This window comes from Streptomyces sp. NPDC060064 (assembly GCF_042736455.1).
In the GTDB taxonomy this organism is placed as follows: Bacteria; Actinomycetota; Actinomycetes; order Streptomycetales; family Streptomycetaceae; genus Streptomyces.
In genome coordinates this window covers 370,706-484,893 of record NZ_JBHWWF010000001.1, presented here as the reverse complement: position 1 = coordinate 484,893, position 114,188 = coordinate 370,706, and the positions used below count along the sequence as shown (strand labels likewise).

At 70.0% G+C, this 114,188-nt stretch carries 93 protein-coding genes, 2 tRNA genes, 2 pseudogenes and 1 riboswitch (1 of these 98 cut by a window edge); of the genes and pseudogenes, 40 read left to right on the top strand and 57 right to left on the bottom strand.

Going from position 1 to position 114,188, the window contains the following annotated elements; translation table 11 throughout:
• Positions 1-1,126 carry the 5' portion of an ATP-binding protein gene (locus ACFWDI_RS02305; protein WP_327323997.1) on the bottom strand. The gene continues 143 nt to the left of window position 1, outside the view, so 1,126 of the gene's 1,269 nt are visible here — the first part of the coding sequence; the start codon lies at positions 1,124-1,126; its stop codon lies beyond the left edge, outside the window.
• Positions 1,127-1,255: 129 nt separating this feature from the next.
• Positions 1,256-1,933: a response regulator transcription factor gene (locus tag ACFWDI_RS02300; protein ID WP_385300804.1), complete on the bottom strand. Its 678-nt coding sequence runs from the start codon at positions 1,931-1,933 to the stop codon at positions 1,256-1,258.
• 467 nt (positions 1,934-2,400) lie between these two features.
• On the opposite strand from ACFWDI_RS02300, the gene ACFWDI_RS02295 reads away from it, so the two are divergent.
• A complete protein-coding gene (locus tag ACFWDI_RS02295) occupies positions 2,401-3,921 on the top strand; it encodes a peptide MFS transporter (RefSeq protein WP_385300803.1) in 1,521 nt (506 codons plus the stop codon).
• 75 nt (positions 3,922-3,996) lie between these two features.
• Here the strand turns inward: ACFWDI_RS02295 and ACFWDI_RS02290 are convergent, their stop codons facing one another.
• From ACFWDI_RS02290 to ACFWDI_RS02265, 6 genes are all read right to left on the bottom strand, one after another.
• Complete coding sequence (locus ACFWDI_RS02290) at positions 3,997-5,337, bottom strand: hypothetical protein (protein ID WP_385300839.1); 1,341 nt, start codon at positions 5,335-5,337, stop codon at positions 3,997-3,999.
• A 14-nt stretch (positions 5,338-5,351) separates the two neighbouring features.
• On the bottom strand, positions 5,352-6,572 hold the full coding sequence (locus ACFWDI_RS02285) for a hypothetical protein (RefSeq protein ID WP_385300802.1): 1,221 nt from the start codon (positions 6,570-6,572) through the stop codon (positions 5,352-5,354).
• Positions 6,573-6,574: 2 nt separating this feature from the next.
• Positions 6,575-7,516 carry a hypothetical protein gene (locus ACFWDI_RS02280; protein WP_385300800.1) on the bottom strand — a complete coding sequence of 314 codons (942 nt, stop codon included), beginning with the start codon at positions 7,514-7,516 and terminating at the stop codon, positions 6,575-6,577.
• A gap of 3 nt (positions 7,517-7,519) precedes the next feature.
• Positions 7,520-8,215 carry an LPXTG cell wall anchor domain-containing protein gene (locus ACFWDI_RS02275; protein ID WP_385300799.1) on the bottom strand — a complete coding sequence of 232 codons (696 nt, stop codon included), beginning with the start codon at positions 8,213-8,215 and terminating at the stop codon, positions 7,520-7,522.
• Positions 8,216-8,390: 175 nt separating this feature from the next.
• Positions 8,391-8,885 carry an ATP-binding protein gene (locus ACFWDI_RS02270; RefSeq protein ID WP_327324004.1) on the bottom strand — a complete coding sequence of 165 codons (495 nt, stop codon included), beginning with the start codon at positions 8,883-8,885 and terminating at the stop codon, positions 8,391-8,393.
• Positions 8,886-9,045: 160 nt separating this feature from the next.
• Positions 9,046-9,414 (bottom strand): STAS domain-containing protein, encoded by a 369-nt coding sequence (locus tag ACFWDI_RS02265; protein ID WP_385300798.1) that lies wholly within the window; start codon positions 9,412-9,414, stop codon positions 9,046-9,048.
• Between the two features lie 318 nt (positions 9,415-9,732).
• Between ACFWDI_RS02265 and ACFWDI_RS02260 the strand changes: the two genes are divergently transcribed.
• The 3 genes from ACFWDI_RS02260 to ACFWDI_RS02250 all read left to right on the top strand — a co-directional run bounded on the left by ACFWDI_RS02260 (position 9,733) and on the right by ACFWDI_RS02250 (position 14,245).
• Complete coding sequence (locus ACFWDI_RS02260) at positions 9,733-10,638, top strand: RNA polymerase sigma factor SigF (protein ID WP_385300797.1); 906 nt, start codon at positions 9,733-9,735, stop codon at positions 10,636-10,638.
• Positions 10,639-10,812: 174 nt separating this feature from the next.
• The gene (locus tag ACFWDI_RS02255; protein WP_385300838.1) at positions 10,813-11,994 is read left to right on the top strand and encodes a DegT/DnrJ/EryC1/StrS family aminotransferase; all 1,182 of its coding nucleotides are present in this window, start codon (positions 10,813-10,815) and stop codon (positions 11,992-11,994) included.
• Positions 11,987-14,245, top strand: a complete 2,259-nt coding sequence (locus ACFWDI_RS02250; RefSeq protein WP_385300796.1) for a lipopolysaccharide biosynthesis protein — start codon at positions 11,987-11,989, stop codon at positions 14,243-14,245. Before ACFWDI_RS02255 ends, ACFWDI_RS02250 begins: the two co-directional genes overlap by 8 nt.
• Here ACFWDI_RS02250 and ACFWDI_RS02245 read toward each other — a convergent pair.
• The 6 genes and pseudogenes from ACFWDI_RS02245 to ACFWDI_RS02220 form a co-directional block, all read right to left on the bottom strand.
• Complete coding sequence (locus ACFWDI_RS02245; protein ID WP_385300795.1) at positions 14,220-15,359, bottom strand: glycoside hydrolase family 26 protein; 1,140 nt, start codon at positions 15,357-15,359, stop codon at positions 14,220-14,222. The two genes, ACFWDI_RS02250 and ACFWDI_RS02245, sit on opposite strands and share 26 nt — an antisense overlap.
• Positions 15,359-15,757: a hypothetical protein gene (locus tag ACFWDI_RS02240; RefSeq protein WP_385300793.1), complete on the bottom strand. Its 399-nt coding sequence runs from the start codon at positions 15,755-15,757 to the stop codon at positions 15,359-15,361. The genes ACFWDI_RS02245 and ACFWDI_RS02240 overlap by 1 nt, the downstream gene beginning before the upstream one ends.
• On the bottom strand, positions 15,754-17,697 hold the full coding sequence (locus tag ACFWDI_RS02235; protein WP_385300792.1) for a hypothetical protein: 1,944 nt from the start codon (positions 17,695-17,697) through the stop codon (positions 15,754-15,756). Before ACFWDI_RS02235 ends, ACFWDI_RS02240 begins: the two co-directional genes overlap by 4 nt.
• Before the next feature lie 117 nt (positions 17,698-17,814).
• Positions 17,815-18,606: a polysaccharide deacetylase family protein gene (locus ACFWDI_RS02230; RefSeq protein ID WP_385300790.1), complete on the bottom strand. Its 792-nt coding sequence runs from the start codon at positions 18,604-18,606 to the stop codon at positions 17,815-17,817.
• 29 nt (positions 18,607-18,635) lie between these two features.
• A pseudogene (locus ACFWDI_RS02225) lies at positions 18,636-19,640 on the bottom strand (glycosyltransferase family 2 protein); the annotation flags it as partial.
• A gap of 751 nt (positions 19,641-20,391) precedes the next feature.
• A complete protein-coding gene (locus tag ACFWDI_RS02220; RefSeq protein WP_385300789.1) occupies positions 20,392-21,501 on the bottom strand; it encodes a GNAT family N-acetyltransferase in 1,110 nt (369 codons plus the stop codon).
• A 274-nt stretch (positions 21,502-21,775) separates the two neighbouring features.
• Between ACFWDI_RS02220 and ACFWDI_RS02215 the strand changes: the two genes are divergently transcribed.
• Positions 21,776-22,981 (top strand): cytochrome P450, encoded by a 1,206-nt coding sequence (locus ACFWDI_RS02215; RefSeq protein ID WP_385300836.1) that lies wholly within the window; start codon positions 21,776-21,778, stop codon positions 22,979-22,981.
• A 67-nt stretch (positions 22,982-23,048) separates the two neighbouring features.
• Here the strand turns inward: ACFWDI_RS02215 and ACFWDI_RS02210 are convergent, their stop codons facing one another.
• Entirely contained in the window at positions 23,049-23,744 is a 696-nt protein-coding gene (locus ACFWDI_RS02210) for an aspartate/glutamate racemase family protein (protein WP_385300788.1), read from the bottom strand.
• 96 nt (positions 23,745-23,840) lie between these two features.
• On the opposite strand from ACFWDI_RS02210, the gene ACFWDI_RS02205 reads away from it, so the two are divergent.
• On the top strand, positions 23,841-24,647 hold the full coding sequence (locus ACFWDI_RS02205; protein WP_385300787.1) for a hypothetical protein: 807 nt from the start codon (positions 23,841-23,843) through the stop codon (positions 24,645-24,647).
• Positions 24,648-24,658: 11 nt separating this feature from the next.
• On the opposite strand, the gene ACFWDI_RS02200 is transcribed toward ACFWDI_RS02205, so the two are convergent.
• The gene (locus ACFWDI_RS02200; RefSeq protein WP_385300786.1) at positions 24,659-25,741 is read right to left on the bottom strand and encodes a class I SAM-dependent methyltransferase; all 1,083 of its coding nucleotides are present in this window, start codon (positions 25,739-25,741) and stop codon (positions 24,659-24,661) included.
• 396 nt (positions 25,742-26,137) lie between these two features.
• On the opposite strand from ACFWDI_RS02200, the gene ACFWDI_RS02195 reads away from it, so the two are divergent.
• From ACFWDI_RS02195 to ACFWDI_RS02185, 3 genes are all read left to right on the top strand, one after another.
• Positions 26,138-26,428: a glycosyltransferase gene (locus ACFWDI_RS02195; RefSeq protein ID WP_385300785.1), complete on the top strand. Its 291-nt coding sequence runs from the start codon at positions 26,138-26,140 to the stop codon at positions 26,426-26,428.
• The gene (locus tag ACFWDI_RS02190; RefSeq protein ID WP_327324017.1) at positions 26,425-26,829 is read left to right on the top strand and encodes a GtrA family protein; all 405 of its coding nucleotides are present in this window, start codon (positions 26,425-26,427) and stop codon (positions 26,827-26,829) included. The genes ACFWDI_RS02195 and ACFWDI_RS02190 overlap by 4 nt, the downstream gene beginning before the upstream one ends.
• 150 nt (positions 26,830-26,979) lie before the next feature.
• Positions 26,980-27,846: an SDR family oxidoreductase gene (locus ACFWDI_RS02185; RefSeq protein ID WP_385300784.1), complete on the top strand. Its 867-nt coding sequence runs from the start codon at positions 26,980-26,982 to the stop codon at positions 27,844-27,846.
• Here the strand turns inward: ACFWDI_RS02185 and hutI are convergent.
• From hutI to hutU, 4 genes are read right to left on the bottom strand one after another with little or no spacing between them, the layout of a single operon-like run.
• The gene (gene hutI, locus ACFWDI_RS02180; protein ID WP_385300783.1) at positions 27,825-28,994 is read right to left on the bottom strand and encodes an imidazolonepropionase; all 1,170 of its coding nucleotides are present in this window, start codon (positions 28,992-28,994) and stop codon (positions 27,825-27,827) included. The genes ACFWDI_RS02185 and hutI overlap by 22 nt on opposite strands.
• Positions 28,995-29,023: 29 nt before the next feature.
• Positions 29,024-30,358 carry a formimidoylglutamate deiminase gene (locus ACFWDI_RS02175; RefSeq protein WP_385300782.1) on the bottom strand — a complete coding sequence of 445 codons (1,335 nt, stop codon included), beginning with the start codon at positions 30,356-30,358 and terminating at the stop codon, positions 29,024-29,026.
• Positions 30,349-31,539, bottom strand: a complete 1,191-nt coding sequence (locus ACFWDI_RS02170; RefSeq protein WP_385300835.1) for an allantoate amidohydrolase — start codon at positions 31,537-31,539, stop codon at positions 30,349-30,351. Before ACFWDI_RS02170 ends, ACFWDI_RS02175 begins: the two co-directional genes overlap by 10 nt.
• 56 nt (positions 31,540-31,595) lie before the next feature.
• The gene (gene hutU, locus ACFWDI_RS02165) at positions 31,596-33,260 is read right to left on the bottom strand and encodes a urocanate hydratase (RefSeq protein WP_385300781.1); all 1,665 of its coding nucleotides are present in this window, start codon (positions 33,258-33,260) and stop codon (positions 31,596-31,598) included.
• A gap of 118 nt (positions 33,261-33,378) precedes the next feature.
• On the opposite strand from hutU, the gene ACFWDI_RS02160 reads away from it, so the two are divergent.
• The 6 genes from ACFWDI_RS02160 (at position 33,379) to ACFWDI_RS02135 (ending at position 38,833) form a co-directional block, all read left to right on the top strand.
• Positions 33,379-34,698 carry a diaminopimelate decarboxylase gene (locus tag ACFWDI_RS02160; protein ID WP_385300780.1) on the top strand — a complete coding sequence of 440 codons (1,320 nt, stop codon included), beginning with the start codon at positions 33,379-33,381 and terminating at the stop codon, positions 34,696-34,698.
• A gap of 219 nt (positions 34,699-34,917) precedes the next feature.
• On the top strand, positions 34,918-35,355 hold the full coding sequence (locus tag ACFWDI_RS02155) for a hypothetical protein (RefSeq protein ID WP_385300779.1): 438 nt from the start codon (positions 34,918-34,920) through the stop codon (positions 35,353-35,355).
• Between the two features lie 17 nt (positions 35,356-35,372).
• On the top strand, positions 35,373-36,188 hold the full coding sequence (locus ACFWDI_RS02150) for a transcriptional regulator (RefSeq protein ID WP_385300778.1): 816 nt from the start codon (positions 35,373-35,375) through the stop codon (positions 36,186-36,188).
• Positions 36,189-36,225: 37 nt separating this feature from the next.
• Positions 36,226-36,654, top strand: coding sequence for a roadblock/LC7 domain-containing protein (locus tag ACFWDI_RS02145; protein ID WP_362682574.1), 429 nt, complete (start codon positions 36,226-36,228; stop codon positions 36,652-36,654).
• A 234-nt stretch (positions 36,655-36,888) separates the two neighbouring features.
• Entirely contained in the window at positions 36,889-38,280 is a 1,392-nt protein-coding gene (gene iscB, locus ACFWDI_RS02140; RefSeq protein WP_385300777.1) for an RNA-guided endonuclease IscB, read from the top strand.
• Positions 38,281-38,458: 178 nt separating this feature from the next.
• Positions 38,459-38,833, top strand: a complete 375-nt coding sequence (locus ACFWDI_RS02135) for a hypothetical protein (protein ID WP_385300776.1) — start codon at positions 38,459-38,461, stop codon at positions 38,831-38,833.
• Between the two features lie 85 nt (positions 38,834-38,918).
• On the opposite strand, the gene ACFWDI_RS02130 is transcribed toward ACFWDI_RS02135, so the two are convergent.
• Both ACFWDI_RS02130 and ACFWDI_RS02125 read right to left on the bottom strand, forming a co-directional pair.
• Complete coding sequence (locus ACFWDI_RS02130; protein WP_362682568.1) at positions 38,919-39,755, bottom strand: MurR/RpiR family transcriptional regulator; 837 nt, start codon at positions 39,753-39,755, stop codon at positions 38,919-38,921.
• Positions 39,752-41,266: an aromatic amino acid ammonia-lyase gene (locus ACFWDI_RS02125; RefSeq protein WP_385300834.1), complete on the bottom strand. Its 1,515-nt coding sequence runs from the start codon at positions 41,264-41,266 to the stop codon at positions 39,752-39,754. The genes ACFWDI_RS02130 and ACFWDI_RS02125 overlap by 4 nt, the downstream gene beginning before the upstream one ends.
• A 141-nt stretch (positions 41,267-41,407) precedes the next feature.
• On the opposite strand from ACFWDI_RS02125, the pseudogene ACFWDI_RS02120 reads away from it, so the two are divergent.
• The 5 genes and pseudogenes from ACFWDI_RS02120 to ACFWDI_RS02100 all read left to right on the top strand — a co-directional run.
• Positions 41,408-42,499 (top strand): annotated as a pseudogene (locus ACFWDI_RS02120) (ABC transporter ATP-binding protein); the annotation flags it as partial.
• Between the two features lie 353 nt (positions 42,500-42,852).
• Positions 42,853-43,497: an ABC transporter permease gene (locus ACFWDI_RS02115; RefSeq protein ID WP_385300774.1), complete on the top strand. Its 645-nt coding sequence runs from the start codon at positions 42,853-42,855 to the stop codon at positions 43,495-43,497.
• A gap of 4 nt (positions 43,498-43,501) precedes the next feature.
• Positions 43,502-44,167: an ABC transporter permease gene (locus ACFWDI_RS02110; protein WP_362682556.1), complete on the top strand. Its 666-nt coding sequence runs from the start codon at positions 43,502-43,504 to the stop codon at positions 44,165-44,167.
• A gap of 12 nt (positions 44,168-44,179) precedes the next feature.
• The gene (locus tag ACFWDI_RS02105; protein WP_385300773.1) at positions 44,180-45,115 is read left to right on the top strand and encodes an ABC transporter substrate-binding protein; all 936 of its coding nucleotides are present in this window, start codon (positions 44,180-44,182) and stop codon (positions 45,113-45,115) included.
• 161 nt (positions 45,116-45,276) lie between these two features.
• Positions 45,277-45,696, top strand: coding sequence for a hypothetical protein (locus ACFWDI_RS02100; protein WP_327324029.1), 420 nt, complete (start codon positions 45,277-45,279; stop codon positions 45,694-45,696).
• Between the two features lie 370 nt (positions 45,697-46,066).
• On the opposite strand, the gene ACFWDI_RS02095 is transcribed toward ACFWDI_RS02100, so the two are convergent.
• On the bottom strand, positions 46,067-47,455 hold the full coding sequence (locus ACFWDI_RS02095) for a cystathionine beta-synthase (RefSeq protein WP_385300771.1): 1,389 nt from the start codon (positions 47,453-47,455) through the stop codon (positions 46,067-46,069).
• A gap of 162 nt (positions 47,456-47,617) precedes the next feature.
• Between ACFWDI_RS02095 and ACFWDI_RS02090 the strand changes: the two genes are divergently transcribed.
• The 3 genes from ACFWDI_RS02090 to ACFWDI_RS02080 all read left to right on the top strand — a co-directional run bounded on the left by ACFWDI_RS02090 (position 47,618) and on the right by ACFWDI_RS02080 (position 51,063).
• Positions 47,618-48,682 (top strand): SGNH/GDSL hydrolase family protein, encoded by a 1,065-nt coding sequence (locus tag ACFWDI_RS02090; RefSeq protein ID WP_385300770.1) that lies wholly within the window; start codon positions 47,618-47,620, stop codon positions 48,680-48,682.
• A 111-nt stretch (positions 48,683-48,793) separates the two neighbouring features.
• A complete protein-coding gene (locus ACFWDI_RS02085; RefSeq protein ID WP_385300769.1) occupies positions 48,794-50,014 on the top strand; it encodes an acetyl-CoA C-acetyltransferase in 1,221 nt (406 codons plus the stop codon).
• 224 nt (positions 50,015-50,238) lie between these two features.
• Entirely contained in the window at positions 50,239-51,063 is an 825-nt protein-coding gene (locus tag ACFWDI_RS02080) for a hypothetical protein (RefSeq protein WP_385300768.1), read from the top strand.
• A gap of 67 nt (positions 51,064-51,130) precedes the next feature.
• Here the strand turns inward: ACFWDI_RS02080 and ACFWDI_RS02075 are convergent, their stop codons facing one another.
• Positions 51,131-51,457, bottom strand: coding sequence for a hypothetical protein (locus tag ACFWDI_RS02075; protein ID WP_385300766.1), 327 nt, complete (start codon positions 51,455-51,457; stop codon positions 51,131-51,133).
• A 99-nt stretch (positions 51,458-51,556) separates the two neighbouring features.
• Between ACFWDI_RS02075 and ACFWDI_RS02070 the strand changes: the two genes are divergently transcribed.
• The gene (locus ACFWDI_RS02070; RefSeq protein WP_327324042.1) at positions 51,557-51,787 is read left to right on the top strand and encodes a DUF4287 domain-containing protein; all 231 of its coding nucleotides are present in this window, start codon (positions 51,557-51,559) and stop codon (positions 51,785-51,787) included.
• Positions 51,788-51,867: 80 nt separating this feature from the next.
• On the opposite strand, the gene ACFWDI_RS02065 is transcribed toward ACFWDI_RS02070, so the two are convergent.
• Both ACFWDI_RS02065 and ACFWDI_RS02060 read right to left on the bottom strand, forming a co-directional pair.
• Positions 51,868-52,758 carry a Bax inhibitor-1/YccA family protein gene (locus ACFWDI_RS02065; protein ID WP_385300765.1) on the bottom strand — a complete coding sequence of 297 codons (891 nt, stop codon included), beginning with the start codon at positions 52,756-52,758 and terminating at the stop codon, positions 51,868-51,870.
• Positions 52,759-52,924: 166 nt separating this feature from the next.
• A tRNA-Leu gene (locus tag ACFWDI_RS02060) sits at positions 52,925-53,007 on the bottom strand.
• A 351-nt stretch (positions 53,008-53,358) separates the two neighbouring features.
• Here ACFWDI_RS02060 and ACFWDI_RS02055 point away from each other — a divergent pair.
• Positions 53,359-54,129 carry an ABC transporter ATP-binding protein gene (locus ACFWDI_RS02055; protein ID WP_327324044.1) on the top strand — a complete coding sequence of 257 codons (771 nt, stop codon included), beginning with the start codon at positions 53,359-53,361 and terminating at the stop codon, positions 54,127-54,129.
• Positions 54,130-54,180: 51 nt separating this feature from the next.
• Complete coding sequence (locus ACFWDI_RS02050; protein ID WP_385300764.1) at positions 54,181-56,727, top strand: ABC transporter permease; 2,547 nt, start codon at positions 54,181-54,183, stop codon at positions 56,725-56,727.
• A 114-nt stretch (positions 56,728-56,841) separates the two neighbouring features.
• Here ACFWDI_RS02050 and ACFWDI_RS02045 read toward each other — a convergent pair whose 3' ends face one another.
• From ACFWDI_RS02045 to ACFWDI_RS01985, 13 genes are all read right to left on the bottom strand, one after another.
• Positions 56,842-58,143 carry a class I SAM-dependent methyltransferase gene (locus tag ACFWDI_RS02045; protein WP_385300763.1) on the bottom strand — a complete coding sequence of 434 codons (1,302 nt, stop codon included), beginning with the start codon at positions 58,141-58,143 and terminating at the stop codon, positions 56,842-56,844.
• Between the two features lie 284 nt (positions 58,144-58,427).
• The gene (locus ACFWDI_RS02040; RefSeq protein ID WP_385300762.1) at positions 58,428-59,840 is read right to left on the bottom strand and encodes an NAD(P)/FAD-dependent oxidoreductase; all 1,413 of its coding nucleotides are present in this window, start codon (positions 59,838-59,840) and stop codon (positions 58,428-58,430) included.
• 358 nt (positions 59,841-60,198) lie between these two features.
• The gene (locus ACFWDI_RS02035; RefSeq protein ID WP_385300761.1) at positions 60,199-61,113 is read right to left on the bottom strand and encodes an exopolyphosphatase; all 915 of its coding nucleotides are present in this window, start codon (positions 61,111-61,113) and stop codon (positions 60,199-60,201) included.
• Entirely contained in the window at positions 61,110-61,697 is a 588-nt protein-coding gene (locus ACFWDI_RS02030) for a DUF501 domain-containing protein (protein WP_385300760.1), read from the bottom strand. The genes ACFWDI_RS02035 and ACFWDI_RS02030 overlap by 4 nt, the downstream gene beginning before the upstream one ends.
• A 24-nt stretch (positions 61,698-61,721) precedes the next feature.
• The gene (locus tag ACFWDI_RS02025; protein ID WP_327324050.1) at positions 61,722-62,195 is read right to left on the bottom strand and encodes a septum formation initiator family protein; all 474 of its coding nucleotides are present in this window, start codon (positions 62,193-62,195) and stop codon (positions 61,722-61,724) included.
• A gap of 139 nt (positions 62,196-62,334) precedes the next feature.
• Entirely contained in the window at positions 62,335-63,621 is a 1,287-nt protein-coding gene (gene eno / locus ACFWDI_RS02020) for a phosphopyruvate hydratase (RefSeq protein ID WP_327324051.1), read from the bottom strand.
• A gap of 318 nt (positions 63,622-63,939) precedes the next feature.
• Entirely contained in the window at positions 63,940-64,614 is a 675-nt protein-coding gene (locus ACFWDI_RS02015) for a transglycosylase family protein (protein WP_385300759.1), read from the bottom strand.
• 3 nt (positions 64,615-64,617) lie between these two features.
• Positions 64,618-64,799, bottom strand: a riboswitch (cyclic di-AMP (ydaO/yuaA leader).
• A 266-nt stretch (positions 64,800-65,065) separates the two neighbouring features.
• Complete coding sequence (locus ACFWDI_RS02010) at positions 65,066-65,977, bottom strand: transglycosylase family protein (RefSeq protein WP_385300758.1); 912 nt, start codon at positions 65,975-65,977, stop codon at positions 65,066-65,068.
• 173 nt (positions 65,978-66,150) lie between these two features.
• Complete coding sequence (locus ACFWDI_RS02005; protein WP_385300757.1) at positions 66,151-67,410, bottom strand: cytochrome P450; 1,260 nt, start codon at positions 67,408-67,410, stop codon at positions 66,151-66,153.
• A gap of 60 nt (positions 67,411-67,470) precedes the next feature.
• The gene (locus tag ACFWDI_RS02000) at positions 67,471-68,445 is read right to left on the bottom strand and encodes a nucleoside triphosphate pyrophosphohydrolase (protein WP_385300756.1); all 975 of its coding nucleotides are present in this window, start codon (positions 68,443-68,445) and stop codon (positions 67,471-67,473) included.
• A gap of 19 nt (positions 68,446-68,464) precedes the next feature.
• Positions 68,465-69,115 (bottom strand): SurA N-terminal domain-containing protein, encoded by a 651-nt coding sequence (locus tag ACFWDI_RS01995; RefSeq protein ID WP_385300755.1) that lies wholly within the window; start codon positions 69,113-69,115, stop codon positions 68,465-68,467.
• 165 nt (positions 69,116-69,280) lie between these two features.
• Complete coding sequence (locus ACFWDI_RS01990) at positions 69,281-69,700, bottom strand: GtrA family protein (RefSeq protein ID WP_385300754.1); 420 nt, start codon at positions 69,698-69,700, stop codon at positions 69,281-69,283.
• Positions 69,697-70,674, bottom strand: a complete 978-nt coding sequence (locus tag ACFWDI_RS01985) for a glycosyltransferase family 2 protein (protein WP_327324059.1) — start codon at positions 70,672-70,674, stop codon at positions 69,697-69,699. Before ACFWDI_RS01985 ends, ACFWDI_RS01990 begins: the two co-directional genes overlap by 4 nt.
• Positions 70,675-70,798: 124 nt before the next feature.
• Between ACFWDI_RS01985 and ACFWDI_RS01980 the strand changes: the two genes are divergently transcribed.
• A complete protein-coding gene (locus tag ACFWDI_RS01980) occupies positions 70,799-73,192 on the top strand; it encodes a YfhO family protein (protein ID WP_385300753.1) in 2,394 nt (797 codons plus the stop codon).
• A 13-nt stretch (positions 73,193-73,205) separates the two neighbouring features.
• Here ACFWDI_RS01980 and ACFWDI_RS01975 read toward each other — a convergent pair whose 3' ends face one another.
• The 3 genes from ACFWDI_RS01975 to ACFWDI_RS01965 all read right to left on the bottom strand — a co-directional run bounded on the left by ACFWDI_RS01975 (position 73,206) and on the right by ACFWDI_RS01965 (position 77,631).
• The gene (locus ACFWDI_RS01975) at positions 73,206-74,729 is read right to left on the bottom strand and encodes a protein kinase (protein WP_385300752.1); all 1,524 of its coding nucleotides are present in this window, start codon (positions 74,727-74,729) and stop codon (positions 73,206-73,208) included.
• Positions 74,726-75,358, bottom strand: a complete 633-nt coding sequence (locus tag ACFWDI_RS01970) for a hypothetical protein (protein ID WP_385300751.1) — start codon at positions 75,356-75,358, stop codon at positions 74,726-74,728. Before ACFWDI_RS01970 ends, ACFWDI_RS01975 begins: the two co-directional genes overlap by 4 nt.
• A gap of 113 nt (positions 75,359-75,471) precedes the next feature.
• Entirely contained in the window at positions 75,472-77,631 is a 2,160-nt protein-coding gene (locus ACFWDI_RS01965; protein WP_385300750.1) for an N-6 DNA methylase, read from the bottom strand.
• Between the two features lie 224 nt (positions 77,632-77,855).
• Here ACFWDI_RS01965 and ACFWDI_RS01960 point away from each other — a divergent pair, with 224 nt between their 5' ends.
• The gene (locus ACFWDI_RS01960; protein ID WP_385300749.1) at positions 77,856-78,701 is read left to right on the top strand and encodes a DUF4352 domain-containing protein; all 846 of its coding nucleotides are present in this window, start codon (positions 77,856-77,858) and stop codon (positions 78,699-78,701) included.
• A gap of 72 nt (positions 78,702-78,773) precedes the next feature.
• Here ACFWDI_RS01960 and ACFWDI_RS01955 read toward each other — a convergent pair whose 3' ends face one another.
• Positions 78,774-79,532 (bottom strand): HNH endonuclease family protein, encoded by a 759-nt coding sequence (locus tag ACFWDI_RS01955; RefSeq protein WP_385300748.1) that lies wholly within the window; start codon positions 79,530-79,532, stop codon positions 78,774-78,776.
• Positions 79,533-79,908: 376 nt separating this feature from the next.
• Positions 79,909-80,775, bottom strand: a complete 867-nt coding sequence (locus tag ACFWDI_RS01950) for a hypothetical protein (protein WP_385300747.1) — start codon at positions 80,773-80,775, stop codon at positions 79,909-79,911.
• 93 nt (positions 80,776-80,868) lie between these two features.
• Here ACFWDI_RS01950 and ACFWDI_RS01945 point away from each other — a divergent pair, with 93 nt between their 5' ends.
• Entirely contained in the window at positions 80,869-81,462 is a 594-nt protein-coding gene (locus tag ACFWDI_RS01945) for a TetR/AcrR family transcriptional regulator (protein WP_385300746.1), read from the top strand.
• On the top strand, positions 81,459-82,058 hold the full coding sequence (locus ACFWDI_RS01940) for a MepB family protein (RefSeq protein ID WP_385300745.1): 600 nt from the start codon (positions 81,459-81,461) through the stop codon (positions 82,056-82,058). Before ACFWDI_RS01945 ends, ACFWDI_RS01940 begins: the two co-directional genes overlap by 4 nt.
• Before the next feature lie 13 nt (positions 82,059-82,071).
• Here ACFWDI_RS01940 and mfd read toward each other — a convergent pair whose 3' ends face one another.
• From mfd to ACFWDI_RS01920, 4 genes are all read right to left on the bottom strand, one after another.
• On the bottom strand, positions 82,072-85,602 hold the full coding sequence (gene mfd, locus ACFWDI_RS01935) for a transcription-repair coupling factor (protein ID WP_385300744.1): 3,531 nt from the start codon (positions 85,600-85,602) through the stop codon (positions 82,072-82,074).
• Positions 85,603-85,857: 255 nt separating this feature from the next.
• Entirely contained in the window at positions 85,858-86,394 is a 537-nt protein-coding gene (locus ACFWDI_RS01930) for a phospholipase (RefSeq protein WP_385300743.1), read from the bottom strand.
• 396 nt (positions 86,395-86,790) lie between these two features.
• On the bottom strand, positions 86,791-89,370 hold the full coding sequence (locus ACFWDI_RS01925; RefSeq protein ID WP_385300742.1) for an ABC transporter permease: 2,580 nt from the start codon (positions 89,368-89,370) through the stop codon (positions 86,791-86,793).
• Positions 89,367-90,185, bottom strand: coding sequence for an ABC transporter ATP-binding protein (locus ACFWDI_RS01920; protein ID WP_385300741.1), 819 nt, complete (start codon positions 90,183-90,185; stop codon positions 89,367-89,369). Before ACFWDI_RS01920 ends, ACFWDI_RS01925 begins: the two co-directional genes overlap by 4 nt.
• Before the next feature lie 348 nt (positions 90,186-90,533).
• On the opposite strand from ACFWDI_RS01920, the gene ACFWDI_RS01915 reads away from it, so the two are divergent.
• The 4 genes from ACFWDI_RS01915 to ACFWDI_RS01900 all read left to right on the top strand — a co-directional run bounded on the left by ACFWDI_RS01915 (position 90,534) and on the right by ACFWDI_RS01900 (position 95,883).
• Positions 90,534-92,306, top strand: coding sequence for an MFS transporter (locus ACFWDI_RS01915; protein WP_385300740.1), 1,773 nt, complete (start codon positions 90,534-90,536; stop codon positions 92,304-92,306).
• Positions 92,307-92,434: 128 nt separating this feature from the next.
• Positions 92,435-92,875: a hypothetical protein gene (locus tag ACFWDI_RS01910; protein WP_385300739.1), complete on the top strand. Its 441-nt coding sequence runs from the start codon at positions 92,435-92,437 to the stop codon at positions 92,873-92,875.
• Between the two features lie 33 nt (positions 92,876-92,908).
• Positions 92,909-95,194, top strand: a complete 2,286-nt coding sequence (locus ACFWDI_RS01905; protein ID WP_385300738.1) for a DUF6571 family protein — start codon at positions 92,909-92,911, stop codon at positions 95,192-95,194.
• A 29-nt stretch (positions 95,195-95,223) separates the two neighbouring features.
• Entirely contained in the window at positions 95,224-95,883 is a 660-nt protein-coding gene (locus tag ACFWDI_RS01900) for a hypothetical protein (RefSeq protein ID WP_385300737.1), read from the top strand.
• 203 nt (positions 95,884-96,086) lie between these two features.
• Here the strand turns inward: ACFWDI_RS01900 and ACFWDI_RS01895 are convergent, their stop codons facing one another.
• The 8 genes from ACFWDI_RS01895 to ACFWDI_RS01860 form a co-directional block, all read right to left on the bottom strand.
• Positions 96,087-96,425 (bottom strand): hypothetical protein, encoded by a 339-nt coding sequence (locus ACFWDI_RS01895; protein ID WP_385300736.1) that lies wholly within the window; start codon positions 96,423-96,425, stop codon positions 96,087-96,089.
• Between the two features lie 5 nt (positions 96,426-96,430).
• Positions 96,431-96,904, bottom strand: coding sequence for a hypothetical protein (locus tag ACFWDI_RS01890; protein WP_385300735.1), 474 nt, complete (start codon positions 96,902-96,904; stop codon positions 96,431-96,433).
• A gap of 57 nt (positions 96,905-96,961) precedes the next feature.
• Positions 96,962-97,465 (bottom strand): hypothetical protein, encoded by a 504-nt coding sequence (locus ACFWDI_RS01885; RefSeq protein WP_385300733.1) that lies wholly within the window; start codon positions 97,463-97,465, stop codon positions 96,962-96,964.
• A 20-nt stretch (positions 97,466-97,485) separates the two neighbouring features.
• Complete coding sequence (locus tag ACFWDI_RS01880) at positions 97,486-101,847, bottom strand: DUF6531 domain-containing protein (RefSeq protein WP_385300732.1); 4,362 nt, start codon at positions 101,845-101,847, stop codon at positions 97,486-97,488.
• Positions 101,844-102,203 carry a hypothetical protein gene (locus ACFWDI_RS01875; protein WP_385300731.1) on the bottom strand — a complete coding sequence of 120 codons (360 nt, stop codon included), beginning with the start codon at positions 102,201-102,203 and terminating at the stop codon, positions 101,844-101,846. The genes ACFWDI_RS01880 and ACFWDI_RS01875 overlap by 4 nt, the downstream gene beginning before the upstream one ends.
• 137 nt (positions 102,204-102,340) lie before the next feature.
• Entirely contained in the window at positions 102,341-103,231 is an 891-nt protein-coding gene (locus ACFWDI_RS01870; protein WP_385300730.1) for a cellulose-binding protein, read from the bottom strand.
• A gap of 359 nt (positions 103,232-103,590) precedes the next feature.
• On the bottom strand, positions 103,591-106,386 hold the full coding sequence (locus tag ACFWDI_RS01865; RefSeq protein WP_385300729.1) for an SUKH-4 family immunity protein: 2,796 nt from the start codon (positions 106,384-106,386) through the stop codon (positions 103,591-103,593).
• Between the two features lie 7 nt (positions 106,387-106,393).
• A complete protein-coding gene (locus ACFWDI_RS01860; protein WP_385300728.1) occupies positions 106,394-107,377 on the bottom strand; it encodes an SMI1/KNR4 family protein in 984 nt (327 codons plus the stop codon).
• 215 nt (positions 107,378-107,592) lie between these two features.
• Here ACFWDI_RS01860 and ACFWDI_RS01855 point away from each other — a divergent pair, with 215 nt between their 5' ends.
• Positions 107,593-108,099, top strand: a complete 507-nt coding sequence (locus ACFWDI_RS01855; RefSeq protein WP_385300727.1) for a YwqJ-related putative deaminase — start codon at positions 107,593-107,595, stop codon at positions 108,097-108,099.
• Positions 108,100-108,109: 10 nt separating this feature from the next.
• On the top strand, positions 108,110-108,601 hold the full coding sequence (locus ACFWDI_RS01850) for an SUKH-3 domain-containing protein (protein ID WP_385300726.1): 492 nt from the start codon (positions 108,110-108,112) through the stop codon (positions 108,599-108,601).
• A gap of 235 nt (positions 108,602-108,836) precedes the next feature.
• On the opposite strand, the gene ACFWDI_RS01845 is transcribed toward ACFWDI_RS01850, so the two are convergent.
• Positions 108,837-110,171, bottom strand: coding sequence for a sensor histidine kinase (locus tag ACFWDI_RS01845; protein ID WP_385300724.1), 1,335 nt, complete (start codon positions 110,169-110,171; stop codon positions 108,837-108,839).
• 237 nt (positions 110,172-110,408) lie between these two features.
• Here ACFWDI_RS01845 and ACFWDI_RS01840 point away from each other — a divergent pair.
• The 4 genes from ACFWDI_RS01840 to ACFWDI_RS01825 all read left to right on the top strand — a co-directional run bounded on the left by ACFWDI_RS01840 (position 110,409) and on the right by ACFWDI_RS01825 (position 114,012).
• Positions 110,409-110,480: transfer RNA gene (locus tag ACFWDI_RS01840), tRNA-Gln, on the top strand.
• Between the two features lie 109 nt (positions 110,481-110,589).
• Positions 110,590-112,038, top strand: a complete 1,449-nt coding sequence (gene glmU, locus ACFWDI_RS01835) for a bifunctional UDP-N-acetylglucosamine diphosphorylase/glucosamine-1-phosphate N-acetyltransferase GlmU (protein WP_385300723.1) — start codon at positions 110,590-110,592, stop codon at positions 112,036-112,038.
• A gap of 109 nt (positions 112,039-112,147) precedes the next feature.
• Positions 112,148-113,125 (top strand): ribose-phosphate diphosphokinase, encoded by a 978-nt coding sequence (locus ACFWDI_RS01830; protein ID WP_385300722.1) that lies wholly within the window; start codon positions 112,148-112,150, stop codon positions 113,123-113,125.
• Between the two features lie 293 nt (positions 113,126-113,418).
• Positions 113,419-114,012 carry a 50S ribosomal protein L25/general stress protein Ctc gene (locus ACFWDI_RS01825; RefSeq protein WP_385300720.1) on the top strand — a complete coding sequence of 198 codons (594 nt, stop codon included), beginning with the start codon at positions 113,419-113,421 and terminating at the stop codon, positions 114,010-114,012.
• The last annotated feature ends 176 nt before the right edge of the window (positions 114,013-114,188 follow it).

Here is a 114,188-nt window from a genome sequence, read left to right as displayed (position 1 = left end):
TGCCGGTCGAGTTGCGGCCGCTGATGGTCCGCTCGAAAATCCGCGCGCCGAGGTCGGCCGGTACGCCGGGGCCCTCGTCGGTCACCTCGACGACGGCCTGGTTGCCGGTGACACGAGTGCGGACGGCGACGGTGCCGCCGCCGTGCATGAGGGAGTTCTCGATCAGCGCGGCGAGGACCTGGGCTACCGCGCCCGGGGTGCCGACGGCGCGCATGCCCTGCCGTCCCGAGCAGACGATCGCCCGGCCCGCGCTGCGGTAGGCCGGCCGCCACTCCTCCAGCTGCTGCTTGACGACCTCGTCCAGATCGAAGACGACGGCGGAACCGGTGCGCGGATCACGGGAGTTGGTGAGCAGCCGCTCCACCACGTCGGTGAGCCGCTCCACCTGGGCGAGCGCGATGCTCGCCTCCTCCTTCACCGTCTCGAGGTCCTCGGCGACGGTGATCTCCTCCAGTCGCATGGAGAGCGCGGTCAGTGGCGTACGGAGCTGGTGCGAGGCGTCCGCGGCGAGCCGGCGCTCGGCGGTGAGCATGCGCGCGATGCGCTCGGCGCTGGCGTCGAGGACGTCGGCGACCCGGTCGAGCTCGGGGACGCCATAGCGCTTGTGGCGGGGGCGCGGGTCGCCGGAGCCGAGGCGCTCGGCGGTCTCGGCGAGGTCGGTGAGCGGCGAGCCGAGCCGGTTCGCCTGGCGTACGGCGAGCAGTACGGCGGCGACGACCGCGAGCAGCGACACCGCGGCGATGATCAGCAGGGTCCGGCCGACCTCGCGGGTGACGGAGGAACGGGATTCCTCGACAGTGACGGACTCGCCGCGCTCGCCGCGCGCGACACCGCGGATGACGCTGCCGGAGGGGCGCTCGCCGATCGCGATGGGCGCGCGGCCGGGGATCTGGATCTGCGCGTACCGCTTGGCGCCGCTCTGCTCGGCCAGGATGTCCGGGTTGACGGGCTCGCCGCCGATGAGCCGGCTGTCGACGATGCTGACGAGGCGGAGGGCCTCGGAGTCCACGCTCTCCTGGGCGCTGCTGCTGATGGTGCGGGTCTCGACGAGGACGAGGGAGACACCGAAGACGGCGATGACGACGAGGACGACGGCGAGCGTGGAGTTGATGAGGCGGCGGCGCAAAGTGCCCTCCGGGCGGGACGCGGTGTACGGGGAGTGCCCGTACTTCAGCCTAGGCCTCGTGGCGCGGTTTCCTGTCCGGTGCGGGTTCCCTGCGGGCTCCGCCCCCGTGCCTCAGCTCTTCGCCGCGCCTCAGCTCTTCTCGAAGCGGAAGCCCACTCCCCGAACCGTGGCGATGTAGCGCGGGTTCGCCGCGTCGTCGCCGAGCTTCTTGCGCAGCCACGAGATGTGCATGTCCAGCGTCTTGGTGGACGACCACCACGTGGTGTCCCAGACCTCGCGCATCAGTTGGTCGCGGGTGACCACCCGGCCCGCGTCCCTGACCAGGACCCGCAGCAGGTCGAACTCCTTGGCCGTGAGCTGGAGCTCCTCGTCGCCCATCCAGGCCCGGTGCGACTCGACGTCGATCCGTACGCCGTGGGTGGCGGGCGCCGGGACGTGCTCGGTGGCGCCGCGCCGCAGCAGGGCCCGTACCCGGGCGAGCAGCTCGGCGAGGCGGAACGGCTTGGTGACGTAGTCGTCGGCGCCGGCGTCCAGGCCCACCACGGTGTCCACTTCGTCGGCGCGGGCGGTCAGCACCAGGACGGGCACGGTGTGGCCCTCGGCACGCAGCCGTCTGGCGACCTCCAGGCCGTCCATGCCGGGCAGCCCGAGGTCGAGGACGACGAGGTCCACGCCGCCGACAAGTCCGGCTTCGAGCGCGGTCGGACCGTCTTCGCGCACCTCGACCTCGTACCCCTCCCGACGTAGGGCGCGGGCCAGCGGCTCCGAGATGGAAGCGTCGTCCTCGGCGAGCAGTACACGGGTCATGTGGGTGATGGTAGTCCGCGCGACTCGCAGGTTGGGGCTTGATCGTCAAGGCCTGCGGGTCTGGGATGCAATCATGGTTGCCGCCTTCGAATCAGGGCAGCGGTTCCATTAAATCCTGTGATCCATGTCTCAAGTCCTTCCATATGCCACTGTGTCGTGACGTATGGTGGCGAGAAGCCTGTGCACTACACGGGACCTTTGGCCTGCTGAGCGTGCCAAGGGTCTCTTTTCTGCGCGAGGTTGGCCCTGCCGGCCTCGAAGACAGTGAATGACCGATGGACCGGGCCTGGTGCGCGACACAGCGCGCGAGGCGTGGATCCCGGTGCGGACTGTCCCTCGGCTCCCGCTTCTGCGGAGCGAACCCCTCAGGCGTGGGGTGGGGCACATCCGTTGCCGGTGCCGGCCACCCCCACACCGGGCGCGTACCGCTCACAAAGCACCGCGTCCCGAGCAAGCAAGGATCGACCATGGCGTCCAGCCTGACGAAGGACTCGGCCAGCTCCGCTGTCTCCGAGAAGACCTTCCTCGGCCACCCCCGCGGCCTGGCCACTCTCTTCATGACCGAGATGTGGGAGCGCTTCAGCTACTACGGCATGCGCGCCCTTCTCGTGCTCTACCTGGTCTCCGGTGGCGCCGACGCGGCAACCGGCTCCCAGGGCGGCGGCCTCGCCATGACCGCGGCCACGGCGTCGGCGATCTACGCCGTCTACGTCTCGATGGTCTACCTCATGGCCATGCCCGGCGGCTGGTTCGGTGACCGCGTCTGGGGCGCTCGCAAGACTGTCACCATCGCCGGTTTCGTGATCATGGCGGGCCACCTCTCGCTCGCCGTCCCCGGCCAGGCGATGTTCTTCGTCGGCCTGATCCTCGTCGCGGTCGGCTCCGGTCTGCTCAAGGCCAACATCTCCACGATGGTGGGTCACCTCTACGACGGACCGGACGACCCGCGCCGTGACGGTGGCTTCACGATCTTCTACATGGGCATCAACCTCGGTGCGTTCGCCGCACCGTTGGTGATCGGCACCGTCGGTGAGAAGCACAGCTGGCACCTCGGCTTCGCGCTCGCCGCGGTCGGCATGGGCCTGGGTCTGGCCCAGTTCCTGATCGGCACCCGGAACCTGAACCCGAAGAGCAGCATCGTCCCGAACCCGCTCTCCGTCGACGAGCGCAACAGCATCCTGGTCAAGGTCGCCATCGGCGCCGTCGCCATCGCCGCCTTCTACGGCGCCGTAGTCACCGCGGGCATGTACACCCTGAACTGGGCGCTCGTGCCGCTCACCCTGGCCGGTCTGATCATCCCGGTCGCCGTGCTGGTGCGCATCAAGCTCGACAAGAGCCTGAGCCGCGTCGAGCAGTCGAAGATGAGCGGTTACATCTGGTTCTTCGTGGCCGCCGCGCTCTTCTGGATGATCTACGACCAGGGCGGCTCCACGCTGTCCCTGTTCGCGGACGGCAAGACCGCCGACACCCTGTTCGGCTTCGACTTCCCGGCCACCTGGTACCAGTCGCTGAACCCGCTGTTCGTCATGGCGCTGGCCCCGGTCTTCGCCTGGATGTGGCTGGCGCTGGCCCGCAAGAACAGCGAGCCCAGCACCATCGTGAAGTTCGCGCGGTCCCTGATCCTCGTCGGCGGTTCGTTCTTCGTCTTCATCATTCCGATGAGCATGGCCAGTGACGGCACGAAGGTCAGCCCGATGTGGCTGGTCTCGATCTACATGATCCAGACGATCGCCGAGCTGTGCCTCTCCCCGGTCGGCCTGTCGGTCACCACGAAGATGGCGCCGCAGAAGTACGCCAGCCAGATGATGGGTGTCTGGTTCCTGGCCGTCACCGCCGGTGACTGCCTCACGGGTCTGCTCGCGCTCGCGGGTGTCGACCTGAACGGGACCTGGATCATCGCCATGCAGGCGCTGCTCGCCTCGGCGGCCGGCCTCGCGATCTACATGTACCGCAAGAAGGTCGAGGAGCAGATGGGCGACGTCCACTGACGTAGCTCGTACGCGCAGCAAAAGGGCCGCCGCACCGGATTCGGTGCGGCGGCCCTTTGCCGTGTCAGCTCTGCTCTATCGGATTCCGCGCAGTCGGCGCCACGGGGTGAAGGTGAACACCGCGCCGCCCAGCAGGATCACCGTGCCGGCGACCAGGGCGAGGGCGCGCAGGGCGCCGTTGTCCTCGGCGCCCGTCTGGGCGAGGCCGCCGCTCGTGCTCGTACCGCCGCCGGACGTGGTGCCGCTGGACGTGGTGCCGCCGCCGTTGTCACCGCCCGACGCGCCGCCCGGCTGGGCCGAGGTGTCGAGCGCGAGGGAGACGGCCGCCGAGCCCTTGACCGTGCACGGGATGCTGATCTTCTGGCCGCCCAGGGTGACGTCGATCGTCAGGGTGCCGGGGCTGAGCGTGGACTTGCCGCTCGCGCCCGGTTTGTACGTACCGGTCATATCGGGCAGGTCCACCGGCTTTCCCTGCTCCAGCGGATCCTTGTTGGCGGGGCCCGTGACGGGGACGGTGCCCTTGTCGACGCCACCGAGCAGGACCGCCATGGACGGCTTGAGGGCACCGGCGGGGAGTGCCGCCGGGCTGTTCATGACGCCCTTGGCGGTCTTGACGGCCAGGTCGTAACCGCCGCCGTTCTTCCTGGCGTTGATCGTCACCTTGGAGTTGATGCTCGCCGGGCCCGGCGACTTGCAGGCGAAGGTGACGGCGACCTCCTTGCCGGGGAAGTCGCTCTGGCCGCCGTCGCCACCGCCGGAGGCCGTACCGCCTGAGGTGGTCGTGCCACCTGAGGTGGTCGTGCCGCCCGACGTCGTCGTACCGCCTGACGTCGTCGTGCCGCCCGAGGTGGTTCCGCCGGACGTCGTCGTACCGCCGGACGTACCGCTGCCGTCCGACACCTTGATCGTCGCGGCGGCCTTGACCGTCTCCTTCGGCGTGCACTTGGTGTCGGTGGACATCGGCTTGGAGACGTTGATGTTGTACGCGTCGGGCGTCAGCGTGACCTCGCCGGCCTTGGTCAGCTTGATCTTGCCCTTCATGTCGGACAGCTTCATCGGGCTGTTCTTGGGGATCGGCGGGTTCGTCCGCGGCCCCTCCATGGCGATGTCCGCGGTCTGCGTGCCGGCCGCCTTGAGCGTGCCGGTGGGCTTCACCGTGTCCTTCTCCAGGTCGATGATGTCGGGGTTCTTGGAAGCCGCCTCGACGAACTTCCACACCACTTCGACCTCATCGCCGACCTTCGCCTCGGCGGGCGCGGTGATCTCGACCTTGGTCGTGCCCTGCACGGGTGGCAGGCCCGAGATGGGCGGTGGGATGCACTCCGTCCGGTACGAGACCTCGGCTGCCTGGGCGGGGCTTGCGGCCAGCAGAATCCCCGCGCCGCCGAGCATCAGCGCGACTCCGGCCGCGCTCATCCTCCGTTGCGTGCTCACGAATGTCCCTTCGTCGTGGACCGGTTCTCTGACGGTGCGGAGTCAGGCGTGAACCACGGCAGAGCCGCCGTGGTGGTCGTGGTGCTCTTCGGCGCTGCGGACGGCTGCGCGCGGGACCGGGAGCCCGGGCGGCGGAACGTGGGCAGCTGGACGGTGCGGTGGCGGCCGTTGCCGCGCGGGCGGAGGCTGCCGTTGCCGCGTGGGCGGAGGCGGTCGACGATCGCCATGCCGATACGGAAGACGGCGGCCGGTACGACGACGGCCAGCAGCAGCCAGAAAATCGTGACGCCCCACGGCCGGCCGACGCCCCACGGCTGCTCGACGAGCACCTTGGTGCCGTACTTCACGGAGACCTGGTAGTCGCCGTGTGCCCCGGCGGACAGCTGGACCGGCAGCTTGACCTGCGCCTTCTGGCCGGGCGCGATGGTGCCGCGCCACTGCTGCTCCTCCCACTGCGGGGCGAAGACGCCGTGCGAGGTGCCGACCTGGAAGACAGGGTCGCGCACGGGCGCGGAGCCGAGGTTGCCGACGGTGAACTCGAGCCGACGGGACGGCGGGGCGCCGAAGAAGACGAGGATGCCGGATTCGCCCTCGAGCCGGGGGGCGGCGAGGACGGCGAGCCTGCCGGCGCCCGCCTGCTGCGGCAGCGGTGCGGTGGGGTGACCGGCGACGGTGAACGGGGCGTCGACGACGGCCTGTTCACCGGTCACGGTCGCTACGTGCACCACGCAGGGGCAGGGCTTGGGCGGCTCGGCAACCGGCATCTCCTTGCTGAAGGAGCCCTTGGCGTCGGTGGTGACGGCGCGGCCGTCGGAGTTGGCGCAGGCGTTGGTGCCGCCGATCACGCCTCTGTCAGGCACAGCCTGCCCGCAGATGAGCATCATGAGGAGCGTGCCCGGCCGCCATCCGGAACCGCTGACGGTGATGTCGCCGCCCTTGCCGGCCTGCGCCTGGGAGAGCTTGACCGCGGGCTTTCCGTCGGCCGCGGAGGCGGGGAGTGCGGGGAGCAGCAGCAGTGGGAGCAGGGCGAGGAGGACAGCGAGGGCGTTGGGGCGGTGGGCGGTGGAGTCTCCCCCACGTCGCTCCTTCCCGTAACGGGGGGCAGGCCCCCGGGCCCCCGGGCGGTGGAGGGCGCGCGGGGGCTGACGCCCCTCGACCCCTACGGCGTCGGCTTCGCAACGCCCGACGACCCCTGCGGCGTCAGCTCTGTGGTGCATCGTCATGTTCCTGACCTCGCCAAGTGCCGGTCACTGTCCGTCTGTTCAGAGGTCGGATCGGCGGCCGGGGGGTGGCCTCGGCGCCGTACCCACCACAGTGTCGTCGCGGCCGTGGTGAGCAGAGCCGCGACCGCGCCCCCCACCGTCCCCCAGGGGACGAAGGCCGCCGATACCGAGGCCTCGGCCCTCGCGTCGCCCGAGGCCGTCGCCTCGATGTGGACGGTCACCTTGTTCAGCGGGGGAGGATCGGTCCACTTCTCGGTGATCCTGACGCGCTGGGCCGGGAGCAGTTCCACCGGCAGCGTCCGCGGCGCCCGGCGCAGCACCTGCCCGAACAGACCGTCCGCGCGGAACGCGACCCGCGGGGTCAGCGCCGTATTGCCGCGGTTCACCAGGCTGTAGCGGATCGCGCCGCCGGAGACCGACACGTCCTCGACCGTGAGCGCCGCCAGCGTGGGGCCGCTCACCCGCAGCTGGATCCGTACACCCGCCGCACGGCCGCCGGACTCCGCCACGACCGCGCCCGGATGGTCGCCGGGGAGTGCGCCCGGAGGGACCGTGACCGAGAAGGGGACCTCCGCCCTGGTGCGGGGCGGGACCGTCACCCGGTTCGCGGCGAGCGTGATCCAGGTGCCCGCGTCCTTGGACTGCCGGGCGCCCCGTACCGCGGGCGCGCCGCCCGCGGTGTTGACCATATCGGCGGACCTGAGCCGGACGGCGAGCGGCTTCGCGTCCCGGTTCGTCACGGAGAGCCTGTCCTCGAGGACGGTGCCGGGCACGCCTTCCATATAGATGTACGGTCTGCCGCCGCCCGCCGCCGGTTCCGCCGTCCACGTCGGCTCGCCGGACGCCCACGCGGCAGGGGCGCACAGCCCACAGAGCGCGCACAGCAGCACGGCGACGGCGAGGGCGGCGGAACCGGCGAGGCGTGCGCGCACATGCACGGGTCAGCTCGCGGTGCGCTGTCCGCGCCGGGTCAGCCACAGCACCCCGGCCGCTCCGGCCAGCAGGACCGTCCCGCCGAGCGTGCCGAGCGCGAGGGCCGAGTCGACCGGGCCGGTCTTGGGGAGTTCGCCGCCCGACTGGGCGTTCTGCCCCGTACCCCCGTCGGAACCGCCGCCGCCCGAACCGCCGCCCGCCGCCGTGACGTCGAGTTCCAGCGAGGGCTTGGGGTTGTTCTTGGGTGTGCACGTCGTCGTCGTACCGAGCGCCTTGATCGTCAGCACTCCGGCGGTGAAGGTGACCTTGCCGCTCTTCTTCGGGGTGTACGTCCCCGTCAAGTCATTGATCTTGATAGGAGTGTTGGCCGGGATGGCCGCCTCGTTCGCGGGCCCGGAGACCGCGACCGAACCCTCCTCCGCGCCGCCCAGCTTGATCAGCGCGCTCGGCTTCATCGCGCCCTTGCCGAGCTCCACCGGGCTGGAGGAGACGCCTTTCTGGAAGGACATCGTCAGCCGGTAGCCGCCGCCGCTCCTGACGCTCTTGACATCGATCGGCGAGACCGCGCCTTTTGGCCCGATCGGAGTCTGACACTGGTAGTCGACGTCCACGACACCGGCTTGGGCGGCAGGGGCGGCCATCAGCACCACCGAGCCCGCCACCGCTGCTGCCAGCGCGAGAGCTGTCCGCTTCTGGTACGACACCTCGAGTTCCCCTCAGGCCGGAAGTTGCTGCCTGATGTCGCCGAAGTTACTGACGACACATCAGATCGGGCGCTCAAGGTACGCCTGGGACCTTGGGGAGGGAAGACAAAGAGCACGCCGTATTGACGTGCTCTACAAGAGATTCAAAACCTGCCGTGGACCGCTACGCGCGGCACTAGGACGGCGCGGCGAGCTCCGCCCAGACCGTCTTGCCCGACGCGCCGGGCACGCGGACAACTCCCCAGTCCAGACAGAGACGTTGGACGATGAACATCCCGTGTCCGCCGGGCCGTCCGGCCCGGTGCGGGGTGCGCGGGGCGGGCTGGCCGGTGCCCCGGTCGGTGACTTCCAGACGAAGCACTTTCCCGTCGCAGCCGACTTTCAGCTGCTCCGGGCCATCGGCGTGCAGGCAGGCGTTGGTGACCAGTTCGGACACGACCAGCAGCACATCCTCCGCCGCCGCCCGCCGGTCGGCGCTGGCGGCGGGCAGCCAGCCCCAGTCGTACAACGCCTGGCGGGTGAAGTCGCGGGCCATCGGAACGATGCCGCTGGCGCTGCCCAGGGCAAGACTGCGCACCGCACCGCCGGGTGCACCGGAGGCAGGGGCGGCGCCGGCGCCGTTCGGCTCGGGGCCGAGGTCGCCCGGCGGCTGCTGCCGGGTGGTGCTCATCAGCGCTTCACCTCACCGATTCACCAAATTGCCATGACTTGAATACACAGAGTGCGGGGTCGTCAACGTTCTGCGGGGGTTCTCCTGCCCTGCCGAATCGTGACAACACCCACTTCGCCGAAGCGGCGCGCGTGACGCGGACAACAAAGGGGGGCGGCAGTCAGTCGGAGAGGGCCGCTTCGAGGGAGTCGTGCACGGTGAAGACCGCATCTGCTCCGGTGATCTCGAAGACCCTGGCCACTACGGGCAGCATCCCGGCCAGATGGACCCCTCCCCCGGCCGCCTCGGCCTTCAGCCGCGCGCCGAGCAGCACATTGAGCCCGGTGGAGTCGCAGAACTCGAGCTCCGAACAGTCGATGACCAGCCGTACCCGGCCCCGCTCGACCGCGTCGTCCAATGGCGCGCTCAGCAATTCGGCGGTGTGGTGATCCAGCTCACCCGCCGGTTTCACCACCTCGCTGTGGCCCTCGGTCCGAACCTCGACCTGAAGTCGGCCCCGGTTCGCGCTGCCGACCGTCCCGCGGTCCATGCCCGTCCCTCTTCGCCGTGTCGTGCGCTGCATCGTTCGCCGCATCGCCGTCGTGTCATCGGAATGTCGCTGCGTGCGTCGAGCGCCGCCCTCGGACGGCGTGGACGCCCGACGAAGAGTAGCCCTTCCATGCTCCGACGGGTAGCCGAACTCTCCACCATAACGGACATGTGGGACATATGACACTTGCAACTGCCCGCACTGACCGGGTAGGCCTAGTACGGACACAACCAACACGACCGGCTTTGGAGGCGCCGCTCACCGCAGCAGCCACGTATTGGCATCGGCGGCCATATGCCGAGAACGATGGAGGAGACCATGTCACCCCGGCTCGACGCATCGCGTACCCCCACCGCGCCGTCGACACACGCCCCCGCCCCCGAACCCGAGAACCTGGAAAGCCTGAACGGGCTGAACGGGCTGAACGGGCTCCCGCAGATCCCACCCTTCAACGAGGTGGGACCAGTGGACGCGCGCGCCCTGTCGAAGACGCTCTTCGGACGCCTCGAATCCCTCGAGGAAGGCACGCACGAGTACGCCTACGTACGCAACACGCTCGTCGAACTCAATCTGGCGCTGGTCAAGTTCGCCGCCTCCCGGTTCCGCTCCCGCAGCGAACCGATGGAGGACATCATCCAGGTCGGCACGATCGGCCTGATCAAGGCGATCGACCGCTTCGAACTCAGCCGCGGCGTCGAGTTCCCGACCTTCGCGATGCCGACCATCGTCGGCGAGATCAAGCGATTCTTCCGCGACACCAGTTGGTCGGTGCGGGTGCCGCGCCGCCTCCAGGAGCTGCGGCTCGACCTCGCGAAGGCGGGCGACGAACTCGCCCAGCAGCTCGACCGCGCGCCCACCGTCGGCGAACTGGCGCAGCAACTCGGCATCAGCAACGACGAGGTCGTCGAGGGCATGGCGGCGAGCAACGCGTACACCGCGAGCTCGCTGGACGCCCAGCCCGAGGAGGACGACACCGAGGGCGCGCTCGCGGACCGCATCGGCTACGAGGACCACGGACTCGAGGGCATCGAGTACGTCGAGTCGCTGAAGCCGCTGATTGCAAGCCTTCCGCCACGGGATCGTAAAATCCTCTCCCTGCGTTTCGTCGCCAATATGACGCAGTCGGAGATCGGCGAGGAGCTCGGAATCTCGCAGATGCATGTGTCCCGGCTGCTGTCCCGCACCCTGGTCAAGCTCCGGAAGGGTCTGACGCTGGAGGAGTAACGGGGGACGCGCCGCACAGGCCACTGGAAGGGCCCATTCCGTCAAGGAATGGGCCCTTCCCCGTTATTGACGGGGCAGTCCTGATTGGTCCACATTGAGCCTGGGGTAGGTGGGGGGACGAACATGGCTCTTGGGGAGGGCTGCCCTGCGGCGTACGCACCACTGGAACAGCTGATGGGCCGCCGTCTGGGCAGGGAATGTCTGTATGTGCCGTCGTGCCGTATCGGGCTCTACGTGGCACTGCGCCACTGGTGCCCGCCCGGCGGGCGGGTGTTGATGTCGCCGGTCAACGACGACGTCATCTTCTTCGTGGTGCTCGCCGCCGGACTGCGTCCCGTACAGGCGCCGCTCAACGCCGAGGACGGGTCCATCGACACGGCCGCCGTCCCCGACGCCGTATGGCGCGGGCTGTCCGCCGTGATCACCACCAATCTGTACGGAAATCCCGATCCGGTCCCCGAACTGCGCGCCCGCTGCGACCGGTTGGGGATCCCACTCATCGAGGACGCCGCGCACGCGATCGGCAGCGAGGTGGCGGGACGGCCGGTGGGGACCTTCGGTGATGCCTCCGTCTTCAGCCTTTCCAAGCACACCGGGGCAAAGACCGGCGGATTCCTCGCTGTCGCGGATCCGGCGCTGCGGTCGGCACTGGTGCGGGCACGGGACGAACTCCTGGAGCCTGCACGGCTGTCGGCGGAGATCGCGTACGGCCTGCGACCGTACGCCGAGGCCGGTGTGCGGGGACTGCGGCTCGTCCGGGCGGCCCGTGCCACCCAGCGGCTGCTCGGTCTCGAGGAGCGCGAGGACATCCGGATGGAACTGCGGCCCGGCGAGCTCAAGCAGGCGATGTCCACCGCACCCGCGCTCGCGGACTTCCACTCCTGGATACGCGTGGACATGCACGACTACCGGCTCAGACCCGGCGGGCTGCGGCTGCGGCGTACGGAGCGGCTGCTGACCCGCCTCGACCACCGGCTGGCCGCGCATCTCGCCGGCACCCGGCGGCTGTACGCCACCGAGTGGGCGCTGCCGCGGCCCGGACCGGTGCAGCCGCTGTTCCGGGTGCCGCTGCTGGTCGAGGACCGCGACGCGGCCATCGCCGCACTCGCACGCCACCGGATCACGGTCGGCTATCTCTACGACCCGCCGCTCGACACGTACGCCGGCGAGGTCTTCACCGACCCGTCGCCCGCACCGGCCCGGGCCGCCTGGTTCGCCCGGCACGCCCTGCCCGTCGATCCGCTCCGCGCGGACCAGGTGATATCCGTCCTCACGGAACTGCGCGCGCGGCCCGCCCGGCCGCCCGGAGAAGCCGAAGCCGCACCACCGTCCACGCCGGGCGAGCACGGTGTCTGACACCACCCGGCTGCGCAAGCCGTCCGATGCCGTGCCGTCGGCCGAGCCGTCCGCCCCCGGCGTGTCCGAGGCGGACGGGTCCCGGGCGGACGGGTCCCGGGCAGACGGCTCGGCGGTGAGCGCGGCCCCCAGCGGCGACTCGATGTTCCGCAACGCCTACGCCCTGATGCTCTCCACCGGCGTCTCCGCCGCGCTGGGCCTCGGCTTCTGGCTGGTGGCCGCCCGCTACTACACCAAGGAGTCGGTCGGCGAGGGCTCGGCCGCCATCGCCGCGATGCGGCTGCTGGCCTCCATCACCGCGACGACCATGATCGGCGCGGTGGTGCGGTACGTGCCACGGGCCGGGCGGGCCACCGGACCCCTGGTGTGGCGGGCGTACGCCGCCAGCTCGCTGGTGGTGTGCCTCGCCTCCGTGGCGTTCCTGTTCACGCTCGACCTCTGGGGGCCTTCGTACGCGCCTCTCGGCGGGCTCACAGCGGGTGTGGTCTTCACCGCGTCCTGCGTCGCCTGGGCGCTGCTGACCCTCCAGGACGGGGTGCTGACCGGGCTGCGCAAGGCCGTGTGGGTGCCCGTCGGCAACGCCCTCTTCTCCATCGGCAAGCTGCTGCTGCTCGCCGTCTTCGCCACCGCCATGCCCGTCCTGGGCATCTTCGTCTCCTGGGCCGCGGCCATCGGCCTGTCCGTACTGCCGCTGGGCTGGCTGATCTTCCGCAGGCTCATCCCGCGGCAGGTGGCGGCAGACCGCGACCGCGAGCCGCCCAGCCTCCGCGAGATCAGGCGCTTCCTCGCCGGTGACTCGGTCGGTTCGCTGTTCTCGCTGGCGATGATCAATCTGCTGCCGGTGATGGTCGCGATCCACTTCGACGCCGCGCACAACGCGTACTTCTACATCGCGTACACCGTCGGCGGGACGATGGAGTTCATGGCCATCAATATGGCCTCCTCGCTGACCGCCCACGCCTCGCACAACCCGGAGACCCTGGCCGCCGGGGTGCGGGGCGCGCTCCGCCGGATGTCCGTACTGCTGGTGCCGGTCGTGCTGTTCCTCGTCGTACTCGCCCCGCAGATCCTCGCCCCGTTCGGCCACACCTACGCCGAGCACGGCACCACGGTGCTGCGGCTGCTGGCCGCGGCGGCGCTGCCGCGGGTCGCCGTCGAGCTGTACATCGGAGTGCTGCGCGTCCAGGGGCGTACGGGCGTGCTCGCCGCGCTGCAGGGCGCGATGTGCGCGCTGGTGCTGGGCAGCGCCGCGCTGCTGCTCGGCCCCGTCGGGATCCCTGGCGCGGGCCTGGCGATGCTGCTCTCGATGACGCTGATGGCCGCGGTGTCGGTGCCCGGGCTGCGCGCCGCGCTGTCGGGCCGCGAGCCGAAGCCCTCCCGGCTGGGCCGGCTGCTGCACCGGGGGCGCGAGAAGGAGATCGACTACGGCACGAACTGGGCCAGGAAGGCCGCCGAGCGGCGCGAGCGGGCCGACCGGGAGGAACGGGAGTTCGACTCCGACTGGGCGCGCCGGACCGCTTACCTGCGGGGCGGGCACGACACGGCGACGCCCGCACTCGGCATCCCGGTGTACGTACCCGAGCCCGCGGACGAGCGGCCTTCCGCACCCGGCGGCGACGAGGTCCGGCTGACCGGCTGGCTGTGGCTGTGGCTCGGACTGGCCGCCGGGCTCTTCTGGATTCCGCTCTCCCGCGCCGAGGACCTCGGCCGGAGCCGGCTGTCCGGCGGCGAGCTGCTCGACGCGCTGCCGCCGGTCACGCTCACCGCGGGCATCCTGCTCGTCGTCGTGTACTGCGCGGCCGTCGCGCTCCAGCGGCCGCGGCTCGCCCTGACCGGCGCGGCCCTGCTGGTGACGGTCGCCGCGCTGCACACCGCGCCGCTGCTGCTCGGCATCCGGCCGGAGCCGGCCGAGGGCTCGTGGGCCGAAGCGTTCGCGGACTTCCTCGCCGAGGCGGCGGGCCTGGACAGCCCGGCCGGTGTCCTGAGCGTGCTGCCCGCCGCGCTCCAGGCGCTCTGCCTCGCGCTCGCAGCGGTGACGCTGCGCGCGGCGGGCGCGGGCGAGCGGGTCACAGCGGGCGCGGTGTGGGTGCTGGCGGTGGCCGGGTGGGCGGCCCAGGACACGGTGGCGGCTGCCGCACTGCCGGTGTTCGCCGGATTCACCGGGCTGTACGCCGCCGCGGCGGCCGTTGCGGCGGTACGCCGCCGCCGCACCGGCCGGCGCGCTGTCAGCGGCTCGGAACCGTCTGCTTGAAGTAGCGGTCGCCGCCCGCCTTCCGGTAACCCTCCAGCGCCGGGCCCTCGTTGACGGTGAGATCGCATCTCGCCTCGGCGGAGGTCGCCCGGTTCCAGTGGACCATCGCCTTCACCTTCGGCATGGTCCTGATGGCCTCGGGAATGGCCGAGTACCAGCCGCGCTGCCGGTCCGGGTCCGCCGGGTCGGGTGCGGTGGCGAACTCCGCCATCATCAGCGGTTTCTTCGCGGAGATGTTCTCCAGCAGCCAGTCGTAGGTGGGCCGCTGGCTCTCGTCGAAGTCGTTCCAGTCGGTGGTGTCGTGGCAGCCGAAGTAGTTGTACTGGTCCATGCCGATCCAGTCGACGTAGTCGTCGCCCGGATAGAGCTGTTTCATGGCATCGGCGCTGCCCAGATAGCCGGAGACCGTCCACACCCAGACGGCGTTGTCGGCGCCCAGCTTCCGGAACCGGTCGTGCAGATGCCGGTAGGCGGCGACATACTCGGCCGGGGTGCCCGCGCCCTCCTTGATACGGGCGTCGACCTCCTGGTCGAAGGAGAAGAAGACCCGCTTGCCGTACGCCTTGAGGCGGCGGATCTGCGGGTCGATGATCTTGGCGTCGTACTTCCCGGCGGCGATGTTCTTCCAGCCGAGCTGGGTCTCCGTGTAGTTGGCGTGGTGCGGTTCCTTCCACACCGTGGACTCCCAGGCCAGCATCAGCAGGCGGTCCTTGCCGAGCTCCTGCTCGTCGGCGGTGAGCAGTTCACCGTCGGCCTTTCCGCCCGACATGTCGTGGTACGTGTAGACGAGATCGAGCTTGCGGCCGATCTTCTTCTCGAACGCGTACACCGGTTTCGTGAGGGAGCTGTTCCGGTCGTACGGGATGTACGCGCCCCACCAGGCCCCGCACCTTGCGACCAGCTTCTCGTCCGGTGCGCAGGACCCGGTGGGCAGCTCGCCGGACGCCGCGTTGCGGGGCAGATCCAGGCCCGGCGAGCGGGCGTCGTCCCCGTTCCCCGCCGTACCGTCGACGCCGCCGGCCCAGACGCCGAGCCCGGCGACGAGCAGCGCCACCGCGACCAGGACGACGGCGGTGTACGCCCTCCTGTGAGGCCCCGCGTGGCGGCCGTTCATCAGCCACCGTCCGCGGGCCTGCGTTTGACCCGCTCGGCGGCGCCCTGCGTGGCGGCGGGCAGCGGCAGTCCGGGCAGCGCGGCGACGACGGTCGCGAACGCGGCGAGCGCCACCAGGAAGGCGGTGGCCGAGAAGGCCTTGACCAGATAGAGCGAGGTGGCGGTGAGCACGCCGAGCGACAGGCTGATCGGCGCCGCCAGCGCGAACGCCTCCAGTCGGGCGCCGGATCGCAGCCCGCCGGGCTGCGGATAGAGCATGGCCAGGCCGGGCCCGAAGCAGACGAAGAGCAGCACCGGTATCCAGCGCAGCGGCGAACCGCCGGGCAGCAGGGTCGCGGCGAGAGCCACCCATCCGGAGACCGCCACGGCCGCTCTGAGCTGATTCTGATGAACCTTCATCGGGTGATCCCCCCGCTTCGGGAGCCCCGTGGGCCTCCTGGCCGGTATTCGAGTACGACGCCGTACGGCTGCTCCTCGACGACCTTGAACAGCGATGACGCCGACAGGCGCGAGCGCAGTGCGGCGAAGCCGCCGGGTGGCAGCAGGCCCTCGCCCGCGGTGTAGATGTCCTGGGTACGGGTGAGAATGACGTACGCCTTGGTGCCGCGCGCGATCCCCCGGGCCAGATATCCCGCCGGGTCCTTCAGCATCTTCTCGTTCTCCGGCAGCTCCTGCTCGGCGAAGAACCAGTGCTCCAGCCGGTCGTAGCGGTGCAGCGCCTGCGGGAACGAGCCGGTGGTGGCGAGAATCAGCGTGCCCTGCGGGGCCCGGTCGATGGTCCGGGTGACCATCGCCGTCTCGGCGGGCGGCGTGTAGTACATCTTCTCCTTGCCGTAGTACGAGGGCATGAAGCCCGCGACCAGCGCTGTCAGCGCCAGCGGCAGTGCGACCGCGGCGGTCCGGCGCCGGACCGTGCCGGCCCGGGTTTGTGGCCTGCGGGCCCCGACGACGGCCGGAACGAGTGCCGCGGCCGCGAAGAACGCCGCGCCCGGCAGCGCGAAGAGGTAGACGCGGAACAGCATTTCGCCGCCGTAGTCGTTGACGGCGAACATCGGCACGGGAGCGGCCGACACCAGCAGCAGCGGCAACGCGCTCCGGGTCAGCCGGCGCCGCGTCAGTACCGCGATCCCGGCAAGGGCGGCGACCGCAAGCACCATCACCACATTGGCGCGCCCGGCCAGCTCGGGCCCGGGCCCGGTGAGCTGACCGGCGTACCCGGCCCGGGAGTTCTGCATCAGCTCGCCGATCGAGTCGCGCAGGGTGCCCAGCGTCTCGACGAACAGCGGCCGCCCCATCGTCAGGTCCCAGATCAGCATCAGCAGCCCGGCGACGACGAGCAGCCCGTAGTTGCGGTAGCGGCGGGTGAGGGTGAGGGCGAGCAGTGAGACGCACAGCATGACTGGCGTGAGCTGGTGGGAGGCGTTGATCGCGGCGATGAGCGGGGCGAGGATGGCGATGCAGACGGCCCGCTGGCGCACCCCGGTGGGCGGCGGGACGGGGGCGGCCACCGGATCAAGACAGGTGCGGTCGCGCAGCCTGCCTGCCGAGCCCGGCCGTACGAAATGGCGCAGCACCACGGCCAGTACGGTCAGATGCAGCACATAGGCGAAGCCCTGCGGGGCCAGATAGTCCTGCCCGACCCAGTTGGCGGCCTGGAAGATCCAGACGGCGGTCCACACCAGCCGCCAGTCCTCGGTGAAGGTGCGGTAGATCAGGACCAGTACCGGCATCACCAGCAGCCCGAGCACGATGGGCGCCCAGTTGAGGTAGGCGGCCGCGCTCTCCACGCCGAAGGTCCGCACCAGGGCGGCATTGAGGGAGAAGAAGCCGGGCCACTGGTCGTACGCCGACATGTTGCCGGACAGGGCGGCGTTCGGCCGCAGTTCGCCGTTGAGCAGCAGCTGGTTGATGACCGCGTCGTGCTTGGAGGCCCAGGGGTAGCGCACCGAGTCGTACAGCACGGCCGGCGCCGCCTTGAGCGCGAAGAGCAGTCCGACGCAGTAGGCGGCGGGCCACCAGGGTGCCGTACCGGCACGGCGCAGACTGAGCAGGAAGCCGCAGGTCAGAACCAGCAGCGAGAGATAGAAGGCGGCGGGCAGCCGGTCGAGGAGACCGTAGTCGCCCATGGAGCGGAATCCGATGCGCGGCAGCGCGTACAGCCAGAGGCCGATACCGAGCAACAGCGGCAGCCAGCTGAACAGCAGGTCGGGCCGCAGCAGGTCGGGCGGTCTGCGGAGGCGTGGGCGGGCGGTGTCGCCGGGTGGTTCCTGGCCGGTGGTCTCCAGGGCGGACGGCGGCGCGCTGCGCCCTGTGAGCGGTGCGGGCACGCGTTGGCGCACAGTGCGACTCCCCCCACGGAAGTGGTCACGGCCGTCACGCCGCTGTCCCTTCAGCGAAGTATAGGAACAGATTTCGTGTTTGCGTGGCTCTCTTCTCCGGTTGTGTCACCGCCCCTGCTACCCCGCGAAGACCGGGCCCTTCACGACCGCGCGGGCCCGCCGGTAGAACCGCCACCCGACCGTCGGCAGCGAGTCGGGGAACGGCGCGACCGGCGCGCCGCGACCGTCCATCCACGCCTCGATGTCCGCGACGGTGTGGCTGCGGCGCAGGATGAGGCGGGCGATGCGGTACGTCTCGTCGGCGTCCGAGCTCAGTGCGTGCCGCACCGCGACCGCCGACGCGTAGCCCGCGCGGGCGACGGCCTTGCGCACGGCACGGCTGTTGTAGCCGTGCGGATAGGCGAGGTGCGTCACCTGATGGCCGAGGACGTCCTCCAGAACCGCCTTGGACTCGCGCAGTTCACGGTGGAGTGCCTTCGGCGGGAGGGTGTCCAGCTGGGGGTGGGTGACGGTGTGGGCGCCCACCTCCATTCCGTACTGCTCCAGCAGTGGCGCCTGCGAGAGGGTCATCATCGGCGCGGGCGGCAGCAGACTGCGCCGGCCCGGAGTGATGGCCCCGGTGGTGAGATACGCGGTGGCGGGCAGTGCGCGTGCGGCGAGCGCCTCGGCGGTGGGCCCCGGCAAATCGGCGAAGCCGTCGTCGAAAGTGAGGACGACGGGCCGGAAGACGACCGGGGCACGGCCCGCGAGCTGGTCCGCGAGTGCGCCGATGGTGACCGGGGTGCGGCCGCTGGCCACGATCGCGTCCAGCTGCGCGCCGAACTCCCGTGGTGTGACGGTGAATTCGGCGATCCAGTCGGGCGGCTCGTCCATCACGGCGTGGTAGAGCAGTACGGGGATCCGGGGCATCGTCGTACCAGCGCCTCTCATTCTTCGTCTCACTCGTCGTCCCGCTGCGGCCGGCCGGCCCACGGGAGCGGTACGCCGCGCACCCGTCGGCGCGCCTTGGCATACCCGATCGGCCCTGCCAGCATCCCGCGCCGCTCGAGCCGGGAGAGATGGCGCGGCCACGGATAGTCCTGCGCCCCGTGCTCCCCGGGCACCGAGGCGCCGCCGACCTCTCGGTGCGCGGTGATGGAGCGGGCGTGCGCGAGTCCGCGCGGCAGCTTTCTGAGCAGTGCGGGCAGCAGCGCGGGCCGGCGGACCAGGACGGCGGTGAGATACGCGGTGAGGCCCGCGCCGTAGCCGTACGCCTGGTTCTTCAGGTCCTGCCAGCTCTCGCGGTGGTGGTGCCAGACCAGCGCGTCGGGCGTGTAGCGCAGCCGGTGCCCGGCGGCGAGGACGCTGACGAACGCGTACAGGTCGTCGCCGCCCCTGGCCGGAGTGCCGGTGCCGGTGGCGGGATCGAAACCGCCGATCTCGCGCAGCACCGTGGCCCGGAAGGCCATATTGGCGCCGGAGCCAAAACTGCCGGCGGTGAACGGGAAGAGCGGTTCGCCGGCGGGCGGGTGCGCCGGGTCGTACTGGCGCGGCATGAAGCCCTTGGCGAAGCCGCCGTGGCTCTCGAGGAGGATCTGCGCGGGCGTGCGCAGCCGGGCGGGCAGGATCAGGCCGGTCGCACAGCCCAGGCCCGGATCGCGGGCGAAGGGCGCGGTCAGCGCGGTGAGCCAGTGCGGATCGGCGACGACGTCGTCGTCGGTGAAGGCGATGACCACGCCGTCGGCGGCGGCGATCCCGCGGTTGTGGGCGACGGCGAGCCCCGGTACGGGCTCGCGGACGTACCGGACGCGCTCACCGTACTTGTGCTCGACGAGGTCGTGGGTGGCGCTGGTGACGGGCGCGTTGTCGACGACGACGATCTCGAAGTCCGGGTGGTCCTGGGCGAGCAGCGAGTCGAGCGCGCGGGCGAGCTGATCGGCGCGCTCGCGGGTTGCGACGACGATGGTCGCCCGGTCCTGTGGCTGAGGTGGGCCGGGGGCGTGTGCGGGGGCTTGTGGCCCAGCTGGGCCGGTGGCGTGTGCGGGGTCATGTGGCCCAGCTGGGCCGGTGGCGTGTGCGGGGTCTTGTGGCCCAGCTGGGCCGGGGGCGTTGGTGGTTGCTGCCCGGTGGGTGGTTTCCTCGTGGGCACCCGGGGTGGTTGCTGCCCGGTGAGTGGTTTCCTGTGCGGGGTCATGTGGCCCAGCTGGGCCGCGGGCGTTGGTGGTTGCTGCCCGGTGGGTGGTTTCCTCGTGGGCACCGCCGTATGCGGGAAGCGCATCGTGCGCACCCCCGTGTGCGGGAAGCACATCGTGGGCACCGCCGTATGCGGGAAGCGCATCGTGCGCACCCCCGTGTGCGGGAAGCACATCGTGGGCATCGCCGTATGCGGGAAGCACATCGTGGGCATCGCCGTATGCGGGAGGCGCATCGTGCGCGAGTTTGGTGCGGGCGGCCGCGGCTACGGCGTCGGCCGGGTCCCTGCCGGGTGGGACGGCGCAGACGATGGTGGCGACGGGGCGGCCGCGGAGCCGGACGAGGGCGTAGACATCACCGGCCCGTACGGGTGGACCGCCGCCGGGCGCCGGTCCGAACCGCAGGACGGCGCCGTCGGGACCGTCCAGATCCAGCTCGGCGACCTGGATCTCGGCCAGTCTGGGTGGTTCGTTCAGTGTGCTCGGCATGCGAATCCCCCGCCTGCTCGGATGTTCCTGCTGTTCAGTTGCCCCGCAACCGGCCGACCTGGTTCAGCGCCCGCTGCGCGTACCCGGCGAGCCGCGGCCGGCTGCGTACAAAGCTGTGCGCGCGGCGCGAGGGCTCGCGGCTCAGCCAGTACAGGGCCGCCCCCGTCCCCGGCCGGACCGAGGAGCCCTCGTGGACCCGCAGCTCACCGGTCCTCAGCGCATCCTTGTACTCCGCGGCCCCGCGCCCCAGGTCGAGCATTCCGATGCCCTCGTCGGCGGCGGACTCGGCCATCCGCAGATGCAGGATCAGACCCGGCGAGTACTTGGCGAACTCGACGTCGTACGCCGGGAACCAGCAGGACAGCACGGTGCGCGAGCGCAGCCCGAAGTGCGCGGCGACGGGCCGGTCGGCGACGTACAGCACGGACAGCACTCCGGAGCAGCCGGAGGTACGTGTCTCGTGCAGCAGGTGGACCAGGGTGTTGATCCACTCCTGAGCGAAGCGGTCCCGGCGGCCGGTCCTGCGGTACTGCGCGGATTTCCACTCCATCAGCGCACGCAGCGCGGCCGGGTCGCGCTCGTCGAAGACGAACCGCAGCTGGCCCGCCTGCCGCCCCAGCCGGCGTTCCTTGGCCAGGGTGGTCTTGAGGAACTTGGGCGACTGCGCGCGCAGGATCTCCTCGTACGCCGCGTATCCCGCGCCGATGTCGATCACGGGAGAGGCGAACTCCTCGGCGGCATCGGGCACGAACATCTCCTGGCCCGCTTCGAGGTTGTCGAACTCCCACGCCGACAGCCCGCAGGCGCGCAGCAGCTCACGGGGCGCGACGCTGAGGCCGGCGCGGAGCACGGCGCCCTGGCAGTCGGAGACCCCCAGACCGATCGCGCGTCCGTGGCCCAGTGGCCCTCGTTCGTACGGGAAGAAGCCGGCGGGCTCCCCGTCCTCCCACAGCACCGCCACCCTGGCCGCGGGCCGCACACGGCCGACGGTGAGGGTGAACTCCGGCTCCATGAACGGATTGGCGGGTGCGCCGGTCTTGACACGCAGCTCCCGCCAGGCCTCGATCTCTCCCTCGCCCAGCTCGTCCGGTTTTACGACACGAATGCGTACACCGTTCAACTCGACCCCCCGGTCCCTCCCCATGAGCTTTTCCCCAGGACAGGACGCTACCGGCCGATATCCCGACAGGGTAGGTACCGTCGCACTTCTTGTGACCGTTTCGTGAAGGACTCAGATTGGAGGGATACGGGTGGTGTTCGAGTGGCCGGAATCAACTCTTCACCATCGTGGCTGGAGTTGCACAACTCGCGTTCGAACAAGGTCCGCTGCTCGTACCATCTGAATGCTCCCGGTCACTCAGGGGAGTTCGACGTGTCCTGGAGGACTGTTGACCACCTCACGTGACACCGCGCACCGGATGGACCCGGCCGGCGGCTGCCCGCACGCGGACAATGCCCGGCTGCTCGCGGCGGGCGCGGTCGCGCCGGTCGTGCTCCCCGGCGAGGTGGCGGGCATGGCGGTGCTCGGCCATGACGCGCTCAAGGAGTTCCTCGCCCATCCCGACGTAGCGAAGGGGGCGGCACATTTCACCACGCTGCGCGACGGGGAGATACCCGACGGCTGGCCACTGAAGACCTTCGCGACGGTGCAGGGCATGACCACCGCCGACGACGCGGACCACCGGCGGCTGCGCTCTCTGGTGAGCAAGGCGTTCACGGCCCGCCGGGTGGAGGAGCTGCGGCCGCGGATCGAGACGGTGACGGCGCAGTTCCTTGACGACCTGGACGAGGCGGCCGCCGCGGGCGAGGGCGTCGCCGATCTGCGCAGACACTTCGCACTGCCACTGCCGATGGGCGTGATCTGCGAACTCCTCGGCGTGGACGCCGAGCACCAGGACCGGCTGCACCATCTGTCGAACCAGGTGGTGAGCACCTCCATCGGCCCGGAGGAGGCGATGGCCGCGAACCGCGAGATGGTCGTGGTGCTCGGGGCGGTCGCCGCGTCCCGTACGGAGAAGCCGGGCGACGATCTGACCAGCGCGCTGATCGCGGCCCGCGAGGAGGACGGCGACAGGCTCAGCCGGCACGAACTGATCGGCACACTGCTGCTGATGATCATCGCCGGGCACGAGACGACACTGAACCTGATCACCAACGCGGTGCGCGCGGTGTGCGCCCACCGGGACCAGCTGGAGCTTGTGCGGTCCGGAAAGGCGGCCTGGTCGGACGTGGTCGAGGAGACGCTGCGCTGGGACAGCCCGGTCAGCTACTTCCCGTTCCGCTATCCGACCCGGGACCTGACGGTCGACGGAACGGTGATCCCCAAGGGCACGCCGGTGCTTGCCGGTTACTCGGCGGCCGGCCGCGACAAGTCGGCGCACGGCCCGGACGCGGACCGCTTCGACATCACCAGGACCGGCGGCGCCCGGCATCTGTCACTGGGCCACGGCCCGCACTACTGCCTGGGTTCGCCGCTGGCGCGGATGGAGGCGACGATCGCGCTGGAGCAGCTGTTCACGCGCTTCCCGGAGCTGGATCTGGCCGTCCCGGAGGCGGAGTTGCCGCGGCACACGAGCTTTGTGGGCAACAGCGTGCACACATTGCCGGTACGACCCCGGGCCTGAGGCGCAAGCTGCGGGCGGACATCGACGCAGGCTGTGGGCGGACGTCGGCGCAAGCTGTGGGCGGACGTCAGCGCCCGCCCAGAGCGGCGTCCACCGCGGCCTCGGCATGCAGCCGGGTCGTCGGGAACACGGGCACCGGGCTGTCCTTCTCCCCGATGAGCAACTCGATCTCGGTGCACCCGAGTACGACGCCTTCCGCCCCGGCGGCGACAAGCCGGCCGATGACGTCCTGGTAGGCGGCTCGGGACTCCTCCCGTACGACTCCGAGGCACAGCTCCTCGTAGATCACCCGGTGCACCAGGGCACGCCCTTCCGTGTCGGGCGTGAGTACCTCGAGCCCGTGTCCGGCCAGCCGGTCCCGGTAGAAGTCCTGCTCCATGGTGAAAGCGGTTCCGAGCAGCCCGACGCGGCCGATCCCCTGCGCGCGTACGGCATCGGCGGTGGCGTCCGCGAGATGCAGCAGCGGCACGGAGACGGCGGCCTCCACCTGCCCCGCGACCTTGTGCATGGTGTTCGTACAGATCAGCAGCAGGTCCGCGCCCGCGGCCTGGAGCCCTCGTGCGGCCTCGGCGAGGATCTCACCGGCGCGCTCCCACTCCCCCGCGACCTGGAGTTCCTCGATCTCGGCGAAGTCGACGGAGTGGAGAACGCACTTGGCGGAGTGCAGCCCGCCGAGCCGTTCCCGTACGAGCTCGTTGAGAAGCCGGTAGTACTCGGCGCTGGATTCCCAGCTCATGCCGCCGATCAGCCCGATGGTCTTCATCGGCCTCACTGTGCCATGCCCGCCGTGCCGACTCGGCCGTCAGTGAGAAAATGGGACAAAGACCCTTTCTCGGGGATGCTCCCGTGGGAGGCAACAATGATGGCGTCGCAAGGCACAGAACCTGCCCTGCCCGCTCAGCACAGAGACCTCTGGCCCGGGATCGCCGGGCTGGTGGCCGGTGGGCTGCTGATCGCCGGGCAAGCTCTGTGGATGGGCACTCCCGGCACCAAGGGGAGCGGCGCGCTCAGGCACGTCTTCTTCTACTACCTCAAGGGCAGCAATCGGGACCTGTCGGAGGCCACGGCCCTGATACTGCTGGTGTCGGGCCTGCTCTTCCTGTTCTTCCTGGTCGCCCTCTCCCGGCTGGCCGGCAACCGCTCCCACCTGGTGATGGTGGGCGGCACGGTCTTCGCGGCACTGCTCATGGTCGCGGCGGTCACCGGGAACATCTTCGCCATCACGGCGAACCACTCCGAGGCGTTCCCGGTGCTGCCGGGGACCGCACTGTTCGCCATCCTGCTGCTGAACATGGCGTACGGAGCTCTGATCGCGTCGATGGCGGGCGCGGCGGTGATGCTCTTCGCGCTCTGGCGGGCGGGACAGGAGACCCACTCGATCCCGGCCTGGCTCGGCTGGGCGGGCTTCGTGGTGGCGGTGGTGTCGCTGGCGGGGCCGCTGACCGCGTGGCTGACGCCGCTGCTGCTGGGCGTGTGGGCGCTGGGGGCGGGCGTTGTGCTGATCATGAACGCGCGTATCGCACGGGCCGAAAAGGAGCCGACGGGCAGCACGCCCACGGAGGAGGGCACCGGTCCGACGGACAAGCCGCCGAACATGCCGACGGACAGGCCGTCGGACAGGCCGTCGGACAGGCCGTCGGACAAGCCGTCGGACAACGAGAGTTAGCCTTCGGCGCGCTACGGAGCCTTCCGTGCCAGTACACGGTAGGCGTTGCCCCGGTTCGCCGACCGCGCTGCCAGCAGGATGAGGACATCGAGGAATCCCGCCAGAGCGAGAGACGGGGCCTTCGCCACGAGGGCCGCCTTCCGTGACATCCGGTATCCGGTGCCGCGGCGAGGCAGCCAGGGGGCGTCGGGATCGGGCATCAGAGCGTTCCAGAATTGCACCATGGCCATCAGGAGGTCGGCCCCCGTCTGGTGTGCCATTCCGCGCTCTTCGGCCACCGGGTCCAGGCCCCTGTTCCTCAGCGCCTCTTTGAGATTGCCGATCGGGAACATGTGCAGATGCTGGGGCTGGCACCACGGGTTCCAGCGCCGGCCGAGGACACGGCTCAGCGGCCACTCGGGGTCGGGAACCTCGATCAGCAGATGCCCCCCGGGCGGGAGCACCCGGGCTGCCGCGTCCAGCTCCGCGAAGGGATCAAGGGTGTGCTCCAGGTAGTGGTGCATGCTCACCACGTCGTAGCGCCCCGTCAGGTCGTCGGCCAGATCGGGGAACGGCCCGCGATGGGACCGGTCGATCCAGCCCCGGCGTACTCCCTTGTCGACCCCGTCCCCGAAGTCCAGGCCGTCGAATACGGCGTTGGGCCAATGAGCGCGGGCCGCCCGGCAGAAGTGTCCGTGCCCGGCTCCCACGTCCAGCCAGGCCTTGGGCGATGCGTGACGGTCGAGAAACGCGATCCGCCCCCGGTAGGTGGCGGCCTGGAGCTTGAACATCCTCTCCCGGAGGGCCTCTTGGTAACCGTCGTAACAGTCACGGTAATAGAATTCCAGCCCCTCCGGGGTAAGACGCGGGTTCTGGAACACATGGCCGCAGCCACCACATTCCTCAAGTGTGAATCGCCCCGGCTTGTGCTGGACCACATCCGGGCTCCGCAGCAGCACCTTCAGTGCGGCCGAATTGCACCAGGGGCATTCGGTGTTCCGCGGCTCGAGGAAGCGATCCACCCCGATACTCATTTCGGATTGGTAGCGCATCCGGGATGCGGCCATGTCGCCGGTGCCCCCGACGTAGGCGGTCGGGGTTTCTTGGGCAGCCATAGGAGCTCCTTCGGGCCTTCGGAATGGCACCGTCTCGCTACGTCACCTGACTATGGATTTTCAGGGTGGCCACTGATCAGGTGAGGCGATGGCACGTAACAGAGGAGGCCCTCGGGCTGTTGAGCGAGATATTCGATGTCTCAACTCTTCAGCCAGGGAGCCTCATCGATTACGCATCCTGCCGCGCTGAACCTGCCGCACGCCCTCATAGCGTGGGTGACATGCTGATCGTCACCCGGGTGGGCGACGTTTACCGTCATGGCCAGGTTTGAATGCGGCAACCGAAAGCGTCTGTTCGGGCTGTGCGGGCACGACGAAAGGACCGATTGCGGATGCCACCGCCACGCAGGGAGCACATACCGCGGTGCGTACCGTCGGGTGTGTTCCACTGTGGGCATGCCGGAGATCGGGATTTCGGTCGTCGTGCCGTGCTACGAAGAGAATGAAGTGATCGAAGCCTTTCATGCTGCCTTGACCGCTGAGCTCGAGCCGGTCGGTGAGCCCTATGAGATCTGCTACGTCGACGACGGCAGCGGCGCCGGTACGGCACAACGGCTGAGGGAATTGGCGGCCACCGCGCCGCAGGTGCGCTGCACCTCCTTCAGCCGGAACTTCGGCAACGAGTCGGCCCCCCTGCGGCCCGCCCGCGTCCTCCCCGTCGCCGGCACAGCGGCACCCAAGCCATGAACCCGCCCGCCCTTCACCAGTTCGCCGTCTTCGCCGCGATCGGCCTCGCCAACACCGCGGTCTACTACGCCGTGTACGTCGTGCTGAACCTCTGGATGCCCTACCTGGCCGCCCACGCACTGGCATACGCGGTGAGCCTCGCCGGGTCGTTCCTGCTCAACTCGTACATCACACTGCGAACCCGCCCCACCTGGCGGGCCTTCTTCCGTTTTCCACTGTCCGGACTGGCCAACCTCGCGGGCAGCGGCATCCTGCTTCATCTGGCCGTGAGCCGGCTGCGCATGGACGAGCAGTTCTCGGCGCTCGTCGCCGGCGTGCTGGTGATGCCCGTCTCGTTCCTGATCACCCGCTGGGCCATCACCTCCGGCGCGAAGCCGGAGGTCGCGCGGACCATCCCATAAGGGCCGCCGAGGCCGGGACCGGGACCGCAGGCGGGGGCGGGGCGGGGGCGACGCGGAGCGCTTCCGCTTCGCGGCCGAGGCGCTGCTCACCGGGTTCGACCGGCCCCGGCCGTAGCCTCGGAGAAAGCAGCACGACGAGAGGACGCGCCCATGCCCCCAGTCATCGCCGTCACCGGAGCCGGCGGACAGATCGGCGGGCGCGTCGCGCGGCGGCTCTCCGATCAGGGAGTGGGCGCGCGGCTGCTGGGGCGTGACCCCGGACGGCTGCCGGAGCTCGCCGGATGCGTCAAGGCGCCGCCCGCGGCCTACGGGGACGGGGAGGCCATGCGCCGGGCGCTCGACGGGGCCGACACGCTCTTCCTGGTGTCGGCACAGGAGGCGGCCGACCGGGTGCGGGACCACATCACCGCCGTGGACGCGGCCGTCGCGGCAGGGATCGGGCGCATCGTGTACGTCTCGTTCCTGGGCGCCGCGCCCGATGCGACCTTCACCTTCGCGCGCGACCACTGGCACACCGAGGAGCACATCCGGGGCACAGGACTCGCGTACACCTTCCTTCGCGACAACCTCTATCTGGCCGGGCTGCCCGCCATGGCCGGCGCGGACGGGGTCATCCGCGGGCCCGCCGGGGACGGGCGCGTGGGAGCGGTGGCGCACGAGGACATCGCGGATGTCGCCGCTGCCGTGCTGCTCGGGGACGGGCACGACGGGGCGACGTACGACGTCACCGGACCCGAGGCACTCTCCCTCGACGAGGCCGCCGCGGAGCTGACCCGGTTCATCGGGCGACAGATCACCTATGTGCCCGAGACCCACGAGGAGGCGTACGCCTCACGCGCCAAGTACGGCGCGCAGCAGTGGGAGGTCGCCGGCTGGGTGTCCTCCTACGAGGCCATCGCCAACGGCGAGATGGCCACCGTCTCCGATGTCGTGCCACGGCTGACGGGCCGTCCGGCACAGACCTTCACCGCGTACCTGGCCGGGCACCCGCGCAGTTACCGACACCTCTTGCCCTGACGCCAGACCTCCGAGACGAGCGGCACGCCCGGCCGGTAGGCCAGGTGGACATGGCTCGGCGCGTCGAGCAGGGCGAGATCCGCGCGGGCGCCGGGGGTGATGCGGCCGATGTCGGTACGGCGCAGGGCCGCCGCGCCGCCCGCCGTGGCGGACCAGATCGCCTCGTCCGGGGTCATGCCCATGTCCCGTACGGCGAGCGCGATGCAGAACGGAACGGAGGACGTGAAGGACGAGCCCGGGTTGCAGTCCGTGGACAGCGCCACGGTCACACCCGCGTCGAGCAGGCGGCGGGCGTCGGGCCACTGCGCGCGGGTGGAGAACTCCGCGCCGGGGAGCAGCGTGGCGACGGTCGCGCTGTTGGCGAGCGCGTCGACGTCCGCGTCGGTGAGGTGCGTGCAGTGGTCGGCGGAGGCGGCGTCGAGCTCGACGGCGAGCTGCACGCCGGGGCCGTAGCTGAGCTGGTTGGCGTGGACGCGGGGGTGCAGGCCCTTCGCCTTGCCGGCGGTGAGGATCGCACGGGCCTGGTCGCCGTCGAAGGCGCCCTTCTCGCAGAAGACGTCCACCCAACGGGCGTACGGAGCACAGGCGTCGAGCATCTCGCCGGTGACGAGGGCGACGTACGCGGCGGGGTCGTCGGCGTAGTCGGGCGAGACGATGTGCGCGCCGAGGTAGGTGACCTCGGCGGTGTGGAGCGCGGCGATACGAAGGGCGCGCGCCTCGTCCTCGACGGTGAGCCCGTAGCCGGACTTGGTCTCGAAGGTGGTGGTGCCCTGGCGGAGGGCCTCGGCGAGGTAGCGCGTGAGGTTCGCTTCGAGCGCCTCGTCGGTGGCTGCGCGGGTCGCGGCGACGGTGGTGCGGATGCCGCCGGCGGAGTAGGCGCGGCCGGACATCCGGGCGTTGAACTCCTGGGTGCGGTCGCCGGCGAAGAGGAGGTGGGAGTGGGAGTCGACGAAGCCGGGGATGACGGCGCGGCCGCCGGCGTCGTACGCCTCGTCGGCGTCGGGCGCGCTTGCGGCGGGGCCGGTCCAGGCGATGCGGTCGCCGTCGATGACGACGGCGGCGTTCTGGAGGAGGCCGATGGGGCCTTCGCCGAGGGCGGGGTCGTTGGTGACGAGGCTGCCGATGTTGGTGATGACGGTGGTGGTCATGGGTTCCTCTCGGTGGGGGAAACGCAGCGTCAGGAGCGCAGGGCCGCGATCGACTCGGCCAGCGCCCGCGCGACATCCGGGATCAGCGTGTGCACCCCGTCCCGCACCACATGGCGGCCCGCCACCACCGTGTGGCGCACATCCGCCGCCGTCGCCGCGAAGACCGCCGTCTCCGCCGCCAGGCGTGGCACCGGACCCGCCGTGCGGACCGAGTCCAGGGCCACCGTCGTGAGGTCCGCCAGGGCGCCCGGCTCGAGGCGGCCCGCGTCGTGCCATCCCAGTGCGGCGTGGCCGTCTTCGGTCGCGGCCCGCAGGAGAGCCGCGGCCGTCCAGTGGCCGCGCGTCCGGGTGCGCAGGCGTTCGTTCAGCTCCATGGCGCGGGCCTCTTCGAGCAGGTCGATGACCGCGTGACTGTCGCTGCCGAGCGACAGCGGTGAGCCCTCCCGCTGCAGCGTCGCCGCCGGGCCGATGCCGTCCGCCAGGTCGCGTTCCGTCGTCGGGCACATGCATGTGCCGGTGACGGAGGAGCCCAGCAGCGCGATGTCCTCGTTCGTCAGGTGCGTGTTGTGGACGCCCGTCGTGCGTGGGCCCAGTACGCCGTGGTCGGCGAGCAGGCGCGTGGGCGTACAGCCGTGTGCCGCCCGGCACGCGTCGTTCTCCGCCGTCTGCTCGGAGAGGTGGACATGGAGCGGGGCCCGGCGGGCCTCCGCCCACTGAGCCACCGTGCTCAGCTGCGCGGCCGGCACCGCGCGTACGGAGTGAATCGCCGCGCCGATCAGCGCATGGTCACTGCTCTTCAGCGCGGAGACCCGTTCCGCCCACGCCTCTGCCGTGCCGTCGGAGAAGCGCAACTGGTGCTTGTTCGGCGCCTTACCGAAGCCGGACGACAGATACGCCGTGTCCAGCAGCGTGATCCGGATACCGGCATCCGCCGCCGCCGCGATCAGTGCCTCGCCCATCGCGTTCGGGTCGGAGTACGCGACACCGCCCGGCGCGTGGTGCAGATAGTGGAACTCGCCGACCGCCGTGATCCCAGCCAGCGCCATCTCCGCGTAGACCGCCCGGGCGAGCGAGAAGTACGTCTCGGGCGTCAGCCGCGACGCGACCTGGTACATGACCTCGCGCCAGGTCCAGAAGGTCCCTGAGCCGACCTGCACCGTGCCCCGCAGGGCGCGGTGGAAGGCGTGCGAGTGTGCGTTCGCGAGGCCCGGGACGGTCAGGCCGCGCAGCACCACGGCGCCCGGCGGCGGGGCCTCGGCCTCCTTGCGTACCGCCGTGATCCGGCCGTCCGTCACCTCGAGCGCCACGCCCGGCTCGACGTTCGTGTCCAGCCAGGCGTGTTCCGCCCAGTACGTCACCTGCACGCCAGGCCCTCCAGTACGTCGGTGAGTGCGATCACCCCGGCCACGCAGTCGTCCTCGGCGGCGAACTCCGCCGGGGAGTGCGAGACGCCGGTGGGATTGCGTACGAACAGCATGGCGGTCGGGATCGATCCGGACAAAATACCCGCGTCGTGTCCCGCGCCCGTGCCGAGCACGGGGACGGAGCCGCCGAGGATCTTGTTCAGCTCGTCGCGCAGCGCGTGCTCGAACTCGATCACCGGGGTGAAGGATTCGCGCACGACACGCAGGTCGACGCCGTCCCGCTCGGCCCGCTCCTGCGCCGCCCGCTCGATCGCGGAGACGACCGTGTCGAGCGTGGTCTGGTCGGCGGCGCGCGAGTCCAGCCAGCCGCGCACCAGCGACGGGATCGCGTTGACGCCGTTCGGCTCGACGGAGATCTTGCCGAACGTGGCGACCGCGCCCGCGAGCTCGGCCTCGCGGCGGGCCGCGAGGACCGTCTCGGCGTACGTCAGCATCGGGTCGCGGCGGTCGACGAGCCGCGTCGTGCCGGCGTGGTTGGCCTCGCCGTGGAAGTCGAACCGCCAGCGGCCGTGCGGCCAGATCGCGGATGCGATGCCGACGCGGTCGCCGGACAGGTCCAGCGCCCGGCCCTGCTCGACATGGAGCTCGACGAACGCGCCGATACGGGCCAGCCGTTCCGGGTCCGGTCCGATGGCGGACGGGTCGTACCCGGCCGCCTCCATGGCCTGTGGGAGCGACACCCCGTCGCCGTCGCGCAGCGCGTACGCCGCTTCGGGCGTCAGCTGTCCGGAGGCGAGACGGGAGCCCACGCAGGCGAGACCGAAGCGGGCGCCCTCCTCGTCACCGAAGTTGGTGATGGCGAGGGGCCGGGTGAACCGCGCTCCCCTGCCGCGCAGTTCGTCGAGCGCGGCGAAGGAGGAGACCACGCCGAGCGGGCCGTCGAAGGCGCCGCCGTCGGGGACCGAGTCCAGGTGGGAGCCGGTGACGACGGCACCCTCGGCGAGCGGATCACCGAGCCAGGCCCACTGGTTGCCGTTGCGGTCGAGCTCGTAGGTCAGGCCTCGGGTTTCGGCCTGTGCCTTGAACCAGGCGCGGCAGTCGGCGTCGGCGCCGGTCCAGGCGTAGCGGCGGTAGCCGCGGCTGCCGGCGTCGCGGCCGATGGGTGCGAGGTCCCGCCACATCTCGTGGAAGGAGGCCCCCGCCGGTCCGGCGGGGGGGCCGCTGGGAGCGTTCACGGTCACGCCGGGTCGCCCTCGCGCATCGGGACGCGCACGCCGCGCTCGTCCGCGACCGACTCGGCGATGTCGTAGCCCGCGTCCACATGGCGGATGACACCCATGCCCGGGTCGTTCGTCAGTACGCGGCGGATCTTCTCGCCGGCGAGCTTGGTGCCGTCCGCCACCGAGACCTGCCCGGCGTGGATGGAGCGGCCCATGCCGACGCCGCCGCCGTGGTGGATCGACACCCAGCTCGCGCCCGAGGCCACGTTGACCATGGCGTTGAGCAGCGGCCAGTCGGCGATCGCGTCCGACCCGTCCAGCATGGCCTCGGTCTCGCGGTACGGGGATGCGACGGAGCCGCAGTCCAGGTGGTCGCGGCCGATCGCCAGCGGGGCGGCCAGCTCGCCGGACGCCACCATGTCGTTGAAGCGCTCGCCCGCCTTGTCGCGCTCGCCGTAGCCGAGCCAGCAGATACGCGCCGGCAGGCCCTGGAAGTGGACGCGCTCGCCGGCCATCTTGATCCAGCGGTGCAGCGACTCGTTCTCCGGGAAGAGCTCGAGCATCGCCTTGTCGGTCTTGTGGATGTCCGAGGCCTCGCCGGACAGGGCCGCCCAGCGGAACGGGCCCTTGCCCTCGCAGAAGAGCGGCCGGATATAGGCGGGGACGAAGCCGGGGAAGGCGAACGACCGCTCATAACCGGCCAGTTGGGCCTCGCCGCGGATGGAGTTGCCGTAGTCGAAGACCTCGGCGCCGGCGTCCATGAAGCCGACCATCGCCTCGACATGCTTGGCCATCGACTCACGCGCGCGCTGGGTGAAGTCCGCGGGCTTCTCCGCCGCGTACGACGCCATGTCGTCGAAGTCGACGCCGATCGGCAGGTAGGCGAGCGGGTCGTGGGCCGAGGTCTGGTCGGTCACGATGTCGATGGGCGCGCCCTCGGCGAGCATCCGCGGCAGCAGCTCCGCGGCGTTGCCGAGCAGGCCGATGGAGAGCGGCTTGCGGGCGTCACGGGCCTCGACGGCGAGCTGGAGCGCGTGCTCCAGCGAGTTCGCGCGCACATCCAGGAAGCGGTGCTCGATACGGCGCTCGATCGCGCGCGGGTCGACGTCGATACAGATCGCGACGCCGTCGTTCATCGTCACGGCGAGCGGCTGCGCGCCGCCCATGCCGCCCAGACCGGCCGTCAGGGTGATCGTCCCGGCGAGCGTGCCGCCGAACTTCTTCGCGGCGACGGCGGCGAACGTCTCGTAGGTGCCCTGCAGGATGCCCTGCGTGCCGATGTAGATCCAGGAGCCGGCCGTCATCTGGCCGTACATGGTCAGGCCGAGGGCCTCCAGGCGCCGGAACTCCTCCCAGTTCGCCCAGTCGCCGACCAGGTTGGAGTTGGCGATGAGCACCCGCGGCGCCCACTCGTGCGTCTGCATGACGCCGACGGGACGGCCGGACTGGACGAGCATCGTCTCGTCCTGCTTCAGGGTCTGCAGCGTGCGCACCATCGCGTCGTAGGAGCGCCAGTCGCGGGCCGCCTTGCCGGTGCCGCCGTAGACGACGAGCTTGTCGGGGTGCTCGGCGACCTCGGGGTCGAGGTTGTTCTGGAGCATGCGGAGGGCGGCTTCCTGCTGCCATCCCAGGGCGCTCAGTTCCGTACCGCGCGGTGCCCGTACGGGGCGGGGTCCTGACATGGCGATGCCTCCTCGCGACTGTGACCATGACTGTTGGCTTATCTATTCACATCTTGTCGGCCTGAATAGTCTTAGTCAACAGCTGCGGCCCGGCCCGCCGGGTGATTGGCTGGCGCACATGGCTAAGGACCGTCGGGATCAGGCCGTACGAGCGGCAGTGGAGCAGGGCCTTCTCAGCGAGGCGCAGCCGGTGGCCGCGCTCCTCGACGTGGCCGGTATCCGCGCCTCGGCGGCCGCTCTGCGGACCGCCTTCGCCGCCGTCACCGACGCCCCCGTACTGCACGCGTTCGCCGTGAAAGCCGCGCCACTGGTCCCGGTACTCGCGCTGCTGCACGCCGAAGGCATCGGCGCGGAGGTCGCCAGCCCGGGTGAGCTGGCGCTGGCCCGCGCCGCCGGTGTGCCCACCGACCACACGGTCCTCGACTCTCCCGCCAAGACGCCCGCCGAACTGCGCGAGGCCCTCACCCTCGGGATCGCCGTCAACGCCGACAATCCGCAGGAGCTCGCGCGTATCGACGCCCTCGTCCACTCCGCCGCCACCCGGTCCCCGCTCGGCCTGCGCGTCAATCCGCAGGTCGGCGGCGGTGCCATCGGAGCCCTGTCGACGGCCACCGCGACCTCCAAATTCGGTGTCGCGCTGCGCGACGAAGGCGCCCGCGACCGGGTCGTACGCGCATATCTCGACCGCCCGTGGCTGACCCGGCTGCATGCCCACTCCGGCTCGCAGGGCATGCCGCTCACTCTCATGGCACAGGGCATCCGGGCCGTGTACGAGCTGGCCGAGGAGATCAACGCCGCGGCCGGCCGGCAGCAGATCGACACGGTCGACATCGGCGGCGGCCTCCCGGTCAACTTCGCCTCCGACGAGGAGTCGCCCACCTTCGCCGAGTACGCCCGGCTGCTGAAGGAGCTGGTCCCCGGGCTGCTCGACGGCCGCTACGGCCTCGTCACCGAGTTCGGCCGGTCCCTGCTCGCCAAGAACGGCGCCGTCCTCGCCCGCGTCGAGTACGCCAAGACCGCCGGGTCCCGCCCCATCGCGGTCACCCACGCCGGCGTCCAGATCGCCACCCGTACGGTGTACGACCCCATCTCGTGGCCGCTGCGCATCGCCGCGTACGACGCCGAGGGCCGCCCCAAGGACGGTGCCGCCGTCGTACAGGACATCGCGGGACCCGCCTGCTTCGCGGGCGACCTGCTCGCCGAGGCGCGCCCGCTGCCGCTGCTGGAGCAGGGCGATGTGATCGCGGCGCTGGACACCGGCGCGTACTACTTCTCGAACCACTACGGCTACAACAGCCTGCCCCGGCCCGGCGTTCACGGCTTTGCCACCGCTGCGGACGGGTCGGTGCGGTTCACCACCGTCCGGACCCCGCAGAGCCTCGCGGAGATCGTCGCCGAGTCGGGCGGCGCGCACGCGGACGCACTGACCACCCACTGAGCCGACCGCCCACTGAGCCGACCGCCCGCATTCGGGCATGCCGGACGGCCCGGTCTCAAAACATCGGAAACGGGCGATGTCCGCGGACCTTAGCGGGCCAGGGGCATGTTCCGATGGAAAATGCCCCAACTCCCCCCAGCAGCAGCAACGTTGCGTAACTTCTCCGTCACTGCCGCACATCAGTGCGCGCGGCGCGCCGTGGCGGAGAGGGGAATCCGCGTGCCCGGAATCGACGAGTGTCTGCTGGAAGCCATGCTGGTGCCGGGCGCGCGCGGAGCATCCATCGTGGACTGGATCAGCGGGCTCGCGCTCGGCGCGGTCGGTGAGTCGCCGGGCAGCGACCACGAGGCCACCGCCGCGGAGACGGCCGAACTGGCCAGGATGGCCACCGAGTACACGACGTTCGCGCCCAAGGAGCCCACGGCGTACGGGAGTGATGGCCCGGGCCGGGAAGGCGAGGCTGAGGGGAAGGCCGAGGGGCCGCCCGTCGAGGACCTCATCGTCACCACCCGCACCGGCTATCACGTGGTGCGTTTCGTGGAGACCACCTTCGACAGCAGCGTGTTCCTGCATCTGTGGCTCGACCGGGACCTGGGCAATCTCGCACTGGCCCGGCTGCGCCTCCAGAACCTCGCCGAAAGGCTGGTGCTCGGATGAGAGCGGCCGTCTCCCCGATGCTCGTCAGACTCGCGGACGAGCGCGCCACCGGTGTGCTGGTACGCGACCACGGCGCCCTCTATCTGGCCGACGGCCAGGTCGTCCACGCCGAGAGCCCCGACGCGCCCGGACTCGACGTCCTGCTGACCGCGCGCGGCCGGCTGGAGCCCGGCAGCTGGGCGGACGCGGTCGCGCGGGCCGGCTCGCGCGGCGAGGTCGCCCGCTTCCTCGTCGACAGCGGCCAAGTGGCGGGCGGCGAGCTGGAGATCTGCCATCTCGGCGCGCTGTTCGACGCCGCCTTCTTCGCCCTGGCGCCCGCCAGTGGTCCGACCCGCTTCCGCTACGGCGTCGTCCACTGGATCGGCCGGGTGCGGCCGGTGCCCACCCGGGTCGTCGAACGCGAGGCCCAGCGCCGCAGCCGGCTGCTGGACTCCGTATGGCCCTACCCCGCGGTCGACACCGCGCCTCTGGTGCGCTGCCCGCACACCGCGGGACGGGCGGTCGGGCCCCGCCGGCAGTCGCTGCTGGACCTCGCCGACGGCGTACGTACGCCGGCCGTGGTCGCCCGCGAACTGGGACGCCCCGCCTTCAACACCCTGATCGAGGTGCGCAGGCTGGCCGCCGAGGGGCTCATCGCGACGCCCGCCGGGTCCTCCGCGCCCAGCGAGCCCGCCGCCATTCCCGAGACCGCGGCGCCCAGCGAGCCCGCCGCCATTCCCGAGACCGCGGTGCCCCGCGAGCGCGCTGCCTTTCGCGACACCGCCGAGCCCCCGTCCGTCCTGGACTCCGCCCTGCTCCGCCGGCTCCGCGACGCCCTGGAGGCAAACCTGTGACGCACCGCTCCGTACACCAGGTCCATTGCGCACCGTCATGAGACGCGCGCTGAGGCTGCGCGCCGAGAGGAGACAGCTCATGACGGCCGAGGCCGACGTGCTCGCTGAACTGAAGAAGCTGCGCGTGCGTGTGCCGCAGGTGACCGGCGCACTCGCCGCCAGCACCGACGGCCTCGCGCTGGCGGCAGACACCGCGGAAGCGGAGAGCGTCGCCGCACTGACCGCCGCCGCCCTCGGCGTCGCACTGCGGCTGACCGAGGCCACCGGGCAGGGGGGCTTCCGCGAGCTGCTGGTCAAGGGCGAGCGGGGATACGTCGCGACCTACGCGGCGGGTTCCTCGGCCGTCCTCACCCTCCTGGCCGAGCCACGCATCAACGTGGGACGGCTCCACCTCGAGGCCCGCCGCTCCGGCGCCCGCATCGGCGAGCTGGTCGACGGCGCACTCGAACGACCGGAGAACACCTGATCCGTAACGGGATCCCCCGCCTGAGGGCGGGGGCTTTCAGCCCGGCCGGCTGAGAGCCCGCCATTACCAGCACCAGCCAACACCCATGGGAGGTGACCCAAGTTGGCTACGTTCCACGCAGGACAGAAGACCCACCCACCTGTGCTTCCTCAGCAGTTGGCCCTGGAATTCGAGTCAGCAGACAACCCCGGGATCAGGGACGAAACGGGGCTCGGACGCCGCAAGGCACCCGGCGTGGAACATGTGCGAGGGGAGACCACCAGCAGCGTGCCTGCTGCCGGTGGCGTCACCCCGGACCACCAGGTCCGGGAGTCCGGCCGTGAGGCCGACCCCGCCGTGTTCGTCCTGGACAAGCACGGCACCCCGCTCCAGCCCACCACCCCGGCCAGGGCCCGCAGGCTCCTGGCATCCGGCCGGGCAGTCGTGGCCCGGCACACACCGTTCGTGATTCGCCTGAAGGACCGCACCGCCACCCACTCGGAGGTCGACGGTGTCGAGATCGGTATCGACCCCGGCAGCAAGCACACCGGCATCGCCGTCTTCACCACCGTCACCGGGGAGCGCCGGGGCCGGTACAGCATCCAGCTCGACCACCGAGGCGCCACGATCCGCAAAAAGCTGGAGCAGCGCGCCGCCTGCCGGCGGGGCCGCCGCAGCCGGAACCTGCGCTACCGCGCCCCCCGTTTCCTCAACCGCACCCGCCCGAAGAAATGGCTACCGCCGAGCCTGCGCCACCGCGTTAACACCACCACCTCATGGATGGACCGTCTCGCCCGCTGGGCACCCGTCAAGGCCGTGCACGTCGAGCGGGTCGCGTTCGACACCCACGCCATCAGCGCCGGGAAGCCGCTGGAGGGCGCCGAGTACCAGCACGGCACCCTGCACGGCATGGAGATCCGCGAGTACCTCCTCGCGAAGTTCGGCCGCGCCTGCATCTACTGCGGCGCGACGGGTGTGCCGCTGAACACCGACCATGTCCACCCCCGCAGCCGGGGCGGATCCGACCGGGTCTCGAACCTGGTCCTGGCGTGCATCCCCTGCAACCAGGCCAAGGGCAGTCGGCCCGTCGAGGAGTTCACACCCAAGCGCGCTGCCGAGATTCTGAAACGAGCGAAGGCCCCGCTGAGGGATGCCGCCGCTGTCAACGCCACCCGGTGGGCCTTGTGGCGGGCCCTGGACACGCGGTTCCCCACCCACACCGCCTCCGGCGGCCGCACCAAGTGGAACCGCACCCGCACCGGCCTGCCCAAGACCCACACCCTCGATGCCCTGGCCGTCGGCACCCTCGACACCGTCACCACCGTGCCCCGCACCGTGCTGGTCGTCGGATCCACCGGGCGCGGCCAGTACGCCCGCACCCGCACCGACAAGCACGGCTTCCCCCGCCTGCGCCTGCCACGGCAGAAGCAATTCTTCGGCTTCGCCACCGGCGACCTCGTCCGCGCCGTCGTCCCGTCGGGGAAGAACGCGGGCACCCACACCGGCCGGGTCGCGGTCCGCTCCTCCGGGAACTTCGCCGTCCGTACCGCGAGCGGCCTCTACACGGCCCGGCACAAGCGCTTCCGTCTACTCCAGCGGGCCGACGGATACGCCTACGCCCGCCAACCCGAAGAAGCAACGCCTTGAGCCAAAGCCGAGGTTCATACGACGGCGGTCCGCCTGGCGGCGAATCACCTACCCGCTGCCCTGCTCCGCAAGAGCTTCGTTTCCTCCCCGGCCTGACAGCCGGGGTATCCACGAAGGACATCTGATGACCGACACACCATCACGAACACCCAGCAGACGGAAAGGAAGTGCGCATCTCATGGCCACTACCGAAAGCGCCCTCAAGGAAGCCATCACTGTCATCGAGGGCGCCCTCGGCGCCGCGCTCGTCGACTACAGCAGCGGAATGGCCCTCGGCACTGTCGGCGGCGGAAAGGACCTGGACCTGTCGGTCGCCGCGGCGGGCAACACCGATGTGGTGCGCGCCAAGGTGCGCACCATGGAGCAGCTCGGGCTCAAGGACTCGATCGAGGACATCCTGATCACGCTCGGCTCCCAGTACCACCTGATCCGGCTGATGAAGGGCCGCGGGGCCAACGGTCTGTTCCTCTATCTGGCGCTCGACAAGGACCGGGCGAACCTCGCCATGGCCAGGCACCAGTTGAGGAAGATCGAGGCCGAGCTGGAGGTCTGACCGCCTCTGGTGTCCTCAGTCATCGGCGGGGCTCCGCATGGAGCCCCGCCGGCGACTGGGGATCGGGGTCCGCGGCGGTGCCCCGTTACTCCACGAACAGTCCCCGCGCCGCCGCTCTTGTGTCGAACTCCTCCAGGCGCGCCTGCGCGTCCGGCAGGTCGTCGCACATCGCCTCCAGCAGCACCCGTCCCAGCAGCATCGGCGCGCACGCCGTGTCGAAGGCCAGGCCCGTGCCCACCGCCGCCGGGATCAGCAGGTCGCTGTGGCGCGCCACCGGTGCGAACGCCGAGTCCGCGACCGTCACCACCTTCAGGCCCGCCGAGCGCGCGTACGCCAGCGCCTCCACGACCTCCTTGGGGTGGCGCGGCAGCGCGAAGCAGAGCAGCGCGCTCGCACCCGCCCGGCGGGCCGCGTCGATGCGGTCGGCGAGCAGCGTGCCGCCCTCGTCGAGCAGGCGCACGTCCGGATGCACCTTGGCCGCGAAGTACGCGAAGCCACGGGCCTGCGAGGACGCGGCGCGCAGACCGAGCACCGGGAGCGGGCGGGACGCGGCGAGCAGCCGGCCCGCGCGCTCGACCGGGGCCGGGTCGGCGAGCAGTTCGGCCAGATGGCGCAGGTTCTCGATCTCGGCCTGCACCGCCTGCTGGTACTCGTTGTACGTGTCCTTCCCGGCCTCGCTCTCCTCGGGCGCGACCTCCCGCAGATACTTGCGCAGCGCCGGATAGCCGTCGAAGCCCAGCGCGACGGCGAAGCGGGTGACGGACGGCTGGCTGACCCCCGCCAGTTCGGCGAGCTCCACGCTGGACAGGAACGGCGCATCGGCCGCCCGGCGCACCATGCTGTGTGCGATACGCCGCTGGGTGGGGGTGAGCCGGTGCCCCTCGAAGAGCTGCTGCAGCCGTGCGGCAGGGCTGTCGCTCATGCCATCCCCCTCATCAGGTCGGTCGTCTCCGTCATCAGATCCGTGAACCGGTCGAGCAGCGCCGCCGCCCCCGTCACATCATCGGTCAGCGGCCGGTCGGCGAGCTCGTCGTCCAGTACGGTCTCGGCCAGCTCGAAGGCCCTGCCCACCGGGAGCTCCGGATCGGGCCGCAGCCCGCGCTGGCGCAACGCCCGTACCGCGGCGACGAGTTCGCAGCCGACGACGAGCCGGTACGCGCCACCCGCCCGCAGTGTCTGGCGCGCCGCGAGCGAGGCGAAGCTGGCCTGCTCCTCGACGCCTCGGGACAGTACCGCGTGGCCGAGCGAGGCGGGGGCGGAAAAAGCCCGCAGATCACCGAGGGCCGCGCCGGCCGCGTACTCGAGGATCATCACGCCGGAGCTCGCCGCCTCCGCGTCCGCGAGGAAGGGCCGCAGCCGGGTGAAGGCGGGCTCGTTCAGGGCGGAGAGCCGGGAGGTGGACAGCCGCGCGGTCTGGGTTATGGCGAGCCTGAAGTGGTCCAGGTCCAGGGCCAGTTGGGCCATGTAGAAGCCGCCGTGGTGGTACGCCGCCATGTCGGACGCACGGATCAGCGGGTTCTCGGCGGCCGCGTTGATCTCGACGGCGAGGGTCCGCTCCAGCGCGTCCGCCGCGTCCTGGGCGGGCCCGTGGATCTGCGGCAGACAGCGGAATCCGTACGGATCCTGGATCCGGCCGAGCGGCGGCGTGGGCCGCTCGGGCGCACCGAGCAGCCGCCGCATCCTGGTGGCGACGGCGTACGTGCCGGGGTGCGGGCGGGCCGCGTGCACGGGTTCGGCGTACGCCTCGTAGGAGCCGTCGACCGCGAGCAGCGAAAGCGCGGCGACCAGCTCGGTGGCCGAGACGAGGGCGCGCAGCTCGTCCAGGGCGAGCGCGGCCTGCCCGAGGGTGAGGGCGTTGGAGCTGATCAGGGCCAGGGCGTCGTTGTTGTCGAGGGCCTGCGCCTCGGGCGGCGGGCCGCCCTCCCAGGGGTGCTCACCGGCCAGCGCGAGGCCCAGCTGGGCCAGGGCCGCGATATCGCCGGTGCCGACCGAGCCGAACTCGTTGACGACGGGATACGCACCGCTCTCCAGCGCCTCGCAGAGCGCGGTGACGATGCCGGGCCGCAGCCCGGCACCGCCCGCGAGCAGCTGGTTGGCCCGTACGGCGAGCATGGCGCGGACCTGTCGGGCCGGCAGCGGATCGCCGATCGCGCCGGCGTGCGAGCGCAGCAGCCGCAGCCCGTGGTCGGCGGCGGCGTCGGTCGGTACATCCTCGTTCCGGTTGGCACCGACGCCGGTGGAGCGCCCGTACACCCGGCCCGAGGCGGCGAGCTCCCGCGCGGCGTCCCAGGAGATCTCGACGCGCTTGACCGCTTCGGATCCGGGTACGGGACGGGCCGCGCCATCGGCCAGTCGGACGATGTCCGCGACCGGGAGGCTCTGTCCGTCGAGGACCACGATGCCGGTGGGCGAGTCCACCATGTGGGACGACATCACGCGCAAACCCCTCCCTTTCGGACGGCTTGTCCTGCTCCCCGAGCATCCGTAACCAGTGATTTACCCCGGGGCATTGACATTTTATTCAGACACCGAGAACTCTGCATGACGATATGCAGGCCGGGCAAGGGACGACTGATGATCAAATTCGAAGCAGTGAACAAGCGCTTCCCCAACGGCACCACGGCAGTCCACGACCTCACCCTGGAGATGAACCAAGGCGGTATCACCGTCCTGGTCGGCTCCTCCGGATGCGGTAAGACCACCACGCTCCGCATGATCAACCGGATGGTCGATCCGACCTCCGGCACCATCCACGTAGGCGGCAAGGACGTCCTGACGCAGGACGCGGCGGAGCTGCGCCGCTCCATCGGATACGTCATCCAGCAGTCCGGCCTCTTTCCGCACCGCACGATCCTCGACAACATCGCGACGGTGCCGCTGCTGCTGGGCTGGGGCCGGCGCAAGGCCCGCGCCCGCGCGGCGGAGCTGCTCGAGACGGTCGGCCTGCCGGCCGACGCCGGCAGGCGCTACCCGCACCAGCTCTCCGGCGGCCAGCAGCAGCGCGTCGGCGTGGCCCGCGCGCTGGCGGCAGACCCTCCGGTGCTGCTGATGGACGAGCCGTTCGGCGCGGTCGACCCGGTCGTCCGCACCCAGCTCCAGGACGAACTGCTGCGACTGCAGCAGGAGTTGAGCAAGACGATCGTCTTCGTCACGCACGACATCGACGAGGCGGTCCGGCTCGGCGACCGGATAGCCGTGTTCCGTACGGGTGGCCATCTGGTCCAGTGCGCCTCCCCGGCGGAGCTGCTGGCTCGCCCGGCGGACGACTTCGTGGCGGACTTCCTCGGCGCGGAGCGGGGGTTGAAGCTGCTGTCGCTGTCGACTCTGGCGGACGTGCCGCAGCAGCGGGCAGCCGCGATACGGGCCGACGAGCCGGTGGCTTCGGCGAACGCGGACGGCCGCTGGCTGCTCGTCGTCTCGGCGAAGGGCCGGCCACAGGGCTGGCTCGACACGGATGCGCTACCCGCGCGGGGGACGGCGGAGGACGCGCGGCTGCTCCCCGTACGACCACTGGGCGACGGCGACTCACTGCTCTCGGCGCTCAACGAGTCGGTTGCCTCCCCCGCGGGCCTGGTGGCCCGGGTCGACGCGGACGGCATTCTGACCGGGGTTACGTCACGGGACGTCATCCACGCCCGCGCGGGCGAGTTCCACGTCGCGGCGTCGAGGCACCCGGCGGCCGCGGGCGCGGACGCTACGACCGCAGGCACGCACCCCGGCACCGCAGACACGGACGCAACAGCCGCAGGCACGCACCCCGGCGGCGCAGGCGCTACGGCTGCGGGCGCGGAGCCAACGGCTGCGGGCGCAAAGGCCGCGGACACGCAGCCCGGCGCCGCGGGCGCGGACACAACCGCCGCAGGCACGCACCCCGGCGGCGCAGACACGGACACAACCGCCGCAGGCACGCACCCCGGCACCGCAGACACGGACACAACCGCCGCAGGCACGCACCCCGGCACCGCCGCCACCGACGCGGCGCCCGGCACCACACCCGCCACCCCCAAGGGCGGCACCTCATGACCATCGACTGGTCGTGGGTATCCGACCACACGGGCGATCTCACCACCCTCACCCTCTCGCACCTCCAAGCCGCCCTGACCGCCGTGCTGTTCGGGCTGCTCATCTCACTCCCCCTGGCCGTCCTCGCCCACCGGGTCCGCCCTCTGCGCGGCTTCCTCCTCGGGCTGTCGAACGTCCTGTTCACCATCCCCTCCATCGCCGTCTTCGTGCTGCTCCTCCCGGTCTCCGGGCTGACCCGCACCACGACCGTCATCGGCCTGACGATCTACACACTCGTCGTCCTGCTGCGGAACACCGTCGAGGGCCTCGACTCCGTACCGGCCAGGACCAAGGAGGCCGCCAAGGCGATGGGCACCCGTCCCCTGCGCACGCTGCTCACCGTCGAGCTGCCTCTCGCGCTGCCCGTGATCATGGCGGGCGTACGCATCGCCACCGTCATGTCGATCTCGCTCGTCAGCGTGGCCACGTACATCGGCGACGGCGGCCTCGGCCAGCTCTTCACCGACGGCTTCCAGCGCAACTTCCCCACCCCCGTGGTCGTCGGTGTCGTCCTCACCCTCCTCCTCGCGCTGGTCGCCGACGCGCTGCTGGTCGCCGTCCAGTACGTCCTCACCCCCTGGACACGGAAGCAGAGGGCCTGACGACATGTACGAACTCTTCAAGGACCTCGGCTCCTGGCTGACCAGCGGCGCCCAGTGGTCCGGCAGCGACGGCATCGCCCATCGCCTCGCCGAGCACCTCCAGTACTCGCTGCTCGCGACCCTGATCGCCGCCGTGATCGCACTGCCTGTCGGTCTGCTCATCGGGCACACCGGCCGCGGCGCGTTCCTCGCCATCAACCTCTCGTCCTTCGGCCGGGCCCTGCCCACCGTCGGTCTCGTCGTCCTGGTGTTCCTCGCCAGTGGCCTGTCCATGACCCCGGTGTACGTCGCGCTGGTCGCCCTGGCCGTGCCGTCGATCGTCACCAACACCTACGCCGGTATGAGCGCCGTCGACCCGGAGGTGAAGGACGCCGCCCGCGGCCAGGGCATGCGCGGCCACCAGGTCCTGCTCCAGGTCGAGATCCCGCTCGCGCTGCCACTGATCATGACCGGGCTGCGGCTCGCGCTGATCCAGGTCGTGGCGACGGCCACCATCGCCGCGTACGTCAGCTTCGGCGGCCTCGGCCGGTACGTCTTCGACGGCCTCGCCCAGCGCGACCTCGTCCAGGTACTGGGCGGAGCCGTACTCGTCGCGGTGGTCGCCGTCGTACTCGACCTCGCCCTCGCCGCACTCCAGCGCGCCCTGTTCCGACACCGCCGTACAGCCTGAGGAGCCCCAGCCATGAACCGACGTACCCTCCTCGGCGGCCTGTTCGCCGCGGCCTCCGTCCCCGCGCTCGCCGCCTGCAGCAGCGGCATCACCACCCTCGAAGGCGAGGGCACCACTTCGGGCGGCGGGGGCTCCAGCGCCGGCGGCATCACCATCGGCACCGCCAACTTCACGGAGAACCAGATACTCGGCTACCTGTACGCCGCAGCCCTCGAGGCCGCCGGCGTGAAAACCAAGGTCCGCCCCAACCTCGGCACCCGCGAGATCCTCATCCCCGCCCTCAAGGGCGGCGACATCGATCTGCTGCCCGAGTACCAGGGCGCGCTGCTGCACTACCTCGACCCGAAGGCGAAGGCCACCGAGGAGGGCGAGATGCAGAACGCCCTCGCCGTCGCGCTCCCCAAGGGTCTGCAGATCCTCCCGTACGGCATGGCCGAGGACTCCGACGCCTTCGCCGTCACCCGCGAGACCGCCGGCAAGTACGGCCTGAAAACCCTCGCCGACCTCGCCAAGCAGAACGGCAAGCTCGTCATCGGAGCCGCGCCCGAGGTCAAGAAGCGGGTGGTCGGCGTCATCGGTCTGAAGGACGAATACGGCGTGGAATTCAAGGAGTTCAAGTCGCTGGACTCCTCCGGGCCGCTGGTCAAGGGCGCGCTGAAGAAGGGCGACGTGGATGTCGCCAACCTGTTCACCACCGACACCGACATCGCCGATGAGGGCTGGGTGGTGCTGGCCGACCCGAAGAACCTCGTGCCCGGCCAGCATGTCGTCCCGCTGATCGCCGACCGCAAGGCCGACTCCACCGTCCGCAAGGCGCTGGCCCGGCTCGGCGCCGTACTGACGACGGAGCAGCTGACCGAGCTCAACCGGCTGGTCGACAAGGACAAGAAGGACCCTGAAGACGTGGCGAACGACTGGGCGAAGCAGCACGGCCTCACCAAGAAGTAGGGCGCCCGTACCGGCTGTCCCCACCCGGGGGCGGGAGCAACTCCCGACCGGGTGGGGGGCAGGACCGCCCCGGGCAGGACCGCCCCCCAGGTACCCCCAGGGGAAAACAGTGGGGCTAACCCCACTGACGCGACGGCCGGTCGCACGTAGCGTGAACGACTATGGAAGCCCGCGACCCTGAGCTCAAAAAGGAGCTCGACGCCACCCTGCACGCCCGCCGTGAGCTGGGGGAGGAGTACGAGTCCGCACTCGTCGAATCGTTCCTGGAGAAGGTCGAGCAGCGGCTCGACGGCACGGTGGACCGCCGTGTCCGCCGCCAGCTCGCCGAGCAGCAGATGGTGGTCGCCCGTGGCGCCCGCCCGCCGCACTCCTCGGAGTCGAATTTCGGGGAGCGCTTCGGCTTCGGCATCGTCTCGATGATCCTGGCCATCCCGCTCTCGGCGATCGGCGTGGTGAACGCCAACCTCGAGGGCCTGGTGGTGACCTGGCTCGGCATCGTCGGCGTGAACGCGGTCCACGCGGCCAGGGGCTGGCCGTGGTTCCGCCGGCAGCAGCGCGAGAAGTCCGACTGGGAGGACTAGGACATGCCCCGGGGCCGGACCGGCTCGGCCACGGGGCCGGCAAAAAGTCTTGGCGGGGACCGCCGCACCCCCGGCGAACCGGAGGGCGGGACGACGGCGGTCCCCGCGTGGGACACGGTCCCGGGTCAGGGCCGGTCTCCGCGTCCAGGGCGTCTTGGGAGGTCCGGGAGCCGCTCCGGAGGTCCTAGACGCCGCTGTGGGTGTCGGCCGGGTTACCTGCCCGGTCGCCCTGCCGACATCCACCACTGTGCCGGACGCGTGTTAAGCGGGTGCTGCGTGAACGTGACGCGCTCGTACCTTTTTCGCGGCCGGGAGGTCCGGGAGGTTGCCCCCGGACCGGCCGCGACGGAAAACGCGCACGTTTCCGCCGCTAGTTGCCGCCCTTCGCCAGGAACGCCAGCAGGTCCTGACGGCTCACCACACCGGTCGGCTTCCCCTCGACCAGCACGATCGCCGCGTCGGCCTCGCCGAGCACCTTCATCAGGTCGCCGACCGGCTCGCCCGAGCCGACCTGCGGCAGCGGCGAGGACATGTGCTTCTCCAGCGGGTCGGTCAGCGAGGCGCGCTGCGTGAACAGCGCGTCCAGCAGCTCCCGTTCGACGACGGAGCCGATGACCTCCGCGGCCATCACGTCCGGGTGTCCCGCTCCCGGCTTCACGATCGGCATCTGCGAGACGCCGTACTCCCGCAGCACCTCGATCGCCTCGCCGACGGTCTCCTCCGGGTGCATGTGCACCAGGCTCGGGATCTTGCCGCCCTCCTTGTCCTTGAGCACGTCGTTGACGCTCGCGGACGGGCCCTCGCCCTCCAGGAAGCCGTAGTCGGCCATCCACTCGTCGTTGAAGATCTTGCTGAGGTAGCCGCGGCCGCTGTCCGGCAGCAGGACGACCACGACATCGTCGGGGCCGAGCCGCTCGGCCACGCGCAGCGCGGCGACCACCGCCATGCCGCACGAGCCGCCGACGAGCAGCCCCTCCTCCTTGGCGAGGCGGCGCGTCATCTGGAAGGAGTCCTTGTCGGAGACGGCGACGATCTCGTCGGTCACCGTCCGGTCGTACGCACTCGGCCAGAAGTCCTCGCCGACACCCTCGACGAGGTACGGCCGGCCGGAGCCGCCGGAGTACACGGAGCCCTCCGGATCCGCGCCGATGACCATGACCTTCCCGTCGCTGACCTCCTTGAGGTAGCGGCCGGTCCCGGAAATGGTGCCGCCGGTGCCCACGCCCGCGACGAAGTGGGTGATCCGCCCGTCCGTCTGGTCCCAGAGCTCAGGACCGGTGGTCTCGTAGTGCGAGCGGGGGTTGTTGGGGTTGGAGTACTGGTCGGGCTTCCAGGCGCCCGGAGTCTCCCGCACCAGCCGGTCCGAGACGTTGTAGTACGAGTCGGGGTGCTCGGGGTCGACGGCCGTCGGGCAGACGACGACCTCGGCGCCGTACGCACGGAGCACATTGATCTTGTCCGTGGATACCTTGTCCGGGCAGACGAAGATGCACTTGTAGCCCTTCTGCTGGGCCACGATGGCAAGTCCGACACCGGTGTTTCCGCTGGTCGGCTCGACGATCGTGCCGCCGGGCTGCAGCGCGCCGCTCTGCTCGGCCGCCTCGATCATGCGCAGGGCGATCCGGTCCTTCACCGAGCCGCCGGGGTTGAAGTACTCGACCTTGGCCAGGACGGTCGCCTGGATGCCTGCGGTCACGCTGTTCAGCTTCACCAGCGGGGTATTGCCGACAAGACTGATCATCGAGTGGTGGATGCGCACAATGTTTCTCCGGGATCTCCGTAGTGGTGCGGCCAGCGTAAGCCGACGAGCACGGGATTGGGCGACGGTAGCTACGGGGCAGTTAGCTGATGACTGCCGTTGGCTGACGTACGGCCACGAGGTGGCTACGAGGAGGTGGCTCGGACCGTGTCGAGGGCGAGGGTGGCACGACGCATCGCCGCAGGTGCGGCCTACGGCGGCGGCAGCATCGGGCTGCTCGGGGCGGCGGCCGTAGGGGTGGTGCTGGCCGAGGTGCAGCTGGCGAAGCGTTCGGTGGGCGGGGGCAAGGCCCCGGTCCCGCCGCACGGGGACGGCATGTACGGGCTGGCTTTCGGGCGCACCGATCCGCTGTTCCTGGTGGTACTCGGCGACTCGACGGCGGCGGGGCAGGGCGTGCGCCGGGCCGGTCAGACGCCGGGGGCGCTGCTCGCGTCGGGCCTGGCGGCGGTGGCGGAGCGGCCGGTGGAGGTGCTCAATATCGCGCTTCCGGGCGCGATGTCGGACGATCTGGAGCGCCAGGTCACGCTGCTGCTGGCGGACCGGACCCGTACGCCCGACGTCTGCGTGATCATGATTGGCGCAAATGACGTCACGCACCGGATGCCACCCACGCGGTCTGTCCGGTATCTGTCCTCCGCGGTGCGCAGGCTGCGTACGGCGGGCGCGGAGGTGGTGGTCGGCACATGCCCTGATCTGGGCACGATCGAGCCGGTGTACCAGCCGCTGCGCTGGCTGGCCCGCCGGGTCTCGCGGCAGCTGGCCGCGGCCCAGACGATCGTGGTGGTGGAGCAGGGCGGCCGTACGGTCTCGCTGGGCGATCTGCTGGGTCCGGAGTTCGCGGCGAATCCGCGCGAGATGTTCGGCGCGGACAACTACCACCCGTCGGCGGAGGGGTACGCGACGGCGGCGATGGCGATGCTGCCGACGCTCTGCGCGGTGCTGGGGCTGTGGCCGGAGTCGGACCACCCGGAGGCGGACCGCAACGAAGGCGTGCTGCCCGTGGCCAGGGCGGCGGCGACCGCGGCGGCGGAGGCGGGCACGGAGGTCACGGCCGCGAGGGCGCCCTGGGCACTGCTCAAGCACCGCAGGCGCCGGCGCCTTCCGGCACCTTCGCCGACGACGGAGCCGGCAGCGTCGGAGGCGCACCAGGCGTGCACGGGCACGGGAACGTCCGGTGGCACACCGGGCGCAACCGGTCACAACCGGGCACGGGAACGTCCGGACTGAGCGGACGCTTAGAAAAGAGGCCCGCATCACACGGCTCGCACGGTGACCTAAGCGATACGTACGGGTAACTTCCCAGTCAGTCCTGCGTACTCTCGCCCTCCTGGAGCCGTGATGCCCGAAGCCGTGATCGTCTCTGCTGCCCGCTCCCCCATCGGCCGGGCCTTCAAGGGCTCCCTGAAGGATCTGCGCGCCGACGATCTGACCGCCACGATCATCCAGACCGCGCTCGCCAAGGTCCCCGAGCTCGACCCCAAGGACATCGACGACCTGATGCTCGGCTGCGGCCTGCCCGGCGGTGAGCAGGGCCACAACCTCGGCCGGATCATCGCCGTGCAGATGGGGATGGACCACCTCCCCGGCTGCACCGTCACCCGCTACTGTTCCTCCTCGCTCCAGACCTCCCGCATGGCGCTGCACGCCATCAAGGCCGGCGAGGGCGATGTCTTCATCTCGGCCGGTGTCGAGATGGTGTCCCGCTTCGTGAAGGGCAACTCCGACAGCCTGCCGGACACACACAACCCGCTCTTCGCCGAGGCCGAGGCCCGCACCGCCGCCGTCGCCGAGAACGGCGCCGCCGACTGGCACGACCCGCGCGAGGACGGCCTGGTCCCGGACGCGTACATCGCCATGGGCCAGACCGCCGAGAACCTGGCGCGCCTCAAGGGCGTCACCCGCCAGGACATGGACGAGTTCGGCGTACGGTCCCAGAACCTCGCCGAGGAAGCCCTCAAGAACGGCTTCTGGGAGCGCGAGATCACCCCGGTCACGACCCCGGACGGCACGGTCGTCTCCAAGGACGACGGCCCGCGTGCGGGCGTCACCCTGGAGGGCGTGCAGGGCCTGAAGCCGGTCTTCCGCCCCGACGGCTTCGTCACCGCCGCCAACTGCTGCCCGCTCAACGACGGCGCCGCCGCGCTCGTGATCATGAGCGACACCAAGGCGCGCGAGCTCGGCCTGACCCCGCTGGCCCGGATCGTCTCCACCGGCGTTTCCGGCCTCTCCCCCGAGATCATGGGCTACGGCCCGGTCGAGGCCTCCAAGCAGGCGCTCAAGCGCGCCGGCCTGACCATCGACGACATCGACCTGGCCGAGATCAACGAAGCCTTCGCGGCCCAGGTCATCCCGTCCTACCGGGACCTCGGCCTGGACGTGGACAAGGTCAATGTCAACGGTGGCGCCATCGCCGTCGGCCACCCCTTCGGTATGACGGGTGCGCGGATCACCGGCACGCTCATCAACAGCCTGCAGTTCCACGACAAGCAGTTCGGTCTGGAGACCATGTGCGTGGGCGGCGGTCAGGGCATGGCGATGGTCATCGAGCGCCTGAGCTGACGCACTTCTCGGGCCCTTCGGAGCTCAAGTCGTGACTGAATCTCCCCCAGGATGTGACCTATGCCCTGGGGGAGAGCCATTTCCCCAGGTCAGAGTGGTTTTCCTGCTAAACACCGGGGCCAAACTTCTGTCCAATTCGTGACGTAATGCACTGACAGGACGAGCGGGTTCACCGCAAGCTGATGTAGGAAGTCGGGGGGATCGATGAAACAGGGAGTACGTCAGTGAGCGCCATGCCTCTTGCCCTGCTGCTGACCGCGGCCACCGCCACGGCCGTGGGCGCCGCTGCCCTGCACGCCGCCTACCGTCTGCGCAAGCAGGTCACCGCCCTGCGCAACGAGCTGGCCAGGACGCACGGCACCGGCCGCCTCGCGGTCGTACCGCAGGCCCGCGCCACCCCCGCCGCCGAGATACGCGCCGCCGTCGCGGAGGCGCTCGCCGAGGAGCGGGAGCGCGAGCTGGCCGAGGCGCGCGCCTTCTGGGCCGCGCAGGAGACCCGCGACGCGGCGGACGCCCCCTCGCTGCTCGGTGGCCTGGCCGCCCCCGGCGAGGAGCTCCCGTTCTACGTCCCGCGCCAGTCCGATTTCGTGGGTCTGGAGGCGATGGACTTCGACGCGGTCGAGGCCTTCGACGACATGGCGGACCTGCCCGAGGTGACGGAGTTCGCCGAGGACTCCCCCGAGCTGGCCGCCGCCCGCCGCCGCCATCCCTCGCACCCCGACTTCGTGCCGGTCCAGACCCCCGTGGTCACCGACCACGAGCGCACCGTGGCCCGCCTCGAGCAGCTCGCGGAGACGGGTACGGAGCTCACGGACGTACGCCCCGGCCCGCTCGGCACACTCGATGTCTATGCCTTCGCCGACGGCACGACGCTCTGTCTGACCCCCGGCCACCGGGAGACGGCGGAGCGGCTCGCCGAGGCGCTGCGCGCGGGGGACAGCCCGGTGCTGCTGGGCGGCTCCGGTGTCTCCGGCGCGTACGCCCTGACCTTCGCGTGCGGCGAGGAGAGCGTGTACATCCTCGCGGACCGCGTGATCGCGTCGCTCTAGCCCGCCCCACGGGTGCCGGCCCGGCCCCACGGGCTACAGCCCGGCCCCCCTCACGCCAGGCCCGGGCTTACAGCCCCGCCCGGCCCATCGCCGCCCGCACCAGACTCACGGCCTCGTCGACCTCCTCCAGGGATCCGGACGGGGCCGCTCGCAATGCCTCGGCCAAATCCCGCCCGGCCACCATCAGTTGATCCGCAACCGCGAACGGACCCGCGTCGGGCATGATCCGCGGCGCCCTGTCCTGCGCCTCGATCCGCTGGGCCCGCAGCGCCAATTCCCTGGCCAGCGCCAGCCCTTCAGCGGCCGCACCACGCTGCAGCCGGCTCTGCGGCGCGGCCCGCAACCGGTCGGCGAAGCGGTCCACGACGGCCGTGAGCTCAGTGGTATCAAACACGCCGCGACCCTACGCGCCGCCCCCGGCCTGTTGCCAATACGCGAGCGCTCAGGCACGGTGGCGGGAAGGAGCACACGCGCAACGCGTCCGGAGGCGCCGATGTCCCAAGTCTTCTCCGAAGAGACCCATCGAAATCTGCTCTCGCGAATCCCCCATTGCACCGGTCGTGAAATCTCCGACTGGCTCCGCACCGTCGACGAAGGCCCGTCCCTCTTCCGCTTCGAGGAGAAGGTCAGCTGGCTCCGGAGCGAGCACGACCTCGCCTACGGACACGCCAAAGCGATCATCCATGAGTACGACCTGAGGCGGGCAGCGCGCAAACTGCTCTAGCCGCTCCAGGTGTGCCGAAACCGCCGAAGGGCCCACAGGCGGTTGCCTGCGGGCCCTTCGCACGACTACAGCCGACTGCGTCAGTCGTCGCCCTGGAGGATCGACAGCAGTCGCAGCATCTCCAGGTAGATCCACACCAGGGTCATGGTGAGGCCGAAGGCCGCCAGCCAGGACTCCTCGCGCGGAGCGCCGTACGTGACCCCGTCCTCGACCTGCTTGAAGTCGAGGGCCAGGAAGCACGCGCCGAGGATGATGCCGATGACACCGAAGAGGATGCCGAGGCCACCGCTGCGGAAGCCGAGGCCGTCACCGCCGCCGAACAGGGCGAACAGCAGGTTCACGGCCATGAGCAGCATGAAGCCCATGGCAGCTGCCATCACGAAGCCGTAGAAGCGGCGGTTGACCCGGATCAGCCGGGTCTTGTACGCGATGAGCACACCGACGAAGACACACATGGTGCCCATGACGGCCTGCACCACCGTGCCCGGGCCGATGTAGGTGCTGACGGCGCTGGAGATCACTCCGAGGAAGACACCCTCGAAGGCCGCGTACGCCAGGATGAGCGCCGGGACCGGCTTGCGCTTGAACGCCTGGATGAGCGAAAGGACCATGGCCACCAGGGCCGCGCCGATCGCGATGCCGTACGACTTGCCGATATTGGCTTCGTCGACCGGCAGCGCGACCCAGGCGAGCACCGCGGTGAGGACGACCGTGCCGAGCGTCATGGCGGTACGCGCCACGACGTCGTCGATGGTCATCACATTGGCGCGGGCAGGAGCCTGCGGGCCGGCGCCGTACTGCGCGTCCGCCGGTGCGTAAGGGTTGGTCGCGTACGGGTTGCCCGCGCCCTGGGCGTAGGGGTTGGTTCCTACGGCGGGGCCCCCGGCCTGCGGCTGCTGCGCGTTGAAACCCGCGTAGCCGTTGTCGCGGCTGAACCCCCGTCGCGAGAAGACCGGGTTACTGCTCCTCATTTCACTCCTCCATGGCCACCCTGCGCGGCCTTGACGACAAGAGTAATGCGAAGGCAAAAGCAACACTCTAGTGCTCGGGGAGGATCTTTCCAGGATCGTGACCGGACCCGCATCCAGGACGGCGCCCCGGCGGGGCGGTCAGCTGCAGGTGGAAGGGGCGATGAAGTGCCCGGAGCCGGACTTGAACCGGCACGCCCCCGAGGGGCAGCGAGGTTTAAGCTCGCCGTGTCTGCATTCCACCATCCGGGCAAGGCGTGCGGTCCGCTTCGGCCCCTGAGCCTATCCGGGTGGATCTACCGGTCTGCGGGCCCTGTGGCCCGATGTTGTCTTATTTTATTGGCTTCTGAGGGTGCGTCAGTGCAGGTAAGGGGGCATTCGTACCCGCACCGCACGGCCGCCGGCCGCCCTCACGCCATCACGGGAATGACGGAAAGTCGCCTCCTCGCGTCTCAGGGACGCCGTCATACCAAAGGAGGAGGAACGGGCCGTGCGGTCCGACCCAAGTGGGCCCTGGGAACGGGCATCCGGACGGACGATCCGCGGCCGGGCGGCGGACAGGATGGGGTGGTCCCCTCAACCACCTCGACAGGAGCCTCCCTCGTGACCACCACCCCCATCGCTCACCGCGCCACCGCAGTGGCCGCCCGCGCCACGGAACTGTCCAAGGTGTACGGACAGGGCGAGACCCAGGTGGTCGCGCTGGACCGGGTCACCGTGGACTTCCGGCAGGCGGAGTTCACCGCGATCATGGGGCCGTCCGGCTCCGGCAAGTCCACGCTGATGCACTGCGTGGCCGGCCTGGACAGCTTCAGCTCCGGGTCCGTACGGATCGGTGAGACCGAGCTCGGGTCGCTCAAGGACAAGCAGCTGACCCAGCTGCGCCGGGACAAGATCGGCTTCATCTTCCAGGCGTTCAACCTGCTGCCGACGCTGACCGGTCTGGAGAACATCACCCTCCCGATGGACATCGCGGGCCGCAAGCCGGACAAGCAGTGGCTGCAGCGAGTCATCGACATGGTGGGCCTGCAGGACCGGCTCAGCCACCGCCCCACCGAGCTCTCGGGCGGCCAGCAGCAGCGCGTCGCCGTCGCCCGCGCCCTGGCCTCCCAGCCGGAGATCATCTTCGGTGACGAGCCGACCGGAAACCTGGACTCGCGCTCCGGCGCGGAGGTGCTGGGCTTCCTGCGCAACTCCGTACGCGAGATGGGGCAGACCGTCGTCATGGTCACGCACGACCCGGTGGCCGCCTCCTACGCCGACCGGGTGATCTTCCTGGCCGACGGCCGGATCGTCGACGAGATGCTGCACCCCACCGCGGACGGCGTCCTCGACCGGATGAAGGAGTTCGACGCCAGGGGCCGGACCAGCTGAACGACCGCTGACCCGTAGACCTCCGGCTCTCACACCAGGACTGACTCAGACATGTTCCGTACCGCCCTGCGCAATGTGCTTGCGCACAAGGCCAGACTGCTGATGACCGTACTCGCCGTAATGCTCGGCGTGGCCTTCGTCTCCGGCACCCTGGTCTTCACCGACACCCTCGGCAACGCCTACCGCAAGCAGTCGGCCAAGAGCTACGACGACGTCGCGGTCGCCGTCACCACGTACGCCGGCCAGACCGACGGCAAGAAGAACGCCGGGATCGACACCAAGACCCTGGAGAGGATCCGGGGTCTGGACGGGGTCGCCGGCGCCACCGGGCGGGTCTCCGGCTTCGCCGGCGTCGCCGACCAGGACGGCAAGCTGATCGGCAACGGCTGGTCCAACACCGGTGCGAACTTCGCCCCCGGCAAGGACGGCAAGGACGCCCAGTACACCTTCACCGACGGCTCGGGCCCGGTGAAGGACAGTCAGATCGCTCTCGACCAGGACTCCGCCACCAAGGGCAAGTACGAGGTCGGGGACATCGTGCGGGTCGCGACCAACGGCCCGGTGAAGGAGTACACCCTCTCGGGTGTCTTCACCACCGAGGACGGCGCCGTCAACGCAGGCGGCAGCCTGGTTCTCTTCGACACCCCGGTCGCGCAGAAGCTGTATCTGCAGCCCGGCTACTTCAAGGACGTCACCGTCACCGCAGCGGCCGGAGCCTCCGACCAGAAGATCCTGGACACGGTCAAGCCGCTGCTGCCCAAGGACGCCGAGGCGCAGACCGGCAAGCAGCTCGCCGACGACCAGGCCCGGGAGATCGAGGAAGGCCTCAGCAACCTCAACACGACGCTGCTCGCCTTCGCGGCCATCGCGCTCTTCGTCGGCGTCTTCCTGATCGCCAACACCTTCACCATGCTGGTCGCCCAGCGCACCAGGGAGCTGGCGCTGATGCGCGCCGTCGGCGCCTCGCGCCGCCAGGTCAAGCGCTCGGTGATGCTCGAGGCGCTGGTCGTCGGCGCACTCGCCTCCGTGATCGGCTTCGTCCTCGGCATCGGGCTGGCGACCGGGCTGCGTTCCGCGATGACCTCCTTCGGTGCGAAGGTGCCGGCGGGTCCGCTGATCATCTCGCCCACCGCGATCGCTTCCGCCCTCGCGGTCGGTGTGCTGGTCACCGTGCTCGCCGCGTGGCTGCCCGCCCGCCGGGCCGCGAAGATCCCGCCGGTGGCGGCGATGAGCAGCGTGCACGCGGTGGCGACCACCAAGTCGCTGGTCGTACGGAACTCCATCGGCGGTCTGATCACGCTGCTCGGCGCGGCCGGGATCCTCGGCGGCGCGGCGGTCGGCAAGGACGGCCGGATGCTCATCGCGGGCGGCGCGTTCCTGACGATGATCGGCATCATCGTGCTGATTCCGCTGCTGTCCCGTCCCGTGATCGCGCTGGCGCGTCCGCTGCTGCACCGGGTGTTCGGAGTGTCCGGCAAGCTGGCCGGCCAGAACGCGGTCCGCAATCCGCGCCGTACCGGAGCCACCGCCTCGGCGCTGGCCATCGGTCTGACTCTGGTCACCGGCCTCTCGGTGCTCGGCGTCACGATGGGCCGTGCCGTGGACAAGATCACCACGGACAACATCAGGGCCGACTACATGGTGACGATGGCCGGCGGCGGTGCGCTGGACAAGTCGGCGCTGACCGCGCTGGAGAAGGCCAAGGGTGTCAGCGCGGTCTCCCCGCAGCAGGCCACCTCGCTGGAGATCAAGGGCGAATGGCACTCGGTCTCCGCGGTCACTCCCGGGGACGTGGAGAAGGTCTTCGACCTCAAGACGGTCTCCGGCTCCCTGGCCACCCTCGGCAAGGGCCAGATCGCGGTCGCCGAGAAGACCGCCAAGTCCAACGGCTGGAAGCCCGGTGACTCGCTGTCGGTGAAGTTCGGCGACGACCATGACGGCGGCAAGGCCGAGACGAAGAACCTGACGGTCGGCGCGGTCTACACAGACAACGAGTTCCTCTCGCCGGTGCTGGTGTCCACGGACATCGTCGCTCCGTACGAGGCGAAGCCGTACATCCCCGAGATCTGGGTGAAGATGGACGGCGGCCCGACCAAGGCCAACGAGCAGGCGCTGGTGGACGCGCTGGGTAACAGCCCGGCGATGAGCGTCATGGACCAGCAGGACATCCGGAACAAGTTCGGCGGCATGATCAACACCCTGCTGAACATCATGTACGGACTGCTGGCGATGGCCCTGATCATCGCGGTCCTCGGCGTCATCAACACCCTCGCGATGTCCGTCTTCGAGCGTCAGCAGGAGATCGGCATGCTGCGGGCGATCGGCCTGGACCGCCGCAAGGTCAAGCGCATGATCCGCCTGGAGGCGGTGGTGATCTCGGTCTTCGGCGCGGTGATCGGGGTCGGGCTCGGGTCCTTCCTGGCCTGGGCGATCGGCGAGACGATCAGGAAGCAGATCCCCGGGTACGCGCTGGTCATGCCGTGGGACCGGATCGGGATCTTCCTGCTGCTCGCCGGTGTGGTCGGGGTGCTGGCCGCGCTGTGGCCGGCGCGCAGTGCCGCGAAGCTGAACATGCTGACGGCGATCAAGACCGAGTAGGTCCTGTACGCCGCAAGGGCCCCGCGACCTGTGCAGGTCGCGGGGCCCTTGCGCTTGCGGGGCCCTTGCGCTTGCGCCCGGATCGCCCGGAACCTCAGTCGGCCCCGGGCCGACTCACCCGGCCCGATTCCATTCGCGCGTACGCAGCGGCAGCCCGGAGGTCCCGCTCTCCGGCGACTTCACGGCCAGGATCTGGTTGACCCCGATCCTGTTGTGCTCGAAGGAGAGCGCGCAGGCAGCCATGTAGAGCCGCCAGACACGGGCGCGGCCAGGAGTGCTGAGCCGCACCGCCTTGCGCCAGTTCGCCTCCAGGTTGGCGACCCACTGGCGCAGCGTGAGCGCGTAGTGCTCGCGGATCGACTCGACGTCACGGACCTCGAAGCCGGCTTCCTCGAGCGAGCCGACGGTACGGCCGAGCGGGGCGAGCTCACCGTCCGGGAAGACGTACCGGTCGATGAACTCGTCCACCTGGTAGGCGGATTCGTCCTTCTCGGGACGGCGGGCGATCTGGTGGTTGAGCAGCCGGCCGCCGGGCCTGAGGAGCGAGAAGAGCTGGTCGGCGTACTCGTGGTAGCGGACCTCACCGACGTGTTCGGCCATGCCGATGGAGGAAATGGCGTCGTACGGACCGTCCCTGACGTCCCGGTAGTCCTGAACGCGGATCTCGATCCGGTCGGTGAGACCCTCTTCGGCAATGCGCTTGCGGGCGAAGGCGGCCTGCTCACGGGAGAGGGTGACGCCGATGACCTGGACGCCGTACTCGCGGGCGGCATGGATGGCCATGGCGCCCCAGCCGCAGCCGACGTCGAGGAGCCGGTTCCCCTCCTTCAGGTCGAGCTTGCGGCAGATGAGGTCGAGCTTGTCGCGCTGGGCGTCTTCGAGGCTGCTGTCCTCGTCCTCCCAGTACGCGCACGAGTAGACCATCGACGGCCCGAGCACCAGCGCGTAGAAGTCGTTGCCGACGTCGTAGTGGTGGCTGATGGCCCGCTTGTCGCGGAGCTTGGTGTGCAGCGGCCCCAAGCGCCGCCGGACCTCCTCGGCGGGCGGGGCGGGCGGTGGCAGCATCCCGCCGATCTTCAGCAGCCCGCGGGCGGCGGCGCGCATGCGCGGGTCGCGGACGGGGTGGACGCTGTCCGTGGACTCGTCGCCGCGCTCCCAGAGGAGCCCGGCGAGCAGGCCGAGCGCGGTGTACAGATCGCCGTCGACATCGATCTCCCCGGCCACCCAGGCCCGGACCAGCCCGAGCTCCCCGGGCCGCCACAACAGTCGGCGCAGCGCGCGCCGGTGCCGAATGACGAGAACGGGACCGCCCGGCGGCCCGGCCTCGCTGCCGTCCCAGGCCCGGATGCGGACCGGGAGCGGGTCTCCGAGCAACTCCTCGGCAAGAGTGGTCAGCCGCAGTGCGGCGTCGGCCATGGCGCACACCTCCGTGACGGTGGATCCCAGAAATGCTGCGCACCACGCGCGCTGGGCTGCGCGGTGCACTCCAGGGAACAATCCGACCACCCTGCGCGCTTCCCGACATCACGCAATGCCCGAGCAAAATACCTGCATGCCACACGTACCCGTCCGGGCGACGGGAACGGGCGCGTGCGGCCGCCTCGTTGACGGAAGAAATGTCCCGCGCACGGCCGAAGGGGCCGCCCGCACCACGGATGGCGGGCGACCCCTTCGGGGTAGGACATGCTGTGCTGCTGCGGCTAGGAGGCCTTGGCCTTCTCGGCTTCCGCCTTCTGCTCTTCGGCCTTCTCCGCTGCCGGCTTCGCAGCGGCCGCCGGAGCCGGCTTCGCCGCCTCGTAGAACTCCTCGCGCGGCGACTCCATCGCGCCGAGCGAGACGACCTCACGCTTCAGGAACATCGCCAGCGTCCAGTCCGCGAAGACACGGATCTTGCGGTTCCAGGTCGGCATCGCCATGCCGTGGTAGCCACGGTGCATGTACCAGGCGAGCCGGCCCTTGAGCTTGATCTTCACCTTGCCCATGACGATCATCGCGACGCCCTTGTGCATGCCGAGACCGGCCACCGCACCCTTGTTGGCGTGGCTGTACTCCTTCTGCGGGAAGCCCCGCATACCGGAGATGACGTTGTCGCCGAGGAGCCGCGCCTGACGCAGCGCGTGCTGGGCGTTCGGCGGGCACCAGGCGTTCTCCACGCCGGCCTTGCGGGCCGCGACGTCCGGGACCTGGGCGTTGTCGCCGGCGGCCCAGATGTAGTCGGTGCCCTGGACCTGCAGCGTCGTCGTGGTGTCGACGTGGCCGCGCGGGCCCAGCGGCAGGCCGTAGCGGGCCAGCGCCGGGTTCGGCTTCACACCGGCCGTCCACACGATGGTGCTGGAGTCGACCTCGAGGCCGTTCTTCAGCACCACGTGGCCGTCCACGCAGGAGTCCATCGACGTCGAGAGGTAGATCTCGATGCCGCGGCCCTCGAGGTGCTCCTTGCCGTACTTGCCCAGCTTCGGACCGACCTCGGGAAGGATCTTGTCGGCCGCGTCGACCAGGATGAAGCGCATGTCCTCGCGCTTGACGTTCGTGTAGTACTTGGCCGCGTCGCGCGCCAGGTCCTCCACCTCGCCGATGGTCTCGGCGCCGGCGAAGCCGCCGCCCACGAAGACGAAGGTGAGCGCCTTGCGGCGGACATCCTCATCGGTCGTCGAGTCGGCCTTGTCGAGCTGCTCGAGTACGTGGTTGCGCAGGCCGATGGCCTCTTCGATGCCCTTCATACCGATGCCCTGCTCGGCGAGGCCGGGGATCGGGAAGGTGCGGGAGATCGCGCCGAGCGCGACGACCAGGTAGTCGAAGGGCACCTCGTACGCCTCGCCGACGAGCGGCGAGATCGTGGCGACCTTGCGGTCCTGATCAATGGTGGTGACCCGACCGGTGAGCACCTCGGCCTTGGGCAGGACGCGTCGCAGCGGTACGACGACGTGCCTCGGCGAGATGCTGCCTGCGGCGGCTTCGGGGAGGAAGGGCTGGTACGTCATGTACGAGCGCGGGTCCACGACCGTGACGGTCGCTTCCGCGTAACGCATCTTCTTCAGAATGCGTCGAGCTGCGTACAGGCCTACGTACCCACCGCCTACAACGAGGATCCTGGGACGCTCCGTGGTGCTCATGCCATCGAGTATCCACCCCCCTCGGAGGGGGTGCTCGTGAGCCCCTTCACAAGCTCCTGACCCACCTCTGCTACACTGCGCCGCCCACGTGACCGAGGTCATGGCGGCGGAGGGGAACCACGGTGTAAAGGCAAACGCTGTTCGCCCCCCGTGAGCTGGTCCCTAAGGGGCCGCCCGGCGGTGGACCACTGCCCTGATCAACGCTCCCGCAACATGCCTGGATCCGTCCGGAATGCACGCACCCGGGACCGACGGGTGGGCCGCGGGGGGCTTTCGACCCCCCGCAGCGCCCAACAAGGACGTTTTCCTTGTGAAGAACTTCACGAAGTTCGTCGCGCCGCAGTCGCGAGACCGGTCTCTAGGCGATGGACCAGGCGATCCCGTCGAGGATGTCGTGCTCGCTGACGACCACTTCGCGCGCGCCGATCCGCTCCATGATCTCCCTCAGCACCAGCGCCCCGGCGCCGATGACATCCACGCGCCCCGGGTGCATGACCCGGTACGCGGCGCGCTGCTCGTGCGTGGACTCCAGCAGCGTGTCGCTGATCCTCACCACCTGCTCGTAAGGGATCCGGGCGTGGTGGATCTTCGTCGAGTCGTATGCGTCGAGGCCGAGCGCGATCCCCGCGACCGTCGTCACCGATCCGGCGAGACCGACCAGGGTGCGCGCCTCCCGCAGCGGGACGGTCTCCTCCGCCAGGTCGAGCGCGGCCCGGATGTCCGCGCGGATCGCGGCGATCTCGTCGGCCGCCGGCGGATCGTTGCGGATGTGGCGCTCCGTGAGCCGTACGCAGCCGATGTCGACGGACCGCGCGGCCAGCACGTGCTCCTCGCCGACGACGAACTCGGTCGAGCCGCCGCCGATGTCCACGACCAGGCGCTCCTCGTGACCCGGCAGGCCCCCGGTGGCGCCGGTGAAGGAGAACTCCGCCTCCTGCTCGCCGGTGATCACCTCGGGCTCGACGCCGAGGATGTCGAGGACGCCGCGGACGAACTCGTCGCGGTTCTCGGCATCGCGCGAGGCGGAGGTGGCCACGAAGCGGAGCTTCTCGGCACCGTGCTTCTTGATGACGGCGGCGTACTCGCGGCAGGCCGCGAAGGTCCGCTCCAGCGCCTCGGGCGCGAGCCGTCCGGTGCGGTCCACGTCCTGACCCAGCCGGACGATGATCATCCGCCGGTCGAGGTCGACCAGCTCGCCGGTCTCGGGGTCCGCGTCGGCGACGAGGAGGCGGATGGAGTTCGTACCGCAGTCGACGGCGGCGACCCGGGTCACTCCTTGTCCCCTTCTTCACGAGCCGCGGCTTCTTCACGGGGCGCGACCGCTTCACCGGGCGCGACCGCTTCACACGGCGCGACACAGGGGCCCTTGCGCCACCACTCGGGGAGCATGGCGATCGCCTCGTCGCCCAGCGGGTTCACCCCGGGCCCGGCCGCGAGCGAGTGGCCGACCAGGACGTGCAGGCACTTCACCCGGTCGGGCATGCCGCCGGCGCTGGGGAAGCCCTCCAGCACCTCGATCGCGTCACGGCGCGCGATGTAGTCCTCGTGGGCGGCGCGGTACGCGGCGGCCAGCTCCGGGTCGGTCGCCAGGCGCTCGGTCATCTCCTTCATGACGCCGTTCGCCTCGAGCGTGCCGATCGCCGACGCGGCCCGCGGGCAGGTCAGGTAGTACAGCGTCGGGAACGGGGTGCCGTCGGGGAGTCGCGGAGCGGTCTCGACAACATCCGGCTGTCCGCACGGGCAGCGGTGCGCGATCGCGCGCAGGCCGCGCGGCGGGCGGCCGAGCTGCTCCTTGAACGCGGCGATGTCCGCGTCGGTCGGCGGAGTGGGGTCGGTGGTGGGAGGGGGCGTTTCCATGCCTGCCTTGGTTCTACTTGGCTGCTACTTGCGGTCGGCGTTGTCGACGCCGTCCCAGACGTTCGAGTACCAGGGACGGTCCGCCGCGCCTTCGTCGGTACGGCGGTGCTCTGCGGCCTCGGGGTCGATCACCGTGTACCCAGTCTCTCCCGGAAGCACGAAGTGCAGGTGCTCGCGGGCCAGCCGCTCGATGTACCTGTCGTCCTGGAGGCGCGCCTTCTCGTCCCTGAGCCGCTCGACCTGCTGCTCGGCGTCGTCCATCCTGCGCCGCTGCTCGGCGATGTCGGCGCGCTGGGAGACGTACTGACGCATCGGGTACGCGAGCGCGACGACCAGCGAGCAGATCACCAGGGTCAGAAACGCCGCCCGGCCGGTGAGCCGGGAGCGGCGGTCCTGCCGGCGGCTCTGGGAACGGTAGACGCGGGCCGCGGTCTGCTCGCCGAGCAGCCGCAGCCTGGTCGCGGTGGAGAACCGGTCCTGGTCCCCTTTGCGTGCCATGGTCTCGCCTCCCCACTACGCGCGTACGTCCCCGGACACGGTACGGGACCGTGACCGGGGACGCTTCGCTTCGCTACGCCTTTGCCACCCATTCACTTCTCTGGATGCACAGCGCGAATGACAGGGCGTCAGCCGATGATCAGCCCTTGAAGCGCGGGAAGGCGGAGCGGCCCGCGTACACCGCGGCGTCGTCGAGGATCTCCTCGATACGCAGCAGCTGGTTGTACTTGGCGACGCGCTCGGAGCGGGCCGGGGCGCCGGTCTTGATCTGGCCGCAGTTGGTGGCGACGGCCAGGTCGGCGATGGTGACGTCCTCGGTCTCGCCGGAGCGGTGGGACATCATGCACTTGAAGCCGCTGCGCTGGGCGAGCTCCACGGCGTCCAGGGTCTCGGTCAGCGAACCGATCTGGTTCACCTTGACGAGCAGGGCGTTCGCGGCGCCGTCCTCGATGCCGCGGGCCAGGCGCTCCGGGTTGGTGACGAACAGGTCGTCGCCGACGATCTGGACCTTGGTGCCCAGCTTGTCGGTGAGGACCTTCCAGCCGGCCCAGTCGTCCTCGAAGAGCGGGTCCTCGATGGAGACGAGCGGGTAGGCCGCCACGAGCTCCTCGTAGTACTCGGTCATCTCGGCGGCCGAGCGGGACTTGCCCTCGAACTCGTACAGGCCGTCCTTGTAGAACTCGGACGCGGCGACGTCGAGCGCCAGCGCGATGTCCTTGCCCGGGGCGTAACCGGCCTGCTTGATGGCCTCGAGGATGAGGTCCAGGGCGGCGCGGTTGGAATCCAGGTTCGGCGCGAAGCCGCCCTCGTCGCCGAGGCCGGTGGAGAGGCCCTTGGTCTTCAGGACGGACTTGAGGGTGTGGTAGACCTCGGCGCCCCAGCGCAGGGCCTCGGAGAAGGACTCGGCGCCGATCGGCGCGATCATGAACTCCTGGATGTCCACGTTGGAGTCGGCGTGCGAGCCGCCGTTCAGGATGTTCATCATCGGAACGGGCAGCAGGTGCGCGTTCGGGCCGCCGAGGTAGCGGAAGAGCGGCAGGTCGGAGGCCTCGGAGGCGGCGTGCGCGACGGCGAGGGAGACGCCGAGGATGGCGTTGGCGCCGAGGGAGGACTTGTCCGGAGTGGCGTCCAGGTCGAACATCGCCTGGTCGATCAGGCGCTGCTCGGTGGCGTCGTAGCCGACGAGCTCCGGGCCGATCTGCTCGATGACGGCGAGGACGGCCTTCTCGACGCCCTTGCCCTGGTAGCGGTTCTGGTCACCGTCGCGGAGCTCAAGAGCCTCGAACGCACCGGTGGAGGCGCCGGACGGAACAGCAGCACGGCCCGTGCTGCCGTCGTCGAGGCCAACCTCGACCTCGACCGTGGGGTTGCCTCGGGAGTCCAGGATTTCCCGGGCTACGACGACGTCGATGGACGGCACGAGCATCTCCTTCTGGGATGTGACGCGAGAAGTGCAGGGTCTCTTGGCCTTGCGACATGAGCCTAACCGGCTCCACGGCATCGGCCAGCCGTTGCCCGCCCGCTGGGACGAAAAACGCCCCGAAGACTCGCGGCGCAGGACAAACAGCACGTGAACTACCTGCGGGTAACGCCACGAGGGCCCGGCAAGGACCGGGACGGGTACCGACCGGAACAGACAGAGCCCCGGCCCAGCGCGTACGGGGGGGAGACGCGCCGGACCGGGGGGTCTGGGACCCGGGGTCAGCTCAGGTGGAGCCGCACCGGGGGTCTGGGACCCGGGAGGTCAGCTCAGGTGGAGCTGCTGGCCCGGGAAGATCACATCGGAGTCCTTGACGATGTCCTTGTTGAGGTCGAACAGCTTCTGCCAGCCGCCCTTGACCTTCTTGGCCTCGGCGATCGTGCCGAGAGTGTCGCCGGCCTTGACCTTGTACTCGCCGTCGCCCTTCTTGAAGCCCTTGGCTGCGGGCGCGGACTTCGCCGGGGCGGCGGGGCGCTCGGAGCGCGTCGTGGGGGCATCGGCGCGCTTCGGGGCGGGCTTCGGGGCGGGCTGCGCCTGCTGCGTGGTGCCGGAGCCACCGTTGTAGGCGGCGTTGGAGAGGCCGACGCCGCAGTTCGGCCAGGCACCCTTGCCCTGGCCGGCCAGGACCTTCTCGGCGATGGCTATCTGCTGGGACTTGGAGGCCTGGTCGGCGGAGGAGGCGTACGCCGTGCCGCCGTACGCGGCCCAGGTGGAGGCCGAGAACTGCAGGCCGCCGTAGAAGCCGTTGCCGGTGTTGATGGACCAGTTGCCACCGGCCTCGCACTGGGCGACCTTGTCCCACTCGGAGGCGGTCGCGGCGGAGGCGGAGGTGGCGCCCATCAGCGGGGCGGCGACGACGGCACCGGTGACACCGGCGAGCGCGGCGATGCGGGTGGCCTTGGACGGGCGGCGGTGCTTGTTCTTGCTGGAAAACAGCATGGAACGTCTCCTCACCGACGCCTACGAGGTGAGCTGTCGGGTTCGGGCCAAGTGAGTTGCCCGGCCGCGCATGCTGCGCGCGGCTTCACCCCAAGCCGGCCCGTCGGCCGTTGCGTACTGCTCTCAACGGCCGGGCCCGGCGCTTACCTTGGGTCCCCCGCTCCTGCCTTCGGCGCTCTGTGCGAACGACTACTCCCCCCGACCGGCGGCAGGATTCGGCGTGACGGTCAGTGGTGCCCGCGGTGGCGAGCGGTTCAGACCGTAGACACAGCTCTCCCCGATGTCCAAAGACGAACATCGGGGAGGAATCGCCCATTTCACTACTCAGGGAACTCTCGTTTCCGCAGGTGAGAAGCGGAACAACCGGACCCGAGGGGCGAGATATGCCAGTTGGGACAAAGAGACCCATGTCTCAGTTGAACAAACTCGGACATACGCCAGCGAACTGCCGCTACTTCACGTCCAGATCGAGGCTCTGGCCAGGGAGGATGAGATCCGGATCGGCGCCGACCGTCTCGCGGTTCGCGTCGTAGATCGCGGACCAGCCACCGGGCAGCTTCTGCTCGTCGGCGATGGCCCACAGACTGTCGCCGGGACGGACGGTGTACTCGCCGGGCAGGGCGTCCGCTTTGTCGGTGTTGCCGGTCTTGTCGACCTCGTCACGTGTCGCACCGTCACCTCGCGAGGCATGGCGGGCATCTTCGCGCGGATTGTCCGTATTGCCCGGCTCGGTCTCCTCCGGGGCGCCACGGTGCTTGCCGGTGCCGCTGTCGGCGCCGGCGTCCTGCCCGGCACCCGGGTTCGTCGACTCGGACGGCCGGGTCGACGCCTTGGGGCTCGCCGGCGCGGAGGAGTCCACGGACGGCTCGGCGGAGGGCTCCGCGGGTCCGGAGGTCCCGGCGGAGGGCTCCGCGGACGCGGCCGGCGGTGCGGGGGTGCTCTGCCCCGGCGACGGCATGGCGCCCGGGTCGACGCCGGTCGCGGCGCCGTCGTTCGTCAGCCCCGACAGCAGCGAACAGCTGGCCCACGCCTGGGGACCCTGCGCGTCGAGGACCTTCTCCGCGACCGCGATCTGCTGGGAGCGGCTCGCGAGGTCGGCGGTGGGCGCGTACGCCGTACCGCCGAAGTCCTGCCAGGTCTGCTGCGAGAGCTGCAGACCGCCGTAGAACCCGTTGCCGAGGTCGGCGCTCCACATGCCGCCGCTCTCGCACTCCGCGACGCGGTCCCATGTGGAGGCGTCGGCGGCGGAGGCCGATCCGGCGCCGAGCAGCGGGATGGCGATGGCCGATCCAGTCACCCCTGCCGCGACGACGATGGCCGGAGCCTGGCGGGGTCGGCGGTGTCGTCCGTTCCCGGAGCGCATGCGGTTGCCTTTCGCGTGACTACAGACGTGACTACAGCCATGTCTTGCGGATCTGACCACAGGCCTGACCACAGATGTGACTGGTGGGACGACGGTGAAGGTAGCGGCATTCGAACGTTGGTCACAAGTCGATGCAGCGGAGATCACGTGAAAGTCACAGTCTTGACGCTTCGTCAGATTTGTCGAGGTGTGAACTCAACGGGCAGAGTGCGCAATCCGCGCATAATGAGCCCCCCGCGCCATCGCAAATCGGCCGGATCTCCCGCAAGCCGCAAGTCGGGCATCCTGCGGAGCAACGTCGCCAGCGCCGTCTGCCCCTCCAGCCGGGCGAGCGGCGCACCGAGGCAGTAGTGGATGCCGTGCCCGTACCCGAGATGCTGGTTGTCGCGCCGGGAGAGGTCGAGAATGTCCGGGTCCGTGAACCGCTCCGGATCCCGGTCGGCCGCGGCGAGTACGACGAGTACGGGATCGCCGGCGGCGATGTCCTGTCCGCCGAGGCTGAGCGGCTGCGTGGCGAACCGCCAGGTCGCGAGCTCCACCGGCCCGTCGTACCGCAGCAGTTCCTCGACACCTGTCGCGAGCAGCTCGCTCTCCCCGGCCGCGAGCGAGGCCTGGAGCCGCTCCCGCTGCCCCGGGTTGCGCAGCAGCGCGTAGACGCCGTTGCCGATGAGATTGACCGTCGTCTCGAAGCCCGCGAAGAGAAGAATGAAGGCCATCGCGGCGGCCTCGTTCTCGGTGAGGTGCTCGCCGTGGTCACTGGCGCGAATGAGCCCCGAGATGAGGTCGTCGCCCGGATCTTCCCTTTTACGGTGGATGAGTTCGGCGAGATAGCCACGCATCTTCTTCACAGAACGAGCCACACCGCCGCGCGGCCCGCCGCCGTGCCGGATCATCATGCCCGCCCAGTCGCGGAAGTCGTCCTGGTCCTCGCGCGGGACTCCGAGCATGTCGCAGATGGCGTAGATGGGGAGCGGGAACGCGAACTCATGAATGAGGTCCGCCTCCCCCTTCTCCCCGCTGTGCTGATTCTCGAAGATGGTGTCAATGAGACGGTCCGTCAACTCCTGCACCCGCGGCGCGAATTCGGCGACCCGGCGCGGAGTGAACGCCTTCGACACCAGCCGCCGCAACCGGGTGTGGTCAGGTGGGTCGATGTTCAGCAGATGCGTCATCAGCTCGGCCTTGCGCTCGCCCGGGATCCCCGTCTTCCCCTTGGCGTGCGCGGGCTCGGCGTGGTGCACCGGGTTCTTGGACAGCCGCTGGTCGGCGAGCGCCTGCTTGGCGTCGGCGTACCGGGTCACCAGCCATGCCTCGACCCCGCTGGGGAGCCGGGTGCGGTGCACGGGGGCGTGCTCGCGCAGCCAGGCGTAGGCGGGGTAGGGGTCGGTGGCGAACTCCCAGGTGAAGAGTTCGGGGGCAGGTGTGTTGCTCACGCCCCGACGTTATCCGGCTTCCCGTCGAGGGCCTTCCTGGCACCGGGGCACCGAAAGGTACTAACCGGCGTGGCCCTCCGCCGCGCGGATCGCATCCCGGTAGGCCCGGGCAGCGGCGCGCAGTGCGGCCTCCGGATCCGTGCCCGCCTCCTCGGCACGAGCAGCGAGGGCGAGCAGTTCGTACCCGATGCCCTCGCCGGCGGGCAGCGGCACGGTAAGTCCCGCGGTACGGACCCGGGAGGCGAGCTTCGCTGCGAGCGCGAGGCCGGGCTGGCCCAGCGGCACGCCGTCCGTGACCGAGTCGCGCTGCTTCTCTATGGCCTTCGTGCGGAGCCAGTGCTCCTTCACGTCCTCCGGCGTCTCGGCGCTCTCGTCGCCGAAGACATGCGGATGGCGGTGGATCAGCTTCTCCACGATCGTCCCGGCGACGTCGTCGATGGAGAACGGCTCGTCCTGATCCTCCTCCGCGATGCACGCGTGGAAGACGACCTGGAGGAGTACGTCCCCGAGCTCCTCCCGCAGCTCGTCGCGGTCGCCGTCCTCGATCGCCTCGACGAGTTCGTACGCCTCCTCGATGCCGTACTTGGCGAGGCCCTTGTGGGTCTGCTGCGAGGACCACGGGCACTCGAGCCTGATCCGGTCCATGACCTGGACGAGGTCGATGAGACGGGCGCCGGGCAGGTCGTACGAGCCGGGGAGCAGCTCCAGATCCGGCATCTGCACCCGTCCGGACCCGGCCAGCCCGGCGAGCCCGTCGGTCAGGGCCCGGTCGCCCTCGCCGGACGGGACGACCACGACGGTACGGCCGCCGGCGCAGGCGTCGACGAGCTCCTGTGCGGTGGGCGCGGCGATCTCGACGTCGACACCCGCCTCGCGCAGATACGGCAGCTGCGGATGACCCTCGTCGGCGCACAGCACCCGGTCGGCGGCGTGCAGCGTCTGCCACGCGGGCCAGGACAACAGCCCGGGCGCGACGCGGTGGCTGGCGGTGAGCAGGACGATACGGCCGGAGGCAACGGGTGCTTCTGTGGTCACCCGTCGAACCTACCTCGCACTAAGCACCCGTCTCGACGGGCTGCTCCTCCTTGGTGACCTGGGTGATCCAGGGGGCCTTGTAGCTGCTGAGCTCGAGCTTCTGGTCGTCCCAGGTGCCGTAGCGCGGGTTGACGTCGATGTGCAGCGCCTTGGCGGCGGCGGTGAAGGCCTGGTTGAGCTTCTGCTGGCCCTCGGGGGTGTTCGTCGCACCGAGGGAGGTGGCGAGCTTGTTCACCAGGATGTCGCGGCGTACGACGTCGTCGAGCTGGGCCGGAGCGACGCCGCGCTGCTGCAGATACATGGCGGAGAGCTGCTCCTCGCCACCGGACTGCTGGACCAGGGCGGCCCGGCCGTCCTGGACCTCCTTGCGGCTGACCTTGACGCCGGCGTCGTCGGCGGCGCGCTGGACGACCTGGTCGACGATGAGGTCGTAGAGCTTGGCGCGGCTGAGCTGCCCACTGTCCTTGATGAGCTGCGCGGACTGGGGGGAGCGCTGCTGGGCGGCGCGTACGTCCTTCACCTTCGCCTGGACGGTGGACACATCGATCCGCTCGCCACCCACGACGGCGGCGGCCCCTGGGTGCGCGTCACTGCCGCAGGCGGAGAGGAGGGGCGCGGCGGTGAGGAGCGCGGCGGAGACGACGAGCGCGGTGCGACGGCGGCGGTGCAAAGGAGCCTCCCGGCGTGATTGTGCTTCGGTGCACAAGACCCTGCGGTGATCGATGGTAGGCAGTCCCAGGGGTCTGGGCCACTGATTCGCCAAACGATTCGCCTGCGGTTGCGGATGCGCGGAGCGGCCGTCAGCCGGCCGACTGCACGGCGCCCCGTTCCCGTGTCAGGTCTGAGGCACCCGTTCCGGCTCCGGCTCCCGCTCGCGCGGGACCGGATCCGGTCGCAGCATGATCGTCCGGGAGACCACAAAAGTGATCGGGATCGCCGCGCCCGCCGCGATCAGCGGCGCGTAGCGGCTGCCGAAGTGCAGTACGTCCACCAGCAGATAGACGCCGGTCGTGGTGACGACGAAGTTCGCGGCGTTGGTGAGCGGGAAGAGCAGGAACTTCCGCCAGGTCGGGCGGGTCCTGTAGGTGAAGTACGAGGTCAGGAAGAAGGACCCGACCATGCTGAGCGCGAAGGCGATGACATGCGCCGCGACATACGGCAGCCAGGTCAGCAGGGCCAGATACATCCCGTAGTACGTCCCGGTGTTCACCACCCCTACCAGGGCGAATCTGACCATCTGGACCCGGACTGTCATCGTCTTACGAGCTCCCCCGTGCGTGTACGCCGTTCTCCTTCCTGCTGGTGCGGAAGGTCGGCGTCAGTGGCCTTCACCAGGAAGTGCGGTCGCCGCTTCACCTCGTAGTAGATACGGCCGACGTACTCGCCGACCACCCCCAGCATCAGCATCTGTACGCCGGCGAGTGCGGTGACCGCCACCAGAAGGGTGACATACCCGGGGGTGTCCACGCCGTTCACCAGGGCGACACCGACAATCCAGGCGGCATACGCCATGGCGAGTGTGACAAGCAGAAGCCCGAGATAGACGGCGGCCCGCAACGGCTTGTTGTTGAAAGAGAGCAGTCCGTCGAGGCCGTAGTTGAGCAGTTTTCCGAAACTCCATTTGGAGCGGCCCTGCTCACGCAGCGCATTCTCGTACTCGAAGGTCGTGGTGCGGAATCCGACCCAGGCGAAGAGACCCTTGGAGAACCGGTTGTACTCGGTGAGTTCGAGGACCGCGTCCACGGTACGGCGCGACAGCAGCCGGAAATCCCCCACGCCGTCGACGAGTTCCACGTCGACGAGGCGGTTGATCAGCCAGTAGTAGGCGCGGGCGGTGACGGTGCGGGTGACCCGGTCGCCCTTGCGGGTGCGCCGGGCGATGACTTGGTCGAAGCCCTCCTGGTGCAGCTGCAGCATGCGCCGGACCAGCTCCGGCGGGTGCTGGAGGTCGGCATCCATGATGACGACCGCGTCGCCCTCGGCATGCTGGAGGCCGGCGAGCATCGCCGCCTCCTTGCCGAAGTTCCGACTGAAGGAGACATAGCGGGCACGAGGGTCGGCCGCGGCGATCTCCTCGAGGAGAGGGAGCGTACGGTCCTGGCTTCCGTCGTCCACATAGACCAACTCGAATTCCTGCCCGAGCAGGGAGATTTCCGCGGTCACATGTTCATGGAAGCGGCCGATGATCTCCTCTTCGTTGAAGCACGGAACAACTATCGAGATCAGCACGGAAGAACAACATCCCACCCGAATGTCCCGTGCGGATTCCCTACATGACGCGTAGGCGACCATTCCGTGAACTGGGCTTCCCGCGGGATGTTTTCACGATCGGCGCTGGCATATTCGAGGAATCATGTCGACTCTGCAATCCGCGCGCGGCCGCGCCGCCGCCCTCGCCGCACTGATCACCGTGGGGGCCGTGTGCGCCGGTGACGCCGTCGCCCGCAGCTTCCCCTTCGGACCGCACACCCGCAGCGTGAACGACCTCGGCAATCAGTTTGTTCCGTTTCATGCGCATCTGTGGGATCTGCTGCACGGCCGGGCGGACGGCGGACTGCTGCTCAACTGGCAGTCCGGTTACGGAACCAGCTTTCTGCCCGACCTCGGGACCTATCTGACCAGCCCGTTCTCGATGCTGGTCGGGCTCTTCCCGCGGGACGGGATCGATCTCGCCGTCTATGTGGTCACGCTGCTGAAGATGGCGACCGCGGCCGCGGCCATGACCTGGCTGCTGCTGTCGCTGCGCAAGGACACGGGCGGGCGCTGGTGGATGGCGGCGGTGCTCGGCGCCTCGTACGCGCTGTGCGGCTGGTCGGTCGTCGAGGCCTCGTACAACCCGATGTGGATGGACGGCCTCGTCGCCTTCCCGCTGCTGTGCATGGTCGGCGAGTGGGCGCGCACGGCACGCCGGCCGGTGCTCGGCCCGGTGGTCGTCGCGGTGGCGTGGATCGCCAACTTCTACACCGCCTACATGGCGACCATCGGGGCCGCGCTGGTGCTTCTCGTGCGGCTGCTGCTGGAGGAGACGGCGGCAAGCGACCGGATGCGGGCGCTCCTGCGGGCCGCCCGGGCCGTAACTCTCGGCATCGCGCTGGCCGCGCCCGTACTGATCCCCGTCTTCCTCGGCTCCAAGCACGCCTATCCGGGGTGGACGAAGGAGTTCGCGCCGGCCGGCTGGGCCGATGTGTTCGCCCGTACGCTGCCGGCGACGTACAGCTTCTTCACCCCCGCGGTCTTCCTCGGCAGCGGTGCGCTGCTGCTGGCCGCCGCGCTCGCCTTCAACAGCGCGGTGCCGCGCCGTGAGCGCTGGGTGTGGACGGGGCTGGCGGCGGCCGTCGCCGTATCGCTGCAGTGGGGGCCGACACACCTGGTGTGGCATGTCTTCGCGACGCCCAACGGCAGCCCGTACCGGCAGACCTTCGTCTTCGCCGGGATCCTGGTGATCGCCGGCTGGATCTGCCTCTCGCACGGCTGGCCGGGGCGGCGCGCCCTGCTCGGCGGCGGCGCGGTGGTGGCGGTGATCGCGCTCGGGGCCTCCTTCAGCGACCTGGTCACCGCCTGGACGTTCCCGCTGTTCGCGGCCGGGATCGCGGCGGTCCTGGCCGGTCTGGTGCTGGCCAGGCGCGGAAAGTACGCCGTGCCGGCCGCGCTGCTGCTCAGCGGCGCGCTGGTCGGGCAGGCCGCGGCGACCACCGCGTACGCCGACCGGCAGCGGCTGGGCAGGCTCGACGACTATCCGGCCTGGGGCGAGCCGCAGAGCGAGCGGGCCGCGGCGGTGGCGAAGGCCGACGGCTGGCCCGGCTACCGCACCGATCCGGGCCGCGACCAGATCACCGGGAACGATCCGATCCTGCTGGGCGGCCAGGGCGGCTCGTACTACAGCAGCCACACACCGGATGTGTACACACGCACGCTGGCCGCGCTCGGCGCGGGCTGGACGTCCAACGGCCGCAGTGTGCAGTCCCTGGACAACCCGGTCACCGACGCGATCTTCTCCGTCGGCGCGCGGGTCCGCACCAGGCAGGGACAGCACCCGGAGGTGACCCGGTCGGCGACCGGGCCGCTGCTGACCGTACGGCCGCCGGGGCCCGAACCGCGGTACGGCGACTCGCCGTTCCACAACCAGGAGATGCTGCTCGGCGCGCAGGTCTACAGCTCCCCGGTCGCGGGCGCCTGTCCGGTCGGCAGCGAGGTCTTCCTGTGGGCGCCGGACTTCACCGGGACCGCCGGGCTCGGTGGCGGAAAGCCGGTGAAACTGCGCGGCGGGCAGCCCAAGCGGCGTGCCGCGCTGACCCCGCTCGGGACGGTCACCGCGCCGGACACCACGATCGGCTACGGCCGCGCGGCGCCGCGCCGGGCGAGCGTCGGCTGTCTGGACCGGGCGAAGCTCGCCGCGGCCGTGGACCGGCTGAAGTCGACGGGCGCGGTGTCCGTCAAGGTCACCGACAGCGGTGTACGGGCCCAGCTCCCGCCCGGCACACGGGGGACGGCGGTCCTCGCCGCGCCCCGGATCGCGGGCTGGAGCTGCGACGGCAGGCCCGCGGACTCCTACCTGGGTCTCGTCGCCGTTCCTCTGGACGGAAAGTCGACGAGAGTGGACTGCTCCTTCCGGCCGCCCGGCCTGAAGGCCGGTACGGCGATCGGGGCGGCAGGCCTGCTGGCGCTCGGAGTGATCGCCCTGCTGCCGCTGCTGAGGTCACGCCTGCGACGCCACAACGGCCGTGTGCAACGGGACGCCCGGATGTGAACGACCGGTCCGGTCAGCCGCTGTGGAACTGCTGCTGCCGGTCGAGCGCACGACGCAGCTCGACCGGCAGCCGGTGGTAGGGCCCGTACGCCCGCTCCGCGTCGTACAGCAGGCCCTGCAGCTGCTGCCGCGCCGCCGTATGGTCGCCGACCGCGAGCAGCAGATGGCCGATGCGGTGGCGGACGTCGAAGGCGCGGGCCGGGTCCGCGCCGCCCGAGCGGTGGTCCTCGTAGTACGGCAGCACGGCGCGGTACTCGGCGAGCGCGGCGGCCGGCTCGCCCAGCTGCTCCAGGCACTGCGCGGCGTCGTAGCGGAACTGCAGCGTCTGCGGATCGGCCGGGCCCGTCTCGGCGGCCCGGTCGTCGGCCAGCCGCCGCAGCTCGGGCAGCGCACGGCGGTACTGCCCGTCGTCCATCAGCGTCGTGGCGTACTGCTTGCGCAGGATCCGTACGACCGGCGAGTGCTCGCCGTGCTCGGCTGCGGCGGCCGGGAGGATCCCGCCGAGGATGTCGACGGCCTGGGTGATGCTGCCCTCGCCGAGGAGGCGCTTGACCTCGTCGACCGCCGCCGCCACATCGGGGCGGGGTGCCACCGGCGCGGCGGAGCGCGGGTCCGGGGGCGGGCTGGTGACCCGGTCCGGCCACGGCGCATGCGGGCGCAGGAAGGGGCGGGTCGGGTCGAGCGGACCGCCGGGCGCACCGCGGCTGGGCAGCAGCGGTGCGAGCGTCTCGTAGACCTCCTGCGCACCGGACGGGCGGTGCTGCGGGTCCTTGGCGAGCAGGCGCAGCACGAGCGCTTCGAGCGGCTCGGGTATCTCGGGGCGCAGCTGGCGGACCGGGAGCGGCGGCTCGTAGAGATGGCGGTGCAGCACGCCGAGGGCGGTGGAGCCCGCGAACGGGACGTTGCCGCTGAGGAGTTCGTGCAGCAGCACACCGAGGGCGTAGAGATCGGTGTACGGGCCGACCGCGCCGCCCATCGCCTGCTCTGGAGCCATGTAGGCGGGGCTGCCGATGGGGGATCCGGTGTGGGTGAGGCGGGTGGTGTCGGTGTCGATGACGGAGGCGACACCGAGGTCGAGGACGGTGACCGTGCCGTCGGGCTTCACCATCACATTCCGCGGCTTGAGGTCGCGGTGCACGATCGGCACGGCGTGCACGGCGGCGAGCACGGCACAGAGCTGGGCGGCGACCGAGACGGCCCACGGCCAGGGGTACGGCTCGTGCTCGGCGAGATGATCGGCGAGGTCCGCGCCCTCGACGTACTGCATGACGAGATAGAGGTCGTCGTCGTCGCTGCCCGCGTCATGGACGGTGACCAGGCCGGGATGGGAGACCTGCGCGGTGACCCGGCACTCGCGGACGAAGCGGCGGCGCATCTCGTCGGCGGCGGTGGCCGCGGCCATGCGGTCGGGGCGGAGCAGCTTGACGGCGACGCGGCGGTCGAGGCGGCCGTCGTACGCCGTCCAGACCTGTCCCATACCGCCCTGGCCGATGACGGCCGAGAGCTCGTAACGGCCCGCGATGACGCGTCCGTTCACCGCCCCTGCTCCCGGCCCTGCTCCCGGCCCTGCTCCTTGCGGAGGTAGTCGCTGAGCTCGTCGAGCTCGGCGCGGACCTGGTCGATACGGGGTTTGTCGGGCTGAGGCTGTTGCGGTGGGACGGGCGGGTAGCCGGAGCCGGGCCCCTGGGACGTGTGAGGCATCTGCGTCGGCTGGGGCGGCAGGCCGTACGGGGCGGTCGGCGCGGCGTACGGGGCGGTCCGGGCGGCGTACGGCGGGGGCGGCGGGCCCCAGGTCGCCCGGGGCTCCTGGTAGTGACGGATGTCGGCCACCAGATAGTGCGTGGGCACCCCGATGGCGAGCCCGAGCAGAAGCGGCAGGAACACATAGTCGAGGGCGGTCATCTCGTCCTGCTTGGCCGCACCGGTCTCGGCCTCGGAACCGAATTCGCCGATGACGACGAACGCGGTGATCGCGAGGGCGAGGCTGACCCAGAACAGCAGCCAGTCGAGCCGTCGGCGGCGCATGATCGCTATTCGTAGCATCGTGCCCCAGGCGAGCATGCCGAAGCTGAGCAGCGCGAGCGCCACGAAGAGCACGCGCATGGCGACGAGCAGCGCGGTGGGCGGTCGCTTGGGCTGCGGCGGCGCATAGCCGTGGCCGTGCATTACTGCTCCTGATGGCCTGGGGACGAGGCAGATGGGGACGAGCGTATACATCGACACGGACAACAGGTCCCGGGTTGTACGGACCCGTTGTCCGATGCGTCACGCTCCGGCTCTCACTCCGGCGTGACCGAGCCGTCCGTCAGCCCGTCGTACAGCCCCTGGACGAGCTGCTCGCCGAGCCGCCCGGCCTGCCTGAGCGCGTCCTCGAATTCGGCGAGCGCGCGGAAGCGTTCGCCGTAGCGCCGCTGATCGGCGAGCGGCAGCCGGGGCAACTGGAGTCGGCGCACATCGAGCCGGGTCGCCGTGGAGGCGTAGCTACTGGCCTGCCGGTTGTTGGCGGTGCCACGCAGGAAGCCGGCGAGGAACCAGGGGTCGAGCGCGGCCGGATCGGGGTGCAGCAGCTGGAGATTGCGGCCCAGGGCCGCTCCTGCGGTGGCCTCGTCGATGACGCGGACGACGGATCCGCCGCCGAGCACGGGCACGACGACATCGCCCACTCCGACGCGCACGGGCTCCTCGTCGGGGACTTCGGGAAGCGTGCCCGAGGGCGCGGTGCCGGAGAGCACGTCCTGTTCGGTGAGTACGGGCTCGGGCTCGGTGCTCGTACCGCCCGTGCCGCCCGTACTGCTCGTACCGCCCGTACTGCCCGTGCCGCCCGTTCCGCCCGCGCTGATCACCAGCGCTCCCGCGCGGGCCAGTTCGCCGACGGTCGTGGCGGGCCAGGGGGCGGGCTGCGCCTGCCCGGCGGGTGCCGGGGTGAGCTCCCCGGTCAGCCGCAGGGTCTCGGCGAGCCGGTCCCGTACGCGCAGCAGCTCGTCCGCGCCGCCGCCCGCGGCGGGGGGCGGCAGGTGCCGGGCGGGGGCCAGGTCCACGTCGTCGTCGAGGAGTTCGATGACGGGAACCGAGCGGCTGACGCCCGGCTGCTCCTCGGCCGTGCCGTGCTTCTCGAAGGGCTGCCAGGCGTCGAGTACGGCGCTGTGAACGGCCTGCCAGTCGAGCTTGTCGCGCCCGCCGCCCGCCCCGGCGAGCTCCGCGGTGTCCACGAACAGCAGCTCGGGCGGGGCCGCCCGGCCCGGGTCCGGCTTGCGCAGCACCCAGATGTGCAGGGGGATGCCGTACGGGGGCGCGGCGCCGGCGGGCAGGGCGACGACGGCCCGCAGCGCACCGCGGCGCAGCAGCCCGGCGCGGATACGGCGGCCGGAGCGGCGGGACGCGGCGGCGGGCGGCATCAGCAGGACGGCGGCGCCGCCGGGGCGCAGCCGGGCGAGCGCGTGCTGGACCCAGGCCAGTTCGGACTCGGTACGGGCCGGGAAGCCGTACTCCCAGCGGGGGTCGTAGGCGAGTTCGTCGTGGCCCCAGTTGCGCTCGTTGAACGGCGGGTGGCAGAGCACAGCGTCGAACGCGGGCTTCGGGAACGCGTCACCGCGCAGGGTGTCGCCCGCGCGGGCGCGCACCGTGGCGTCGGAGTGCAGGGCGAGGCGCAGACCGGTGAGCGCGGCGAGGTCGGGGTCGGCGTCCTGTGCGTACAGGGCGGTGGGGCGTTCGACGGCGCGCAGCAGCGTGCCGGTGCCGGAGGCGGGATCGAGCACGGCGCGGGCGCCGGCCCCGGCAAGCGCGGCCATGAGCGCGGCGGGCCCGGGCGGGGTGAGGGTGTACTGCCGGGGGTTGGCATCCAGGTACCGCCCGAGCAGAAACTCGAAGGCCTGGCGTGCGCCGAGTTCGGCAGCCAGCTCGGCGACACCGCGCAGGAGAGGGACGGATGCCGGCAGCGAGGCTTCCGGTCCGGACGAGGAGCCCGCGGCCTCTGTGAACAGTTCCTGGCGCGTCACCGAGCCCGGGTGCGCTGTGAACACCGCCGTGAAGAGCCCCACCGCATCCTCGCCGAAGCGCGCTGTGAGCACCTGCTCCAGCGCGCCGGGCAGCAGCTCCGCGAGGCGCTGGTCCGAGACCGCCGTCAGCTCCAGCCAGGCCGGGTGACGGTCCCTCACGAGCAGCAGTGTGCAGCCCGCCTGCACCAAGGCCGGTACCGGGCCCGCGAGATGGCCCGACAGCTGTTGCCAAACCCTTTCACGGAGCGGGACTTCGGCGAGTTTGCCCTGGTCACGGAGCCACTGCTCGACCTCGGTGAGCGCGAACGACGGGCTCGCCTCCGTGCCGCCGACCGGCTTCGGGAAGTCGGCGTGACGGCGCCGCCAGTTGCTGACCGCGGCGCGTCCAACTCCCGCCAGCCGGGCGATATCGGCCGCCGTCACCTCGCTCGATTTCTCCGGCACCTGGCTGACTCCCTCGTAAGCGCTGATCCGCACCTGCCTGTTGTGTCGCCGAGCATAGCGGCGCACCCCGGAGAAACCTCTTCACAGCGTGAGCGAATCACGATTCCGTGAAGCGCGTTGACTCGGTTCACAGCGTCTGCTCTTATTGACCCTGTCGCCGCATGGCGCGCTGAACGGGGCTCACCACAAGGCCCCGACCACACTCCACGTCCGGGAGGGCACCCATGTCCCACTCCACGCAGCAGCCCCAGCACGACCCGCAGCAGCCGCCCGCTGCGGGCCCCTACGCCCCGGCCCCGCAGCAGCTGCGCAACGGGCTCGGCACGGCCGCGCTGGTGCTCGGGATCATCGGCACCATCTCCGGCCTGATCCCCTTCTTCTTCTGGCTGGCCGGCATCCTCGGCCTGATCGCCCTGATCCTGGGCCTGTCGGGCCGCGGCCGCGTCAAGCGCGGCGAGGCCGCCAACAAGAGCGTGACCACCACCGGCGCCATCCTCGGACTGGTTGCGCTGATCCTCTCGATCGTCGGCGCGGTGATCACGTTCAAGGCCGTGGGCGACGCGGTGGACGAGATCAACAAGGCCACCTCGGGCACCACGGCGTCGAAGGCGCCGGCCGCCGGGAAGGGCGACAAGGGCAAGGGCGGCACGGCCGACAAGGCCAAGAGCGACGACAAGACCGACACCCTCGCCGCGGGCGACACGTCCATCTACGACGACGACCTCAAGGTCACCGTCTCCGCACCCAAGGACTTCACCCCCAGCGGGTTCGCCGCCGGGCACACCAAGGGCCACAAGGCCTACGTGGTGACCGTCGTCATCGAGAACGCCGGCAAGGAGAAGTTCGACGCTGCCCTGCTGACCGCCGAGGCCCGCGCAGGCAAGGACGGCGTCAAGGCCGAGCAGATCTTCGACGAAGGGGTCGGCGACGGCTTCAGCGGCAAGATCCTGCCCGGAAAGAAGACCACGGTGAAGTACGCCTTCGACGCCCCGGCCGACGCCAAGATCCTCACGGTCGAGGTCAGCCCCGGCATCTCGTACGACGCCTCGCAGTGGGAGCTCAAGCTCTGACCCGCCGCCGCCCCTCGGGCGAAGAGGCCGCCTCCGGGGCGGCCTCTTCTCGTTCCCCCGGCACGTCCTGGTTCAGCCGCCGCACTGCGTGAGCATCGCCTTCTTGTCCGCCGCCGTCACCGGCAGCTCGTACTTGACCGCCACTTGCGCGACCCGTACCGCGTACGAGCAGCGGATCCGCTTGTTGGGGGGCAGCCAGGACGCCGGGCCCGAGTCGCTCTTCGAGCTGTTGGCGCTGCCCTCCACGGGCAGCAGGTTCAACGGGTCGTTGGCGAGCCGTTGCCGCTTCGCCTTGTCCCAGCGTGCCGCGCCCATCTGCCAGCCATAGGAGAGCGGGATGACATGGTCGATCTGGACCGCCGAGGCCTTCTGTTTCTTCCAGTCGATGACGGTGCCGGTGTACGGGTCGTTCAGCGTCATCGCGATGACCACGCAGTCGGATCCTGAGCGGTAGCGCAGCTCGCGGCCGTCGCGAGCGAGCAGGTCGTTCCTGGTGTCACAACCGTTCCGTGCCAGCGGAACACCGTCGGCCGAGTCCATCCAGGCGTAGCCGAAGCGGTCCCGGGCGTAACCGGTCTTCGGGCCCCGGCCTTTGGTGGACACCTTCCCTATCAGCCGACGGGCGGCCGCCCTGTCCTGCTCGGAGGTGAGAGGGGCGAGGCCCGGCTTCGTCCCCTCGGGGTTGGCGAGCGGGCTGGTGCCGACGCCCGAGCCTCCGGCGGAGGACGCGGATGCGGAGTCCGAGGGCTTGGCGTCCCCGGTGAGCCCGCCTCCCTCGCAGCCTGCGAGCAGTGTCCCTGCGACGACAGCCGTCAGTCCGCCTGCGAGCACGCGCGATATTCGAACCCCGAGTCTTTTCACGCTCGCACCCTACTCAAGTCCTGCACGAGGCAAGGCAGTTCGGGAGCGTTGTGGAGGGTATGTTCGCTATCCACCACTATGGAACGGTCCGCGGCGCGCTTCGACGCGCGGATGACGGAGGGGGCGCGTAGCGTCGAAAGCACCAAGTCTGCAATCCACCTGTCCGGAGGAGAGCAACAGCGATACGCACACAGAGATACACATCCGCACACCCACCGCCCGCGGAGCCGAGCCGGCCACCGCGGGCGGTGTGTCGTGCCGGATCCCGCGCCGCCAGGACCCCGTGCCGTCAGGACCCCGTACGGCAGCGGCCCGCACGGCAGCGGCCCCGCGTCGGCCCGCGGCCTCACACCTTGCCGATGCCCAGCGTGGTCACCCCGGGCAGCAGGCCCGTGCCCAGTACCTCGACCCAGAGCGGCCCGAGCAGCTCGACAAGGCGGTCGCGGTCCTCGTCCGCGAGAGCTGCCCAGGGCGCGGCGGCCAGTTCGTCCGTACGCCGCTCGACCTCGGCCCGCAGCTCCCGCCCGGCCTCGGTCGCCGCACCGTCCGCGTCCAACAGCCCGCGCGCCACGAGCCGTTCACGCGCCGCGCTCCACTCCTCCTCGCTCCAGCCGCGACTCGTGAAGGTCTCCACCGGGGCCGCACCGATGCCCGCGAAGGAGACCAGCGCCTCGACGGGGTCGAGACCGGCCGTCAGCAGTGCGGCGATATGGCCGTCCCCGCGGTGCTCACGCAGGATCGTCGCGGCCTGCCAGAGCACGAGATGCGGCGCGTCCGGCCAGGGCAGCTCGGCGTTGGCGGCGGCGAGGGGCCGCCCTTCGGTGTTCACGCCCTCAGCGGCCCGGCGGGCGAGGGCCGCGGCCTCCGCGAACTCGGGGCTGTCCACGTTGTCGCCGAAAATCGTGCGGTACGCCCGGTCGATCCCGCGCAACCGGGCGGCGAGCACCTTGTCCGGCGCGGCGACGTCCCACGCGGCGGGGACATGCTCGGCGACCATGCGCGGACTGAAGCCGTAGAACGCGGAAGCCACCTGCCGGGCCCCGGGCGAACCGAGCGGCGCGGACCGCAGCGCGAAGTAGCTCGGCCAGCGCTCGCCGGTCTCGTAGCCCAGCGCGGCGACCTCGTCGAACACCTCCGGCGCGTAGTAGAGCACAGCATGCAGGGGCTCCAGCAGATGCCACATCTGGCGGACCCGGCCCAGTTCCTCGGACATGTCTCCTCCTCGATCCCTTCTTATCTTGTCATCGACTAGATTGCTCGTCCGTCCCAAACTTGTCAATGCCTAGATTCCGCGTAGCCTGATCCCATGAGCGAGCGCACGTACCACCACGGAGATCTGCGGCGGGCCGTCCTCACCGCCGCCCTCGACGTCATCCGCACCGACGGCCCCTCGGCCCTGAGCCTGCGCGACCTGGCCCGCCGCGCGGGCGTCTCCCACGCGGCCCCCGCCCACCACTTCAAGGACCGCAGCGGCCTGCTCACGGCGATCGCGACGGAGGGGTACGACCTCCTGGCCGCCACCCTGGCCGACGCCCCCGACCTGCGCGAACGAGGCGTGCACTACGTCCGTTTCGCGGTCGGGCACCCCGCGCACTTCCAGGTGATGTTCCAGCCGGACCTCTACCGCCCCGACGACCCGGAACTCCTGGCCGCGAAGGCCAGGGCCACGGAGGAACTCCGCGCGGGAGTCGCGGACCGCACCCCCGCCGAGGACGCCGGCCTGATGGGCATCGCGGCCTGGTCGATCGCCCACGGCTTCGCCACGCTGCTGCTGAGCCACAACCTGGACCGGCCGGTGGGCGACCGCGACGCCGAGGAGGTCTTCCGCGCCCTGACCGGCGTGACCTTCAGGACCCAGCCGGCGGGTTCGAGGGTCGGCGATGACACGATGCAGGAATGACGACGACGCGTGAGAATGCAGAGTCCCGCGCCGCTGATCCCGAGCCTTGGTCATGCACGGGATCGATCCCCGGTGACCTTCTCTCGGCGAAGGCGTTGGTGTACGACCCGAGCGGGTTCAGATGCTCACAACCGGTGCCCGAGGCGGAGAGTGCCGCGTACGGAGCTCACGAATTCACTCTGGACGGCGCCTCCGTCAGGTTCCGTGCAGCCAGAACAACCCCGACGAAGGTCGGCCAATTCGTCACCGTTTGGAAGAGGTCCGCGGGCGGGCCGATCCAGCCCTTCGACGCCGGGGACCCCGTCGACCTCTTCGCCATCAGCACCCGTGACAGTCAGCATTTCGGACAGTTCGTCTTTCCGCGAGACGTGCTGTGCGAACAGGACGTCGTCTCAAGGAACGGTTCCGGCGGGAAGCGGGCGTTCCGCATCTACCCGCCGTGGGTGACGACGACCAATCGCCAAGCCCGCAGTTCGCAGGCGTGGCAGCTGAACTATTTCCTGCATATACCTGAGGACGGTCCGATCGACTCTGCCCGTGCCCAAGCGCTCTACCGCCCAGGACACCCGCTCCAGGGTGGCGCTGGGTCGAATTGACCCATGGGGACCGTCACGACCCCAGAATCGTCGTGAGGAACTCGCCCGTCCACCCCAGCAGTTCGCGCCCCACCACCGGCTTGCCGCCGATCTTGCCCGCCGTCGGGCGGGGCACCAGGATCTGGTGGACCGCCGGCTTGATCACCGTACGCGGATACAGACGCTTCAGCCGCAGCTCCTGCGACTCCCTCAACTCCACCGGCGCGAAGCGGATGTTCGAGCCCTGGAGCACGATCTCGCCGACCCCGCACGCCCGGGCCAGCATCCGCAGGCCCGCCACCAGGAGCAGGTTCTCGACCGGTTCCGGGAGCTTGCCGTAGCGGTCGGTGAGTTCGTCCCGGACCGCCTTGATGTCCTCCTCGGTGTTCGCCGAGGCGATCGCGCGGTACGCCTGCAGGCGCAGCCGCTCGCCCGGTGCGTAGTCGTGCGGGACATGCGCGTCGACCGGGAGCTCGATCTTGACCTCGAGCGGGGGCTCCTCCTCCACGCCACCGTCGACCGCGGCGCGGTAGTCCGCCACCGCCTCGCCCACCATGCGGATGTACAGGTCGAAGCCGACGCCCGCGATATGGCCGGACTGCTCGCCGCCCAGCAGATTGCCCGCGCCGCGGATCTCCAGGTCCTTCATCGCGACATACATTCCCGCGCCCATCTCGGTGTGCTGGGCGATCGTCGCAAGGCGTTCGTGGGCGGTCTCGGTGAGCGGCTTCTCCGGCGGGTAGAGGAAGTAGGCGTAACCGCGCTCGCGGCCCCGGCCCACGCGGCCGCGCAGCTGATGCAGCTGCGAGAGACCGAAGTTGTCGCCGCGCTCGACGATCAGAGTGTTCGCGTTGGAGATGTCGATACCGGACTCGACGATCGTCGTGGAGACAAGCACGTCGAACTTCTTCTCCCAGAAGTCCACCACCACCTGCTCGAGCGCCGACTCGGGCATCTGGCCGTGGGCGGTCGCGATACGGGCCTCGGGCACGATGTCACGCAGCCGGGCCGCCGCCCGGTCGATCGACTCCACGCGGTTGTGGATGTAGAAGACCTGGCCCTCACGCAGCAGTTCACGGCGGATCGCCGCGCCGAGCTGCTTCTCCTCATAAGGCCCCACGAAGGTGAGCACAGGGTGGCGCTCCTCCGGCGGGGTGGTGATCGTCGACATCTCGCGGATGCCGGTGACCGCCATCTCCAACGTACGGGGGATCGGTGTCGCGGACATCGTCAGTACGTCGACGTTGGCGCGCAGCTTCTTCAGCTGCTCCTTGTGCTCGACGCCGAAGCGCTGCTCCTCGTCGACGATGACCAGTCCCAGGTCCTTGAACTTGGTCTCGGCCGAGAACAGCCGGTGCGTGCCGATGACGATGTCGACCGTGCCGTCCCGCAGGCCCTCCAGCGCCGCCTTCGCCTCCGCGTCCGACTGGAAACGGCTCAACGGCCGTACATTCACCGGGAATTGGGAGTAGCGCTCGGAGAACGTGCCGAAGTGCTGCTGCACCAGCAGTGTCGTCGGCACCAGGACCGCGACCTGCTTGCCGTCCTGCACCGCCTTGAAGGCCGCCCGTACCGCGATCTCCGTCTTTCCGTAACCGACGTCGCCGCAGATCAGCCGGTCCATCGGGACCGTCTTCTCCATGTCCTCCTTGACCTCGGCGATCGTGGAGAGCTGGTCGGGCGTCTCCACATACGCGAAGGCGTCCTCCAGCTCCCGCTGCCACGGGGTGTCCGGACCGAAGGCGTGGCCGGGCGCCGCCATCCGCGCCGAGTAGAGCTTGATCAGGTCGGCGGCGATCTCCTTGACCGCCTTCTTCGCGCGCGCCTTGGTCTTCGTCCAGTCCGCGCCGCCGAGCCGGTGCAGGGTCGGGGCCTCGCCGCCGACGTACTTGGTGACCTGCTCCAGCTGGTCGGTGGGAATGTAGAGCCGGTCGCCGGGCTGGCCGCGCTTGGCCGGGGCGTACTCGACGAGCAGATACTCGCGGGTCGCGTTCTGCACGGTCCGCTGCACCATCTCGATGTAGCGGCCCACGCCGTGCTGCTCGTGAACGATGTAGTCGCCCGCCTCCAGAGTGAGCGGGTCGATCGTCTTGCGACGGCGGGTGGGCATCCGCTGGCCGTCCCTGCCGGCCGCCTTCTGGCCCGACAGGTCGGTCTCCGTCAGCACGGCGAGCTTGAGGCCCGGGTCGATGAAGCCGTAGTCGATCGAGCCGCACGACACATGGACGACGGACGGGGTGATCTCTCGGAGGTCGGCGTCGAGGCGGGCCGCGATGCCTTCGCCGCTCAGCACCTCGACGGTACGGGAGGCGGGGCCGTGCGCCTCCGTCACGTACGCCGCGCGCCAGCCGTCCGCCAGCCAGCCCTTGGTGTCGGCGAGCGCCCGCGCGGTGTCGCCGCGGTACGTCTCCGGGGCGTGCATCCCCAGCTTGAGGGTCTCGTCCGACAGCTCTTCGTCGGCCGCGAACGGCGAGACCGACCACCACATCATCCCGAGCTCGCGAGCCCGGTCCCGTACATCCGCGAGCCCCCACAGCGAGGCCGCGCCGACATCGATCGGGGCCTCGCCACCGCCGGCCGTCGCCGCCCAGGAGGCCTGCAGGAACTCCTGGCTGGTCGCCACCAGGTCCGCGGCCCGCGTCCGGACCCGCTCCGGGTCGCAGACCACGGCCATCGAGCCCTTGGGCAGGACATCGAGCAGCAGCTCCATCTCGTCGACGAGGACCGGCGCGAGGGACTCCATGCCCTCGACCGCGATGCCCTCGGCGATCTTGCCGAGCAGCTCACCCAGCTCCGGGTGCTGTTCGGCGAGGGCCGCGGCCCTTTCCCGTACGTCGTCGGTGAGCAGCAGCTCGCGGCAGGGCGGCGCCCACAGCCCGTGCTCCGCGACCTCGAGCGAACGCTGGTCCGCGATCTTGAAGTACCGGATCTCCTCGACGTCGTCGCCCCAGAACTCCACCCGCAGGGGGTGTTCCTCGGTCGGCGGGAAGACGTCCAGGATGCCGCCGCGGACCGCGAACTCGCCGCGCTTCTCGACCAGTTCGACCCGGGAGTACGCGGCGGCGGCCAGCGCCTCCGTGACCTCGCCGAGGTCGGCGGACTGCCCGGTGCGCAGGGCCACCGGCTCCAGGTCACCGAGCCCCTTGACCTGCGGCTGCAGTACGGAGCGGATGGGCGCGACCACGACCGACACCGGTCCGGTGGCCGGGTCGTCCTGCGTCGGGTGGGCCAGCCTGCGCAACACCGCGAGCCTGCGGCCCACGGTGTCGGAACGGGGCGAGAGCCGCTCGTGCGGCAAGGTCTCCCAGGAGGGGTATTCGGCGATGCCCTCCTCGGGCAGCAGCGAGCGCAGCGCGGCCGCCAGGTCCTCGGCCTCCCGCCCGGTCGCGGTGACGGCCAGCACCGGCCGCCCGGCCTCCCGGGCGAGCGCGGCCACCGCGAAGGGGCGCGCGGCAGGCGGGCCGACCAGGTCCACGTGCATACGGTGACCGTCCGCGGCAGCCTTCACCGCTTCGGCGAGCGCCGGGTCACGTACGACGGCATCGAGCAGACCGTGCAGGCTCATGAAGGGCTTCCATCCGGGGAGTGGGCAACGCGAACCGCCCGACACGTCGAACGGGCCGGGGTGCTTCCAGCGTACGACTGCCGACTGACAGCCGCGTCCGGAACCGTCGCGGCCCGATGCCCGCCGTACTGTCAACCGGATGGAGCGCCCGGCGCGTACAGGCAGTGAGATCTGTCCACGCACGGCAGCCGCGGGGCGGGGGCATGGAACAGCCCGGCCCCGGCGCACCGCAGAGGCGCACCGGGGCCGGAGTGATCAGCCGCCGAGGTGTCCGTGGACCCTCACTGCCTGGTAGTACTTATTGGCGACCCTTTTGCAGGCATTTCGCTGCGCAGTGGTGTAGGGACCCCATTGCTTATCGCATTGCCACTTCATGTCAGCAAGGAATGAATTATCGACACGCAGTCGATTCGCGCTGCTGAACGCATGCATCTTCTTGTAGTTGCGATAGCCGAAGTCGTGCCGCGCACAGGACTCCCAGAAATGGAAGCCGAGCGGGTCGTTCGTGACACCGGAGCAGCCGTCGGTCCGCCATACGAACCTGTACCTGTCGTGCGCCCTGTTCACGCGGGCGTTGAACCATTCGTCCTTCGCGTCCTTGCCGGTCAGGACACGGAGGCGCGCGAGCTTCTGTGCCGTGGTGACGGCGGCGACCTGCTGAACACGTGCCGTGGCCGCGGTGCCGGAGGCCGAGGAGCTCACTGTGGTCGCAGCGAGCGCCTGCGGGGCCGACGCAAGGGCGACGACGCCGGTCAGAACGACGCCCCCTAACGAGATTCCCAGCTTGTTCAATTTTTTCCCTTTCCCCGATTTCCTCGCGCCGGCGGGAATTCCTTTCCGTCGGCGTCGAGAAAACACTAGCGCTACGACGAGCACTCGGGGAGGGGCCTTTTCGGGCCCGATGATCACACCCTCAAGGCAACCTCAAATGAGACGACGGAGGCCGAGCCTCCGCACGCCCCCACGTGCCTGAATTTCCCACAATGCCCGTGTTTGCAGGCGTCACAAATACCGGAAGCAATGAAAGATCAGTAATTACGGACACCGGAGTGTGATCCGCGCCACCCACTTGAGTGAACTCCTTGGAGACCAGGGGGCGTTGACGGCATCGGGCCCCGGTGAACACCGAGGTGTCCACCGGGGCCCGCCCCCGTGCCGGGGCCGCTGCCCCTGCCCCTCCGCCGGCCGCTATTCGGAAGCGATGGCGTTCAGGACGTTCATCCGGCCGGCCCGGAAAGCCGGGACCAGTGCGGCGAACAGACCCACGAACGCCGAGCCGACAAACACCGTGGTGATCGTCGACCACGGGACATCCAGCACTCCCAGGCCCTCGAGCGCCAGCAGCTTCTGAGCCGCCGTGCCCCAGCCCATGCCGAGGCCGAGGCCCAGCAGGGCGCCGAAGAGGGCGATGACCACCGATTCCAGGCGGATCATCCGGCGCAGCTGGCGGCGCGAGAGGCCGATGGCTCGCATCAGGCCGATCTCCCGGGTCCGCTCGACCACCGACAGGGCCAGCGTGTTCACCACACCCAGCACCGCGACGATGATCGCGAGCGCCAGCAGGCCGTAGACGATGTTCAGCAGCTGGCCGACCTGGTCCTTCAGTTCCTGTTTGAAGTCGGTCTGGTTCTGCACCTTGTACTGCGGATACTTGGCGAGCGACGCCTTGAGCGCCGCGTACGCCTCCTTCTCCTTGCCGTCCTGCGCCGACGCGAACATGATCACGTTCTTCGGCATCCTGTCGGCGGGGACGTACTGCGCGGCGGTCGTGATGTTGGTGTACATCGCGCCCTTGTCGACGTTCGTGTCGTCGGAGGTGATCGCCGCGACCTTCAGCTCGGCGGTCCGGCCGTTCTTGAAGGCGACCTTGATCTTGTCGCCGACCTTGATGCCGTGGTCCTTGGCGTAGCGGTCGCCCACCGACATCGCGTCCTTGCCGTACGCCGCCGAGAGCTCGCCCGCGACCATCTCGCGGCGCAGATCCTGTGCGTACGTCGGGTCGGCGGCGATCAGGCCCTCGTCCTCCGTCCTGCCGTCCGGGGCGGTCAGCTTGACCGTGACCTCCTTGTACTCCGTGACATGGGAGATGTACCGGGACTTCTCCAGGGCCCGCTGCGCCTTCGGCACGATCGTCTGGTTGTCTTTGCCGGCCCGGACGATGAAGTCCGCGCCGACCGACTTGTCGAGCTCCTGCGTCGCCGAGGCGACCATCGAGGAACCCACCACCGACAGACACGCCACCAGGGCGAGGCCGATCATCAGGGCGGCGCCGGTGGCTCCCGTACGGCGCGGGTTGCGCAGCGCATTGCGCTCCGCGAGCCGCCCGACCGGGCCGAACATCCGCAGCACAACCGCGCTGAGCGCCCGCACCACGACACCGGCGAGCAGCGGGCCGATGACGACGAAGCCGATGAGCGAGAGGACCACGCCCAGGCCGAGGAACATCGAGCCCTCGCTCGCCTTGTCGGCCTGGGTGGCGACCAGCAGCGCTGCCGCGCCACCGCCCGTGAGGACCAGGCCGATCGCGGCCCGGATCCAACCCGCCTTGCCGTCGGCCGGCGTACCGGACTCGCGCAGGGCGGCCATCGGGGAGACCTTGCCGGCCCGGCGCGCCGGGACGTACGCGGCGACGACCGTGACGACAATGCCGAGCACGAGTCCGACGACCGGGGTCGTCCACTTCACGGTCAGGTCCCGGGTGGACAGCTCCATGCCCATGGAACCCATCAGCTTCATCAGCCCGACCGCCAGGCCCACGCCGGCGGCGACGCCCGCGATGGATCCGACGATGCCGAGCAGCAGCGCCTCGAGCAGTACGGAACGGTTGATCTGCTTACGGCTGGAGCCGATGGCCCGCATCAGGCCGATTTCGCGGGTCCGCTGGGCGACCAGCATCGAGAAGGTGTTGACGATCAGGAAGATGCCGACGAGGAGGGCGATCCCGGCGAAGCCGAGCATCGCGTACTTCATCACGTCGAGGAAGGAGCCGACGTCCTCGCGGCTCGAGTCGGCGGCTTCCTTCGCCGTCCGCAGCTTGTACGTGCCGTCCGGGGCCAGGGTCTTCGCGACGTTCTGCTTGAGCTGTTCGTCGCTGACGCCCGCCGCGGCGGTGACCGAGATCCCGGTGAACAGGCCTTCCCTGCCGAGCAGTTCACGCTGCGCGGTGGCGGTGTCGAAGGAGACGATGGCCGCGCCCGGGTTGGTGACCTTGAAGGCGGCGATGCCGGTGATCTTGGTGGTGAAGTCGCCGGTGACGGCGATGGTGCGCAGTTCGTCACCGAGCTTCAGGTGGTGCTTGTCGGCGGTGTCGGCGTCGACCATCACCTCGGTGGGGCCGCGCGGAGCGTGCCCGGAGGTGATCTCCATGGCCTTGAGGTCGTTGTCGGTCCAGTTGCCGGCGATCGTCGGGGCGCCGTTGCTGGGACCCATGTCCTTGTTCTCGGAGTTGACGACGGTCACGCTCGTGCTCGAGACCGAGCCCTCGGCGGACTTGGCGCCTTCGGCCTTCGCCACCTTGTCGACGAGCGAGGCGGGCAGCGACTCGGGCTTGCCGGTCTGCGGATTGTCGTTGCCGCCGGAGCCCTTGGGGCTGACCGTGACATCGGATGCGGTCGCGGCGAAGAGCTTGTCGAACGTCGCGTTCATCGTGTCGGTGAAGACGAGCGTCCCCGAAACAAAGGCCACCGACAGCAGCACCGCCACCGCCGAGAGCGCCATCCGCCCCTTGTGCGCGAAGAAGTTGCGCATCGAGGTCTTCCATACGGTCACGACGTCCGGTCCCCGCCGTCGAAGTCGGAGGTCTGGGGGTGTTTCCCAGAAAAGAGGCGCATACGATCCAGCACGGCGTCCGCGGTCGGCCGGAACATCTCGTCGACGATCCGGCCGTCGGCGAGGTAGAGGACCCGGTCCGCGTACGAGGCGGCCACCGGGTCGTGCGTGACCATCACGATGGTCTGGCCCAGCTCGTTCACCGAGCGGCGCAGGAAGCCCAGGACCTCGGCGCCCGCGCGGGAGTCGAGGTTTCCGGTCGGCTCGTCACCGAAGATGATCTCGGGGCGGGCGGCGAGCGCCCTGGCCACCGCGACGCGCTGCTGCTGGCCGCCGGAGAGCTGGGTGGGCCGGTGCTTGAGGCGGTCGGACAGGCCCACCGTCTCCACGACGCGGTTCAGCCACCCGGCGTCCGGCTTGCGGCCGGCAATGTCCATGGGGAGCGTGATGTTCTCCAGGGCGTTGAGCGTCGGCAGCAGATTGAATGCCTGGAAGATGAAGCCGATCCGGTCCCGGCGCAGCTGCGTGAGCTTCTTGTCCTTGAGCTTGGTGATCTCGGTCTCGTCGAGGTAGATCTCTCCCGAGGTGACCGTGTCGAGGCCGGCCAGGCAGTGCATCAGCGTCGACTTGCCGGAGCCCGACGGGCCCATGATCGCGGTGAACCGTCCGCGGGCTATGTCGACGTCGACCCGGTCGAGCGCGACGACGCGCGTCTCCCCCGAGCCGTACGCCTTGACGACCTGACGACCTCGCGCGGCAACGGCCGTACGCCCTCCGGTGTCCCCGTGCGGGGGAATGGTCACAGCCGTTGTCACGGTATGTCTCCTAAGTCGGTAATCAGTTGGCGTCGCCGCGTACGGTTCGAGTCTGTCGGCGGAAGCGGTCCGGCGCGCTGGTGCGCAGCGCAGTCTTGAACCGGGGGTTTTCCCCACCCCCCGGTGGTGCGGGCCTCAGCTGCGGCCGTAGGACCAAGCTAAGGAATCGAACCGCTCCTCCTCGTCGTCCCCCGGGACGAACGTCCCCTGGCCATCAATAAGGAGGAGCCCCTAGGGGCCCTCCGCCTCCGGGCGGACCCGCACCCGGTCAGCCTGCACCCTCCCCCTGCGTAAGGCTCAAGTGAGAAGGTGTCCCGGGAAATACGTGCAGGGGGAAAGGATCCTGGGGTGAGCGCGGAGGGAAGCACGGACGATCCGGAGGGCATAGGGACGAGGCCTGCGGCCGAAGCGGGGCGCGGGGGCCGCGCCCGAGCGGGGAGCACGACGCCCGCCGACGGCGTCCGGCGCGGGGCAGATGCCGCCCCGGGGAGCCGCGGCCCCGCCGCCGAGGCCAGGCCTGCGGCCGGCGACGCCCCCACAGCCGGGGCCACGGCGGCCCCTGGTGCCGCCACCGGGGCGGGAACCGACACCCGGCCCGCGGCCCGCACGAGACCTGCGCCCGAGGCCCCCGGCTCCGGCTCCGACGCCCCGCGCCGTGGGCCCGTCGTTGCCGCGCTCATGCTCGGGATGGCGCTCGCCGCGCTGGACGGGACCATCGTCTCCACCGTCGTCCCCCAAATCGTGGGCGACCTCGGCGGCTTCTCGGTCTTCTCCTGGCTCTTCTCGGGCTATCTGCTCGCCGTGACGGTGACCCTGCCGGCGTACGGGAAGCTCTCCGACACCTTCGGCCGCAAGCCCGTCCTGATCGCCGGCATCATCCTCTTCCTCCTCGGCTCAATACTGTGCGCCGCGGCGTGGAGCATGGCCGCGCTGATCGCCTTCCGGGTTGTGCAGGGACTGGGTGGCGGAGCCCTCCAGGGCACGGTGCAGACCATCGCCGCCGACCTCTACCCGCTCAAGGAACGCCCCAAGATCCAGGCGAAGTTGTCGACGGTGTGGGCGAGTGCGGCGGTGGCCGGGCCCGCGATCGGCGGCCTGCTGGCCTCGTACGCGCACTGGCGCTGGATCTTCCTGATCAACCTGCCCGTCGGCGCGGTCGCCCTGTGGCTGGTCGCCCGCCATCTGCGCGAACCGTCCCGTACGCGACCGGCCGCCCGCCCCCGGATCGACTGGCCCGGCGCCCTGGCCATCTTCGCCGCCGGAACCCTCATGCTCACCGCACTCGTCCAGGGCGGCATCGCCTGGCCCTGGCTCTCCGTACCCTCGCTCGCCCTGATCGGCGCAAGCGCGGTCTTCGTCGCCGTCACCGTCGTCATCGAACGCCGGGCCGCTGAGCCGATCATCCCGGGCTGGGTCTGGCGGCGGCGCACCATCGCCGCGGTGAACCTCGCCCTGGGAGCGCTGGGGCTCCTCATGGTCGCCCCCACGGTCTTCCTCCCCACCTACGCGCAGTCCGTCCTCGGCCTCGGCCCGATCGCCGCGGGCTTCGTGCTCTCCGTGATGACCCTGAGCTGGCCGGTCAGCGCCGCCCTGTCCAACCACGTCTACAACCGCATCGGCTTCCGGCAGACCGCGATCATCGGCATCTCCCTCGCCGGCTTGATCCTTGCCGCCTTCCCCCTCCTCCCCTACCCGGGCGAACCCTGGCAGCCGGCCCTGATCATGCTGCTGCTCGGCGCGGCGCTCGGCCTCTTCCAGCTCCCGCTGATCGTCGGCGTCCAGTCGACAGTGGGCTGGTCGGAACGCGGCACCACCACGGCCTCCGTCCTCTTCTGCCGCCAGGTCGGCCAGAGTATGGGCGCCGCGCTCTTCGGCGCCGTCGCCAACACGGTCCTCGCCGCCCGCCTGGACGGCACGGGCGACCTGGACTCGGTCGCGCACGCACTGGCCGATCCGTCCTCGCTGACGGCGGAGGCGTTGGACCACCTTCGGCGAGCGGTGGACGCGGCGGTGGACTACGTGTACGTGGGGGCGGCAGCTGCGGCCGGAGTGGCCCTGCTGGTCCTGGTGTTCGTCGCCCCGCGCCGCTTCCCGGTCATCGCCGACAAGCCGGAGGATTAGGCGGTGTGCGATCTTCGTGAAGGTCTCCCCGCTCGGGGCTTGCCCGATTGCCATCTGCTCATGCCCCCCGACTACGGTGGAGCGGTGCGAAGTCATGCACACCACAATGATCATGGCGGGGGCAGCGAATGGCATGGGACGAGTGGGAGCAGGCGAAGTCCGGTTCGGCGCAGACGCGGCTCAATCAGCTGCCCGCGGAGGGCGGCGGAGGCGGCGGCGGGAAGAGTGATCTGACCGTCAACGATGACGAGTTGGGCAAGCTCGGCGACATGGCGCGCGCTCTGCGTGAGCAGCTGTCGACCGACGGCGATCACGCCCGCGTGGCCACCTTCGAAGCCTCCAACGAGCTCTTCAACGGCGGCCTGGACATGGGCGGGGGCCTCCTCGAAGTGCACGACGCCTGGAGCACCAAGCTGGCCACCCTCAAGGAGGCCTGCGGGCACATCTCCAACCACCTCGACTATTCGCGCTCCACCCACGCGAAGCAGGAGAAAAAGATCGTTCTGGGAATGCAGGGCGCGGACGGCAAGACGATGTCCGTCTCGCGCATCTACGACCAGATCAAGTAACGACGAGGGCAGCGGGGAAACGGGTAGCTCGACATGGTGACGTGCCAGGAACTGCAGGATCTCAATCTCAGCAAGCTGAACACCGCGGTCACTCAGTGGCAGCAGATGCTCAGCAAGCTGGTCACCCTCGCCGACGGGGGTGACGGCGGCATCAACGCCGCCGATCTGGAGCGCAAGGCCAACGCCGCGGACTGGAAGGGCGACAACGCCGCCGTCACCAAGGAGTTCACCACCACCACGGCGCGCCAGTTCGACGACATGGTGATCGAGGCCCGCAGCATCCACAAGATCCTTGAGGAAGCCCACAGCAATCTGAAGAAGAACAAGGACGACCTGCGGACCACGATTGACAAGTGGGCCAAGAAGAACGTCTACATCGACGACAAGGGCAGCGCGATGTACTCCGGTCCGCAGCGCGAGGTCGAGGGCGGCCCCAAGGAGCAGACCAGCCAGGAAGAGGTCGACCAGGCGGCACGCGAGGTCGGCAGGATCCTGGAGGCGGCGAACGAGACCGACCGGATCGCCGCGCGGGCGCTGCGCACGCATGCCGAGAGCAAGTACGACTTCGACGAGAAGGGCTACAGCGGTCTCAAGGACGCTGACCGGCAGCAGGGCATCGAGGACGCCGACGAACTGGCGAGGCTCACCGCCAAGCGCGACAAGATGACCGACGCCGATCTGAAGCACTTCAACGAGGTCGCCAAGTACCACCGCGACAACCCCGCCTTCGCCGAGCGGTTCGCGACAAAGCTGGGCCCCGAGGGCACTCTCGAGTTCTGGCGCAGCATCGCCGACCCGGGTATGGGGCGTACGCCGGACCCGGACGGCGATCGCGCGAAGCTCCTCGCCGGGGTGCAGGACAACCTGGGCATCACCCTCGCCAATGCCACCCGTGTCGACACCCCTGCCATGCAGGCGTGGAAGGACCGGATGATCGAGCTGGGCGACGACCCGATCAAGGCATCGACCGGTATTCCCAGCGCCCCGTACGGCTACCAGGTCCTCGGCCCCCTGATGACGGAGGGCAAGTGGGACACGGCGTTCCTCAACAAGTACGGCGAGAGGATGCTCGAGTTCGAGCGCAAGTCCGACGACCCGGTGCTGGGCGGCCCGAAAGAGCTCTGGGAGAACCGCTTCAACCCGGCCCAGCTCTCCTACCCGCCCGGCGGCACCAAGCCGGACAGCGACCCGGTGGCCAACCTGATGGAGGCGCTCGGCCACAACCCGGAAGCCTCCCTGCAGTTCTTCAACGGCTCGTCCGGCAAGGGCGACGACGCGATGAACAACTGGGACTACCTGGTCGACAAGGACGGCGAGGGCGCGCGCGAGTGGCCGACGGACGATGACGGGAAGACGACGGGGTTCAAGAACCTGGGCCACGCACTGGAGTCGGGGACGCTCGGCTACGCGTACGACCAGGACCCTCCGTCCGTCCCGCCGATGAACACCGACGAGGAAAAAACGGCCCGGGACCAGCGCACCCTGCTCATGGACAAGGTCGTCGACCACTACAAGACGGCCGACACCATCGACAAGCAGGACGGGATCCGCGGCAGCCTGGCGAATATGGCGGCCGGCCATATCGACAGCCTCAACTACTCCATGGGCGACTGGGGAGGCACCGGCGAGGCTTCGGGCAGGGACGACTTCTACGGAGCCAAGGCGGGTCGTCTCCATGACTTCGGAGGGACGAGCAGCACAAGCTTCCTGCGCGCCCTGGCCTCCGACGAGGGTTCGTACGAGACTGTTTCCACGGCCCAGCAGGTGTACGGCGCCAGCTCGATGGCCGCACACGGCGACAACCGCGACGACGCGATGAACGCGGGATTGAAGAGCGTCAGGATGCACGGGCTTCTGGATGAGGCACGCGCCGAGGCCATCGGCAAGGAATTCGCCGATGACAAGACCCAGAGGAATCTGGAACTCGAAAAGCAGGGTGAGTGGCGCAAATTCGCCGGCGAGGCCGCGATCGGCGTCGGTGTCGGCGTCGCAACCGCCATGATCGTCCCCACCGGTGGGGCAGCGCTGGTCGCCGTCCCCCTTGCCATCGAGACGATCGGGGGCGCAGCCAATACCCAAGTCTCCACGAACACACTCCAGTGGCTCAAGGACAACGAGTACGACAACTACGACGATTCGGTCGTCGGCATCGCCAAGGCCAAGGAAGACGGAACAAGAAACGCGATGATCCCTCTCCTGAACTACGCAGAGGAACACGGGATAAGCGGGAAGGAATTCGAATCCTGGGCCTTGCAGGCTGAGACCAAGTACAACGACGGCGGCAAAATCGGCGACACTGATGACGCCCGGGGCTGGTGACCATGAAAAGGCATCTCACGCTTGCCGCCATGGCCGTGCTCCTGCTGGGTGCGGGCGCATGCACAGCTGACAAGGGTAAGGGCACGGTCGAGGAGGCTGCCCCCGACGACTCCACCTGCAACGCACTCCTGGGCGACGCCGGACTGAAATGGCTCAAGGACCGCACGGGAGGCAAGGCACGCCTGAAGGTCCCCGACGATCTGAAGAGCGCGCGTGCGCTGTTCTACCGGCAGGTGGAGAACTGGGACCCGGAGAAAACCGGAGTCCGCATATTCCAGAGGGCCGATGTCTGCCTGGCGAGGACGAACGTCGCGGATGAACGCAAGGAGCTCGAAATCCGTTTCGGACCCTCCTACTTCACATTCGACACCCGTTTCGATGACGTTTCCTCAACCGGCGACAAGACAGTCGAGACACTGGTCAACTCCGGCGTCAAGCTTGTCCACGGGAAGGACAATGAAGGGGTGGTCCGCTACCGCGTGTACGTCAAATGCAAGATCCCCGGCACGCCCGCGAAGCAGGAGAACGAGATCCCGATCGAAGGGCTGATGGCCGACACGCTCACCGGCGACGCCAGCGCCCGGGTCCATCTCACCCGTCTGCTGCACTCCGCCCAGGTGGTGGCGGACAACTTCGCCTGCGAGAACAAGCCGGTCGTCCCGGCGGAGCCGCCCGCGTCGGTGAAGTGACACACCCGGCGGCGGAACCTCAGCCCTCCGCCGCCGCGCACCCTCGTCAGTACCCCCGGGCTGTGGCGGGTGGACTCCTCCGCCGCCGCGAAGGTGCGATCGGCTCCCGAGAACCCGGCCTCGGCGTGGCTGGTGAGTTCGGCGCGGCCGTGCTCCCGCAGGAAGCGCGGCCGGCGCACTGCCCGGCCGCGCAGGGGCCTCTGTCAGCCGAGATGCCAGAGCGCGCCGCCCGCGAGCACCATCACCAGGCCCGCGAAGGCCATGAACGCCCCCATCAGCCGTTGGTACCACGGCTGAGCCCACATCGTGGGCGACCGGTCCAGCTGCCCCAGCTGCGCCCCGCCCAGCAGGTAGCGCTGCCTGATGTTCTCGGCCCGCCGTGTAGCTATGCCCCGCACATTGAACGCCCAGCTCGCACCGCACCACACCGCGATCAGGCCGCCCAGCACGAAAACGGCGATGAGCACCGGCGACGGCGCGTGCGCCCCGGCAGCCTGAGCGGGGCCGAATCCAGCGTTCTCCGCCACTGTCTCAAGTTTCACTTTTACTACACCTTTCCAAGAGACTCGGCGACATCCCAGACAGCGCGCAAGTCCCTACTGCGAACAATAATCGACGCATCCGTCAATGCGATTTCATGCACGCAACCGTCGCCATCCGGAAGGATCTCGTCCAGCAGCACCGCATCTGCCTGCATCCAGTCAATTGATCCTTCGTACTCGATCGAGAAGTGCGACACTCCCGAGTACCGGATCCGAAGGCCCGAATCATGCTTCCATTGATTGGGCGCGAACTCGAGAGTCAGGACTCCGCTCTTATCCGTCGGTACGTGGACCCCGGCCAGCTCCAGGTCCTTCACACACCGGCTGCTGCGCATGCTGTAGTGCCCAGGATCGAAAGCGAACTCCTGAGCGCCGACAGGCAACGCTTCACGCATTCGCGGGAGTTCCGCCAAATAGACGGTTGGGTCCAGGTTGAACCCGCCCAGTTCAGGATCCCAATCGACTTTCATGAATTTCATACGGTCAGGCGCACTACTCGGTCCAGCCGCGTCCTCCCGTTAGGCATAGGCAACGCGTCAAGCCTCGGATGCTTCCAGGAGATGTACGTAATCACCGGGAACCAACTCAATGAGCGCCTCCTCCCGGTAGCTCTCGATGTCCTCAACATAAGGAGGAAACCCGGGATGATCTCCGCAGAACGTGACGTTCGCCGTGAGGATCTCCTCGTCGAGCCCGCCTGCGGAGATGGACACGTACGCCATGACGGAATTGCTCCCCAGTTGTTCAGAAGCCTTGTCCAGACAGGCGAAACAATAGGCCAGACATCTGCGTAGCAGCGTCTCCTCTCTTTCGTTGCCGGAAACAGGGAGGTCGTAGTCGATCATCCCTCTGCCATTCACGGAGTACTCCTCCTGGACTACGTCGAAGAACTTCCCGCTGCTCGCGGAGGCCAGTGCGGACAATACGCGAGCTCCGCCGGCGCTTGTCGTCCATCCCTCTGTGGCAACATCCAGAAATTGCTCTGGAATATCACCTTCCCCTAGATGAGAGATATCGACCCTTCGCAGCAGGTCTGCCATCTTCCGATTGAGTCGCATAACTATCCTTCACCCAGGGCAGCGAGCCCTTTCCTGATGGCCGCAATGAACCCAGGATTATTTCCAACCGCCTTCTGGATGGAGCGAGGCAGGCCATCAAAATTCCCGGTCTCAAAATTGTACTGGTACTTCGCACTCTTATTGCTCTGGTCCTGGAAGTGAAGTTGCCCAGGGCGCTGGCCCGGGTTGGGATTCTCCACATCAATCCGGTAGGGGCCCTGATTCCACAGGGTCTTGCTCGTGATCTGAGGCCCGTTGGCCCCGATCATCCCTGCCGCGTGAGGGTCGCGGATCCCGTAGAGATCGCGCATGTCCCGGACTCGGTCATCCACGGTCTTCGGGTGGTACGGGTCGTCCTTGAAAGCAGGTTGAGAGTCGTACCCGGGCTTGCCCGCAGGACAGGGGCTCAGTCCAAGGGGATCGGACCAGGTGTGCGAGTTGAGGACGTACGCGGCCGGGTTGGGAGCCGGTGCCAGTCCCAGCGGGTCGCCCGACAGATAGCGGGCCGTCTCCGGGTCGTAGTAACGGAAGTAGTTGTAGTTCAGGCCCGTTTCGGGGTCTGCGTACTGGCCCGGGAAGCGCAGAGGGCAGTCCACGGACGCCGTGTCCGTCGGGGCGGGGAAGACCGTGCCCCAGAGCGTCGTGCGGCGCTGCCAGGTCAATTCGCCATGCGACGTGACCAGTTCGGTCGGCGTGCCGATGGCGTCCGTGATGACCGCGTGGAAGCGGGTGCCGTAGTCGGCCGACGTGTCCTCGGCCAACTTGGAGAGTAGGGATCCGCCCGGCTCACGGACCAGTGGCTTGTGGTCGGTCTGGGTGAGGGGTCGATGGGTGCCGGGAGCGTAGTCCCAGGTGGTGACCCTGCCGTCGGAGGCCTTCTGCTCTGCCAGGCGGGTGTCGTCCCAGCTGAAGTCCGTGCGCTCGGCGGCCGAGCCGTCGTCCGCCAGGCGCTGCTTGGATATTCGGCGGCCGAGCGGATCGTACGTGTACCGCCAGCGCTCGCCGTCCGGGGTCATCGCCTCGACCAGGCGGTCCTCCACGTTCCAGGCGTACGTCCATGTCCGCTGCTGCCCGTTGACGAGCTTGCGGGTCTTACGGATCAGGCGGCCCTGGGCGTCATGCTCGTACGAAGTGCGGCCCGCACGACGGATGAGGGTGCCGTCGAATTCACGGTCGCCCGGGGACTCGTGCTCGGGGGCCGTGGCGTGGGCGAGGTTGCCCGCCACGTCGTAGGCGTACGTCTCGGTCCAGCCGTGCGCCCGAACGCCCGTGACCCGGCCCATGCGATCGAGGTCGAACCGGCGCGTGCCGGAGGTCAGTTCACGGATCTCGGTGAGGTAGCCGTCCTCGCGGTAGGCGTAGGCGCGATGCTGGAGGAGCCGGTCCGCGTCCTCCTGGCGCGCCGTCAGGGACTGGGTGGCGAGGCGGTCGGTCGCATCCCAGGTCTGGCTGAGGGTGACGTCTTCCCCGAGGCGGCGTTCTGTCTCGCGGCCCGCAGCGTCGTACGTGAAGGACAGCGAACCGGCGTCGGAGCGGAGTTCGGTGGGGCGGCCTGCCGGATCGTAGGTCCACTCCGAGGTGAGCCCGGACGGGGTGTCCCGCTGGGTCCGGCGGCCCAGGACGTCGTACGCGTAGGTGGTCGTACGGCCGTCGACGGTTTCGGTGAGGGTGCGGCCCAGCGCGTCCCGCTCGATGGCGACTTCCGCGTCCGCGCCCACCGCGCGGGCCAGATGGCCCGTCGGGCCGTATCCGTACGTGGTGATGTCACCGGCATCGGTCCGCTGCTCCGTCACGCGGGCGAGCACGTCCCGACTGAAGCGCAGCGTCTCGCCCGCGCCATTCGTACGCGACACCAGGCCGCCCGCCGCGTCGTGCGTGTAGGCAAGCGTCCGGCCGTTGAAGTCGGTCTCCGCGACCAGACGGCCCGCCTCGTCGTAGGCGTACGACCAGGTCAGGCCCTGCGGGTTGGTGACCCCGGTCAGCCGCATCTCGGTGTCGTACGCGAAGCCGTACGTCGTACCGTCCGGATCCGTCCGAGTGGCAGGGACGTCGAAGTGGGTGGCGGTGTGGCGGGTGACATTGCCCGCCGGGTCGGTGTGGGAGAGCAGGTTGCCCTCTCCGTCCCAGGTCCAGGACTCCCGGGTGCCGTCCGCGTACTGGCGCCACTCCGGCTTGCCTTCGGTCGTCCAGCCCATGCGGGTGACATGACCCAGCGGGTCGGTCACCTCCATGACCCGGCCGAAGGTGTCCCGGCGCACCGCCGTCACATGCCCGAGCTCGTCGGTCACGGCGATGGGCAGGCCGGCCGCGTTCGAAGTGATGGTGCGCGTATGACCGAGGGCGTCGGTGATCGCGGACAATCGACCCAACTCGTCGTAGCTGCACCGTGTTTCGGCGCCGACGGGGTCGACCGTGGTCAGCAGATTGCCGAGTTCATCGTATGTGTGGCGCCAGGTCGCACCGCCGGGCTCGACGACCTCGGTCGGCAGGCCGAGCGTGCTGTATGTCGCCCGGGCTTCGGACGCATCAGGCAGGGTCAGCGCGGTGAGGTTGCCGGTGTCGTCGTAGCCGTAGCGCGTCGTACGGCCCAGCGGATCCGTGACCGAGAGCGGCCTGTCGCCCCGCTCGTGCCACTCGGTGCGCGTCGTGTGGCCGAGCGGGTCGGTCTCCTCGACGACCTGGCCCTCGGAGTTGTACCGGTGCTTGGACCGCCGTCCAAGAGAGTCGGTGTACGTGGTCGTGCGCGACTCGTCGTCATGGGCGAGGGCCCCGGAGAGAAAGCCGTCGCTGCCCTCTGTGCGCTCGACGCGGCCGCGGGCGTCGTAGAAGTACGCGAACGAGGTGCCGTTGCGGTCCGTCCAGGAGGCGACCCGGCCTTCCGCGTCATACGTGAAACGCAGGGGCTCGCCACTGGAGTTGATGACTTCGGTGAGGTTGCCGGCCTCGTCGTAGCCGTAGCGCATCACGACCGTACCGCCGCCGTTGTGCTGTGTCGGCTCGTACCGTGACGGGGTCTCGTCGAGCAGGCGCAGGGCGGTGATGCGCGGGCCCTGCGTGTCGACGGCGAGGTAGTAGCCGCCGGAGTGGCGCAGCGCGGTGGGGATGCCGTCAGCAGTGCGTTCGACATCGATGCGGGCGCCGTTGCGGTCGTGCCAGCTGTCCACAGGGAGATGGACAGTTCCGAGCGTGTCCGAGGGAACGGGACTGCTGAAGCTTCGTACGACCCCGGAGACCGGGTCGGTGATGGTCATGACGCCGTCGGGCTTGCCGTCCCACTCCAGCGGCCACAGGGCGCCCTTCACCGGGAGAACGGGTTCACTCACCTGCGGCACCGGATAGACGAGGCGCATACCGTCCGCGGCGGCGAACACGACGCCCTCGGCGTCGAGTTGGATGCACTCGTCGAGAGTGGAGACCCAGGTGGGGCCGAAGGACATTCCCGCCCGGTACGTGGACAGGTGGGTACGCTCAAAGGCCAGCGGGAGGCTCGCCGGCAGCGTGAGGTCGGTCTGCGTCATCAGCATGGCGCCGGTCGCCACGTCGATCGGCTCTCCGACGCACGGCGTCTTCTTGGCCGGGCGGGCCGCAGGCCCCAGTTCAACGAGGTCGGGCCGCAGAGTCGGCGGTCGCAGCATCAGGGGCGTTTCGTTGAACTTCCCGAACAAGCTCCCCTCGGCTCCGGCCTTCGCCAAACCGCTCGCTCCGCCGAACGCCCCGCCGTAGATCATGCCGTCCTTCGCCGCGGCATTGATCTCGTCCAGGCTGAAGCCCTTCTGCAGCCCGGTGGCTATCTTCATTGGCTGGGCTACGGCCAGGTCGATGGCCACCGACTCCACGCCGCCGAAGGCCGCGGCGACCACGGTGCCCGCGGCGATTTCGGCGACCGTGGTCGTGACGGCGACTCCCAGCGTGCCGGCGAGTTCGAGAATGGCTTCGGCTGCTATCGCCGAAGCCCCCGCCGATATGCCCGCCGTGAACCAGGCGAGCCCGAGGCCTGCCACGATGATGGTGGCGTCGATGGTGAGCTCTGTCTGAAGCTTGTTGATGGCGTCATCGACGGCGCCGGCGAGCTTGTCCAGCATCTCCGCCATCTTGCGGGCCGCCTTCGCCATGTCACTGAGCCAGCCCGCGTCCTTCCCCTTGGCGTAGCGCTCCCAGAACACCTCGAACGCGTCGATCGCCTCACCCTTGTTGTTGTGGATGAGGGATGCGGCCGCGTTGTTGACCGGGGTACGTACGTCGTCGACGGCACCGGCGAAGGCCCGCCAGGCATCGGCGGCCTTGCGCAGGGTGCCGGAATCGGCGTCGGGCCACCACATGCCGAGCTTGAGCAGGATCTCCTTGGCCTCGTCCTCGACGCTCACTTGGCACCCTCGCCGTCGATCTTCGCCTTCGCCTTGGTGAACATCCCGGCGATCAACTGCTCGTTGTCGACATGCCCGTCCGCCATGTCCGACATCGCCTCATGAATGCTGGTCAGTCCGAGGACGAGGATGCCGGCGGCCCGCTCGATGGCCTTCTGCTGGGGATGGTAGGCGTCGTAGAACTTCTTGCCCGGCTCATCGTCTCCCCAGGGGGCACCAAGCCCGTCCAGGGTGGTGACCAGCGTCGTCAAGGCCGTGCTGAGGTTCTTGGCCTGATGGTGGAAGACCGGCGCCGTCAACTTGATGTCGGCCGTGTTGATTTCCAGGACCTTGCCGTCGCCCTTGCCATCGCCCATGCGAAGCACCCCCGTTGTCTTCACGCATTGCGAATCCCGACCCTAGAAGAGCGCGATCAAGATTTGCCCATGTGATGACCATGCCAGGGCAATGGATGACACAAAGGTGCGCGAACACACGTGCGGCGCAGGGCCTTTCAGCCCTCCGCCGCCGCGCGGCCCGTCAGCGTCGCCAAGCTGTTGCGGATGTGCGCCATATGCGCGTCCATCTCCTCGCGGGACCTCTCGTGCTCGCGCAGCACCCGCTCCGTCTCGCGCGCGATCCGCTCCTCGCGGGCCCTCGCCTCGGCGATCAGCGCGGCGGCTCGTGCCTCCGCGTCCTCCTGGCCGGGGCGGGTGTTCTCCTCCGCCTCGGCGAAGGTGCGCGTGGCCTCGGCGAGTCCGGCCTCGGCGTACGCGGCCAGCTCGGCATGGCGCGCGTCCAACTCGTGCTCGTGGTATGCGAGTTCGCGCTCCATCGCCTCCAAGCGCTCGGCCTGCTCCTGCTCCAGGTCGGCCAGCATGCCCTCGGAGCGGCGGCGCATCTCCTTCCAGGCGGCCACGGCCTCGCCGCGCCGCTCCTTCACCTCGAGGCGGGCCTCGATACGGGTCTCGTCGGCCGTGGCCTGCGCGGCGAGTGCGAGCTGCCGGGCGCGCGCCTCGGAGTCCGCCCGGAGCGCCTCGGCATACTCACGGGCCTCCTCGCGCGCCTGGCGAGCGTCCGCGTCGGCGGCGTCCCACACGGCCTGGGCCTCGTCCCGCGCCGCGGCCAGCAGGCGTTCGGCCTCCTCCACGGTCAACGCCAGCAGGTACTGGGCGCGGCTGCCGAGACTCTCGTACGTCTGCGGGGTGAGCGCCGAGACGACCTCGCGCAGGCTGACGGCCTCCGCCTCCATCTCCCTGGCGAGGACGGTGAGACGCGCGGCACGTTCCCAGGCGTCGTCGCGGTCCTGGGACAGAGCGGTGACGTAGGCGTCGGTCTCCTTCACGTGGTAGCCACGGCCCCGTACGGCTACGAAGCCGTGAGGTGACACCGATGCAGCACTCATCCTTCAAGCCTCTCCGACACACAACGCAATTGGCGCACATCCTGCTAGATCTCAGCGAAGTGCTCATAACGCGACACTCCACCTGTCGATACTGGTCAAGAATGCATCATTCGGCGAAAGAAGCCGGAAACAGGACAAACAACAGGCCGCTCAGCATGCCGTTGACTCTCCGTACGTCGTCGGCCCTTCCTGCCAACCCGTCCCCGGTGCCTGAGTGAGCGTCATGTACGTGAAGATTTGGTGAGGCTCTCTGTGGTCAGCTCCCGGCCCGGCGGAACACCCTCCCGCGCGGCGGCAGACAAGAAGGCGCCCGGCCTGTGTCGTACAGGCCGGGCGCCTCAGTCATCCACACGGTCGCCTTACAGCAGTCCGTCCCACATCTGCTCCAGCAGCACCGACCACCAGCTCTCCGGCGACGCCAGCGCCGCCGGGTCCAGGGCCGCGAGCTGCGCCTGGAAATCGACCGTCCAGCGGCCGGCCTGCTCCGGGTTGAGGCTGAAGCGCAGCCGCCACATCCGGCCGAGCAGCGCCAGGCAGCGTACGAACTCCGGAAGGCCGCTGTTCACGAACTGCGGCGCCACCGGCTGGCCGCCGGGCCCCGCCTCCACCGGTACGGCCACAATGTGCGCCGTGCCGTACTGGACACAGATCGCCCGGCCGAAGTCACTGCCCACCACCAGGTACGAGCCCGCGTCCGCCGCCGGCTGCAGCTGACGCTGCGCCGCGAGCTCCGCCAGGGTCGGAACGACCGGCTGGGCCGGCTGCGCCCAGAAGAACGGGTTGAAGTCGCCCGGCAGACCCGCCCAGACCAGAGTGGCCGCCACGACCTCCGGCACACCCTGACGCGAGACAGCCCGCTGGTCGAACCGGCAGATGCCCTGCGGGCCGAACGCGGCCACCAGCTCCTGCGCGATCCCCTCCGGAGGAATCGGCGGGGCCGGCGGCACCTGCGGCAGCGGGGCCCGGACCGGCGCGGGGCGCGCCGGACCGTCCGCGACCTGGTGCAACTCACCCTGGTGGGTGAGCAGATGCTGCATGCCCTGCTGCCGGCTGGCGTGATCCCTGCCGTACGGCGCGACGGAGGTGATCCGCACCTGCGGCCAGGTCTCCCGGATCATCCGGGCGCAGTAGCCGCCGGGCAGCTCGCACGACTCCAGCTCGGTGTGGAGCTCGAGCACCTGCTGCGGCGGCACGTTCATGGCGCGCAGCTCGTGCAGGATCTGCCACTCCGGATGCGGAGTCCCGGGCGCCGAACGGCGGATCAACTGGGCCTCGGAGCCGTCGGGCGCGCGGTAGCGCAGCACGGCCTGATAGCCGGGGCCGACGGTCGGCATGCCGCTCGGCTGCTGCGGATAGCCGTAGGCGGGCGGCTGACCACCCTGCTGCGGCAGCGGCGCCTGCGGTACGGGACCGGGCGGAGCGCCGGGAGGTGCGCCGAAAGGTGCACCGGGCGGGCCGGGCGGCTGCGGCGCGCCCGGACCCATCTGGGCCGGTCCGGCCAGCATGGTCGCGGCGTGGTGGACGCCACCACCGGGAGGACCGGGCGGCGTCGGCGCACCGGGAGGACCGGGCGGCTGCGGAACCCCGGGCGCACCCGGAGCCCCCGTCTGGCTCGGGTCCGCCAGCATCGTCGCGGCGTGGTGGACGCCACCACCGGGAGGACCGGGCGGCGTCGGCGCACCAGGAGGACCGGGCGGCTGCGGAACCCCGGGCGTACCCGGAGCCCCCGGCGGACCGGGCGGCTGAGGCGCACCCGGACGACCCGGACCACCGGGACCACCCATCTGGCTCGGGTCCGCCAGCATGGTCGCCGCATGGTGGACGCCACCACCCGGCGGAGCGGGAGGAGCAGGCGGACCGGGCGGCTGCGAGCCCTCCGGGCCGAGCTGCGAGACGAGCTGCGTCGGCAGATAGCCGCCCGCCCGAGCACCGGGCGCACCTGGACCCGACGGCGGCGGCGTCGCGCCCGGCCGCGCACCCGGAGTACCGGGAGCACCGGGCGGCGGCGGAGTCGTGGGGCCGCTGCCGCGCGAGGCGCGCGGCGTTACGACCGCCTTGCTCGTCGCCGCATCCGCGATGTCACTGGCCCCCGCGCCCGGGCGCGGGGGCGCACCGGGCGGCGGCGACTGAGGCGTCTGAGGTGTCTGAGGTGTCTGAGGCGCATGCGGAGCCTGCGGCTGGGGCGCATGCGGAGCCTGCGGCGCTTGGGGCCCGCCAGGCTGCGGGCCCAGCGCCGGGGCGACCGCGGTCCGCGGCAGCTGGCTGCCGCCCGACATCAGCGCGGTCGGCGCCTCCGCGCCGGTGACCGGCGGCGGGGCGTCATCGCCATCGGTCCCGGAGATCGGCGGCGCGAACACCGTGGCCGGCAGCGGTACGGACGCGTCCTCGGAACCGGCGCTGGTGTCCGTCCACGGAGTCGCTCCCGACGGTGTGGCGGGCACACCCTCGGAAGCCGTCGGCTCGTAGTCGCCGCCACCACCGGCGCTGGGCCACACGGACCCGCCCTGCGAGGCATTGCCGCCGGAGGAACCGGGCTCGGGCCACGCCGAGCCGGGCGCGGACGAACTCCCGCCCGCCTGCGAGGCGTTGCTGTCCTGCGCAGGTGACGCGGGGGCGGACCAGTCGGCCCCCGCAGACGGCCCGCGCGAAGCCGCACCCGCACCCGCAGGCTCCGGCGACCCCGAAGGCGTACTGGAAGGCGTCCCCGAAGGAGAACCTGAAGGCGTGTCCGAAGCCGCACCGGACGCCACACCCGAAGCGCGCTCCGGCGACCTGCGGTCCGGGATCCCGATCTTGTCCGCCGCCTCCTGGAGCCACTCCGGCGGGCTCAACAGGAACGACGTCTGATTCAGATCGATACGCTGCGGCGGCTCCGGCGCGGCCGCGGCCTCCTCCTGTATCCCGTACTCCTCCTCGTACCGGCGGATCACCTCACCCACCGGCAGTCCCGGCCACAGCGTCGCCTCACCACTGTCCCGGGCGATCACCAGTCGCTGCTGCCCGCCGTCCGAACGAGCCCCGCCCTCGCGGTCCTCCGCCCACACCACAAAGCCCAGCTCGAACTCCCTTACCCGCACCTCACGATGCTGGTACGCGGGCACATCGCCGTTGACCCACTCTTCCGCGCGCTCCTGCGCCTGCGCGAAGGTCACCATCGGACCGTCACCCCTCGTCCGAGATCGGGACGGCGCGCGCGAAGCCGCCGTCCACCATCAGGTTCGCCACGGTCTCCAACTCCGGCGGATTGCCCGCCAGACGCTGCAGAAAACCGTCGAAGTCGTCGCCGCACGGCAGCAGCAGCCGCTCCACGCGCTCCTGCACGCTCCAGCCGTTCTGATCCCGTGCGTCGTCGTACGCGCAGAACCACACCGAGCCGACTGCCGAGCCCCTGACCTTCACCGCCAGAATCCCGCCCTGGACGAACGCAACTCCCAAGTAATCCTTGGTCAGATGGTCCCGCAGGCACTTGTTGACATACAGCAGGTCATTGACCGCGGCCTCGTCCCGCACCGTGAAGAACGGCTGGTCGACCAGCAGCCCCAGCTCGGCGTCGAGCGCCGCCCCGACCGGAGCGCAACCGCCCGCCGCCTTCAGGAAGGAGCGGTACGCCCCCGGCAACCGGTAGCCCAGATCCTCCTCGACACTCAGCAGCTGCTGCTCGCTCACCGACACAACGCCCTTCGGCAGACCGAAATGCGCGGGCCGGGTCTCCTGCAGCGGACGCGTACCCCGCTTGCTCTGGTCCACCGGCGTCGTCGCGAGACCTCCGTGATGCCGCAGCAGCGCCTTCACCTCGACGGGCACCAGCTCCAGCCGACGGGTGCCCGGCACGTGGTGCCAGGTCCAGCCGTGCGGAGTGGCGACCGAAGGAATCGTGTCCCACAGCGCATGACCGTCGGCGTGCAGCGCCGCATTCGCCGATACGTAATCGGTGAGCCGCAGCTCGTCCACGCCGAAGCCCTCCGGGGGCTCCGCGATCTCTGCGGCGGCACGCGCGTAAGGCGAGAAGACCGGATAGCCGTTGTCGTCCACACGCACACCCCTGGGGTGGCGGGACGCCCGGACCGGGTCCGGGAAGGTCACGACTTGCCCGGCGTAGGCCGCATTCGGTGGCGCGGCTTGCTGCCCGAGCCGACCTGTCGTCATGGCGGATGCCCCCTGCTGCTTCTGGCTGGTTCAGGACAGCCTATGCGGTGGGGCAATAGGGAGGACCGACGCTCCGCTTCCATCACGAAGGGTCACATACAAGTGACCGAATGACGAAGAGGCGACACGTTTCAGCCCCCAGCTTCCACACCACCCGTCCCATTTGGCAGGCTGTCCCGCAACTCGGGGGAGTGCAGGGAGGGAACGAGCACACCATGCACACAGCGCAACCAAATGCTTCAGGTGATCCACGCCTCAGTTGGAGCAGTACGGACACCGGCCGCCCGCCCGCACTGGGTCACCGACGCGACGGAATCCTGCCCGCCGTGGCGGCAGCACTCTCCGTACGCGGCGAGACCCTCACCTGCACCGCGGGCAAGGCCGACCAGCCACCCGTACTCCACGCGCTCGTACAGGATTTCCTCGACACCCTCACCAGCGGCCAGCGCGAACGCTTCACCGGCCGCTGTCCGGAGGCAATCCTGCTCTCGCGGCATCTCACCGCCGCGGAAACTCAGCGCTCGAAGCGGGCCCAGCGCAAGCCACTGAGCCACAGCGAGGCGAAGCGGACCTTCAAACAAGCGAAACTGACGGCACGTCGCATCCGCGAGGACGGCGATCCGCTGCACGGCAGTTACGCACCACCCTGCCGTTCCTGCGCGGCGATGCTCGACCACTTCGGCGTACGCACCGTCGACCCGACCGCGACCCAGAACGGCTGACCCCGCACCAATGCCCGACCACCTCAGTACCACCCGGTTCCCGGTCGCCGTCGACGCCGCCCTGCGCGACGCGGGCTGGCAGCCCGGCCGTTGGGACATCAAGCAGGCCGAGCACTGGGCCGACACCCTGCGCTCGTACGCCTCACCGGCGGGCCACCGGCATGTGGTCTTCCCGGCGGCCGTCGAAGCCTGGGCGGAGTTCGGCGGACTGCGCGTGACAGCGCCCGGTCCGGGACGGCACACGGCGCCCATACCGGTGCACTTCGACCCGCTTGCCGGGCTCCACCTCGCGCGCACTCTCGCGGACCTGGGGCGCGCGCTCGACACGGAGGTCTCGCCGCTCGGGGAGGAGGGCGACAGCCAGGCCGTACTGGCCATCGATGTCGAGGGCCGGGTCTACAGCCTCGACCACACCGGCGACTGGTACCTCGGGCCGGACATCGACCAGGCGCTGGCCACCCTGGTCACGGGCGTGCAGCCGGTCCGCCTGACCCTGGGCTGAGCGACCGCGGCGACGGCCACCGAGCGCCGCCGCGAGGCCCCCGGCCGCGACCCCAGCCTGATCCGAGCCGGGACCGAGCCCGCACCCGAACCGGGACCGGGACCGGGCCCGGAACCTGGAGCCGAGCCGACCGCCGAACCGGACCGCCGGCCCGCACCCGAGCCGGGACCCGAGCCGGGACCGGAGCCCGAACCGGGCCGCCGGCCCACACCCGTACCAGCCCAGCCCCACCGCCTCAGACCTGCTCGGCGTACCCGTCCCGGTCCGGCAGCACCGCGGACACCCGGAAGCCGCCCGCGTCCGTCGGCCCGGACACGAACACCCCACCCAGCGCCATCACCCGCTCCCGCATCCCCACCAGGCCGTTGCCACCGCTCGGCAGCCGCGCGGCCGCGTCACCGCCACTCGCGTCCGGAGCGCCGTTCTCCACCTGCATCGCGACCTCAGCGCCACGGTGCGCGAGCCGCACCATCACCTTCGCGCCGGCCGCGTGCTTGTGGACGTTCGTCAAGGCCTCCTGAACCACCCGGTACGCGGTCTGCTCCACCTCCGGCGCGTACTCCCGCACCTCACCCTGCACCGCGAGCTCCACGACCATTCCCGCCTGCCGGGACTGCCCGACCAGACCCTCGAGATCCGCGAGACACGGCCCGTCCTCGGCCGCGGCCGCGGCAGCCGCCGCCGCGGCGGCACCGACAGCTGCCAGCGGCACCGGAGTCACCACCCGCTGTTCGCTCTCCCCGGCCCGCAGCACGCCGAGCATCTCGCGTAGTTCGGTGAGCGCCTGCCGTCCCATGTCCCCGACCAGCGCCGCATTCTTCACCGCCTTCTGCGGATCCTTCAGCGCGACCGCCTGCAGAGCTGCCGCATGCACCACCATCAGGCTCACCCGGTGCGCCACGACGTCGTGCATCTCCCGCGCGATCCGGGTCCGCTCCTCGGTACGCGCCCACTGCGCCCGCTGCTCGGCCCGGTCGGCCAGCAGCGACAGCTCCTGCTCCAGGCTGACCGCGCGCTCCCGAAGGCTCTCCATCAGCCGCCGCCTGGCCCCTATGTAGAGGCCGAACAGCACGGGCGGCGCGGTCAGCCCGAGCGCCATGAAGCCGGCCATCGTCGGTACGTACCAGGCTCCGGGCTCCGGATCGAAGTCCGCGGACGACACTTCCTGCCGTACGCGTACGAACGTCACGATCATCGTCGCGGCCAGCGACATCCCGGCGAGTGTCGCGGTGATCCGGCGCGGCACCTCGGAGGCGGCGAGCGAGTAGAGCCCGACCACGCCCATCAGATAGCCCATCTCGGCGGGCGTGGTCGCGATCGACACCAGCACCACGGCGATCGGCCAGCGCCGCCGCAGCACCAGCACGGACCCGACGATCAATCCGAACAGCACTCCGACGGGTACGGGAATCGATGCCTTGTCGGCGAACCCCACACCCTCCAGAGCGCACTCAAAGGCGGAGACAAGCCCCAGCCCCACATCCAAGGCGACACTGCGCCGCCGTCCCCACCACAGCCAGCTGCGGGCGGTCGTGCCCGTGCCGTCCTGGTGTTCCCCCGTAACGGTCATGTCTTCCAGCGTACGGGCGGGCGCGAGTCATTTTCCTGGGAGTGCGACAGCAGGGAAGGAGTTCGAACATGCACGAAACAAGCGTTGATCGCACGATCTGGTGAATCGAGCCGGCTTTCGACCCGGACGGTCACCATGAGCGCCGATCTTTACCGTCGCACAGAAGGCGCTTGGTACGGCATAGTGTTGGGTGCCGATTCGGCGGCCTGACGTAATGTCCGGTTTAGCCGCGTTCTATCCCCCGTGGTGTAATTGGCAGCACTGAGGCTTTTGGTGCCTTATGTCCGGGTTCGAGTCCTGGCGGGGGAGCATCTCACTTCGGGTCCTGACCTCCACGGTCAGGACCCGCGCTTATTTCGCCCCCGAAACCCCCCGGTATCCTTCGGATGTCCACCACCCGAAGCCGAAGGGCATTCCCGTGAGCGCCAACCGCCCGGCAGCCGTCGTCGTCCTCGCAGCGGGTGAGGGCACCCGCATGAAGTCGAAGACCCCCAAGGTCCTGCACGAAATCTGCGGGCGCTCGCTCGTCGGACATGTCGTCTCCGCGGCCCGCGAGCTCGATCCCGAGCATCTCGTCGTCGTTGTCGGCCATGCGAGTGAGCAGGTCAAGGGCCATCTGACCGAGCAGTACGCCGGTACCCGCACCGCCTATCAGGCCGAGCAGAACGGCACCGGGCACGCCGTCCGGATGGCGCTCGAGGAGCTCGGCCGGACCCCCGAGGGCACCGTCGTCGTCGTGTGCGGCGACACTCCCCTGCTCTCCGGCGAGACTCTGACCGCGCTCGCCGCCACGCATGCCGCCGACGGCAATGCCGTCACCGTGCTCACCGCCGAGGTCCCGGACTCGACCGGCTACGGCCGCATCGTGCGCGACAGCGCCACCGGCGCCGTCACCGCGATCGTCGAGCACAAGGACGCCACGGACGACCAGCGCGCGATCCGGGAGATCAACTCCGGTGTCTTCGCCTTCGACGGGCAGCTGCTCGCGGACGCGCTGGGCAAGGTGCGTACGGACAACAGCCAGGGCGAGGAGTACCTCACCGATGTGCTGGGGATCCTGCGCGAGGCCGGTCACCGGGTCGGCGCCTCCGTCGCCGGCGACCACCGGGAGATCCTCGGCATCAACAACCGCGTGCAGCTGGCCGAGGCGCGCAAGCTGCTCAATGAGCGCCTCCTCGAGCGGGCGATGATGGCCGGTGTAACGGTCGTCGACCCAGCGTCGGTGCTCGTGGATGTGACGGTCACGTTCGAGCCGGACGCGATCGTGCACCCCGGTACGCAGCTGCTGGGTGCCTCACATCTCGCCGAGGGCGCCGAGGTCGGCCCCAACTCGCGGCTGAAGGACACGGTCGTCGGCGCGGGTGCCCGGGTGGACAACACGGTGGCGGACTCCGCGGTGGTGGGCGAGGGGGCGTCGGTCGGCCCGTACGCGTATCTCAGGCCCGGTACGAAGCTCGGCGTGAAGGCCAAGGCCGGCACCTACGTGGAGATGAAGAACGCGACGATCGGCGAGGGCACGAAGGTGCCGCACCTCTCCTATGTGGGTGACGCGACGATCGGCGAGTACACGAACATCGGCGCGGCGAGCGTGTTCGTGAACTACGACGGCGAGGCGAAGCACCACACCACGATCGGCTCGCACTGCAAGACCGGCTCGGACAACATGTTTGTGGCTCCTGTCACGATCGGGGACGGCGCGTACACGGCGGCGGGTTCGGTCATCACCAAGGATGTGCCTGCTGGTTCGCTCGCCGTGGCCCGCGGCCAGCAGCGGAATATCGAGGGTTGGGTGGCTCGGAAGCGCCCCGGCAGTGCCTCCGCGCAGGCGGCTCAAGTGGCAACGGAACAGGTCGCCGAGGGGAACTGACCGGAAACGGGTGCGTCCAACGCGGCGTACCGTGATACGTGCACACAAATTCGGCTGGCTCACGATCAGTATGTCCGTGGCCAGAGAACACGTCTGAGGAGACAGTGCTGTGACCGGGATCAAGACGACCGGCGAGAAGAAGCTGATGCTCTTCTCCGGCCGCGCCCACCCCGAGCTGGCCGAGGAGGTCGCACATCAGCTGGGTGTCGGCCTGGTGCCGACGAAGGCTTTCGACTTCGCGAACGGTGAGATCTACGTCCGCTTCCAGGAGTCGGCCCGTGGTGCCGACTGCTTCCTGATGCAGAGCCACACGGCTCCCATCAACAAGTGGATCATGGAACAGCTGATCATGATCGATGCGCTGAAGCGGGCCTCGGCCCGGAGCATCACCGTGATCATCCCGTCGTACGGCTACGCCCGGCAGGACAAGAAGCACCGCGGCCGTGAGCCGATCTCGGCCCGGCTGGTCGCCGACCTGCTGAAGACCGCGGGTGCTCACCGCATCCTCACGGTCGATCTGCACACCGATCAGATCCAGGGCTTCTTCGACGGCCCGGTGGACCACCTCTCCGCGCTGCCGGTACTCGCCGACTACGTGGGCGCCAAGGTGGACCGCAACAAGCTGACCGTCGTCTCCCCCGACGCCGGCCGGGTGCGCGTCGCCGACCGCTGGTGCGACCGCCTGGACGCTCCGCTGGCGATCGTCCACAAGCGCCGCGACAAGGACGTCGCCAATCAGGTGACGGTGCACGAGGTCGTGGGTGAGGTCGAGGGCCGCGTCTGCATCCTCGTCGACGACATGATCGACACCGGTGGCACGATCTGCGCCGCGGCGGACGCGCTGTTCGCGCACGGCGCGGAGGACGTCATCGTGACGGCGACGCACGGCATCCTGTCCGGGCCGGCGGCGGACCGTCTGAAGAACTCCAAGGTGAGCGAGTTCGTCTTCACGAACACGCTGCCCGACCCGGGCGACCTGGAGCTCGACAAGATCACGGTGCTGTCGATCGCGCCGACGATCGCGCGCGCGGTGCGTGAGGTGTTCGAGGACGGTTCGGTGACGAGCCTCTTCGAGGAACAGGGCTGAGTACGTTACGAGAACGGGCCGCTTCCGCTTGGGGGCGGCCCGTTCTCATGCCCGCGGCCCGCATGCCTGCCTCACGTCGGCAACGCGGCGGCCTCACGTCGGCAGCATGTCCGCAGCGCATCGGCTCTTGATCGATTGGGTGACTCGGGGGGCTCCGAGTAGACTGTGCGGGTTGCTCGGCGAGGGAGGCCGTACTCATATGTACGGCGGTCCGTTATCGACGCGCTCTTCGTAGCAGGCCTGTCGTGGCCGGGTGACCGCCACCAGATCTATCTGCAATACGAGGAGTGCACATGTCCGAGGTGAAGCTCGCCGCCGACATCCGTTCGGAGTTCGGCAAGGGTGCTGCCCGTCGCGTCCGTCGCGAGCACAAGGTTCCCGGTGTTCTCTACGGTCACGGTTCCGACCCGATCCACATCACGCTGCCGGGCCACGAGCTGCTGCTCGCCCTGCGTACCCCGAACGTTCTGATCTCCCTGGACATCGAGGGCAAGAACGAGCTGGCCATCCCGAAGTCGGTCCAGCGCGACCCGCTGAGGGGCTCCATCGAGCACGTCGACCTGCTCCTCGTGAAGCTCGGCGAGAAGGTCAACGTCGACATCCCCGTCCACACCGAGGGCGAGCTGGCCCCGGGTGCGTACCTGGTCGAGCACGTGCTGAACGCCCTGCCGGTCGAGGCCGAGGCCACGCACATCCCGGAGTCCGTCACGGTCTCCATCGCGGGCCTGGAGGCCGGCGACTCCATCCTCGCCAAGGACGTGCCGCTTCCGTCCGGCACGACCCTGGCCGTCGAGGACGACACCGTTGTCCTGCAGGTCCTGGCCGCGCAGGCCGAGGAGCCGTCCGCCGAGGGCGAGGGCGAGGGCGAAGAGGCCGCCGAGGCCTGAGCCGTACGCTCTGCTCGGCTTGGCCTGGCTCTGCCTGGCTTGGCTTGACGGGGTGGGGGGGGGGGGGCCCCCCCCCCCCGTTCAGTATTTATTAAATATACAACAGTTACAGATACAGAAACAGTTACAGTAACGGCAGTTAAGATTGCCGATTGGTGGGGTGCGAGCGCCGAATG

What these genes read in the sequence shown, in the direction of transcription:
- ACFWDI_RS02300 (WP_385300804.1), bottom strand. Translation starts at nt 1,933, where the DNA reads ATGACCCGTGTACTGCTCGCCGAGGACGACGCTTCCATCTCGGAGCCG.
- ACFWDI_RS02295 (WP_385300803.1), top strand. Translation starts at nt 2,401, where the DNA reads ATGGCGTCCAGCCTGACGAAGGACTCGGCCAGCTCCGCTGTCTCCGAG.
- ACFWDI_RS02290 (WP_385300839.1), bottom strand. Translation starts at nt 5,337, where the DNA reads ATGAGCGCGGCCGGAGTCGCGCTGATGCTCGGCGGCGCGGGGATTCTG.
- ACFWDI_RS02285 (WP_385300802.1), bottom strand. Translation starts at nt 6,572, where the DNA reads ATGCACCACAGAGCTGACGCCGCAGGGGTCGTCGGGCGTTGCGAAGCC.
- ACFWDI_RS02270 (WP_327324004.1), bottom strand. Translation starts at nt 8,885, where the DNA reads ATGAGCACCACCCGGCAGCAGCCGCCGGGCGACCTCGGCCCCGAGCCG.
- ACFWDI_RS02265 (WP_385300798.1), bottom strand. Translation starts at nt 9,414, where the DNA reads ATGGACCGCGGGACGGTCGGCAGCGCGAACCGGGGCCGACTTCAGGTC.
- ACFWDI_RS02260 (WP_385300797.1), top strand. Translation starts at nt 9,733, where the DNA reads ATGTCACCCCGGCTCGACGCATCGCGTACCCCCACCGCGCCGTCGACA.
- ACFWDI_RS02255 (WP_385300838.1), top strand. Translation starts at nt 10,813, where the DNA reads ATGGGCCGCCGTCTGGGCAGGGAATGTCTGTATGTGCCGTCGTGCCGT.
- ACFWDI_RS02245 (WP_385300795.1), bottom strand. Translation starts at nt 15,359, where the DNA reads ATGAACGGCCGCCACGCGGGGCCTCACAGGAGGGCGTACACCGCCGTC.
- ACFWDI_RS02240 (WP_385300793.1), bottom strand. Translation starts at nt 15,757, where the DNA reads ATGAAGGTTCATCAGAATCAGCTCAGAGCGGCCGTGGCGGTCTCCGGA.
- ACFWDI_RS02230 (WP_385300790.1), bottom strand. Translation starts at nt 18,606, where the DNA reads ATGCCCCGGATCCCCGTACTGCTCTACCACGCCGTGATGGACGAGCCG.
- ACFWDI_RS02220 (WP_385300789.1), bottom strand. Translation starts at nt 21,501, where the DNA reads ATGGGGAGGGACCGGGGGGTCGAGTTGAACGGTGTACGCATTCGTGTC.
- ACFWDI_RS02215 (WP_385300836.1), top strand. Translation starts at nt 21,776, where the DNA reads ATGGACCCGGCCGGCGGCTGCCCGCACGCGGACAATGCCCGGCTGCTC.
- ACFWDI_RS02210 (WP_385300788.1), bottom strand. Translation starts at nt 23,744, where the DNA reads ATGAAGACCATCGGGCTGATCGGCGGCATGAGCTGGGAATCCAGCGCC.
- ACFWDI_RS02205 (WP_385300787.1), top strand. Translation starts at nt 23,841, where the DNA reads ATGATGGCGTCGCAAGGCACAGAACCTGCCCTGCCCGCTCAGCACAGA.
- ACFWDI_RS02200 (WP_385300786.1), bottom strand. Translation starts at nt 25,741, where the DNA reads ATGGCTGCCCAAGAAACCCCGACCGCCTACGTCGGGGGCACCGGCGAC.
- ACFWDI_RS02195 (WP_385300785.1), top strand. Translation starts at nt 26,138, where the DNA reads ATGCCGGAGATCGGGATTTCGGTCGTCGTGCCGTGCTACGAAGAGAAT.
- ACFWDI_RS02190 (WP_327324017.1), top strand. Translation starts at nt 26,425, where the DNA reads ATGAACCCGCCCGCCCTTCACCAGTTCGCCGTCTTCGCCGCGATCGGC.
- ACFWDI_RS02185 (WP_385300784.1), top strand. Translation starts at nt 26,980, where the DNA reads ATGCCCCCAGTCATCGCCGTCACCGGAGCCGGCGGACAGATCGGCGGG.
- hutI (WP_385300783.1), bottom strand. Translation starts at nt 28,994, where the DNA reads ATGACCACCACCGTCATCACCAACATCGGCAGCCTCGTCACCAACGAC.
- ACFWDI_RS02170 (WP_385300835.1), bottom strand. Translation starts at nt 31,539, where the DNA reads ATGTGGCGGGACCTCGCACCCATCGGCCGCGACGCCGGCAGCCGCGGC.
- hutU (WP_385300781.1), bottom strand. Translation starts at nt 33,260, where the DNA reads ATGTCAGGACCCCGCCCCGTACGGGCACCGCGCGGTACGGAACTGAGC.
- ACFWDI_RS02160 (WP_385300780.1), top strand. Translation starts at nt 33,379, where the DNA reads ATGGCTAAGGACCGTCGGGATCAGGCCGTACGAGCGGCAGTGGAGCAG.
- ACFWDI_RS02150 (WP_385300778.1), top strand. Translation starts at nt 35,373, where the DNA reads ATGCTCGTCAGACTCGCGGACGAGCGCGCCACCGGTGTGCTGGTACGC.
- ACFWDI_RS02145 (WP_362682574.1), top strand. Translation starts at nt 36,226, where the DNA reads ATGAGACGCGCGCTGAGGCTGCGCGCCGAGAGGAGACAGCTCATGACG.
- ACFWDI_RS02135 (WP_385300776.1), top strand. Translation starts at nt 38,459, where the DNA reads ATGGCCACTACCGAAAGCGCCCTCAAGGAAGCCATCACTGTCATCGAG.
- ACFWDI_RS02130 (WP_362682568.1), bottom strand. Translation starts at nt 39,755, where the DNA reads ATGAGCGACAGCCCTGCCGCACGGCTGCAGCAGCTCTTCGAGGGGCAC.
- ACFWDI_RS02125 (WP_385300834.1), bottom strand. Translation starts at nt 41,266, where the DNA reads ATGTCGTCCCACATGGTGGACTCGCCCACCGGCATCGTGGTCCTCGAC.
- ACFWDI_RS02115 (WP_385300774.1), top strand. Translation starts at nt 42,853, where the DNA reads ATGACCATCGACTGGTCGTGGGTATCCGACCACACGGGCGATCTCACC.
- ACFWDI_RS02110 (WP_362682556.1), top strand. Translation starts at nt 43,502, where the DNA reads ATGTACGAACTCTTCAAGGACCTCGGCTCCTGGCTGACCAGCGGCGCC.
- ACFWDI_RS02105 (WP_385300773.1), top strand. Translation starts at nt 44,180, where the DNA reads ATGAACCGACGTACCCTCCTCGGCGGCCTGTTCGCCGCGGCCTCCGTC.
- ACFWDI_RS02100 (WP_327324029.1), top strand. Translation starts at nt 45,277, where the DNA reads ATGGAAGCCCGCGACCCTGAGCTCAAAAAGGAGCTCGACGCCACCCTG.
- ACFWDI_RS02085 (WP_385300769.1), top strand. Translation starts at nt 48,794, where the DNA reads ATGCCCGAAGCCGTGATCGTCTCTGCTGCCCGCTCCCCCATCGGCCGG.
- ACFWDI_RS02070 (WP_327324042.1), top strand. Translation starts at nt 51,557, where the DNA reads ATGTCCCAAGTCTTCTCCGAAGAGACCCATCGAAATCTGCTCTCGCGA.
- ACFWDI_RS02065 (WP_385300765.1), bottom strand. Translation starts at nt 52,758, where the DNA reads ATGAGGAGCAGTAACCCGGTCTTCTCGCGACGGGGGTTCAGCCGCGAC.
- ACFWDI_RS02050 (WP_385300764.1), top strand. Translation starts at nt 54,181, where the DNA reads ATGTTCCGTACCGCCCTGCGCAATGTGCTTGCGCACAAGGCCAGACTG.
- ACFWDI_RS02045 (WP_385300763.1), bottom strand. Translation starts at nt 58,143, where the DNA reads ATGGCCGACGCCGCACTGCGGCTGACCACTCTTGCCGAGGAGTTGCTC.
- ACFWDI_RS02040 (WP_385300762.1), bottom strand. Translation starts at nt 59,840, where the DNA reads ATGAGCACCACGGAGCGTCCCAGGATCCTCGTTGTAGGCGGTGGGTAC.
- ACFWDI_RS02030 (WP_385300760.1), bottom strand. Translation starts at nt 61,697, where the DNA reads ATGGAAACGCCCCCTCCCACCACCGACCCCACTCCGCCGACCGACGCG.
- ACFWDI_RS02025 (WP_327324050.1), bottom strand. Translation starts at nt 62,195, where the DNA reads ATGGCACGCAAAGGGGACCAGGACCGGTTCTCCACCGCGACCAGGCTG.
- eno (WP_327324051.1), bottom strand. Translation starts at nt 63,621, where the DNA reads ATGCTCGTGCCGTCCATCGACGTCGTCGTAGCCCGGGAAATCCTGGAC.
- ACFWDI_RS02015 (WP_385300759.1), bottom strand. Translation starts at nt 64,614, where the DNA reads ATGCTGTTTTCCAGCAAGAACAAGCACCGCCGCCCGTCCAAGGCCACC.
- ACFWDI_RS02010 (WP_385300758.1), bottom strand. Translation starts at nt 65,977, where the DNA reads ATGCGCTCCGGGAACGGACGACACCGCCGACCCCGCCAGGCTCCGGCC.
- ACFWDI_RS01990 (WP_385300754.1), bottom strand. Translation starts at nt 69,700, where the DNA reads ATGACAGTCCGGGTCCAGATGGTCAGATTCGCCCTGGTAGGGGTGGTG.
- ACFWDI_RS01980 (WP_385300753.1), top strand. Translation starts at nt 70,799, where the DNA reads ATGTCGACTCTGCAATCCGCGCGCGGCCGCGCCGCCGCCCTCGCCGCA.
- ACFWDI_RS01970 (WP_385300751.1), bottom strand. Translation starts at nt 75,358, where the DNA reads ATGCACGGCCACGGCTATGCGCCGCCGCAGCCCAAGCGACCGCCCACC.
- ACFWDI_RS01960 (WP_385300749.1), top strand. Translation starts at nt 77,856, where the DNA reads ATGTCCCACTCCACGCAGCAGCCCCAGCACGACCCGCAGCAGCCGCCC.
- ACFWDI_RS01950 (WP_385300747.1), bottom strand. Translation starts at nt 80,775, where the DNA reads ATGTCCGAGGAACTGGGCCGGGTCCGCCAGATGTGGCATCTGCTGGAG.
- ACFWDI_RS01945 (WP_385300746.1), top strand. Translation starts at nt 80,869, where the DNA reads ATGAGCGAGCGCACGTACCACCACGGAGATCTGCGGCGGGCCGTCCTC.
- ACFWDI_RS01940 (WP_385300745.1), top strand. Translation starts at nt 81,459, where the DNA reads ATGACGACGACGCGTGAGAATGCAGAGTCCCGCGCCGCTGATCCCGAG.
- mfd (WP_385300744.1), bottom strand. Translation starts at nt 85,602, where the DNA reads ATGAGCCTGCACGGTCTGCTCGATGCCGTCGTACGTGACCCGGCGCTC.
- ACFWDI_RS01910 (WP_385300739.1), top strand. Translation starts at nt 92,435, where the DNA reads ATGGCATGGGACGAGTGGGAGCAGGCGAAGTCCGGTTCGGCGCAGACG.
- ACFWDI_RS01905 (WP_385300738.1), top strand. Translation starts at nt 92,909, where the DNA reads ATGGTGACGTGCCAGGAACTGCAGGATCTCAATCTCAGCAAGCTGAAC.
- ACFWDI_RS01900 (WP_385300737.1), top strand. Translation starts at nt 95,224, where the DNA reads ATGGCCGTGCTCCTGCTGGGTGCGGGCGCATGCACAGCTGACAAGGGT.
- ACFWDI_RS01890 (WP_385300735.1), bottom strand. Translation starts at nt 96,904, where the DNA reads ATGAAATTCATGAAAGTCGATTGGGATCCTGAACTGGGCGGGTTCAAC.
- ACFWDI_RS01885 (WP_385300733.1), bottom strand. Translation starts at nt 97,465, where the DNA reads ATGGCAGACCTGCTGCGAAGGGTCGATATCTCTCATCTAGGGGAAGGT.
- ACFWDI_RS01875 (WP_385300731.1), bottom strand. Translation starts at nt 102,203, where the DNA reads ATGGGCGATGGCAAGGGCGACGGCAAGGTCCTGGAAATCAACACGGCC.
- ACFWDI_RS01870 (WP_385300730.1), bottom strand. Translation starts at nt 103,231, where the DNA reads ATGAGTGCTGCATCGGTGTCACCTCACGGCTTCGTAGCCGTACGGGGC.
- ACFWDI_RS01865 (WP_385300729.1), bottom strand. Translation starts at nt 106,386, where the DNA reads ATGGTGACCTTCGCGCAGGCGCAGGAGCGCGCGGAAGAGTGGGTCAAC.
- ACFWDI_RS01860 (WP_385300728.1), bottom strand. Translation starts at nt 107,377, where the DNA reads ATGACGACAGGTCGGCTCGGGCAGCAAGCCGCGCCACCGAATGCGGCC.
- ACFWDI_RS01855 (WP_385300727.1), top strand. Translation starts at nt 107,593, where the DNA reads ATGCACACAGCGCAACCAAATGCTTCAGGTGATCCACGCCTCAGTTGG.
- ACFWDI_RS01850 (WP_385300726.1), top strand. Translation starts at nt 108,110, where the DNA reads ATGCCCGACCACCTCAGTACCACCCGGTTCCCGGTCGCCGTCGACGCC.
- ACFWDI_RS01845 (WP_385300724.1), bottom strand. Translation starts at nt 110,171, where the DNA reads ATGACCGTTACGGGGGAACACCAGGACGGCACGGGCACGACCGCCCGC.
- ACFWDI_RS01825 (WP_385300720.1), top strand. Translation starts at nt 113,419, where the DNA reads ATGTCCGAGGTGAAGCTCGCCGCCGACATCCGTTCGGAGTTCGGCAAG.